Raw genomic sequence first — 81,101 nt, forward strand, 5'->3', positions numbered from 1 at the left:
TGGAATCTCCTAGCTGCACGCCGCACGAAAACCGGCGGCTGGACGTTCTGGCAGGCTTACTCAGCCCTACACCGAATGTAAACGGACTGCGGTCCGTTTCTTATTCCCGCTCGCTACAATGACCCGTGTGAGCCTTATCCCAGTCCGACCCGGCGGTCCCGGCGAGCCGGCGGCCGAGTCCGAGCGCAGGGACGCCGCCAGGAACCGGGCGCTGCTGCTGCGCGCCGCCCGCGAGCTGGTCGAGGAAGCCGGCGCCGACGGGCTCACCATGGCCAGCCTCGCGGCGCGTGCCGGGGTGGGAAAGGGCACCGTCTTCCGCCGCTTCGGCAGCCGGGGGGGGCTGATGCTTGCGCTGCTCAGCGATGCCGAGGCCGGATTCCAGGGCCGGTTCATGTTCGGCCCGCCGCCGCTCGGGCCGGGAGCCCCGCCGCTGGCGAGGCTCATCGCCTTCGGTGCGGAGCGGATCAACTGGGTGCTCGAATACGGCGAGCTGGCCCGCGCGGCCGATGCGTCCGCCCACAACCGCTTCGACGTGCCGGCCGCCGTACTCTGGCACCGCCACCTGGAGATGCTGCTCAGGGAAGCCGGGGTGACAGCGGATCCGTGGCTTATGGCCGGAGCCCTGAGCGTGACGCTGGAGCCCGAGCGGATCCTGCACTCCGTACGGGTCCACGGGGTCTCCCCGGAGCGCCTCGCCGAGTCCTGGCGCGAGCTTGTCACCCGGGTCGTGCGGGGCGGCTAAAAATAGCCGACTCGGCGCCCGCTGCCAAGTCAAATCAATTCACCAGAGTTATTCATAACGATCTGGTAGTAGACGACTCATTTCGTCCCGTTTGGTGCGTCTTTCCGAAATACCTATGTGGTAGTTTCCTCTGGAATGTGACCCGCAACATAGTCCATCAGGGCTCGCCGAGAGGCATGCGGGCGGCCAGGCACCCGCTGGCCATGATCCCCGATCGGCAGCGGAAAACCCCCTGCCCGCGGGGGGACAACGGAAGGATCCATGCTGTGAATGTTGTACCGACCTTGGCGCGCGGCCAGGCAGGCCCGGCCCGACCGGCGGCGCACGGCGCCGTGTCCGACACGGCGATCCTGAACTAGCATGCTCCGTTATCTGGCCAAGCGTGCCGTCACCTATGCGTTCATGATCTTCCTGACCACCAGCGCCGGGTACTTCCTGGCGGTGACCAGCCTCCAGCCCGCGCTGCTGGAGCAGGAGAAGATTCCGCGGCCCACGCCCGAACAGATCGCCAACTCCTTCCGGCTCAAGGGCCTGGACCCCGCGCTGAGTCCGTGGGAACGCTATGTGGAATGGCTCACCGGGATCGTCACCCGGTGGGACTGGGGCCGCAGCCCCAACGGTGCCTTCATCAACGCCGAGTTCGGCGACCGGGTGTGGATCTCCACCCGCCTGTTCCTGGCCTCGATCATCCTGACCCTGATCATCGGCGTCGCGCTCGGCGTCTACACCGCGGCACGGCAGTACAAATTCTCCGACCGCGCGATCACCTCGTACAGCTACCTCGTCTACATCGTGCCGGCGCCGATCGCGTATTTCCTGGTCCAGCTCGGTGCCATCAACATCAACGAGACGGTGGGCGAACGCATCTTCTTCGTCACCGGCATCTCCACGCCGGGGCTCGACGGCGGCGGCTGGGCCCAGTTCGTCGACATGCTCGCCCACTACGCCGTCCCCACCTTCGCGATCACGATCGTCGGCTGGGGCGCCTACCAGATCGCGCAACGGCAATACCTGCTGGACAACGTCAACGCCGACTTCGTCCGCACCGCCCGCGCCAAGGGCCTGACCCGCAACCAGGCCATCACCCGCCACGCCCTGCGCGTGTCGTTCATCCCGGTGGCGCAGAGCATCGCGTTCACCATCCCGGCCATCTTCGCCGGCGGCTTCTTCGCGGAGAAGATCTTCGCCTGGCACGGTGTCGGGTCGTGGAGTATCGACGCGATCGCCCTGCAGGACGTCAACGCCGCCACGGCAACGCTCGCCTACGGCTCCGTGATCTTCGCGATCGGGGCCATCCTCGCCGACTTCGCCACCACCCTTGTCGACCCGAGAGTGCGGGTGCAGTAGCCATGACCAACCTGAACGCCATCGATCCGGCCGCCGTCGCCGAAGAAGCCAAGATCGAGAACAACGACGTCGTCATCGCCAAATCGACGATCATCCTGCGGCGCTTCCTGCGCAACAAGACCGCGGTGACCGGCTTGGTGATCTTCCTGCTGCTGACCGTGCTGTCCCTGGTCGGCGGAGCCTTCTCCAGCTGGGACAAGGAGACGATCGACCCGTTCAACATCGGCGTCGGCCCCTCCTCCGAACACCTGCTGGGCACCTCGCAGGCCGGCATCGACCTGTATGCCCTGACCGTGGAGGGCACCCGTGTCTCGATCCTGATCGGCGTGGTCGTCGGCCTGGTGTCCGTCCTGATCGCCGCGGTCTACGGCTGCACCATGGCCTACTTCGGCGGCAAGGTCGACAAGGTCATGCTGTTCATCCTCGAAGCCCTGATCATGATGCCGGCCCTGCTGGTCGTTGCCGTGGCCACCAGCGGCGGCGGCAACGGGCTCAAGCAGAACCTGCCCAGCTGGCTGCTGCTGATCATCGTCCTGCTGATCTTCAACTGGATGGGAACGGCCCGCCTTATCCGCTCGCTCTCGATGTCGCTGATGCAGCGGGACTTCGTGAAATCCGCCCAGTACATGGGTGTCCCCGCCCGGCGCATCGTCTGGCGCCACCTGGTGCCGAACATCGGCTCCCTGCTGGTGCTCGACATCACCCGCGGCGTGACCGGCGCCATCCTCGCCGAGGTCGCGTTCTCCTTCATCGGCATCGGCATCAAGGTCCCGGACGTGAGCCTGGGCGTGCTGATCGGCCAGGCCACCTCCCAGGTGTCCACCTTCCCGTGGATGTTCTGGGTGCCGCTGACCGTGATGTTCCTGCTGACCGGGTCGCTGGCCATGATGAACGACGGGCTCCGGGACGCGTTCGACCCCAGCTCCAGCTCGATCGGCAGCGCCAAGAAAAAGAAGAAGACCACATGAGCAGCGAAACCACCGCCACCGACCTGAGCACCGCCGAGCGGCTGCACGTCGCCGGACTTCACACCGCCTACGCGGACGCCCCGGCCGGTGCCGTGCTGTCCGTCCGGGACCTGAACGTCCGCTTCAACACCGAAAACGGCGTGGTGCACGCGGTCCGCGGCGTCGACTTCGACCTGATGCCGGGCAAGACCCTCGGCATCGTCGGCGAATCCGGCTCCGGCAAGTCCGTGACCTCAATGGCCATCATGGGCCTGCTGCCGGACACCGCGGAGGTGACCGGCTCGGTCCGGCTCAAGGACACCGAACTGCTCGGGCTCAGCGACAAGGCGATGTGCCGCTTCCGCGGCAACGACATGGCCATGGTCTTCCAGGACCCGCTGTCCTCACTGACCCCGGTCTACACCGTGGGCACCCAGATCATCGAAGCCCTCACGGTGCACAACCCGACCATGAGCAAGCAGGCCAAGGAAGCGCGCGCCGTCGAACTCCTGGCCATGGTGGGAATCCCCAGCCCCAAGGACCGGCTCAAGGCCTTCCCGCACGAGTTCTCCGGCGGCATGCGCCAGCGCGTGATGATCGCGATCGCGATCGCCAACAACCCCCGGGTGCTGATCGCCGATGAGCCGACGACGGCGCTCGACGTCACCATCCAGGCGCAGGTCCTCGAGGTGCTGCACACCGCGCAGGAGGAAACCGGGGCCGCCGTCGTCATGATCACGCACGACCTGGGCGTCGTGGCCGGCATGGCCGACGACATCATGGTCATGTACGCAGGCCGGCCGGTGGAAACCGGCAGCGTCGAGGACATCTACTACAACGCCCGGATGCCCTACACGATGGGCCTGCTGGGCGCCGTGCCGCGCGTGGACGTGGCCGAGAAGACCTCGCTCGTGCCGATCGAGGGCATGCCGCCGAACCTGATCCACCCGCCCACCGGCTGCTCCTTCGCCCCGCGCTGCCCGCTGGCCAGCGAGGCCTGCCTGCACGGCGAACCGGACCTCCGGGCGGTCGCCGGCACCGGCGGGGGAACCCTGGAACACCGCGCCGCCTGCATCAAGAGCGAATCCCTCGGCGGCGCCGTGGACGTCCACGAAATCTTCCGGGCCCCGGAGCTGCCGGTATCCCGCTTCGACGCCGTCCCCCGTGCCGAACGCACCACGGTGCTGGAACTCACCGACGTCAGGAAGCACTTCCCGCTGATGAAGGGCGCGCTGATCAAGCGCAGGATCGGCACGGTCAAGGCCGTGGACGGGCTCAGCTTCGACATCCGGGAAGGCGAGTGCTTCTCGATCGTGGGTGAGTCCGGCTGCGGCAAGACCACCACGCTGCTGGAGATCATGGAGTTCCACCGCGACCAGGACGGCGAGGTGAAGATCGGCGGCCTGAGCAACAAGGCCGCCTCCGACGCCAAGACCAAGGCCGCCATGCGCCGCGAACTGCAGATGGTCTTCCAGGACCCCACCGGCGCCCTGGACCCCCGCTTCACCGTCTACGAGGTGCTGGCGGAACCGCTGGAGAACGCCGGCATGGACAAGCCGGCGATCCGGAAGCGGATCATGGAGCTGATGGAACTCGTGGGCCTCCAGCCGGACCACGTCAACCGCTTCCCCAACCAGTTCTCTGGCGGCCAGCGCCAGCGCATCGGCATCGCCCGGGCCCTGGCGGTCAACCCCAAGCTGGTGGTCCTGGATGAGCCGGTGTCCGCCCTCGACGTCTCGGTCCAGGCCGGGGTCATCAACCTGCTCGACAAGCTCCGCGCCGAGCTCGGACTCAGCTACCTCATGGTGGCCCATGACCTCTCCGTTGTGCGGCACATCTCCAACCGGGTGGCCGTCATGTACCTGGGCAAGATCGTCGAGATCGGCGACGTCGACGAGGTCTTCGACAACCCCCGCCACCCCTACACCCGGGCGCTGCTCTCCGCGATTCCGGTGCCGGATCCACAGCTGGAACGCACCCGCGAACGCATCATCCTCGAAGGCGACCTGCCCTCTCCGCTGGACGCCCCGAAGGGCTGCAACTTCGCGACCCGCTGCCCGGTCTTCGCCGCCCTGCCCGCCGCCAAGCAGGAAAAATGCCTGAGCCTGGAGCCGCCGCTGGAAAGCGCCGCGGCACCGGGGGCAACCGCGGCACCAGCCAGCCCGACGTCGGGCCCCACTGACCAGCAATTCGCCTGCTTCTATCCGGACGGCGAACTGGACGCGGACATGTTGGTTGTCCACGAGTCCCTCTGAGCCACCACACCGCACCTGAACGACAACTCGCACCAAAAATGAAGGGGAACATCATGAAGAATCTGACCAGGATCGGCGGGGTGGCCGCCGTCGCGGCAGCCCTCGCGCTGACCGGCTGCGGCGGAGGCGGGGCCACCACCACCGCCGAGAGCGCCAAGGCCCAGGACGCCTCCGGCGACCTCAGCAAGCTCGTCAGCGTCAACGCCAAGAAGGCCGACGAACTCAAGCAGGGCGGCACCGTGACCCTGCCGGTCGGCAACATCGGTCCGGACTTCAACGGCTACTCCAACGCGGGCAACTCGGCGGACAACACCGAACTGCACTACCCGATCGACGAGGCCGGCTACGTTGGCTGCTGGAAGCTCGACTTCGACGGCACCACCAGCCTGAACAAGAACTTCTGCGAGGACTTCAAGAGCGAAGTCAAGGATGGCAAGCAGACCATCACCATCAAGATCAACCCGAAGGCCGTGTACAACGATGGCACCCCCATCAACGCCGAAACCTTCGTGAACACCTGGAAGATGCTCAACGGCAAGAACAAGGACATCGACATCGTCTCGTCCGGCGCGTACGAGTTCATCGACTCCGTCAAGGCCGGCAGCAGCGACAAGGAAGTCGTTGCCACCACCACCCAGCCGGTCTACCCGCTGAGCGACATCTTCGGCGGCTTCATTCCGCAGTCCGTCAACACCCCGGAGATCTTCAACACCGGGTTCTCCGGCGAACTGCACCCGGAGTGGATGGCCGGCCCGTTCAAGGTGGAGAAGTTCGACTCCGCCGCGAAGACCGTAACCATGGTCCCGAACGACAAGTGGTGGGGCGAAAAGCCGGTCCTGGAAAAGGTCGTCTTCCGCCAGCTCGAGGCCAGCGCCGAGATCGCCGCGTTCAAGAACGGCGAAATCGACATGGCTGACGGCCGTACGCTCACCAAGTACAAGCAGCTCGAAGGCACCAAGAACTCCGAGGTCCGCCGCGGCCAGCGCCTGTTCGCCGGCGGCCTGAACCTCAACGCCCAGAAGGCGCCGCTGACCGACGTCGCGGTCCGCAAGGCGATCTTCACCGCCGTTGACCGCCCGGCCGTGCGCGCCGTGCGCTTCGGCGGCCTGAACTGGGAAGAGGAGAGCTCGGGATCGATGATGCTGATGCCGTTCTCCAAGTACTACCAGGACAACTACCCCGTCACCGAGGCCGGCGCCGAGCAGGCCAAGAAGGTCCTGACCGAGGCCGGTTACGCCCCGAACGCCAAGGGCACCATGGAGAAGGACGGCAAGCCGGTCTCCTTCAAGATCACCAACTTCGGTGACGACCCGACCTCGCTCGCCACGGTCCAGACCCTGCAGAAGCAGCTCCAGGCCGCCGGCATGGAGGTCGGCATCGACCAGCGCGGCGACGCCGACTTCGGCAAGGTCCTGGGCAGCCGGGACTTCCAGCTGACCATCAGCGGCTACACCGTCGGTTCGGACGCCACCTCCGGCGTGAAGCAGTTCTACGATTCCAAGACCAACGAAAACGGCCTCGGCGACGCGGAACTGGACAAGGCCATCAAGGACCTCGCCTCCATCCAGGACGACGCCGAGCGCAACAAGGCGGCCATGGAGGTCGAGAAGAAGCACATGGCGAAGTACTACTCCATGGGCGTCATCATGAACGGCCCGCAGATCTACTTCGCCCGCACCGGCCTCGCCAACTACGGCGCGTCCCTGTTCCAGACCCCGGACTGGAGCCTGGTGGGCTGGCAGAAGTAACGCTCCCTCACGTATAGCGGCCTTTCAGGCGGCGCTCCCTCACATCGTGGGGGAGCGTCGCCTGAATTGTTTCCGGATCTGAGGGGGCGTCGGGCGGGTAGCGTGGAGCAATGACCTCCGAACCCGCCCGCTCCGCTTCCGTTCCCGCGGCCCCGGCCGCCATCCGCACCGCCGTCGCCGGCTTCGGGCTCTCGGGCAGCGTCTTCCACGCGCCGCTGATCGCCGCCAACCCGGCCTTCCGGCTGGCGGCGATCGCCACCTCCGACCCCGGCCGGAAAGCGGCGGCGGCAGCCGCACACCCGGACGCCCGGCTCGTGGACACCCCGGCCGCCCTCCTGGACCTGGCAGAAGGCCTGGACCTGATCGTGCTCGGAACCCCGCCGGCCATGCACTACCCGCTCGCGAAGGCCGCGCTGGAGGCGGGCCTGGACGTCGTCGTCGACAAACCCTTCACCGTGCGCAGCGACGAGGGGAAGGAACTGGTGGAGCTCGCGGCCCGGCTGGGGCGGGTCCTCTCCGTCTTCCACAACCGGCGCTGGGACGGGGACTTCCTGACCGTCCGCGGCCTGCTGGAGAGCGGGGCCCTGGGCGCGGTCAGCCGCTTCGAGTCACGCTTCGAGCGCTGGTCCCCGGCCGTGACGAAGGCATGGAAGGCGGCGGCCACGGCCGGCGACGGCGGCGGGGTGCTGTTCGATCTGGGCACCCACCTGCTGGACCAGGCGCTGCAGCTGTTCGGCCCCGCCACCGTGACCCACGCGGAACTGGCCGCCCGGCGGGACGGGGAACGCGCGGACGACGACGCGTTCGTGGCGCTGCGGCACGAGTCCGGCGTGACAAGCCACCTGGCCATGAACCTGCTCTGCGCCCAGCAGGGCCCGCGTTTCCGGCTGCTGGGCTCCGGCGGAGGCTTCACCAAGCACGGCGTCGACCCGCAGGAGCCCTACCTCGCGGCCGGCGGCAGCCCGCTGGACGCGGCGTACGGGGTGGAGGACACCGCCTGGGCCGGGCAGCTCGGCCGCGACGGCCACCTGGACCGGCTGCCCACCGAACGCGGCGCGTACCCGGAGTTCTACCGGCTGCTAGCCGAAAAGATCGCCGACGGCGGCGCCTCCTCTGCCCTCCCGCTTCCGGTAAACCCGGCCGACGCCGTCGAGGTCCTCACGCTGATTGAGCAGGCCCGGGAACTTGCCGTTAAAAGGGCTTAACGAACGCAACGCTGGACGACGGGCATCCGGCAGCGTGCGTCAAAGCGACGAAGTGGGCCCACGCCGTTCGGGTTCCCTGGCCGAGCTTGCGAGGCGAGGGGAACGGCGGGGAGCAGCACGCAGAGGATGTCTGTCGCCCAGCGCAGCGGGACGATGACGGGCTAAGTTACGCGGAGACCAGCTCGTGCCAGTCGGCGACGAGGGGCAGGTTGTGCGCCTCGGACACCGAGTGGTGGGCCACCTTGCCGCCGGCAATGTTGAGGCCGGAGGCCAGGGCCGCGTCGCGTTCGAAGGCGGCCTTGACGCCGAGGTTGGCCAGCGACACCGCGTAGCGCAGCGTGACGTTGGTCAGGGCGTAGGTGGAGGTGTTCGGCACGGCGCCGGGCATGTTGGCGACGCAGTAGAAGATCGTGTTGTGCACCTTGTACGTCGGTTCCTGGTGCGTGGTGGGGTGCGTGTCCTCGAAGCAGCCGCCCTGGTCCACCGCGATGTCGACCAGCACGGAGCCGGGCTTCATCCGGGAGACGAGCTCGTTGGTGACCAGCTTCGGGGCCTTGGCGCCGGGGATCAGGACGGAACCGATCACGAGGTCGGCGTCGACGACGGACTTTTCGATCTCGTAGGCGTTCGAGGCCACGGTCTTCAGGCGGCCCTGGTAGAGGGCGTCCAGTTCGCGCAGGCGGTTGATGTTGATGTCCAGGATGGTGACGTCGGCGCCGAGGCCCATGGCCATCACGGCGGCGTTGGTGCCGGCCACGCCGGCGCCGAGCACCACGACCTTGGCGGGCCGGACGCCGGGCACGCCGCCCAGCAGCACGCCCTTTCCGCCGGCCGGAGCCATCAGCGAGGTGGCGCCGACCTGCACGGACAGGCGGCCCGCGACCTCGGACATGGGGGCCAGCAGCGGCAGCGCGCGGCCCTCCTGCACGGTCTCGTAGGCGATCGCGGTGACGCCGGTGTTGATCAGTTCCTGGGTCAGCTCCGGCTCGGCGGCCAGGTGCAGGTAGGTGAAGAGGATCAGGCCCTTGCGGAAGCGGTGGTATTCGGCCTTGACCGGCTCCTTGACCTTCATGACCATGTCCGCGCGGCCCCAGACATCGTCCGCGTCGGCAACGATCTCGGCGCCGGCGATCGCGTATTCCTCGTCCGTGATGCCGGAGCCCAGGCCCGCGCCGCGCTCCACCAGGACGGTGTGGCCGTGGTGGCGGAATTCGTGGACGCCGGCCGCGGTGATGGCCACCCGGAATTCGTTGTTCTTGATTTCTTTGGGGACACCGATGATCATTTTTGGGCTCCAGTGATGGTGGCCGTGCAGGCCGGGTGTGCGGGGGAAGTCGTGATTCCAGAATAGGACCGGCTGTGAGGCAGGCGACAGGGCTACCGGCCCCCTCCGCCCCGGAAACCGCGCCATTCCGGGGTTTTCGGAAACGCCGGCTCGACAAATGTCCGGCATGGGGGCGGCAGGTGTCGCCTGCTGTCCGTCCGCCGTCCGCTCGCCGGTCCGGGGCGCCGGGCAGTACTGTTGCAGCATGCAGCAGCAGGACGTCGAGCAGCTCGTGGAGCGCGTGGCCCTCAGGCTCGGGCGCGGACTCTCGCTCGAGGACCTCGACGGCGTGCTGCTCGCCTACAGCTCCAACCAGTCCCACGCGGACCGGGTGCGGGTGAACTTCCTGCTCAGCAAGCGCGTCCCGGTCGACGTCAGCGCCTGGCAGCTCTCACACGGGATCGCGACGGCGGTGCGGCCGGTGGTGGTCCCGGCCAACGAGGAGCTCGGGATGCTCGGACGCGTGTGCGTGCCGCTGCTGGTCCGCGGCTTCCGGGTGGGGTACCTCTGGGTCCAGCTCGACGCCGGGGAGCCCACCGCCGGGTCGGTCCTGGCCCAGCTGCCGGACGTCGCGCCGGAACTGGAGCAGCTCTCCGCCCTGCTGCTGGACTCCAACACCGCCGGGTCCGAGTTCCGCCGCCGCCGCGAACAGGAGTTCCTCGCCGCCTGCCGGGGTGAAGCGAACGCCGTCGCCGCCGTCGCCGGCTGGAAGGAGGTGCAGGGCCGCGGTCCGTGGCAGCTGGTGACGGTGCTCGACGCCGACGGCTGGGCGGAGGGTTCCGATCCGATCGCGTCCACCCTGATCCACCGCTCCGCGGCGCTGCAGGCGACGATCGGCGTCGACGCGGCGCTGTTCAGCGCCGGAACGGAAACCCACGCCGTCGTGCTCTTCAAGGAGTCCACCGGCCGGGCCGACCACGCCCAGGTGCTGGTGCACTACCAGCTGGAGCTGGCCAAGCGCGCCGGCCGGCCCGTGCACAGGATCATCCTCGGCACGTCCGAGGGTTTCTCCCGGCCGCGGGAACTGGCGGAGGCGTACCGGCAGTCCCGCCAGGCCGCGCAGGCCGCGGCCGTGGACCCGCAGCTGGGCGAACTGGTGGACTGCCGCGCCACCGGCCTCTACCAGCTGCTCGCCTCGGCGGGCGGCGGGGCCGGCGCCTGGGCGGACGCGGGCTCGGTGTACTTCCGGATGCTGGAGGACCACGACCGAAACGCGGAGCTGCTGCCGGTATTGGAGCTCTTCTACGACAATGACAGCTCGGTCCAGGAGGTGGCGGCCAAGCTGCACCTGCACCGAAGCAGCGTGTACAACAGGCTCGGCAGGATCCGGCAAGTGCTGGGCGTGGATCCCCTGAAGGGTATGGTCCGGCTGGAGCTGCACGCGGCGCTTAAGGCGCGGCGCTGGGCGGAACGGCCCCGGATCTAGGGCCCTGGATCTAGGCGTCCGGGTCGGGTGCCCGGGTCGGGACTCGGTCAGCGCTCGTCCCGCAACGCGGAATTCCGGTCCGCGCCGGAGGAGCCTTCCGGCTCCGCGGCCTCCCGGTTCCGGCGGGCCAGGCGGCTGTCCGTCCACAATGCCACGGCCACGAAGGCGACGCAGCTGGCCATGAAGGCGGCGGTGGCGTTCAGGCCCATCACCGTTCCGAGGATGCCGGTGAGCAGCATGGCGGCGATACCGGCCAGGATGTGCCACCCTCTGAACTTACCCACAATTCAAGCGTAACCCCGTCCCCCGCTGCCCTCCGGCGCCCGGGCGGGATCGTTGTTTGATCCTTATCACGCCGTCACGAACCGTCCGTCGCGCCGTCGGGGGCGTCGTCACCAGTCCCGCCGCCCGCGGCCGGGCCGGCGGACGCTTTCTTCTGCTGGGTCTGCAGCCAGGCCATGATGTCGGCCAGCCGGATCCGGCGGTGCGTGCCGCGGTACTCGACCGGGATCTCGCCCCGGTCGGTCATGTTCCGCAGGTAGGTGTGCGAAATCCCCGCCAGTTCGGCCGCCTTGGAGGTGGTCAGCATCTCCTCGACGCTGCTGACGGTGACGGATTCCCCCCGGCTGAAGCGCTCCAGCAGGTCCACGACGGCGTCCCTGGCCGCGGGCGGCAGGCGGTGGACGGTGCCGTCGACGAAGACGGTGATGTCGCTGCTGCCGTTGAGGGCATACCGGAGTTTCTGTGCGTCGTCGGCCGGGAGCCCGGCCGTCACCCGGGGAGCTATCAGTGTCATGGACTGCATCCTAGCGCCCCGGGCGGAGTGCCCGGTCCCCGGTTAGAGGCCCAGTTCCTCCAGGACAGGCAGCTTGGCCCGCACCCAGGCGCGGGCCTCGGTGGCGCTCGGTGCGGACAGGGCCAGCTTGGCCAGGTCCTGCGCCTCGGCGAGGGTGACCGTCTTGAGGACCGCGGCCACGGCCGCGATGGAGCGGGCCGTCATGGACAAAGTGGTGACGCCCAGCCCGGTCAGCACGACGGCGAGGGCCGGGTCCGCGGCGGCCTCGCCGCAGACGCCCACCGGTTTCCCGTGGCCTTCCGCGAGGGAACCCTCGACGGTCAGGCCGACGAGGCGCAGCACGGCTGGCTGCCACGGCGTGTTCAGTCCGGCGAGCGGCCCCAGTTGCCGGTCCGCGGCCATGGCGTACTGGGTGAGGTCGTTGGTGCCCAGGCTCGCGAAGCCCACCTCGCGCAGGATCGCTTCCGCGGTGAGCGCCGCCGACGGCACCTCCACCATGACGCCCGGGGTCTTGATCCCGGCCGCCGCGCACAGCGATGCAAACCGTGCAGCTTCCTCGGCGGTGGAAATCATCGGCGCCATCACCCACACGTCCGCCTCGGATTCCTGCTCCGCGCGGGCGATCGCCTGCAGTTGGCGTTCGAGCACGCCCGGGGTGGTGAAGTCGGTCCGGTAGCCGCGGACGCCCAGGGCCGGATTCGGCTCGGTGGCGTCGGTCAGGAACGGCAGCGGCTTGTCCGCCCCGGCATCCAGGGTGCGCAACACCACCTTCTTGCCGGGGAAGGCGTCGAAGACCCCCTTGTACGCGGCGGCCTGTTCCTCCACGGTGGGTTCGGTGTCGCGTTCGAGGAAGCAGAACTCGGTCCGGAACAAGCCCACGCCCTGGGCGTTGAGCCCGGCGGCGGCGACGGCGTCCTTGGCTCCGCCGACGTTGGCGAGCAACGGCACCAGATGCCCGTCCGCCGTCGTGCCGTTGCCGTCAAAGTCCGCCAGCAGCGATGCGGTGGCGGCCCAGTGTTCCGCCGCGTCCCGCTGGGCCTGGTCCGGGTCCGCCGTAATGGTGCCGGCGGCCCCGTCAACGTAGACCTCGGTGCCGTCCGGGAGCGCGTCGACGCCGGCGGCGGCGACGACGGCGGGCAGGCCCAGGGACCGGGCGATGATCGCCGTGTGCGACTGCGGACCGCCGCCGGCCGTGAGCAGCGCCAGCACCTTGTCCGGGTCGAGCGTGGCCGTATCCGCCGGCGCCAGGTCCTCGGCGATGAGGATGAACGGGGCGTCCGACGACGGAATGCCCGGGGCCGGCACGCCCCGCAGTTCCGCCACAATCCGGGCCCGGACGTCGAGGACGTCGGTGGCGCGTTCGGCCATGTAGCCGCCCAGGTTATGCAGCATCTCCGAGACCGAGCCGCCGGCTTCCCAGATGGCCCGCTGGTTGGAGGTGCCGCGGCCGATCAGCTTGGCCGCGGACTTCAGCAGCATGGTGTCGGTCGCCATCAGGGCCGTGGCTTCCAGGACCGCCTTGCCGTCCCCGCTGACGGTTTCGGACCGTGCCTTGAGCTGGTCGTGCACGGCCTTGGCGGCCGCCTTCAGCGCCGCGGTCGCCTCCTCCGCGGAGACCCCCGCGGGCAGCTGCTCGCCCGCAGGCGGTTCGCTGACCGGCTTCGGCATCTGGCGGATGGTGCCGATGATCCGGCCGGGGCTGACGCCTACTCCTTGGAAGTTCTGCACTGAAAGTCCTCAATCTCTGCCGTGAGCCAGTAAGTCGGTCCAGGTGCCGCCGCGGGGGAGGCTGGACCCCACGTTTCCCGCGGCGGACGGCTACGTCAACCCGGAATGGCGGTCCCTGAAAAAGTGTATGTGATGCACTTCATATAGCGTTGCTATAGGTGCTAGGGTAGCGGTTATGAGTATCGATGGCCAGCTACCGCCCAAAACCCGGCTGCTGCGTGCAGCGGCCGGATTGCTGGCCAAGTCCGGGGGAGCCGCGGTCTCCACCCGCCAGATCACGCAGCTGGCGGGCGTCACCGCTCCCACGCTCTACCACCACTTCGGAGACAAGGAAGGGCTGTTCGACGCCGTCGTGGCCGCCGGCTTCGAAGAGTACGTAGCCCGGGAGCGTGACTTCGCGCCTTCCGGGGAGCCGCTGGAGGACATCCGCCGGATGTGGGACCAGCACGTGCACTTCGGGCTGAAGCAGCCGGAGCTGTACCTCGTCATGTTCGGCAACATCCGCCCGGAAAGCCGCCCCGCCGTCGTCGCCGACGCCGAGGCGCTGATGGAGGAGATGCTCAACAAGGCCGCCGTCGCCGGCCAGCTCGCCGTCCCGCCCAAGGAGGCGGCCCGCAGCATCCTGGCCGCCAACGTGGGGGTGACGCTCATGTTGATCACGGAGAAGGCGCCGGAACGGAACCTTGAGCTGTCCGCCATGACCCGGGACGCGATGATTTTCGCCGTCTCCACCGAACAGGCCCGGGACAGCGGGCCGGATTCCGGGAAATCCCCGGTCGTGGTGGCGGCGATCGCCCTGAACGCGGCGCTGCAGGCTTCGCACTCGGACCAGCTCTCGAGCTCCGAACTCAAGCTTTTTCTCGAATGGCTCCACCGGATCTCGACCAGTTCCACCAGCTAGCTCGAAATATCGGACAATCCTGCGGTGCAGCAGGAACAACGGTTAGGAAATCAGATGGCAACAGAGACAGTTGCGAAACCACGGACCAGCATGCGGGTCGGCGTCCAGCGATTCGGCACCTTCCTGTCCGGCATGATCATGCCCAACATCGGCGCCTTCATCGCCTGGGGCATCATTACCGCCTTCTTCATCCCGGCGGGCTTCACCCCCAATGAGGAACTGGCCAAGCTGGTCGGCCCGATGATCACCTACCTGCTGCCGCTCCTGATCGGCTACACCGGCGGACGCATGGTCTACGGCGTCCGCGGCGGCGTCGTCGGCGCGGCCGCGACCATGGGCGTGATCGTCGGTACGGACATCCCGATGTTCATCGGCGCGATGATCATGGGCCCGCTGACTGCCTGGATCATGAAGCGGCTCGAAAGCCTCTGGGAGAACAAGGTCAAGCCCGGCTTCGAGATGCTGATCGACAACTTCACCGCCGGCATCGTCGCCGCCGTCATGGCCATCTTCGGCATGCTGGTGATCGGCCCGGTGGTGAAGGCCTTCAGCAACGGTGCCAGCGCCGTCGTCGAGTTCCTGGTCAACAACGGCCTGCTGCCCTTCACCAGCATCTTCATTGAACCGGCCAAGGTCCTGTTCCTGAACAACGCCGTCAACCACGGCATCCTGACTCCGCTGGGCACCGAGCAGGCACTCGCCCAGGGCAAGTCCATCCTGTTCCTGCTGGAAGCCAACCCCGGCCCCGGCGTCGGCATCCTGCTCGCCTACATGATCTTCGGCAAGGGCATGGCCAAGGCCTCGGCCCCAGGCGCCGCGCTGATCCAGTTCGTCGGCGGCATCCACGAGATCTACTTCCCCTACGTGCTGATGAAGCCGATCATCATCCTCGCCGCGATCGGCGGCGGCATGACCGGCATCTTCACCCTGGTCCTGACCGGCGCGGGCCTGCGCTCCCCGGCCGCCCCGGGCAGCATTATTGCCGTCTTCGCCGCCACCCCTGCGGACAGCTTCTTTGGCGTGGCGCTCTCGGTGCTGCTCGCCGCCACCGTGTCCTTCCTGATCGCCTCGGTCATCCTCAAGGCCAGCAAGGACGTCGAGGGCGACGAACTCGGTGCCGCCACCAGCCGGATGGAGGCCATGAAGGGCAAGAAGAGCTCCGTCTCCTCGGCCCTCACCGGCGCCGGTGCGGGCGCCGGCGGCGTCGCGGTGCTGGCCGGGCCTGTCAAGAACATCGTCTTCGCCTGCGACGCCGGGATGGGCTCGTCCGCGATGGGCGCCTCGGTGCTGCGGAACAAGATCAAGGCCGCCGGCTACCCGGACGTCAAGGTCACCAACTCCGCGATCGCGAACCTCTCCGACACGTACGACGTCGTCATCACGCACCAGGACCTGACCGAACGGGCCAAACCCGCAACCTCCAGTGCCGTGCACGTCTCCGTGGACAACTTCATGAACTCGCCGAAGTACGACGAGATTGTGGAACTGGTCAAGAGCAGCAACGCCCCGGCGGAAGCCACCGAGGCTCCTGCGGCTACTGCCGCGCCGCCGGCCGGTGCGGCTGCCCCGGCAGCCGGTGCGGCCGCCGAACCGGAGGCGGGGGCCGGCCCGTCCGGCATTCTCGTGGCCGACAGCGTGGTCCTCAGCGGCACCGCCACCACCCGGGACGCTGCGATCGATGAGGCGGGGCGGCTGCTGCTGGACCGCGGCGCCGTCGACGCCGGCTACCTGGACGCAATGCACGAGCGCGAGGAATCCGTCTCCACCTACATGGGCAGCTACCTCGCGATTCCGCACGGCACCAACGCGGCCAAGGACCACATCATGAAGTCCGCGGTGTCCGTGGTGCGCTACCCGGACGGCATCGACTGGAACGGCAAGGAAGTCAAGTTCGTCGTCGGCGTCGCCGGCATCAACAACGAACACCTGCAGATCCTGTCCTCGATCGCCAAGGTCTTCACCAACAAGGCGCAGGTCGCGCAGCTGGAGGCGGCCACCACCGTCGACGAAGTGCTCGACCTGTTCGGAAAGGTCAATTCCTAGTGAAGGCTGTTCATTTCGGAGCCGGAAACATCGGCCGCGGTTTCGTCGGGCTGCTGCTGCACGAGGCGGGGTATGAGGTGGTGTTCGCCGACGTCGCGGACGCCCTCATCACCCAGCTCGCGGCCGCGGACAGCTACCAGGTGCACGAGGTGGGGGACAACCCGACCGTCCGGACGGTGGACAACTTCCGCGCGCTCAACTCCGGCACCCAGGAGGCCGACGTCGTCGCGGAGATCGCGACCGCGGACATCGTCACCACCGCCGTCGGCCCGCACATCCTGAAGTTCGTCGCGCCCCTGATCGCCCGGGGCATTGCGGCCCGGGCGGCGGGCCTGGCACCGCTCCAGGTGATGGCGTGCGAGAACGCGATCAACGCCACCGACATCCTGAAGACCGAGGTTGCCGCGCAGTGGGACCCGGCCGCGGGGAACCTGGACGACGCCGCCGTGTTCGCCAACACGGCGGTGGACCGGATCGTGCCCAACCAGGAGGCCGGGCAGGGCCTGGATGTCACGGTGGAGAACTTCTACGAGTGGGTGATCGACCGCACCCCGTTCGCGGGCAAGGAACCGGTCATCCCCGGGGCGACCTTCGTCGATGACCTGGCGCCCTACATCGAGCGGAAACTCTTCACGGTCAACACCGGGCACGCTTCCGCCGCCTACTTCGGGTTCGAGGCAGGGCTGGGCAAGATCTCCGAGGCCATGGCGGACCAGGACGTCGCCGCGGACGTGCGCGCGGTGCTGGACGAAACCAAGGAGCTGCTGGTGGCCAAGCACGGCTTCAACCGCGAGGAACAGGAAGCCTACGTGCAGAAGATCCTCGGCCGGTTCTCCAATCCGCACCTGCCGGACACGGTGAACCGGGTGGGCCGGGCGCCGCTGCGGAAACTCAGCCGGCACGAGCGCTTCATCGGACCCGCCGCGGAGCTTGCCGAGCGCGGGATCGTGCCCGAGGCGCTGGTCGGCGCGATCGCGGCCGCGTTGCGTTTCAACGACCCGGCCGACGCCGAGGCCGTCGAGCTGGCGCAGCTGCTGAACTCCGCCAGCGCCGAGGACGCCACGACAAAGATCACCGGCCTGGACGCGGACCATCCGCTGTTCCCGGCGGTCTGCGCCGTGGTCGAGGAGGCCAAGGCCGCCGTCTAGACCGACGCTCCCTCACGTTTGACGGAAAAACGACGGGCCCTCCCTCACATCATGTGAGGGGGGCCCGTCGCTTTATCGCCGGATCTGAGGGAGCGTCAGGAACGGGCGGCGGCCGTTTCGGCGTCGGCCATGGCCTTCCACTCGGCAACGCGCGCCTGGTGCAGCGGGGAGCGGCGGACGACGGCGAACGCCACGCCCAGGACCGCGAACCAGAGCGGGGTGACCAGCAGTGCGACGAGGGTGTCCGGCTGGGTGGTCAGCGCCCAGACCAGGAAGGCGAAGAACGCGAACACCACCCACACCATCGGCACGCCGCCGGGCATCTTGAACGTCGAGGCCGCGTGCAGCTCCGGCCGGCGCTTCCGGTAGACCAGGTAACTGGCCAGGATGATGCTCCAGACGAACATGAAGCAGACCGCGGAGACGGTGGTGACCATGTCGAACGCGGTGCCCACGTCCTTGCCCGCGTAGAGCAGGACGACGCCGGCGAGCAGCAGCACGCAGGAGAGGAACAGGGCGTTCTGCGGGACCTTGCGGCTGGACAGCCGGCCGAAGATCTTGGGGGCGTCGCCGTCGTTGGCCAGGCCGTAGACCATCCGCGAGGTCGAGTAGATGCCGGAGTTGGCCGAGGACATGGCCGAGGTCAGCACCACCAGGTTCACCACCGTGGCGGCCATGCCGAGGCCCGCGAGGGAGAACATGGCGATGAACGGGCTCTGGCCGGCCTTGAAGCCGGTCCACGGGGTGACGGACATCAGGATGATCAGGGCGCCGACGTAGAACAGCATGACGCGCAGCGGGATGGCGTTGATGGCGCGCGGGAGGTTGTGCTCGGGGTTCTTGGTCTCCGCGGCGGCGGTGCCCACCAGCTCAATGCCCACGAACGCGAACACGGCGATCTGGAACCCTGCCACGAAGCCCATGAACTCCTTGGGGAAGAAGCCGCCGTGGCTCCACAGGTTGCTGAAGCTGGCGGTGCCGGCGTTGGACTGGAAGCCGGTGAAGATCATGACCAGGCCGACGGCGATCAGCGCGACGATCGCCACGATCTTGATCAGCGCGAACCAGAACTCGGTCTCGCCAAAGGCTTTGACGGTGGGGAGGTTGAGCAGGAGCAGGATGATGATGGTCGCGATGCCCGGGATCCACAGCTGGATGCCCGGCCAGAGCTGCTCGGCGTAGCCGGCGATCGCGATCACGTCCGCCACGCCGGTGACCACCCAGCAGAACCAGTAGGTCCAGCCGGTGAAGAAGCCGGCCCAGGGCCCCAGCAGGTCGCCGGCGAAGTCGCTGAAGGACTTGTAGTTCAGGTTGGAGAGCAGCAGTTGGCCCATGGCGCGCATGACGAAGAACAGCATGAAGCCGATGATCATGTACACGAAGATCACGGAGGGCCCGGCAACTGAAATGGTCTTGCCGGAGCCCATGAAGAGGCCGGTGCCGATGGCGCCACCGATGGCCAGCAGCTGGATGTGCCGGTTGCTCAACGAGCGTGCGAGGTGGGGCTCGGTGTCCCGGCTGGAGGCAGTTCGCTGCTCCGCGGTTGTCTGTTCGGGCATGTCAACAATCCTTTGTGTGGTCCGCCGAAGGTGACGGCGGTTACAAATCAGCCTTTCCAAGGTACAGGGTCGGAAATCGTGGTGCGATATCGGCCGCCCGGCGCCGCGTCATGGCAGGCTGGGCGGGTGACTTCCACTTCGGCGGACCAGGCCGCACTGCTAACATTCGGCGTCGACGCCGGGACGTTCCGGCTGCGCCGCGCGCACCGGGCGGACCTGCCGGCCATTCTCCGGCTGCTCGCCGACGACCAGCTGGGTTCCGCGCGCGAGGACGCGGCTGATCTGGCGCCGTACGAGCGGGCGTTCGCCGCGATCGACGCCGATCCCGCCCACCTGCTGCTGGTGGGCGACCTGGCCCCGTCTGACGGCTCCGAACCCCGGGTCGTGGCCACCTTCCAGCTCAGCTTCCTGCCGGGCCTCTCCCGCCGCGGCTCGTGGCGCGCCCAGCTCGAGGCCGTCCGGGTTGCCGGCGAGCTGCGGGGCCAAGGGGTGGGCGCCGCGATGGTGGACTGGGCGCTCGGGGAAGCCCGGCGCCGGGACTGTTCGCTGGTGCAGCTGACCACGGATAAATCCCGGACCGCTGCCCGCCGCTTCTATGAACGGCTGGGCTTCTCGGCCAGCCACGAGGGCATGAAGCTGCTGCTGGAGGAGCCGGGCGCCCGTTGACTCTTAGGGCACCTAACTGTTAGGCTCCCTAAGTATGACTGAAGAACAGCTGCCCGACGCCGGCCTGCTGGCCCTCGCCGGGGATTTCCGGGAGGCCCTGCGCCACAGCATTTACCTGGTGCGCCGGCTCGACGCCGACGGCGAACTCAGCGCCGCCCAGCTCAGCACGCTCAAGATGCTGCTGGAGCCGGCCGACGCCGGTGGTGCGCGGGTGGGTGAAATCGCCCGCAACCTCGGCGTCAAGGTCCCCAGCGCCACCGAACAGATCATCAAGCTGGAGCGGGCCGGACTGGTCCGTCGGGAAGCTGATCCGGCGGATTCCCGCGCCGTGCTCGTCACGCTGACGGCGGACGGCCTTGCCGCCGTCGAATCCGCCAACGCGCGCCGCAACGCGGTCATGGCGGGAATCCTGGGCTCCCTCACGGAGGCCGAACGCGCCGCCCTCGCCGCCGCCCTGCCGGTGGTCGGCAAGATCAACGCCTCGCTTCAGCCCTGACCGGCCCGCCGGCAGCACCCGCCCCCAGCCCCAACACACCACAACACTTAGGAGCATCCTTCATGGACGGCCAGCTCACGGCCCCCGCGCCCGAAGCCGCATCAACCCTCGAGGCCGAGAAGGCCTCCCTCCTCAGGCAGCCCAAGGCGGTCTGGGCCACGGCCCTCGCCGCGGTCTTCGCCTTCATGGGGATCGGCCTGGTCGACCCCATCCTGCCCGCAATTGCCAAGAACCTCGAGGCGACCCCCAGCGAGGTGTCGCTGCTGTTCACCAGCTACTTCATGGTCACCGCCATCGCCATGCTGATCACCGGCTTCGTCTCCTCCCGGATCGGCGGCAAACGCACCCTGCTGGCCGGCCTGGCCATCATCGTGGTGTTCGCCTCCTTGTCCGGCCTCTCCGGCAGCGTCGGCGAACTGGTCGGCTTCCGCGCCGGCTGGGGGCTGGGCAACGCGCTGTTCGTCGCCACCGCGCTGGCCGTGATCGTCGGCGTCGCGAGCGGCGGCGCCGGGACCGCGATCATCCTCTACGAGGCGGCGCTCGGCCTGGGCATCTCCCTGGGCCCGCTCCTGGGCGCCCTGCTGGGCGGCTGGCAGTGGCGCGCTCCGTTCTTCGGAACCGCCGTGCTCATGGCCTCGGCCTTCATCGCGCTGATCGCCCTGCTGCCCAGGACTCCGCTGCCGGCCCGGAAGGTCCGGCTTCGCGATCCGCTGCTGGCCCTGGGCCACCGGGGACTGCGGACGACCGCGGCCAGCGGCCTGTTCTATAACTACGGTTTCTTCACCATCCTCGCCTTCACCCCGTTCATCCTGGGCATGGATGCCTACGGGATCGGCGGCGTGTTCTTCGGCTGGGGTGTCGCCGTGGCCGTGTTCTCCGTCTTCGTCGCCCCGGCGCTGCAGCGTCGTTTCGGCGCGGTCAAGGTCCTCGGCGGCACCCTGGGGCTGCTGCTCCTGGACCTGGTGGGCCTCGGCCTGGCCGCCGGGCACTCGGTGCCCGCCGTCGTCGTCCTGGTGGTGGCCTCCGGTGCGCTGTTGGGGATCAACAACACGATCTACACCGAACTGGCCATGGGCGTCTCGGATTCGCCCCGGCCGGTGGCCTCCGCGGGCTACAACTTCGTCCGCTGGATGGGCGGCGCGCTGGCCCCGTTCGCCGCTGCGCAGCTCGGCGAGCACTTCGGGCCCCAGGTGCCGTTCTTCGCCGCAGCCGCCGCCATGGCGCTGGCGGTCGCGGTGGTCCTCGGCGGCCGCCGGTACCTCACGGCGCACGAGCCGCACCTGGTCTAACCCGCAGAAAGCGCGAACCACAGCGCGAACGTACACTTGAGGCCCTTGTTTCCGCGGAAACAAGGGCCTCAAGTGTACGTTCGCGCCTTCCTACTTCTTGGCGGAACCCTTCGGCACGAACAGCGTCTCCGCGTGCTCCAGCGCCATGCCGTTCGTCTCCGGGACCTTGAACATCACGAAGAAGAACGACGCCGCCGCGAACAGGGCGTACATGGCGTAGGTCAGCGGCAGCGAGGCCGCCGCCATGACCGGGAAGCTCAGCGTGATGGCGAAGTTGGCGATCCACTGGGCGGCCGCGGCCAGGCCCAGGGCGCGGGCACGGATCCGCGACGGGAAGATCTCGCCGAGCAAGACCCAGACCAGCGGGCCCCAGGACGCGCCGAAGCTGATCACGAAGACGTTCGCGGCCACTAGGGCGGCCGGTCCCCAGGCGCCCGGGAGCGTGATGTTCTCGCCGGATCCGGTGGCGGAACCGAAGGCCAGCGCCATCGTCGCCAGCGAGGCGGCCATGCCGACCGAACCGGCCAGCAGGATTGGGCGGCGGCCGATCCGGTCCACCAGCGCGATGGCCACGAGGGTGACCAGGATGTTCGTGACCGAGGTGGCCACGGAGATCGTGAGCGAGTCCTTCTCCTGGAACCCGACGGCCTTCCAGAGCGTCGTGGAGTAGTAGAAAATCACGTTGATGCCGACAAACTGCTGCAGCACCGAGAGGATGATGCCGATCCAGACCACCGGCTGCAGGCCCAGGGCCTTGCCGCGCAGCGAGCCCTTCTGGCCGGCGAGTTTGTCCTCCTCGATGGCCGTCTTGATGTCGCGGAGGTGGCGGTCGGTGTCGTCGTCCGGGGCGATCGACCGGAAGACCTTGAGGGCCTCCTCGTCCTTGCCCTGGACCACGAGGAACCGCGGGGACTCGGGCAGCGTGAAGGCGATCCAGCCGTAGACGACGGCGGGGACGGCGCCGGCGATGAACATCCAGCGCCAGGCCTCGACGCCGAACCACAGGTTCTGGTCGGCGCCGCCGGCGAAGTTGGCGAACAAGGCGTCGGAGAGCAGGGCCGCGAAAATACCGGTGGTGATGGCCAGCTGCTGCAGCGATGCAAGGCGGCCGCGCACGTGCCGCGGCGAGATCTCGGAGATGTACGCCGGGGCGATCACCGAGGCGAGCCCGATGCCCAGGCCGCCGACGAGGCGCCAGAAAATCCGGTCCCAGACGCCGAAGGCGAAGCCGGTCCCGAAGGCGCTGACGAGGAACAGCAGGGCGCCGATCTTCATGGCGGGGATCCGGCCGTAGCGGTCCGCGATCTTGCCGGCCATGTACGCGCCGGCCGCGCAGCCCAGCAGGGCCACGGCGACGGCGGAGCCGGTCACGGCCTCACTGAGGGCGAATTCGTCCTTGATGGCGTCGACCGCTCCGTTGACGACGGAGGAGTCGAAGCCGAAGAGGAAGCCGCCGACGGCCCCCGCCACGGCCAGCCAGATCACCCGTTTGGGGATCTTGGCAGCGGTCTGGTCCTGGGTGGTGGTCATATGGCTCCCTCGGCAATTCGTGGTCTGCGGCTCGCGCCGCAACTACCCAGTCTTACACCGCCGTCGACGCGGCGCTTGTCACACCGCCACAAAATGAGAGCAAGCTTACAGTTCGGCTAGTGGGCCGCGACCGGCTCCTTGGCGGCGGCTTTCGGATCGGTGAGCTTCTTGTTTGGCAGCGCGAAACTGATCAGGAAAGCGACGCCGGTCAGCACCGCGGCGGTGAGCATCACGGCGTCGATCGACTGGGCGAAACCCTCGGTGATCGGCCGGGTCAGGCTGGCGTTTGCGGTGTGCAGCCAGCTCGTATCGTTCAGCGAGTCGTTGCTGGCGCCGTTCTTGAAGAACTCGTACAGCTGGGCGTTCGCGGGGTCCGCGGCGACGGCCGGGTCCTTGAGCACCTTGAGGTAGTCCGCGTTCTGCGCCGCGGCTTTCATCCCGGCGGCGATCTTGTCCGCCGCGAGGCTGAAGAGCATCGAAATGAACACGGCGGTGCCCACCGCGCCGCCCATGGAGCGGAAGAAAGCGGCGGAGGAGGTGCCTACGCCCATGTCCTTGGCCGGCACCGAGACCTGCATGGCGAGGGTGAGCGGCTGCATGCAGAAGCCCAGGCCGAGGCCGAAGAACACGGCAATCGCGCCGGGGACCCAGAGCGGCGTGTCGACGCCCAGCGAGAGCCCCATCACGACGGCGGCCGCGGTCAGCACGGCGGTGCCCAGGATCGGGAAGATCCGGTAGGTACCCGACGCCGAGATGGTCCGGCCGGCGGTGATGGATCCGGTCAGGATGCCCACCGTGAAGGTGATCATCATCAGGCCCGCCTCGGTGGGGGTGAGGCCCTTGACCAGCTGCAGGTACATCGGCAGCATCGCGATGGCACCGAACATGCCGACGCCGATGATGAAGTTCAGCAGCGAGGAGAGCCCGAAGGTGGCGTTCCGGAACAGCCTGAGGGGGATCAGGGCGTAGTCGCCGGCGCGCTTCTCGGCCAGCAGGAACGCGATGATGCCGACGGCGCCGAGCCCGTAGCAGAGGAAGGCTTCGGCGGAGGTCCAGCCCCAGGTGCGGCCTTGTTCGGCGACGAGGAGCAGCGGGACGATCGCCAGGGTGATGGCCGCGGCACCCCAGTAGTCGATTTTCTGCTTGAGGTGCTTGGCCGGCAGGTGCAGGTAGAGGAAGACGACGGCGAGGGCGGCCAGGCCGATCGGGATGTTGATGAAGAAGACCCAGCGCCAGCCGTCGAAGCCCAGGATGTTCGCGGACCCGGCAAAGGCGCCGCCGATCACCGGACCCAACACGGAGGAGATGCCGAAGACCGACATGAAGTAGCCCTGGAACTTGGCCCGGTCCTTCAGCGCCACGATGTCGCCGATGATGGTCAGCGCGAGGGCCAGCAGGCCACCCGCGCCCATGCCCTGGATGCCGCGGGCAACCGCGAGTTCGGTCATCGAGTGGACCGAGCCGGCATAGAGCGAACCGGCCAGGAAGATCAGGATGGCGGCGAGGTAGAGCGGTCGCCGGCCGAAAATGTCGCTGAGCTTGCCGTAGAGCGGCGTGCTGACCGTGGACGTGATGAGGTACGCCGTCGTCGCCCAGGCCTGCAGCGAGAGGCCGTCCAGGTCGTTGGCGATGGTGTAGATCGAGGTGGACACGATCGTCTGGTCCAGGGAGGACAGGAACATGCCGAGCATGAGGCCCACCATGACGGTAATGGTCTGACGGTGCGTCAGGACCTCGCCGGGCAGGCGGGGGGAGGCGGTTTTGGACATGACTGCTCCAAGGAGGGGATGCGGGGTCAAGCAGGAAGGTTGCTTTCAGTAACTATCTTACGGCCGGCTTTGTTCCTGCCCGTCCCACCTCACGGCATCCTGCCGGCGCCGCCCTCTCAGCGTTCGAGTAGGATCCCGTCCGGGTCGCACCAGATGCGGCGGCCCGGCCGCACGGTGACGCCGTCGATGACGAGGTCGACGTCGGTTTCCCCGGCGCCCGCCTTGGCGCTCTTGCGCGGGTTGCTGCCCAGGGCCTTGACCCCGAGCGGCAGCCCGGCGATGGCCACCCGGTCCCGGATGGCGCCGTAAATCACGACGCCGGCCCAGCCGTTCTCGACGGCGCTCGCCGCGATCAGGTCCCCCATCAGGGCGGTGCGCAGCGAGCCGCCGCCGTCGACCACCAGCACCGCGCCGTTGCCCGGGGTGCCCAGCGTGGCCTTGACCAGGGCGTTGTCCTCGAAGCAGCGGATGGTGCGGACCGGGCCGCTGAAGTGGCTGCGGCCGCCCAGGGACTGGAACTGGACCGACACGGAGTCCAGTTCCTCGCCGCGCTCATCGAAAAGGTCGGCTGTGTTTACTGCATCGGTCGAAGACTCTGGCATGGCTGCCCCTTCTGCTCATCGGCTGGTCGTGGTGCCCACGATAGTCTGGGCCCACACTGATCCAGCATCAGCCGCCAGTTCCGGGGGGAACCACATGAGCCTGTCTGAAACAGCCGCGCCGGCGCTCGCCGAACCGCACCGGCCCGTCCGCCCGGTGTGGACTGCCGGCGTCGTCCTGGTCAACGTCGGCATCAACGCGGCGTTCTTCGGCCCGCTCCAGGTACTGCTCGGCCAGCAGGCCGCCGCGTTCGACGAGGGCGGGAAGGAAGCCATCCTGGCCCTCGTAACAGGCGCGGGTGCGGCCGTCTCGCTCGTGGCCAACCCTCTCTTCGGCGCGCTCAGCGACCGCACCACCGCCCGGCGCGGCCGCCGCGTCCCGTGGGTCCTCTTCGGCGCCATCCTTGGGGCCGCCGCGCTCATCGCGCTCGCCGGAGCCCCGAACGTGGCCGTCATGGCGGTGCTCTGGTGCCTCGTGCAGGCCGGCTGCAACGGCGCCTACGCCGCGATTACGGCAGCCATCCCGGACCGGGTGCCGGTGGCGCAGCGCGGCGCCGTAGGCGGGCTTGCCGCCATGGGCCAGACGGTCGGGATCCTCATCGGGGCGGTGATTGCCGCCGTCGTCTCCGGCAACTTCGCGCTGGGCTACGCGTTCTGCGCCGCGGCGCTGGTGGCCGGCGTCGTGCTGTACTTCTTCAAGAACGACGACGTTGCGCTGCCCGCGCACGGCCGCCCGCCGTTCAAACTGGCCCGGTTCGCCGCCGGCTTCTGGATCTCCCCGGCCCGCTACCCGGACTTCGCTTGGGCCTGGCTGACCCGCCTGCTGGTCAATATCGGCAACCACATGGTCACCTTGTACCTGCTGTTTTTCCTCACCGACGCGGTCCAACTGCGCCGCACCCAGGGCATCGAGCCGGAGGTCGGCGTCCTGGTCCTTACCGGTCTGTACGCCGTCATGGTCATCATCACCAGTGTGGTCGGCGGCCGGCTCAGTGACCGGACCGGACGGCGCAAACCGCTCGTCATGCTCTCCTCGGCCGTCATCGCGGCGGCGGCCCTGATCCTCGCCTTCGCGCCGACCTGGACCGGCGCCCTGATCGGCGCCTCCGTGCTGGGCATCGGCTTCGGCTGCTACCTCGCCGTGGACTTCGCGCTGATCACCCAGGTGCTGCCGACCGCCGTCGACCGGGGCAAGGACCTGGGCGTCATCAACATCGCCAATTCCCTGCCGCAGGTCATCGCCCCGCTGATCGCCTACCCCTTTGTGGCGCTCTGGGGAGGCTACGTCTCGCTCTATCTGGCGGCGGCGGTGATCGGCCTGCTGGGGGCGGTTTTCGTGCTCCGGATCAAGGGCGTGGACTAGGCCCGGACGGGCATCGTATGACTGGCGGACCGTCCGGCAGGGTGCCGTATAGTGGACGGGATCGCTGCGGCAGGGCTGTGGACTGACCCTCCCGGCTGCCCAGAAAATCGACCCCGGAACGCTGCTGATGCCTGACTTCCCCACGGATCTCCCGCCCATGGCCCCGCCGCCCACGCTGCCCCGGCAGCGGCGTCGCTATGCGCGGATTCTCGACGTCGCGGCCGGCTTCGCCCGCAAGGGACTGGACTCGGTGGTCCTGTCCGAGGTCGCGGCGAAGGCGGACGTGCCGCTGGGCACCCTGTACCGCTACTTCCCGTCGCCGACGCAGCTCATGCTGGCCCTGTACCGCAAGCAGCTCGGCGAGCTGAGCCTTGGCGAGTGGCCCGACGGCGGCAGGGCGCCGGCGCATGCCCTGGTGGGGGCGGTCATGGAGATCTTCCACATGCGCCTGATGCAGCCCGCGGTGGAGCAGTGCCTGACCCGGGCGGTGTACGCCAAGGACACGGATACCACCGGCCTGCTGCGCGACATCGACGCGACGGCGGAGAAGGCCGTCACGGTGGTCAGCGGCGATCCGGCGGTTTCCAGGGTCCTGCTGCTCACGGTCACCGGGCTGGTGCAGGGCGTCCGGTCCCGGCGGCTCTCGCTCTTCGAAGCCGAGGAAGACCTCAAGAAGGCCTGCTCGCTGCTCACCGGGGGCGGGCCCCGCTGAGCGGGCGCCTGTAGTCTCGGCGCCCGGCCACAGTGCACCGGTCTAGACCAGTTACCGGATTATGTCCGGCTGACTCGTCGTCCCGGGGCGGCGCCGCGTACCATGGCAGCACCGGAGCGGCGCCAGCGCCAGCACTTCCGGGAGCCCCGCCGCGGACCCGACACCCTTGGGTCGCCGCCCCGGCTCCCTACAGACCATCTTGCGCGCGAGTGCGCCCAAGCAGCCGAGTGCCGTAGCCCACGGTGAGCCCCAGGAGACAACGACGTGTCCATTGAAACAATCCGCCCTGCCCACACCGACGCACCCGAGGAAGCGGCCGTGGCTGCGCTCGGTGACGAGGAGATCTTTGCCGCCCACCGGGGCGGGAAGCTCTCGGTCGCCAGTACCGTTCCGCTCGCCAGCAAGCGCGACCTCTCCATCGCCTACACCCCCGGTGTTGCGCAGGTCAGCCGCGCCATCGCCGCCGAACCGGAGCTGGCCAGGACCCTGACCTGGGCCGAGCGCCTGGTCGTCGTGGTCAGCGACGGCACGGCCGTGCTCGGCCTCGGCGACATCGGCCCGAGCGCCTCTCTGCCGGTGATGGAAGGTAAGTCCGCCTTGTTCAAGGCCTTCGGCGACCTGGATTCCATTCCGCTGGTCCTGAACACCACGGACGTCGACGAGATCGTCGAGACGCTGGTCCGGCTGCGCCCCAGCTTCGGGGCCGTCAATCTCGAGGACGTTTCGGCGCCGCGCTGCTTCGAGCTCGAGGAGAAGCTGATCGAAGCCCTCGACTGCCCGGTCATGCACGATGACCAGCACGGCACCGCCGTCGTCGTCCTCGCCGCCCTGACCGGCGCGGCGAAAGTAACCGATCGTGAGCTCGGGGGACTGCGCGTCGTGGTCTCCGGCGCCGGCGCCGCCGGGATCGCCGTCGCGGAAATCCTGCTGGCGGCAGGGATCGACGACGTCGTGCTGCTGGACTCCCGCGGCGTGATCAACCGCGAGCGGGCCGACATCGCCGCGGACCCGGCCAGCAAGAAGGCCCAGCTCGCGGCCCGCAGCAACCCCCGCGGCGTCGCCGGCGGCCCCGGCGAAGCCCTGCTGGGCGCCGACGTGTTCATCGGCGTCTCCTCGTCCCGGCTGGACGAGGAACACCTCAAGCTGATGAACCACAGCGCCATCGTCTTCGCCCTCTCCAACCCGGACCCGGAGGTGCTGCCGGAGGTGGCCTCCAAGTACGCGGCCGTCGTAGCCACCGGGCGCAGCGACTTCCCGAACCAGATCAACAACGTCCTGGCCTTCCCCGGCATCTTCCGTGGCGCCCTCGACGCCGGGGCCCGCCGGATCACGCCGGCGATGAAGCTCGCCGCGGCGAACGCCATCGCCGAACTGGCCGGCGACGAGCTCTCTGCCGACTACATCGTGCCGAGCCCGCTGGATCCCCGCGTCGCGCTGGCCGTCTCGGCCGCTGTCGCCGCGGCGGTGGAGGCGGAGTAACCACCGGCTGCAGCACGACGACGGCGGCGTCCCCGGTTTCGGGGGCACCGCCGTCGTCGTTGGCGCAGGCGGGCGCCGCAGCCGCGGCAGCACCCGGGCCGGCCATAGACTGGGGCGGTGAACCCCGAAACCGTTGTAACGGTCCTTTGCGGCCTGGCGATCCTGGTCGGCATTGCCGGCATCATCATTCCGGTGCTGCCCGGCAGCATCCTGATCGCCCTGAGCCTGCTGGCCTGGGCGCTGTGGGGCGGTGCGGGGACGACGGGCTGGGTGGTGTTCGGCGTCGGCCTGGCCTTGGTCCTGGCCGGAATGGCTGCCAGCGCGGTGCTGACCGGCCGGAAGCTCAAGCAGCACAGCATCCCCAGCCGTTCCGTCGTCACGGCGCTGGTGTTCGGCGTCGTGGGGATGTTCCTCATCCCGGTGGTGGGGCTCTTCGTCGGTTTCGCGGCCGGTCTGCTGCTCAGTGAGCTCCACCGCACCCGTGCCTGGCGCCCCGCGCTGGTGTCCAGCGCGGCCGCGCTGAAAGCGACCGGCCTCGGCATGGTCGCAGAGTTCGGGCTGGCCTGCCTCGCCGCCAGCACCTGGGTGATCGGCGTCTGGGTGGCGGCGGCCAGTTAGCCCCTCCGCCGGCGTCCACCGGCGTCCACCGGCGCACTACTAGCATGGAAGGATGAGCGCCGGACAGTCCTCAGGACCCATCTATCGCGATATCCGCGACCTCACCCCGTACGGCGGCGCGCAGGTCCGGACGCCGGTGCGGGACATCGCAGACGGTGTCGGAAGCGTCCTGCACGCGGCCCTTGGCGGCCGGGACGGCGGGGCGCTCAGCGTGGACGGCACCATCCCCCGGCTCAGGCGGATGCCCGGGAAGGCGGCGAAGGCAGTGTACGAGGCGGCCTTCCATAACACCGACCCCAACCGGCTGATTACGCTGGGCCGCGCCCATCCCGGGTGGACCGGGCTTTGCTATGTTCTGGCCGGGCTCCTGGCGCACAAACAAGGCGGCTACCTGCGCGCCTCGGAGCTGCTCCAGCGGGGACTCACCACCGGGAACGACGACGACGCCAACCAGTTCGCATCCGCCTATCTGACCCGTGTGGTCACCCGGGTCGAAGTAGCCGAGCGCGTCGAGGTTCCGGTTCTCTTCAGCCAGGAAGCGGTGTTCCTGGCGCTTTCGCACTCCCTGCGGGAGACGGGCCAGCTTGAAGCAGCACTGCAAACCGTACTCTCGCTTCCCCCGTCGCTGCCCGCGGCCCTGGCACGCTGTTCTGTGGCATTCGCGCTGGGCCGGGACAAGGAAGTGACGGTCTGGACCGAGGGGCTGCTGAACTCCGACGACCTCTCGGCCGCACTGCTGCTGATCCGCGCCCGGTCGCTACGCCGCCTCGGCGCGGCTGCGGCTTCCCAGGTGGCGCTTAAGGAGGTCCTCCGCCGGCGAAAGACCCATTTTGCGCTCCGGAATGACGCCCTGACGGACCGCGCCTTGCTGCTCCTGGAGAACGGCCGCAAATCACTGAATCCCCGGGACTGGCTGCGTGGCCGGCAGGCTCAGCTCGAAACCTTCGAGGTCATCCGCAAAGACGTGGAAGAACGCAGGCTCTGGGAGCAGGAATGGAAGCAGTTGAATCGGGAATGATCCCGGCCTGGCGGAGGCCGCAGGGCTAGTGTCGGGCGATCTCCGCGGCCAGCGGCACGACCTGCTCGGCCAGCAACGCCAGGCCGAGGGCCATCATGATGATGCCGCTGGCCAGCGTCACCCGGCGCGCGGCGCCGGGACGGGTCTGCAGGAGCCTGCGCGCCAGCAGGGCGACGACGGTGTAGACGACGGCCACCAGCAGCACGAACGTCAGGCCCAGCAGCCCGGACTGGACAGGGACTGACAGGGCGGCGTTCGGGCTGACGAATTGCGGGACCAAGGCGACGAAGAAGAGCAGGCCCTTGGGGTTGATCCCGCTGGTACCCATGCCCTGCAGGAAGATCCGGAGCTGGCTGGCCTGGCCCGCTGTCCCGCTGCCGGTATCCGTCCCGAAGCTGGCCCCGCGCCAGGACCGCACCGTGGTGAGGCCCAGCCACAGCAGGTAGCCGGCGCCGGCGATCGTGAGCCAGCCGAGCAGGCCAGGCAGCGCGGTGATCACGGCTGCCAGCCCTGCCGCCAACAGGAGGGTGTGGACCACGTAGCCTCCGCACAGGCCCGCCACGGCCGGGACGAAGCTGCGTTCTCGCAGCCCGGCGGCAATCGAGTAGGCCCAGTCCACGCCGGGGGTGCAGGCCAGGGCCACCGCGACGGCGGTGAAAGCGGCGAAAAGCTGCGGGTCCAGGGGAGTCTCCTATCGGTGCGGTCCTTCAGGACAAGCCTAGGAATTTTCGGCCGGAAGGTGCTCCCCTTTTTCGCCCTTATCGCCACGCTGAGGGTAAGATTCTTGCGTGATCGACCACATCGACAGAAATATCTTGCGGCACCTCCGGGATGACGGGCGGATGACCGCGACGGCCCTCGCCGCGAAGGTGGGCCTGACCGTGGCGCCCTGCCACCGGCGGCTCCGCGAACTCGAGTCGGCAGGGGTGATCCGCGGCTACCGCGCGGACATCGACCCGGCCGCCGTCGGGCTCGGTTTCGAGGCGATCGTCTTCGTGACGCTGCGGCAGGTGGACCGGGCGACCATGGAGATCTTCGAGAACCGCGTGGCCGAGAACCCCAATATCGTGGAGGCGCAGCGACTGTTTGGTGAGCCGGACTACCTGCTCAAGGTGATCGCCGAGGACCTTCCGGCCTACCAGCGGTTCTACGATGCCGAGCTGACGTCCCTGCCCGGCGTCGAACGGCTGACCTCGACGCTGGTCATGAAAAACCTGAAGGCCAACACCGGGCCTCCGGTCTAAGCCCCCGGGCAGCCGCCCAGCAGGCCGCCGCCGGTCAGCCGCCCAGTAAGCCGGTAGTCCGGTAGGGGATGACCTCGCGCAGGAACATGCTCGTGGACGTCCGCGCAATGCCCGGACACAGCCGGATTTCCTCCGAGACCCGGTAGAGATCGTCCGGGCTGGTGGCCACGACCCGGATCAGCAGGTCCGTGTCGCCGGCGGGGGCGTGGCACTCCAGCACTTCCGGGATGTTGCGCAGCGCCTCAATCGCTTCGTTGAGGTGGCTCTGGTCCAGTTCGGCGCTGACCGCCGCCGCCACCCCCCGCCCGAGCGCCGCGGGCAGCACTCGGCTGCTGTGGGGCCGCAGCGCGCCCGACGCCGTCATCCGTTCCATGCGGGACTGGACGGTGCCCCGGGCCAGGCCGAGCCGCTGGGCCAGCACCATGACCGGCAGCCGCGGGTCGGCGTCCAAGGCCAGGAGGATTCGGCGGTCCGTCGCATCAAGCTGCTGCAATCTGATCACTTCCTGTCAGGAGACTGCACTGCAACTGGTCAGTCTGACTATCCGATGCGGTGCCCGTTGCACCAACTGTAGGGCCGATGCTCAAATGGTGACAACATCGGCCGCCAGCCACCGCCGGCAGCCGCAGGCTACGGACCACCCGGCACACCACCCGGACTCCCGACCAGGCCTCCCGCAAGGAGCCCGCCGCTGACTGACTCTTGTTCACGCATCGTCATTCCGCACCCTTACGGCAGGAGCCCCTGAGCCCCCGACGTCGGATTTCCGAAGTCATCGGTGGCTGAGGGGCTCCTGCGTTTCCCGGCATAGGCTGGTGCCATGACTTCAGCCGGACGCTTCGCCCCCAGCCCCTCCGGCGAACTGCACGTGGGCAACCTTCGGACCGCGATCCTCGCCTGGCTCTTCGCCCGGTCCACCGGCCGGCGCTTCCTGCTGCGGGTGGAAGACCTGGACCGTGCCCGGGCCGGTGCCGAGGCGGAGCAGCTCCGGGACCTGGCGGCGGTGGGCGTGACCTGGGACGGCGACGTCGTCCGCCAGACCGACCGCGACCACCTCTATGCGGAGGCGCTCGCGCAGCTCACCGCGGCCGGGATGACCTATGAGTGTTTCTGCACGCGCCGTGAAATCCAGGACGCCCCCACCGCCCCGCACGCCCCGCAGGGCGCCTACCCGGGCACGTGCCGCAACCTCAGCGCCGCCGAACGCGAGGATAAGCGGCGCCTCCGCCCGGCCGCCATTCGGCTCCGGGCCGCCGCCACCCAGGCCACGGTCCAGGATGTGCTCCACGGCAGCTTCACGGGGGTGGTGGACGACTTCGTCCTGCGCCGCAACGACGGGGTCACCGCCTACAACCTTGCGGTCGTCGTCGACGATGCCGCCCAGGGCGTAGACCAGGTGGTCCGGGGCGACGACTTGCTGCCCTCCACGCCCCGGCAGGCCTACCTTGCCTCGCTCTTGAATATTCCCGTTCCGGAATATGCGCATGTGCCCCTGGTGGTGAATGCGGCCGGTGCGCGGCTCGCCAAGCGCGACGGCGCCGTCACGCTCGGTGACCTCGCCGCCGCCGGCATCGGTGCCGACCGGGTGCGCGATGCGTTGCTGGCGTCGGTCGGCCTGCCGCCGGGTGCCCTGGCGGAGGCGCTGGACGCCTTCGACCCGGCTGCCCTGCCGCGGAAGCCGTGGGTGTGGCCCGGCCTGGCGGCTGACGGCCAGTAGGCTGGAGGTATGCCCGAGCCAACGCCCGACCAGCCCCGCTTTACCGTCGACACGGCCAAAGTCCTCGCCGAAGTGGCCCACGACCGGCAAAAGGACAAGCTCAAGCGGCCCTACAGGGAGCACGTGCTCGCGGTCGGCGATGCACTGGAAGGCTTTGATGAGGACATCCGGATCGCCGGCTACCTGCATGACATCGCGGAGGACACCCCGATGACGCGCCAGGCGCTGCTGGACATGGGCGTTTCCGAACGGACCGTCGGCATCATTGAGCGGGTCACCCGGCGCCTTCACGAGTATCCGGACGACTATCCGGCCGGCACCCGCATCATTGCGGAGGACCGCGACGCCGCGCTGGTCGAGATTGCCCACAACGCGCACCTCTCCCTGCCCGAGCGGCTGCAGGCCCTGGCGGAAAAGTGGCCGGACAAGCCGCCGGTGACCCGCTACGCCGACGCCCGCCCGGTCCTCTACGCAGCGGTCCCGGTGGAGGAGACCCGCAAGATCCTCGCCCGGGTCAACCCGTGGCTACTGGAAGAACTCGACGCGCAGCTCGACGAGGCTGACGACACCGACTACGAGACCCTGCGCTACGACGAGGCGGACTAGACGCGGCCCAGCAGGTCGATGTCCTCAAGGAACTCCTGCTGCACTTCGGCGCTGACCGTGGTCCGGGTGTCGGCGATCGCGTCGAGGTAGTCCTGCGTCCCCGGTCCCTTGCGGGCCGCTTCCCGCACCGACGCGGAGTCCCCGGCGACCGCGCCGCCGTCGCTGTCCATGCCGTACACGGCGTTTTCCAGCGCCCGCTGGGAGGCGCTGCGCGCGGCGTACTCGATGTCGGCGGGCGAGAACCCGTCGGTCCGGTCCACCAGCAGCTCGATGTCGACGTCGTCCACCACCGCGGCGGGGATGAAGCGCTGCCACATCGCCTCGCGCGCCAGCCGGTCCGGCAGGCCGATCGGGATGACATAGTCGAACCGGCCGTGGCGCAGGAACGCCGAATCCAGGGCGCGGATGAAGTTGGTGGCGCAGACCAGCAGCCGGCCCGGCTGCTCCCGGAACGCCGGAATGATTTTCAGGAGTTCGTTCGTGACGCCCTGCAGCGGCGATGGCGGGTCACCGGCCCGCTGCGAGGCGATCTCCTCCACCTCGTCGATAAAGACGACGGCGTGTTCCAGTTCGGCGATTTCCAGGAACGTCTCGCGCAGGGCGCCGGCCAGGCCGAGCGGATCGGCGGCGAGCCGGGAGGGGAACACTTCGACGAAGGGCCACTCAAGCCGGGAGGCGATTGCCTTGGCGAACGTCGTCTTGCCGGTGCCGGGCGGGCCGAACAGCACCACGGCGCGCGGCGGCACCACGCCGTATTCGTCGGCGAGGTCGGCCTCGGCCAGCGGCAGGACCAGGCGGCGTTCCAGGAGTTCCTTCTCGTGGCGCATGCCGGCTACGTTTTCCCAGAGGTCGCGGGCCAGGATGCGGCCGCCGAGCTGGCTCAGCGGTTCTAGTTCCTGGCGCTGGACGGGGATCCTGCGTTCGAAGTAGCGCAGGTTTTTCTTCAACACGAAGCCCCGGCTCAGGAAGGCCTCGACCCGGGTCTCGGATTCCGGCATGAGCGCGGAAAGCTTGTTCAGCCCGTGCGGCGCCATCCGGTTTTCGACGGCGGCCAGCAGCGATGAGCCGATCCCGCGGCCGCGGAATTCCGGGAGGGTGGCCAGGAAGACGATCCAGCCCTGGTCGTGGGCGGCGCGGCCGACCGCCGCCCCGACCACCTGCTCGCCCAGCACCGCAACCACGGCATGGTCCTTTTCGCACGAGGCAAGGACCTCGGAGAGCGCGTAGACCGGCTCCACATTCGTGGCCTTGAGCGTCTCCCACAGGTGCAGGATCCCGTCCAGGTCAGCCGAATGGAAATCCCTGATCCGCCAGTTGGTCATGAGGTGTCTCCCGGGTGGTTCGTCGTTGAGCCAGGCGTTACTGCTACTTCCGAGCTTAGGCGAACCGGTCCGCGCCGGAGGCCCCGGTGGCTTGCGTTACGCCGCCCCCACCTGAGCGCGAACGGACATTTGACGCCCGGGCCTGGGCGCGAACGGACACTTGACGCCCGGGCCTGGGCGCGAACGGACACTTGAGGCCCCGAGCTGTGGGCGGTTTAGGGCCTCAAGTGTACGTTCGGCCTCAGCGGAGGGGGTAGAGCCCGGCGAGCAGCTCCTTCATTTCCTTGATCTCGTCGGTCTGCGAGGCGGCGACGTCCTTGGCCAGGCCGACCGCTTCCGGGTCCTTGCCGCCGCGGACTTCCGCGTTGGCCATCTCGACGGCACCTTCGTGGTGGGTGATCATCTGGTTCAGGAACAGTTTGCTTGCCTCGGTCCCCGTAGCTGCCTCAAGCTTCTTGAGGTCGTCCTCGCCCAGCATCCCGGACATGACGTGGCCGCCGGGCATCTCCACGGGTTCGCCCCAGCCCTTGAGCCAGCCGGTCATCCGGTCAATCTCCGGGCCCTGGGCGGCTTTGATCCGGCCGGCCAGGGCGGTCACCTTCGCGTCGGTGCCCTGCTTCTTGAGCATCATGTCGCTCATCTCGATGGCCTGGGCGTGGTGGGGGATCATTCCCTGGGCGAACATCGTGTCCGTCCCGTTGTGATCGGCGGCTGCGGCGGAGGTGCTCGTGCCCATGGTGCTGTGGTCCATGGAGGACGTTCCGCCGGTTCCGGCCGAGCAGCCGGCCAGGGCGATCAATGCGGCAACGGCGGCCGCGGGAAGAGTCAGTGCCTTGTTCATGGTTGTCCTTTGCGTAGTCCGGCCACGGGCCGGCGTCGGGCGGTGTGCAGCCAGTGGCGGTGCACGCCGGGGATGCGGGTGCCGGCGCAGGCCGGCCCGATCCCTTTACGTCCGACTGATGGACAGTTCCCCGGGCGTCGGCGTCGCGGGAAGGTAGGAGTAGCCGCTGTCCCGGGCCGTTCCGGGGGCGGACGGCCGCGGGGCGGAAAGCTGCGCCGATCCGGGAGGCGGTGCGCTCAGCGACGTGGCCGACGGGGCGGGGGTGCAGGCGGCGTGCGCGGAGTGGTGGTCGCCGCATCCTGCGCCGCAGGCGCACGACGGCGGGTCCGGAGTTTCGGGGGCGGCTGCCGGCCCGTGCTGCGGGGAGTGGTGGGAGGCTGCCGCGTGCGGTTCGGTCCCGTGCCCCGCGGCGGCGCCGAGGGGCGCGGCGAGAACGTGCATGCCGAAGATCCCGGCGAGGACGGCCACAACGGCGGCGAGTATTGCCGCGCGGCGCACTACCGTGGGCCGGAATATCGCGTCCACGTGCGTCCCCTTCCCTTGGCTTCGGCTTTTCAGGCTACCGGGTTCCAACGTTACGGACGGGCGGTGTGTTCCCGCCGGCCCGGGGCCAGCTGTGCGTGCGAGTTTGACGTGGGATCCGTATATGACATTATCTGCGTATGAATGCAGATACGCAGGTTGATGTCGACAGTCCCCATGTCGAACTCGCCGTCGAGGTCTTTTCCATGCTGGCCGACGCCACCCGTGTCCGCCTGATCCTGGCTCTCGGGGAGGGCGAACTGCCGGTCAACGCCTTGGCTAAACGCGTCGGCAAGCCAGCGTCTGCCGTATCCCAGCATCTGGCCAAAATGCGGCTCGGCGGCATGGTGGCCACCCGCCAGGAGGGCACCAAAGTCTTCTACCGGCTCCAGAACGACCACGCTCGGGAGCTCGTCATGGCCGCCGTCCACCAGGCCGAGCACGCGCTCGGCACCGCGCCGAGGCACAGCGCATGACCCGGCCCGACAACGCCTTCGGACAGACGCACGACCACGCGCACGAGGAGCATGACCATGGCCATGACCATGCGGATACCCACACCCATGGCCACGACCATGCACATCCCCACGCCCACGATCATGGACACGACCACACCCACTCCCACGGCCACGACCACGCCCACTCCCACGACCACACCCACGCACACGGCGGCGGCCTGAAGGGCTGGCTGCACGAGCTCTTCGTCCCGCACTCCCATGACGCCGCCGACTCGATCGACGAGGCGCTGGAGTCCAGTGCGCAGGGCATCCGCGCGGTGAAGGTCTCGCTGCTGGGCCTGGGCGCCACCTCGTTGTTCCAGCTGGCCATTGTTCTGGTCAGCGGTTCCGTGGCGCTGCTGGCCGACACCGTGCACAACTTCTCCGACGCCCTGACCGCGGTGCCGTTGTGGATCGCGTTCCTGCTGGGCCGGCGCAAGCCCACGCGCACCTACACCCACGGGTTCGGGCGGGCGGAGGACCTGGCCGGGCTCTTTATCGTGGCCATGATCGCCCTGTCCGCGGTCGTCGCGGCGGTGGAATCCATCCGGCGCTTCTTCGAACCGCAGCCCGTGCACAACCTGGGCTGGGTGCTGGCCGCCGGCGTCGTCGGCTTCGCGGGCAATGAGCTGGTGGCGATCTACCGGATCCGGGTCGGCCGGCGGATCGGGTCGGCGGCGCTGATCGCCGACGGCGTGCACGCCCGGACGGACGGCTTCACCTCGCTCGCCGTGGTGGCCGGCGTCATCGGCGTCTGGCTCGGCTTTCCGCTGGCGGACCCGATCGTCGGCCTGCTGATTTCGGTCGCCATCATGGTGCTGCTCTGGGGTACGGTGCGCGACGTCGGCCGGCGGCTCATGGACGGCGTCGATCCGCACCTGACGGGCGCCCTGGCCGCCGTCGTCCGCGAGCACGCGCCGGCGGGCGGCACCTCGCGGCTGCGCTGGTCCGGCCACCGGCTTCAGGCGGAGATCACGGTCCCGGTCAACCCGGAGGACCGGCAGGCCGAACTGGCGGCGCTCGCCGCGCGGCTGGAAGCCGGCGCCAGGACGGCCCTGCCGCACCTGGGGGCTGTGACGGTCGTGCCCGCCGTCGGGCCGCTCGCCCCGCCCTCCTAGCCCGTCGGGGGGGTCAGATCCCCAGGGAGGAAAGGCTTTGCCGGAGCGTCTCGGCGGAGTGGTGCAGGGAGGCGTGCTCGCCCTCATCCAGTGGCGTGTCCAGCACCGCGCGGACGCCGCCCCGCCCGACGACGCTGGGCAGCGACAGCGCGACCCCGTCAATCCCGTACTGCCCGGCCAGCACCGTTGAGACGGGCAGGACGGCCTTCTCATCCCGGAGCAGCGCCTCCACGATCCGGGCGCCGGAGAGCCCGATGGCGTAGTTCGTCGCCCCCTTGCCCGCGATCACCTTGTAGGCGGCCTGGGTCACCTCCCGGGCGGTCTCGGCGAGGTACCCGGAGGTGAAGAGGCGCCCGCCGTCGACGGTCCAGTCCCGGATCGGCACCGGACCGATCCGGGCGCCCGACCAGACCGGAAACTCGGTGTCCCCGTGCTCGCCGACCATGCTGGCATGGACGCTGCTCACCGACACTCCGGCCCGGTGCGCGAGCAGCCAGCGCAGCCGCGACGTGTCGAGCACCGTGCCGGAGGAGAACACCCGGCCCGCGGGCAGCCCGGTGATTTTCTGCGCCGCGACGGTCAGCACATCGCAGGGGTTCGTGACCAGCACGTAGACGGCGTCCGGGGCGTGGGCCAGCAGTTGCGGCATCAGCTGCTCGAGGATCCGGACGTTGGTTCCGGCCAGGTCCAGCCGGGTCTGGCCGGGTGCCTGCTTTGCCCCCGCGGTGATGACGACGACGTCGGCGCCTTCCGTAACGCTGATGTCACCGCCGCCGTCGACCGACGCCGCGGCCGCGGTGAACTGGGTGCCGTGGGCCAGATCGAGGACTTCGGCTTCGGCTTTTGCGGCATTCACGTCGAAAAGTGCGACGTGGCGGGCGGAGCCGCGGATCAGGGCGGCGTACGCCAGGGATGTCCCGACGCTGCCCGCCCCGACAATGGCGAGCCTGGAGCCTGAGGGGGCGGGCACGGGCTGTTCCATGGCGGGGAGTCAGCCGGCCGGCGTCTGGACGGTGCCGGCGGTTTCGCCGCCGTCGATGACGAATTCGGCACCCGTGACAAACGAGGACTCGTCTCCGGCCAGATAGACGGCAAGCTCGGCGATTTCCCGGGGCTGGCCGGTCCGGTGCAGCGCGACGTGGCCGGTATCGAAGGTCATGCCCTCCGTCATGGGCGTCTGGATGACGCCGGGGTGGACCGAGTTGACCCGGATGCCGTCCCGTCCGAGGTCGAGCGCTGCACTCTTGGTCAGGCCCCGCACGCCGAACTTGGAGGCGGTGTACCCGGCGAGGTTCTCATAGCCGCGGAGCCCGGCGATGGAGGAAACGTTGATGATCGAGGCGGCGCCTGCCCGGGCCAGGGCCGGGGCCGCCGCCTTGATGCCGTTGAAAACCCCGTTGAGGTTCACATCGATAATCCGGGCCCACTCCTCATGCGGGAACTCATCGATCCGGCCGAAATTCACAATGCCCGCGTTGTTGACCAGGACGGACAGTCCGCCGAAAGCGGCCACCGCCTCTCCGACCGCAGCTTCCCAGTCGGGCGGCCTGGTCACATCCAAATGCACATAGCGGATACCGTCACCAAGCTGTGCCGCCAACCGGGCGCCGTCGTCGTCGAGCACGTCCCCGGCGACGACCCGGGCGCCCTCCTCGAGGAAGCGCTGCGCCATCGCGGCGCCGATGCCGCGGGCAGCCCCGCTGATCAGGGCAACTTTGCCGTCCAGCCGTCCCATGCTGTCCCTCCCGAGGCGTGACCGTGGGCGCCGCTGCCGGCGGCGGCGGGCCAGCCGGTGCGGGCCAGCCATCCCAGCTTGGCCGCGGGCGGCGGCGCTGGGGAGGGCCGTAGGGCCCGGGGACGACGGCGGTCAGCCCCGGGGGAGGGCCGCCCGGGCCTAGAGGTGCTGGATGCCCGCCCGCTGCATGGCGTCCTTGTAGACGGCGATGTTCTTGGCCAGGAGCTCTTCCTGCTTGGCAGGTGAGACGGCGAAGGCGCGGCCGCCGAGCGCCGTGGCCTTGTAGATCTTCACGCCGCGGTTCTTCAGCGAGGAGTGGTAGGTCTTTTCGAAGAGCGTGAGGAACGCGTGGGCGTCCGCGCCGTGGGCGATGACCGCGGAAGTACGCCGGTTGATGTTCATGAACTGCCGGAACGGGCGCAGCCCGTCGGTCTTTTCCTGGACATTCAACGCGGACGGGAGCTCGGGGTCGCGCACCCAGGGGTACGCGTTCCACGGCATCACGTAGCGGGGGTCCAGCTCGGCGGCCTCGTAGATGGAGGTGGCGCGCCGGGCAGCGTCGTCTTCATTGAAATGCGACACGAAGCCGGATTCGCAGCCCTTCCCGGGCGCGATGTGAAGGCTGACAATGCGGCACTCATCCTCGTCATGGACAGGGTCGATGTAGGGGACGACGGACCCCGGCTTCTTCTCCATCAGTTCGTCGCACAGTTGCGTCACAGCCGCGATGTTCGGTTCCTGCAGCAGGGTCTTCTTTTCGTCCCAGTCAATCGTCACGATGTCTCCCTCAGCACTTGGCGTCCAGAATCAGGCGTCTTGTTCCACTCTACGCTTAGGTTCGGAGGACCCTCGGGGCCGGAAGGGGAAGAGTCCATGGACCCCTAGCTGACCGCGCCGCACCGGGCGTACGCTTAAAGCGCCTGCAGGTAACCACTTGATTAAGCCGGGCTGTTCAGGACATGAAAATGTCCGGGCCGTCTCATAGCGAGATCGCGAAGGTACCTGCAGGTCCTGTGTTTAAGGACCGCTTTGCGGAGCTTCCGCCTTCATATCGTTCGCGGCGCTCCATCAATGGAGGCGGAGTATCACGCAGACTTTCGGGCCCAGCATGGCCGGCTTCCTTTCGCGAACCTCGTCCAGGCGCGCAGTCCGCAAACCTAGTTCCAGGTTTACACAGCCGATGCAGCACTGACCCTGCCGAATCTCTGCACCTTCGCGAGGTGCCGAAGTTCCCTGCGGCGGGGCTCCGGTGTCGCCGATAACGCCGTCCCCGGCAGCGGCGGTGCGGTGGAGGAGTAGGTATGGCCGGTGGGCGTGGTCAGTTGGAGGGTGTGGCGGGGTCCTGGCCGTGGTTGGGCGCTCCGCCCGGGGTTTCCTTGGTGTGGTTGCAGGCTTCGCAGAGCCCGGCGCCGTTGGCGGCGGCGGTGGTCCCGCCGATATGTCAGGGGATGATGTGGTCCAGGTGGCGGATGGGGGCGTCACAGTACGGGGTGCGGCACGTGTCGTCGCGGGCCCGGATGAAGCGGCGGAGCCCGGCGGGGAAGATGCGGGCGCGGGAGTCCATGGCGGTGAGCTCACCGGTGGCGGGCGCGGTGTAGAGCCGTCGCAGCCAGACCGGGAAGGACGGGTTGCTGCCTACGCCGCCTCCGGAGCCGCCCGTTCCGCCGCTGACTGCGCCGTTTCCGGAGCCTTGGCCGCTGTCATCGTCCGGCCGTTCTCCCGTTCCGCGGGTGAGCAGGGTCCGCGCCCACCCGGCGGGAACGATGCCGTAGCCCGGGAGTCTCGCTGGTTCGCTGTCGGCCTGGAACAGGGTGCGGTCAGTCATGACGAGCTGGATGCTGATGCCGCTGATCCCGCCGGGAGTGCCGGTGGTGCGGTCGACGAGGGTGTCGGCCATCAGCTGGCCGCGGGTGCGGGGGTCACTGTCGGAGCGGGCGGCATCCGCAGCCCTGCTCAGTGCGGAGTAGGCGACAACGGCTTGGGGTGCGGGGAGCAGGGCGGTGAGGTAGCACATGGTGTCCGGTGCGGGGCGGATGCTGACGTGCCGTTCGGTCGCGGCGTGGGCGGCGCGCTCGGTGACGGTGCGGGGGTCGCGGCGGTAGGCGGCCGCCCTCGCGGCGGTGGTGATGGTGCGGTCGCCGGCGCCGTCGAAAGTCCCGGCGTCGGGCGCGAGTTCTTCGTCCACGGCGGTCCGGTCCGCGGCGGTGAGGCCTGCGGTCTCCCGGACCAGGAGCGTGACGCGCCATTCGTTCAGCTGCCCGGTTTCCAGGGCGGCGAAGGTGCGCGGCATCTCGGTCACCAGTGCCCGCGCGAGGCCCAGGAGGCGGGAGCCTTTGGCGGGGATTCCCGCCGGGCCAGTGCGATCTCGGCACCGACCCCGGCACCGAGCTTGTCCCCGGGTACCCCGGCGGCGGCCTGCTCCCGCCGTCGTACCAGGTCCAAGGCGACGGCCGGCCGGGCCTGCCGGGCCGACAGCGCAGACTTTTCATCCTCGAGAGCGCGGATCTCATCGACAATCGCCGCGGCGCTGGCCGGAGCCGGGATCCCGGCCAGGATCCGCGCGAGGTCAGCGACCCTCATTCCTGCCGTCGAAGCCACGTCGGGCCTTTGCTTGCCGTCCATGAACCCAGTCAACCAGGCACCTGTGACAATTAACGTGGCCCCGGAAGCCGCCTTCCGTAAGCCTTATGAATCCGCCCCGATCCCAAGGAACCCATGCCGATCAACAAACAATCGCTGAAGCAGGACGGCTTCACCGGTTTCCGGCCGATTGCGGAGCTGGAGATCAACCGCATCCCGCAAAAGCCCGGCATCTTCGCGGTGTTGCGCCCGGAGGGCGGCCCGCAGGGCGGCGAACAGGGCGGCGGGCACGGCGCCGCACCCCGCAGCGCGAAGCCGCAGTTCCTCGCCAAAAGCACGGCGGGCATCTTCAAGAAGAAGGATCCCACCCTGAAACCGGATGCGCTCGGGACCGAATGGGTCGACGGTGCCGACGTCCTCTATGTGGGCAAGGCGGGCCCGGGCAGCAAGGGAAACCGCGGGCTGCGCCGGCAGATCCAGGAGTTTGTCGACTTTGGCCGGGGTAAGCCGCCGGGCCACTGGGACGGCCGGCTGATCTGGCAGCTCGCCGACGCCAGAACGCTGAACATCGCGTGGAAGGAACTGCCCGTGGAGCAACTCGCCCCCGCCGAAGCCGGCTACCACGCCGCGTTTGCCGAGGAATACGGCAGGCTGCCGTTCGCCAATCTGGTCCAGGCCCGGGTGAAGGGCTCCTAGCCGGCGCGGCCGGTCAGAAGGACCGGTGCGTAAACCGCCCTGCCAGCAGCGTGGCCGCCACCGGCATGGCCGCAAACTCGGCGTCCGACACGGCCAGCGGGTCGGCGTCGAGCACGGCGACGTCGGCCGGATCGCCAACGCGGATCCCGCCCCGGCCGCGCGTGGACGCCGCGAGCGCCTCCCGACGGGTCAGGGCTTGTTCAGGATGCCACGGTTCCCGGCCGTCCCCGCGCGCCCGGGTGGTGGCGGCCGACATAGCCGTCCAGGGCTCCAGCGGTGCAACAGGAGCGTCCGAGCCGAGCGCCAGCGTCGCCCCGGCGTCGAGCAACGACCGCAGCGGAAATGCCCGCTCCGTCCGGCCGGCCCAGTTGGCATCGGCGGCGTCGCGGTCATCCAGTGCGTGGGCCGGCTGCACACTGGCGGTCAGGCCGAGCTCGCCGAAGCGCGCGAAGTCCTGCTCCCGGACAAACTGGGCATGCTCGATCCGTCCCCGGACCCCGGCGGACGCGAAGGCGTTCAGCGCCACCTCGTTCGCGCCGTCGCCGATTGCATGCACCGCCGGAAGGAACCCGGAGTCCCGGGCCGAGTTGAGCAGTTGCAGCAGTTCGTCCTCGCTGACCGTCAGCAGGCCCCGGCCGCCATGGGGATAGGGATCGACGCAGTACGCCGTGCGCGTGTTCAACGACCCGTCGATGAGGACCTTCAAAGGACCCACCCGCAGGAGGCCGCCGGTCTCCGCTACCGGCTGCCCGGTCCGCATCCCCTCGCCGACGGCGCGGTCAAGATCCTGGGGGTAGACGCCGGCGTCCACCCGGAAGGAGTCGAAGCCGGCCGCGGTCCGCCGCTGCCAGGTATCCCGGTTCCAGACCATCTCGAAATCGACTATGCCCACCACCCCTCGGGCGGCCGCGGCCCTGCCGGCGTCATGGACCATCCGGTCGACGGCGTCATCAGGCAGGCGCCCCAGCTCCCGGGTCAGATCGAAGGCCGCGTCCTCGCGGAGCAGGCCGTCCGCGCCGACCGCCACCCCGTGGCGCGCTGCCGCGGCGCTGTTGAGCCAGACGCAGTGCAGATCGTGGCTGATCAGGGCGGCCGGGACGCCCGCGGTGGCGCTGTCGAGCAGGTCGAGGCTTGGCGTGTCCGTCCAGACCGCGTCGCGGAAGCCAACGCCCACCACCGTGTGCCCGCCAGGCCCCACCGGGCGGCCGCGCTCAAGGTGGGACCGTACGACGGCGGCAGCCTCCCGGGCAGACGCGGCCCCGGACAGATCGATCCGGCCGGCGGTCAGGGCCCACTGTGTCATGTGCACGTGTTCGTCCCACAGCCCTGGAATGGCAAAGCGCCCGTCGAGGTCAATCACCTCGGGCGCCGGCCCGCCGGACTCCGCCACCAGCCGGGGCGTCGATCCGGACGGTGCGATTCCCGTGATGACCCCGTCCGCGATCGATACGTCGCAGGGGGCCGCTTCACCGGGCAACCGGGCGGCGGTGAGGACAAGCCGGGTACTGCCGGCGGGAGTGTCGGTCTTGGGCATAGGAACAGGCTAGGGCCGCGCCGCGGGGGCAGCAATTTGGGTCCCTCCAGTCACGCCCGGCCCTCCTTTCACCGCCCCGAGGGCCCCGCCGGGCACCAGGGACTTTCGTCCCTTTGCCCGCGTCCGACGGCGGGTCATTCTGGAAGTGGGGTGATTCCGGCATGGGTTTTGGGGGAGGAATCGCCTCGCAGGCAGTATCGGTCTCGCTAGGACCTGGGGTGAGGAAATGGCAGTTGCACTTTCCAGCTTGGGCAGGAAAGGCAGGAGGCCAGCCATCATGTTTTTTGACCGAACCGCCGCCGTTGGCGGACCCAGCGCCGGCCCGAGGCCGTGCCGGAGCCGGGAGGAAATATGAGCCCGCTGCGCCATCTGAACCACGCCAGCCGCGCCAGGGCATACCAGGCACATCCCTCCCACGGCGATCCGCGGATCAAGGTTGTCATCCGGATCGACGAGGCCGAGGAGTCCGCCCGGGTGGAGGTACGGGGCGTCGTCACCACCGCCAACATCCGGGCCCTCTACGTCGTCTGCCGCCGGGTCACAGCCAAACTCGCGGGCTACGAAATCGTCGTGGACCTCGCCCACGCCAGGGTAACCGCCGCAGCGTTCGAGGAACTGCGCGAGCATGCCCGGCAGGCGATTGTGTCCTCCGGGATCGACTCCTCGGTGACCCCGTGCCGCCTGCGGATCGTGGATCCGCCGGTCATTCTCCGAAACAAGGAGCCCGCATGAAAGCGCTCGTGTACGGCGGCCCGGGGCAAAAGTCCTGGACAGATGTCCCTGACCCCACCATCCAGAACCCCTCCGACGTGATCGTCAAAGTCGACACCACCACCATCTGCGGGACGGACCTGCATATCCTCAAGGGCGACGTCCCCGCCGTGGCCAAGGGACGGATCCTGGGGCACGAGGGGGTCGGAACCATTACCGACGTCGGGTCCTCCGTCACCGCGCTCAAGGCGGGCGACCGGGTGATCATTTCCTGCATAAAGTCCTGCGGACACTGTGCCAACTGCAGGACCGGGCTCTATTCGCACTGCATGGGCAGCGAGGGCCAGGCTGGGGTGGGCTGGGTGTTCGGCCACCTGATTGATGGCACGCAGGCGGAGTACGTGCGGGTCCCGTACGCCGAGAATTCCCTGCACCTGCTGCCGGAAGGGGTCAGCGACGAACAAGCGGTGATGCTCTCGGACATCCTGCCCACGGGCTTCGAAATCGGCGTGCAGTACGGCCGGGTCAAACCGGGGGACACCGTGGCCGTCATCGGCGCCGGCCCGGTCGGGCTGGCTGCCATGGCGACGGCCGGCCTCTACGGGGCCGCCACGATCATCGCCGTGGACCTCGATGCGAACCGGCTTGAACAGTCCCGCGGGTTCGGCGCCACCGACGTCGTACTCTCCAGCGACGCCGACTGGAAGGACCAGGTTCTGGCCCACACCGACGGTCAAGGCGTCGACGTCGCCATCGAGGCCGTCGGCGTGCCGGCAACCTTGGAAATGTGCCTGGCCGTTGTCCGGCCGGGCGGCAACGTCGCCAACGTGGGCGTCCACGGCAAACCGGTGGAACTGCACGTCGAGGACCTCTGGATCCAGAACATCAACCTCAGCATGGGGCTGGTCAACACCAATACGACCCCCATGCTGCTCAAACTGGTGGCGCAGAACAAGGTGCCGGCCGGGAAGTTCGCTACCCACCACTTCCGCTTCGACCAGTTCATGGACGCCTATGACACCTTCGCCCGCGCCGCGGAAACGAAGGCCCTGAAAGTGGTGATCACCGCATGAAAGCCCATGTCGTCTACGATTCGGCGTTCGGGAACACACGATCCGTGGCCGAGGCCGTTGCAGGCTCCCTCGGCGAGGTGCACGCCACCCCGGTGCCGGTCAGCGAGTTCGATCCCGGCAACCTGGCGGCCGGGGACCTGCTCGTCGTCGGCAGCCCGATCAACGGGTGGCGCCCGACGCCGAAGATCACCGAGCTGCTCTCGGCGCTCGGGGGCGGACAGCTCAAGGGCGTCAAGGCGGCGGCGTTCGACACCCGCGTCCGGATGTTCGTCCACGGCGACGCGGCCAAGAAGATGGCGCATGCGCTGCGCGACAGCGGGGCGGACCTCATTTCCGAGCCCATGCCGTTCTACGTCAAGGGCAGCGAGGGGCCGCTGCGGCCCGGCGAAATCGACAAGGCAGCCCGGTGGGGCAAGTCCCTGCTGGAGGCACTGGAACGGCCATGAAACCGGGCCGGATCGTCATGCTGGTGCTGGGCACCTTGGCCTCACTGCTGGGCCTGGCGCTCCTCACCGGAGCCGGTTTCACCGGCTGGGCCAATTACCAGCAGCGCGACGGGCGCTTTTTCACCACGCCCTCGGAACGCTACACGGTGGACTCCTACGCCATCACCTCGCCCCGGCTGGAGTTTATGGGCGACGCCGGACCGGCCGGTTTCGACCCGGCAGCAGCGGCGGGCAGTGTGATGCTCCGCGGTTCCACCGCCGATCCCGCGCAGCGCATCTTCATCGGAATCGCCCCGGAGGCTGACGTCGCCGCCTACCTCAGCGGAGTCAAGCACTCCGAAGTGGACGAGGTCCGGTTCTCGCCGTTCCGGGCCGAGTACCGGGAGGCGCCCGGCAGCAGGCAACCGGCCCGGCCGGCGGAGCAGAAGTTCTGGACCGCCTCCGCCACCGGTGCCGGAGCCCAGGAAATCACGTGGGACCTGCGCTCCGGGAACTGGGCTGTCGTGGTCATGAACGCCGACGCGAGCAGTCCGGTCTCGGTGGACCTTCGCGGCGGCGCCCGCTCAGACCTGTTGTGGCCGGTGTTCCTGGGACTCCTGGCCGGCGGGATTGTGCTGCTGGCCGTCGGCGTCCCGCTTATCGTGGCCGGCGCCGCGGGGCTGGGCCGCGCGAACCCGCCGCAACGACCGGATCAGCCGCCGCATGCAGGACCGCCCCCGGCCACCGGTTCCTACCCAGCGGCCGGAACGCCCCTCGCCGCCGGCCCCTACCCGCCCGGCGTCCCGCCCGGGGGATACGTCTACCCGGCCAGGCTCAGCGGATACCTCGATCCGCAACTGTCCCGCTGGCTCTGGCTGGTCAAGTGGTTCCTGGCGATCCCGCACTTCATCGTGCTGTTCTTCCTGTGGTTCGGGCTTGTGGTGACCACGATTGTTGCCGGGTTTGCGATTCTCTTCACCGGCCGCTATCCGCGCTCGCTGTTCAACTTCAACGTGGGCGTCATCCGGTGGAACTGGCGGGTCGCCTTCTACTGCTACGCCGCGATCGGCACGGACCAGTACCCGCCGTTCACCTTGGCCCGCACCGGCTACCCGGCGGATTTCGACGTTGATTACCCGGAGAAGCTCTCCCGCGGACTGGTGCTCGTGAAGTCTTGGCTGCTGGCCATCCCGCACCTGCTCATCGTCGGCATCCTGACCGGGACGACGGGCGCCTGGGGAGCCCGCGAGGGCTACTGGGCCGACGGCCGGTGGGTCCAGCAGAACTCCGGCATGTCGCTGGTCGGGCTGCTCGTACTCATTGCCGGCGTGATCCTGCTGTTCACCGGCCAGTACTGGCGCGGGCTGTTCGACCTCCTGATGGGCTTGAACCGCTGGATCTACCGGGTCACTGCCTACGTGGCCCTGATGCGCGACGAGTACCCGCCGTTCCATCTGGACATGGGACCGACTGACCCAGGAGACCAGCAGCCGGTTTACAGCGCCGGGGTCCCGCCCTATCCCGGCCAGCCTGCCCAGCCGGAGCCGCAGCAGCAGCCCGGCCGGCCCGGTGCGCCTGGTCAGCAGCCACCAAACCAGGGCTATTACGGGATCGGTGGTCCGCCGGCGTCGGTGCCTCCTTCGACGCTGCCTCCCGAGGTCCGGGAAGGGCGCGGCGGCCCCGAACTTCCGCCGCGCTAAACCCCGCCTTTAATTTCCGCAAAATCTCCTTCATGCGTTTGCATCCAAACTGCCGTGCGCGCCGGTAGTAGGGGTGTAAGCAAAAATCGCCCGCCCGGCGGGCCGTTGAAGGAGATGTAAATGCGTACCAGCCTTTTCACAGCAGGCGCCGTGGCCATCGCGGCAGCTCTCACCCTTGCCGGCCCCGCCCAGGCGGCCGAACCTAACGCCCAGCTGTCCGTCCTCCACGGCGTGCCGGAGCTGACCGTGGACGTCTGGGTCAACGGCGAACGGACCCTGGACGACTTTGCCCCGGGCACGCTGGCCGGTCCGCTGGCCCTGCCCGCCGGGGACTACGAGCTCGCCATTACCGCCGCGGATGCCGCCGACGCGTCAGCTCCGGTGATCGGGCCGGTCAAGGTCACCCTTGCCGCCAGCGGCAACTACACCGCCGTCGCCAACCTCGACGCGGCCGGCAAGCCCACCGCCAACTTCTTCACCAACGACGTCGCCCAGATCGGACCCGGCAAGGGCAAGCTCACGGTCCGGCATACGGCGGCAGCCCCCGCCGTGGACGTCCTGGCGGGCGGCTCGCCAGTGATCTCCGGCCTGGCCAACGCCAAGGAAAAGACACTGACCCTGGATCCGGCCACGGTGTCGGCCGCGGTAGCCGCCGCCGGCACCACGGCGCCGGTGATCGGCCCCGCGGACGTCGCGGTCGCGGAGGGCACCCACACCATCGTCTACGCGTGGGGAAGCCTTGCGGATAAGAATCTGAAGCTCGCCGTACAGAACATCGAGGGGCTGCACTCCGCCCCCGCCGGAGTGCCCGGCGGACGCTCCGGAGCCGCAGCAGGGTCTGAAACCGCCGGAGATCCTGCCGCCATGGTCGGCCTCGGCGCAGCCGGGCTCCTGCTGCTGGCCGGCGGCATCGTCCTGACCCGCAGGCAGCTGGCACCCCGCCGCATCCGCTAGCCCGCCTCCCACTCCGGCCGCCCGGGTCCCCGCCGGGCGGCCGGCCCGTGGGCCCCACTAGGAGGACGAACATGCCGACCCCACCGCACGGCTCCCGCCCGGGCCGCCGGCCCGGCACCAGGGCGCCTTACCCCCGGCGGGCTGCGGTCCGCCTGGCCGCCGCTGTAGCCGCTGCCGCGCTGCTGGCCTCCTCCTGCGCGGTGCCTCCGGATCCGACCCCGCCGGCACAGGCGGCTGCCCGGGGAAACGACTCCGGCTTGGACCAACCCGCCGGCGCTGTCCGGGAGGGCGGCGCCACCCCGGCCGCAGCGTCGGCGCCCGCCCGGAGCATCCCGCCGGTGCGGCCTGCGGCGCCCGCGCCCTCCCGGAGCACCCCGCCGGTGCGGCCCGCGGCCCCGCCGGCCGTCGCTCCCCGCGACCCCGGCCCGCGCTTGCTCACGGTGGCGGGCACCACCATCAGGATGCGGATCGTCGAGGTTGGAGTCAGCCCGGATGGCGCCATGCAGATCCCGGACCCTTTTGAGGAGGCAGGCTGGTACCGGTTTGGCCCGGCTCCCGGCGCCGCGGCAGGAGCCGCGGTGCTGGCCGCCCACGTCGACACCACCTCAGAGTCCGCCCCGTTCTCCCAGCTGAAGACGCTTCCTCCCGGCACCCTCGTGACTGTGGAACGGTACGGTGCTCCGCCCGTGCGGTTCCGGGTGGTGCGGGTGGAACTCATGGCCAAGGATGCCTTCGACGGCGCGGCCGTGTTCCGGCGCGGCGGACCGCACGAGCTGAAGCTGGTGACCTGCGGCGGCCGGTGGCTGGACGAGCAGCAGAACTACGGTGACAATGTGATTGTCACGGCGCTGCCGGCGTGACTCAGATGCCGGCCTCCAGCGTCCCCACCAGGAGCGGGAAGGAGCCTGGTTTGGCACCTTTCGAGGCTTCGCCGGCCTGGGACGCGGACCTGAACGAGTCCTTCGCCGCCGGGGACGAAACTGCCCTGGCGGAGGCGTACCGGCAGTTCTCGCCGCTGGTGCACACGCTGGCGCGGCGCTCGCTGCGCGACCCGGCCGCAGCCGACGACGTCACCCAGGAAGTGTTCATCCGCGTCTGGCGCTCCCGCTCCGCGTTCGACCCTGCGCGGGCACGGCTGCCCGCGTGGATCGTGGGTATTACCCGCAATGCCATCGCGGACGCCCATGCGGCCTCGGCGCACGAAACCCGGCGCGTGCTCGCCGCCGTCGAAAGCGCTCCGGACCCGGAACCCGCCACCGGGCAAACAGCCGCCGAAGCCCTGGCCGACCGCATCCTGCTGGACGGGGAATTGGAGAAGCTGGGGGAGCCGCAGGGATCCATCCTGAAGCTTGCGTTTTACGACGACCTGACCCATTCGCAAATCTCCCAGAAGCTCAACCTGCCGCTTGGTACGGTCAAGAGCCACATCCGCCGCAGCTTGTCCCAACTCAAAAGCCGATTGGAGGTAGACCGTGCAACATCTTGATCCTGAATCCCTGAGCCTGCTGGCCCTCGGCGAGGAGCTCGGAGACGATGCCGCGGCCCACCTCCGTGCCTGCCCCGATTGTGCGGAGGACTACGCAGGGCTTCGCCGCGCCGTCGTCGCGGCGAAGCCGGGAATGGATGCCGGGCTGGAGGCCGCCGCGCTCGAACCGCCGGGTCCGCGGGTGTGGGCCGGAATCCACAGCGCACTGGGTCTCTCCGACGACGTCGCCGCTGATCCGCTGGGACCGTCGCGGACCCAAGCCCCGCCAGCGGCCGGCCCGACGACGGCGGCGCCCCCGCCGCCGGTGCCCTTACCGGCCCCGGAGGAACGCGACGGCAGGAACCGGCCGCGCGGCGGCGCCGGCTGGATGCGCCGTCCGGGCGTGTGGCTGGCTGCCGCGGCGGCCGCCGCGCTGCTCACCGCCGGCATCGTCTGGTCCGCCCAGCAAAGCCGGCCCGCGGTGACTCCGCTGGCCCAGGCCGAGCTGGCCCCCGTGGACCGGCATTCCGCCACCGGGGTGGCCCGCGTCCTCGAGACCGGGGACGGGCAGCGGACGTTGGAGGTCCGGGTCGACAAGAACGAGGCCCGCGGTTACCAGGAGGTGTGGCTGATCGCGCCGGACCTCTCGCGGCTGGTGAGCCTGGGCGTCATGACCTCCGATGCCGGGTCCTTCGCGGTGCCCGCCGGCCTGGATCTCGCCAAGTACCCGATCGTCGACGTGTCGGATGAGCCGATGGACGGCAATCCGGCGCACTCCAGCGTGAGCATTGTCCGCGGGACCCTCGCGTCCTGAGCCGCCCGGTCCTGAGCTGTCCGCGGGCTTGCCACCTGCGCCCGGCGGGAACATAGTGGAGGCATTCACCACTCCGCGGCGGGAGGCAGGAACACATGTTGACAAACCAGACGCCGGACGGCGGCCTGCTGCAGGGCAAGACGGCGCTGGTCTACGGTGCCGGCGGTGCGATCGGGGGAGCGGTGTCGCGGGCATTCGCGGCAGAGGGTGCCACCGTCTACCTCGCCGGCCGCACCGAGGCCCGGCTCGAAAAAGTCGCCCGCGACATCCGCGAGGACGGCGGCACGGCGGAGACCGCCGTCGTCGATGCGCTGGACGAAAAACAGGTGGACGCCTTCGTGGCGGCTGCCGCGAAGAAGGCCAAACGCATCGACATCTCGTTCAACGTCATCTCCTTTGGCGACATCCAGCAGCCCCTGATGGAGATCGACGTCGACGACTTCACCCAGCCGATCACCCTGGCCGCCCGTACCCACTTCCTGACCACCCGCGCCGCCGCAGGCTACATGGTGAAGCAGAAGTCCGGCGTGGTGCTCATGTTCGGCGGCTCCGGCCCCCAGACCATGACCGGCCTCGGCGGCTTCAAGGTGGCCCTGGACGCCATGGACGGGCAGCGCCGGCAGTGGGCGCTGGAGTTGGGCAAGCACGGCGTCCGCGTGGTGACCATGGTGACCGGCGGGATCATCGAAACCATTCCGTGGCAGGTGGAGGGCCGCGAGGAGATCGTGGTGGGCATTGCCAACGCGGCGCACCTGAACCGGACTGCGACCCTGGCGGACGTCGGCAATGTGGCGAGCTTCATCGCCTCGGACAGGGCGGGCGCCATCACCGATGCCACCATCAACATCTCCAGCGGCGCGATCGTCGACTACTGAGCGGCGCTACTGCACGGTCACCTTGATCCGCTGCACCACATTGTTGCCCATGCCCTGGTAATTCCACACCGGCTCCAACGGCTGCGTGGCGCCGCTCGCGTCGGTGGCGCGGCAGGACAGTTCGTGCTGCCCGGCGTCCGCGACCCACGGCAGGGACCAGGCGCACCAGGCGAACGGCGCCGCGGGGCGTTCCAGCTGCGCGGGCAGCCACGTGCCGTCGATCCCTACGTCAACCCGCTGGATCGGGCCGTTCCCGGACCAGGCCCGGCCGGTCAGCATCACCGGGCCCGCGGCCAGGATTCTTTCGCGGGTGAAGAAGTCCGGGATGCCCGGCGGAACCATCAGCGCCCGGACCTTGATCCACGTCACCGGCGTCCCGGCGTCGTCCGCGTCCTGCTGGTAGCGGTAGGCAACGGACTGCTGGAAACCGTCGAAGGGCTTCACCTGCACCCTGATCGAGGACAGCCACTTCACGCTGGCCATGCCGTACCAGCCCGGGACCACGAGCCGCAGCGGGTAGCCGTGCTGCGGTGGCAGCTCCGCCCCGTTCATTCGGTAGGCCAGCACGACGTCGGGCCGCAGCGCCTCGCTGACCGGCAGGCTCCGGGCGTACTGCTGGCGCACGCCGCCCTGGATGCCGGCGTCCGCGCCGGTGAACACCACCTCCGCAGCGTCCTCGTCGACGCCGGCCTGGGACAGCAGGTAGGCCAGCGGCACCCCGGTCCAGACGGCCGTGCCCACGGCCTCCAGCCGCCAAGGCTGGCTCAGCGGACGCGGCTTGAGCAGGGACCGGCCGTTGCCGGCGCACTCCAGCGTGACCGGGACGCTGATGCTCGGCGCGCGGCGCAACGCCCGGAGGTTGAGCTCCAGCGAGCGTTGCACCGCACCCCCGATCCGCAGGTGCCAGCTGCTTCCGTCGATGGCCGGGATGTCGAAGTGGTCCAGCAGGTAGTGCAGTCCGGGCGGGGTGACGTCGTTCCGGAGGGCCTCCAGCGGCATTGAATGGTTCCGTACCGCGAGCTGCAGCTCCTCGGCGGTCAGCGGCCCGTGGCTGGGTTCGCCGGGATGGGCCGCGAGGCGTTGCGCCTGCCGGCGCCGGGCCATGATGGGAGAGGTGTGTTTGGAGAGTTGCTTCGGCATGGCACTGCGATTCTGTCGACGGTCCGCCTGGTCTCAGGTTTACGCCGCCGCCCGGAAGCCGTCAATACCGGCCCGGGCGGCTCCCCGGTGCGCCCCGGCGGTGCCGGGTGCGCACCGGCGGTGCCGGGCCGGGGTGCCTAGGCCTCGCGCGAGGCCGGGGATTTCGTCTGTGCCGGGTCGCGCTCGGCGAGGGAGCCGATCGCGGCGTCGATCTTGTCCATGACCGCCGGCTCGAGTTTCACCCCGGCCGCCGCGGCGTTCTTTTCGACCTGCTCGGGGCGGGATGCGCCCATGATGGCGGAGGCCACGTTCTTGTTCTGCAGCACCCAGGCGATGCTCAGCTGCGCCATGGTCAGGCCCACCTCGTCAGCGATCGGCTTGAGCTGCTGGACGCCGGTGAGGACCTCGTCGGACATCCACCGCTCGATCATTCGGGCTCCGCCCTTGGCGTCCGTGGCGCGGCTGCCCTCCGGGGCCGGCTTGCCGGGGTGGTACTTGCCGCTCAGCACGCCCTGGGCCATCGGGGACCAGACGATCTGTGACAGGCCCAGTTCCGCCGAGGTCGGCACGACCTCGGCCTCGATGACCCGCCAGAGCATGGAGTACTGCGGCTGGTTGGAGATCAGCTGGAAGCCGAGCTGCTTGGCCAGGGCGTGCCCGTCACGGATCTGGCTGGCGGTCCATTCGCTGACGCCGATGTAGAGGGCCTTGCCCTGCCGTACGATGTCCGCGAAGGCCTGCATGGTCTCTTCCAGCGGCGTCTCGTAGTCGTACCGGTGCGCCTGGTAGAGGTCGACGTAGTCGGTCTGCAGCCGCGAGAGGGATCCGTTGATGGATTCCATGATGTGCTTGCGGGACAGCCCGAGGTCGTTGTGTCCCTTGGGCCCGGTGGGGCCGAAGACTTTGGTGAAGATTTCCAACGACTCGCGCCGCTCGTCCTTGAGCGCCTCACCGAGGACGGTTTCCGCGGCCGTGTTGGCGTAAACGTCGGCCGTATCGAAGCTGCTGATGCCGGCGTCGAGGGCGGCCCGCACGCACTGGGTGGCGACGTCGTTCTCCACCTGCGATCCGTGGGTGAGCCAGTTGCCGAAGGTGATTTCCGAGATTTTGAAACCGCTGTGACCGAGGTATCTGAATTCCATGGCTTCCAACGTAGCCCAGATGCCCCGCGGCGGTAAGGCCTCAGCTGGCCTTGCGCTCCGTGTCCTGCGCGGGCCGCGTGTCGCGCGCCTTGAGGGCGGCTTCGGCCCTGGCGCGCTCCCTGGCGCGGGCATCGGCGCGTTCGACGGCGGCGGTCCAGTCGGCGGACAGCTGCGGTTCCCGGCGGGCGGGCCGTCCGGTCTTCAGCGGCCAGCCGGGCTTGGCGTTTGCCGCAGTCTCGGGCGTTGCGCCGGACGCCTGGGCGCTCCCCGGTGCCCGCCGCGGGCCCTTCGAGGCCCCTGCAGCCCCGCGGAACAGTGCAGTGAGGACCACCGCGAGCAGCCGCCCAGCGCCCGCGATCAGCAGGGTGATGACAAAGGCCAAGAACACGCCGAGGAACATGAGCAGGCCGACGCCAAGGGTGCCGAAGAAGGTCAGGTTTAGCCCGATCGTCGTCGGATCTTCCACTTCGCCTCTCCAATCCAGCCTGCACTGAGGTCTGCGCGGCAGTCTGCCCACCGGGCTCCAGCCCTCTTAACCATACGGACAAATTCGGCCGGACACGCGGGGAAACCGTCCGCCGCGGCAGGATGTGTCCAAGCTGATACCGGCGACCTCCCGGGGCCGGCGCCTTCCCCGGAAGCCGGGCTTCCCGGGGGCCGTCTATAGTCGAAGGCAGCCCACGCCGGACCGCCGGCCCTGCCGGAAGGACCCCCGTGACCGAAGCCCAGGCCAGCACGCCCCCGCCTCCCGGCATCGCGCCCGAGGCGCGCTGCCCCTGCCTCTCCGGGGAGCAGTACGGGCAGTGCTGCGCCCGGTTCCACCGGGGGGACGCGGAGGCCCCCACCGCCGAACAGCTGATGCGTTCGCGCTACAGCGCGTTCGTGGTCCGGGACGCCGCTTACCTGCTGAGGACGTGGCATCCGAGCACCCGCCCGGCGGCCCTGGACCTTGACCCGGCGATGCAGTGGCGGCGGCTGGATATTGTCTCCACCCGGCGCGGCGGACCGCTGGACACCGAAGGAACCGTCGAGTTCAAGGCCTGGTTCCGGCACGGCGGCGAGGCCGGGGTGCACCACGAAACCAGCCGCTTCGTGCGCCAGGACAGGCGCTGGTATTACCTGGACGAACTCAGCCCGGCCTAGCGCTCCTCGACGGTGTCTACCGGGGTGAAACCGGCCCGATCCACCCGGCGGTGGAAGCGCATGCCGGCCAGGCCGCCGAGCATGGCGCCGATCAGGGCCACAATCGCCACCACGACGGCGGCGATGATGCTCGTGGCCGTGAGGTCGCCCTCATTGACCGGGATGCGGGGGAAGCTGTTGAGGTTGGCCAGCACGTTGTACTGGCTGCCCGCGGTGAGTGCCAGGACGGCGACGACGATCGACGCAATCAGTGCCCAGATCCACACCATCAGGCCCTGCCGTGCGCCGTTGAAACGGGCCATCCGGCCGGCAACGTAGCCGCCGCAGTAGTAGGAGACGAAGAGGATCACGAGCAGTGCGATGATGCCTGCGATGCCCACGCTCTGGTTCTGGGAGGCCTGGTTGACTGCCTCGCCGACGTTGGTGTTGGTGGCGAGGCCGACGGCGGTGCCCGCTGCGGCGACCAGGGCCGTCAACAGGACGGCCATGCCGGTTGCCGCCAGCCAGCCAAAGAACGCCGAACCGATCTTGATGCCGCCGAACTGTTCCTTCTCCCGGGCCACGACCGTCTCGCGGGTGGGAACCTCGTCCACGACCGTGTCATCGACATAGGCCTCGTCGCGGGTGGCGTGGATCGGCCGGTCGTCGCGGCCGGCTGTGCCCGCGGCCCCGGCCGCGGTCGCCGCGGGGAAGGCCCGGGTGTCGTTGGCGCGTTCGGCCCGGCGTTCCGCGCGGTCCTCTGCGTGTTCGGCGCGGCGCTCCGCCCGGTCCTCGGCGCGGGACTCGGTGCGCATCGCGGCGCGGTCCTCTGCGTGCGCCTCGGCGCGGCGGTCAGCCGCTTGGTCGGCCAGGATGGGCCGCTCCGCGCTTGCGCCGTCCTGCCGGGCGTCGTGGATCCGGCCGTCCCGGCCGGGGGCTCCGTCCACGGCGTCGGGGCGGCGGGGAGTCCTGTCTTCGGGGCCTGCTGTGCTGCTCATGATGGCTGCTCGCTTTCATTGATCCACCCGGGTCCGTGGTTTGGGCCGGGCACTGCAATGCTTCGACCGTCATCAGGTCTTGCCTCCACCTAAGCACGGCAAACGGCCAATAGCAAGGGTGCTTACTATTGGCGCGTTCGTCAGGTCATCGGGTAAAGCCGCAGGTCAGCGGTAGTTGCGGTGCAAATCCTCCTTCGCCGAGGCCCGCGGGCTGGCGTCTGCGATCCACGGCCCGGTCCCCTCCGACTGGTCCAGCACTCCCGCCTCTAGCCACTCGAAGCCGCCGGCGAGCACCCGGCGCGCCAGGGCCCGGTCGCCGTCGTCGGTGTTCCGCCACAGCTGGTCGAAATACTCCTCGACCCGGACGCGGGCCTGATCGCAGTAGGCTTCGGCGAGCTCGTAGGCCGAGGCGCCGCGGTCCGGCGCGGTCCGCAGCAGCATCTCTGCCCGCGAACAGCACGCGGCCATCGCGAACAGCTCGGCCCCGATGTCCACGATCCGGCCCAGGAATGCCTGCTTATGTTCCAGTCCTGCCTGCCAGCGCCCCATCCCATAAAAAGTCTGGCGCGCCAACCGCCGCGAGGCCCGCTCCACAAAGCGCAAATGCCTGGCGAGCCGGCCGAAATCGCCATACGAGCGCGGATCCATCCCGGTGCCGGCCACCAGCTTCGGCAGCCACCGGGCGTAAAAGCCGGACGCGCCGACGGCCGCCCTGGCCTTTTCGGACAGGCTGGCGTCCGCCGACGCGAGCGCCCCCGCAGCCGACAGGTGCGCGTCCACCGCTTCCCGCGCAATCAGCAACCGCATAATCTCCGAGGACCCCTCAAAAATCCGGTTGATCCGCATATCCCGCAGTTGCTGTTCGGCCGGAACAGCGCGCTCGCCGCGGGCTGCCAGGGAATCGGCCGTTTCAAAGCCCCGGCCACCGCGGATCTGCACCAGTTCGTCGGCGATCCGGCAGCTGATCTCGGTGGACCAGAGCTTGGCAAGCGCGGCCTCGATCCGGACATCCTTCTGCCCGGCGTCGGCCAGTTCGGCGCAGAGCTCAAACACGGCATCCAGCGCGAAGGCACTCGCGGCGATGAAGGCGATCTTCTTGCCCACCGCTTCGTGCTCGCCCACCGGCCGGCCCCACTGGGTGCGCGCGGTGGACCATTCCCTGGCGATCTTCAGGCTCCACCGCCCCGACGCCACGCACAGCGCAGGAATGGACAGCCGGCCGGTGTTGAGCGTGGTGAGCGCGATCTTCAGCCCCTGGCCCTCGCGGCCCAGCCGGTTGGCGGCGGGCACCCGGACCTGGTGGAAGCGGGTGACCCCGTTCTCAATGCCGCGCAGGCCCATGAACGCGTTGCGGTTCTCCACCGTGATGCCGGGGGAGTCCATCTCGACCACGAACGCGCTGATGCCGCCCTTGTGCGCGGTACCGTCCGCGTCGGTGTGCGCCGGCACGAGCGCCATCACCACGACAAGTTCAGCGATGACACCATTGGTGGTCCACAGCTTTACGCCGTCGAGTACGTAGGAGCTGCCGTCTTCGGAGGGCACCGCCGTGCTGCCCATCCGCGCCGGGTCGCTGCCGACGTCGGGCTCGGTGAGCAGGAAGGCAGTGATCGCGCCGGCGGCACAGCGCGGCAGGTATTCGCGCTTCTGTTCCGGCGTGCCGAACACCTTGACGGGCTCCGGAACGCCGATCGACTGGTGCGCGGACAGGAGGGCACCGAGGCTCGGGTGGACCGACCCGAGCAGGGCCAGTGCCCGGCCGTAATACACCAGCGACAGGCCCAGGCCGCCGTACTCGCGGGGAATCTTCATGCCGAAGGCGCCCAGGGCTGCCAGGCCGGAGAGGTATTCGTCCGGGATCCGCGCGTCGCGTTCGATGGTGCGGCCGGACATGGTGCGGCAGTACGCGGTCAGCCGCTCCATGAACGCCTCGCCGCGTTCGACGTCGTCCGCCGGCGCCTGCGGCCAGGGGTGCACGAGGCTGAGGTCGAAACTGCCCAGATACAGGCCCTTCGCGAAGCTGGGCCGGTCCCAGGAGGTCTCCCGGGCGGCTTCGGCGACGGCGCGGGCCTCCGCTGCGCTCGCCTCGGGTCCGATGTTTTCAGGGGCCACCGGTACGTCGGCGGCGGGGCTGTCGGTGGATGGATCGTCGGTGGCCGGGTTGTCGACGGCGGAACTCACGGGGCATCTCCTGTCACCGGGTTCTCCGGCTAGAGCCCTGGATCCGCCGCGGGTGGAGGACCCTTCAGCTGTCCCGCAACGCTACCCGCGGGTAGGTCCCGGTACTAGGGGAGGATTGCCCTATTGGCTCCCCGGGGAAATCGCCCGGCAGTTCCACCGCGGCGGCATGGTGCGCCAGCACATCCCAGGCGGTGTTGATGCCGCGGACCAGCCCGAGCAGCACGCTGGCGGTGACGAACCAGGACAACCGGCCGAGACCCACGAGGACCAGGGCGGCAAAGGCTGCCACCGCAATGAAGAGGGCGAGCAGGAAAGCGAAAAGCAGTGTCCCGAAGAACACCAGGGTTCCGGTTTCCACTGCGCTGAGATCGAACTGCATTCTTCCTCCTGCACCGTCGCTTCGGCTGAACCAGTAGGCCGAGCGTAGGGCGGCGGAGGGGACCCCAGCCAGTGTCGCCGGGGCGCGCCCCGGCTGTTGATACGGGATCGAAATGCTACCCGGACGTAGGTCACGGCGAGGTCGCGGCAAGCCCGGGGAGGGCTGAGTTAACCTTGTAGATGGCAGTTTTTCCGTGATCCGCTGCCCATCCCACCCCCGGCAGCGATTGGAGAAGTGCGTGTCCCGTTCCGCTGTGTCCTCCGCCGACGCCATCAGCGCCCGGCTGCGGGACCTCGAACTCCTCACCAAAGGACCGGCGTGGGCGCTGACCCGCTCGGCGCCCTGGGTGATCGCCGTCCTGCAGGCGTCCTTCACCCGGACCCGGCCGCAGCTGCCGCTCGAGCAGTTCCATGCCGACGTCGACGCGTTCCTGCAACAGCTGCGCCGTGATGATCCCGGGTTGGGCGGCTCAGCCAACGGCAAGGGGTTCGGGGACGAGTGGACGCGCAAGAACTTCCTGACCCGGCGCAACCAGTCCGGCCAGATCGTGTATGAAGTCACCGAGCCGGCGGCCCGCGTCCTGGCCTTCCTCGACAGCCTCTCCAGCGAACGCTCCACCCTGAACGGCTCCCGGCTCGGCACCCTGCTGGGCGACGTCGAAAAGCTCGCCAACGAGACCAACCCGGACCAGAGCGCCCGGCTGGAGTCCCTCGAGGAGGAGATCGGCGAACGCCGCCAGCTGATCGAGGACATCAGCTCCGGGGAGTTCGACGGTCTGCTCGATGACGAGGAGGCCGTCGAGGCGGCCGGCAATATCCTGGACCTCGCCGCGAGCCTGCCCGCGGACTACAAGAAGATGCGTGACCGGATCGAGGAGCTCGTCGGCGGGCTCCGGAACCAGATCATCGAGGAGTCCCTCAGCAAGGGCGCCACCATGGCGCAGGTGCTGGAGGCGGACAAGCGGCTCCGGCAGAGCCCTGAGGGCAGGACCTTCCGGTCCTTTACCGCGTTCCTGGAAGACCCGCAGCAGCAGCTGCGCTTCCGCTCGGCGATCGGCGAGGTGCTCAGCCGCCAGTTCGCGGACGAACTGAGCCAGGACGAACGCGAGACCCTGAAGAACCTCGTGGCGGAGCTCCGCAGCCAGCACAGCCAGATCCAGCGGATCTACGGCAAGCTCAGCGAAAGCCTCAATACGTACGTCCAGAGCGACGACTACCGCCAGTCGGTCCGGCTCCGCAAGGTGCTGCGCGAGGCGGAGCAGGCGATCCGTTCGCTGCCGTACGAGCGCGAACGCCCCGGACTGGTGCGCGGACCGGTGCTGTTCAACGCCGGCTTCGAGTCGCTGGCCATGGTCAAGCTCTTTGACCCGGACGAATTCGCCGCCCCGCCGAAGCTGGCGGACCCGATCGCCTTCAGCGACTCCGACCGGGTGCGTTCGCCGCGCACCGGCAAGGCCAGCCCCGAAGCGGTCCGGGCCGCCATTGCCGGAGCCGCCACGCTGGCCGACGCCTGGGAGCAGCTGCCGGCGGAGGAACGCCACATCAATTCCATCCGGGCGCTGCTCTCCATGGCCCTGCACCAGGGCGCCGGCTTCGACCGTGAGGCCTGGGAGCCGCTGGACTTCGAACAGATCGACGGCTCCACGCGCACCGCCTACCTGCCCGTCGTCACGCTCAAGAAGGATTGAAGATGACCGACCTTTCCCCCGAAGAGCTCGTTGCCGAACCTGACGACGCAGGGCCCGGCCACGCCCCGCACGAGGCTCCGGCGAACCCGTTCGCCGTCACCCCGAGGGATACGTTCGTCGACGGCGCCGCCCTGTTCCCCGGGGACACCGGGGTCCTGCCGATGAAGGTTCGCCAGGCCTTGGTGAAGCTGCTCAAGGGTCCGTACATCGACGGCGGCCGGGACGAGAAGCTCTGGACCACGCTGCTGGACAACCAAGTGATCCTGCGCAGCCGGCTGTCCGAACTGTTCCTGACGCTGCAGCTCGATCACGAACGCAAGGTGGCCGTGCTGCGCCCGGTGGACCCCGAAGCCATCGGCGGCAGCACCCGCTCCAGCATCCTGCGCCAGCAAAGGGCCCTGAGCCGGGTCGAAACCATCGTGCTGCTGCGCCTGCGCCTGCTCCTGGACCGCCACGTCACCGCCCAGACCGACCCCACGATCACGCGCGAAGAGATCGCGGACCTCGTCGCCCACTACCAGCCCTCCGGCCAGCAGGATGCGCTCCGCGACTCCGACGTCGTCAACCGCGCCATCACCAAGCTCCTGGCCCGCCAGCTCCTGCTCACCAGCGGCCTGGACGAGGTCTACACGATCTCCAACGCCCTCCCCCTGGCCCTCCCCTTCGAGAACATCGGCGACATCCCCGCCCAAATCGAAGCCCTGGTAGCCGCCTCCACCGACCCCGCCGGCACCGAACCCCTCATCGACCTCGACACCGACCCGGCAGGCCCCGGCGACGACGACACAGAGGAACCGGACGACACGGACGACGACGCAGAGGATGACGCTCAAGGTGACCCGACCAGCGACGACACGGATGACGAAGAAACCATCGATACCGCAGTAATGGTGACAGGCAGCAGCGGCGACGCCGGGGACATGCGGCAGCATGCGTCTAAGCGAGGAACGAGCGAGCATGCAGAGCATGTCGCCGGTGGCGTCGCGGAAGGCGACCACGGCAGTCACGCGGAAGGCGACCACGGCAGCACCGCGGAAGGTGACCACGGAGACGCACCGGTAGGCGACCACACCGCAGAGGAGGCAGCCGAATGAGCATCGCAACAATGCTCCCGCTCGGTGAGGCAACGAACCCGGGCCAGATGCGGCTCGCCATGGTCCAGGTGGTCAACTGGGGGACGTTCCACGGTGCCCACACGATGCACGTGGACCGCAACGGCACGCTGCTGACCGGCAATTCCGGCGTCGGCAAGTCCACGCTGTTCGACGCGATGCTGCGGGTCTTCGATGCCCGGCCGCGTTCCAACGAGGCGGCCGCCCAGCGGGCCGGCGGGGCCGTCGAGGACAAGCGGACGACCTTCACCTACATGCGCGGCAAGGTGGGGGACAAGGCCGTTGGCGACGGCTCGGCCAGCGCCTTCCAGCGCCCGGGGGCCACCTGGTCCGCCGTCGCCCTGACCTTCGACAACGCCGCCGGCACGCGGGTGACCATCTCGGCGCTGTTCGACCTGCCGAAGAACGGCACCGAGTCCAGCGTCGGACGCTTCTACCTGATCGACAACAAACCGCTGGACCTGGCCGCGCTGGAGGGCATCGCCGACAAGCGCTTCACGAAGTCGGCCCTCGAAACGATCTTCCCCGACGCCCAGATCTTCGACGTCCACAAGGCGTTCGCCGAGCGGTTCCGCCGCCTGCTGGGCATCAACTCGGACCAGGCGTTGCCGCTGCTGCGCGTGATCCAGGCCGGTAAGGGGCTGGGCGGCAGCGTCAACACCTTCTTCCGCGACCAGGTCCTGGACGCCCCCGCCACGCTGGCCGCCGCGGACGACGTCGTCGAGGAGTTCAGCAACCTGATGTCCATCCGGCAGCGGCTGGAGGACGTCCGGCAGCAGCGGGACCAGCTCGCCCCGGTCCCGGCGCTGAACAAGGAGTATGCCCAGTCGCTGCTGGACGCGAACCGGCTCCGGGACCTGGCCGGGGAGGAGTTCGAGGCGTACAAGCAGCAGCTCGCCGTCGGCGTGCATGAGAAGACCCTGGAGCGCTTCAAGTCCCTGGCGCAGGCGAAAGCCAAGGAACTCAGCGCCGAACGCGGAGTCCGCGACGGCCTGGCCAAGGACCTGCGGCAGCTCGAGGCGGACTACAACAACCAGGGCGGCAACGCGATCTCAGCGATCGAACAGGCGCTGGAAAACGCCCGGGTGGGCCTCAAGCTCCGCCAGCAGGTCGAGGACACCGCGCGCAAGGCGCTGACCGACGCCGGCCTGGAGCTCGAATGGACCGCCGCCGGCTGGGAACAGGCGCACGAGCACGCCGCGGCCCGCTCCGCCGAACTCAAGGACGACTCGGAGGCGCTCAAGGAGCTGCGCTTCGAGGCCTTCGACGGCCACGCCGCCAGGAAGCGGGAGCTTGCCGCCGCCCAGCAGGAGCTCCTCTCGCTGCAGACCCGAAAATCCCTGCTGCCGCCCTCGAGCATCGAGAACCGCAGCGCCATCGCCGCCGCCACCGGGGTGCCGGAAGAGCGCATGCCGTTCGCCGGTGAGCTGATTGACCTCGCCGAGGGGCAGGAGCAGTGGCGCCCGGCCGCCGAGCGCGCCCTGCGCAGCCTCGCCACCACGCTGCTGGTCCCGGGCGAGCACTTCGCCGCCGTCACCCGCTACCTCAACGACCATTCCGTCCGCGGCGCCTTGCGCGCCGTCGACGTCTCAAAGCCGCTGGCCGGCGGAGCGCTGGCGGTGCAGGACGCGGCCGATGGCGAGCTGCTGGCCAAGCTGGACATCCTCACGTCCGGCCCGGCCACGGAAGCGGGGGAGTGGGTGCGGGAACGGATCGCACTGGACTTCGCCTACCCCTGCGTCGAGGACCCGGACGAACTCGCGGGCCTGGACAAGGGCCTGAGCCTGGGCGGCGTGGTCAAACGCAACCGGCACACCGTGGAGAAGGACGACCGGTTCACCTCCCGGCACGACTACGTGCTCGGCTTCGACAATGCCGCCAAGCTTGAACTCGTCGCGGCCCAGGTCGAGGACCTGCAGCAGGAACTCGCCAAGGCCGCAGAGCTGGCGCAAAGCCGCGAGGAGTCGCACCAGGGCATGGCCCGCCAGCTGGAGGCGCTGCGCCGCGTGGCCGACGACCACCGGACCTGGGAACAGGTGTCCGCGGCCGTCGCCGCCGACGAACTCGCCCGGATCGAGACCCGGCTGGCCGATGCGCTCGCCGCCCAGGCCGACCTCGAACCGCTGCGCGCCAACATCGAGGCAGCCCGGCAAAAGCACCAGTCCAGCACAGAAGCGGCGGCCGTCCTGCAGAGCGAGTACAAGGCCCTGGACTCCCAGCTCACGGCGGCGGACGCCCTGCTGGAGGCCGCCCGGCGGCGCGTTGCCCAGCAGCCGCCGGCGGAGGCCACCGTCACCGCGCTGGAACCGTACTTCACGGATCTTGGCGATGTGCTGGAAATGCACGAACTGGACAACCTCGCCAACCAGGTCCGGACCCGGTTGCTGGCTGAGCTGCACACGGCCGAATCCCGCGGCCAGGCCACCGCGGAGCGGCTTACCCGCATCTTTGAGGGCTTCGTCCGCGACTGGGGCTCGGCGATCTCCGCCGACCACGGCACATCCATCGGTGCCGCGGGCGAGTTCGAGGCCCGCTACCACGCGATCGTCAGCGATGGACTCCCGGCGCAGGAGGCCGAATTCCGGCAGTTCTTCAACCAGCGCACGCACGAGTCCTTCTCCACCCTGCTGCACCTGCTGGACGAGGAACGCCGCTCCATCACCAGCCGCATCCTCCCGCTCAACGGGATCCTGTCCGAGGTCAATTTCCACGAAGGCAGCTTCCTGGAACTGGACATCAAGCAGACCCTGCCGGCAACGGCCAAGCAGTTCAAGGACGCCATCCAGAACGCGCTGAAGGTCCGCCACGCCCGGCCGGGCAAGACTGCCGGTGCCGGTGCCGCCGGCGCGGACGACGACGCCGAACTCACCAGCCGCTACAAGTCGCTGGAAACGCTCGTGAAGCGGCTCGGCTCCCAGTCACCCGAGGACCGGCGCTGGCGCGCCGAGGTGCTGGACGTCCGCGGCCACCTCTTCATCCAGTGCAAGGAGCACCGGGAGGTCCAGGGGTCTAAAGCGGCCAAGAGCGGCGGCAGGAAGAAGACCGAGGTCTTCATGCATGCGGACACCGGCTCCATGTCCGGCGGCGAGCGGCAGCGCTTTACCGCCTTCATCATGGCCGCGGCGCTGAGCTACCAGCTGGGCATTGCCGAGCAGGGCTTCACCACGTACGGCACCGTGATGATGGATGAGGCCTTCGTGCTGGCCTCAGAGGAATTCGCCGGCGCCGGCATCAAAGCGCTGCACGAGTTCGGCTTCCAGCTGCTGCTGGCCGCACCGGAAAACGTCATCGACCTGTCCCGCCACCTCGGGTCCGTCACCGAGATCCTGCGGGACAAGCGCACCAACCGCTCCGGCGTGCTGACCGCGCCGGTGATCGTCCCGGAACCCGGCGCGGAAGGGGCCTGGCGCTCCGAAGCCAACCCGGTGGACATCGTCCTGCGCTGACGCCCGGCCCCTCCGACGGCTGTTAGTCGCCCCGGACCCGCGCCACGAACTGGACGGTCCGGGTGATCAGGGCGTCGACCTGGCGCGCGACGGTCACCTCGGGGTCCGGGTTGATGTCGTTGACCGGCGGCGCCACGCGCACATTGCGGCAGCAGAGGAAGTCGGCGCAGACCAGGGTGCCTACAGTGTTGCCGTTGCGGCCGGACTGGCCGGCGCGCTTGGCCACCCAGAGCAACACGTCGTCCTTGGAGTGGATGTCGCGGCACAGCTCGCACAGCACCGCGCGGTTCTTCTTGGCACCGCCCTCGGGTGCCCGGAGCAACAGCCCAGTGGGGCCGCCGGGACCGGGCAGGATCAGGTAGCCGCGCAGCGGCATCTTTGCGTCACGCCAGCCCAGGAAATCCAGGTTTTCCCAGTCCAGGGCGTCGAAGCCGGCGGGCAGGTTGAGTTTGGCGGCCTCGGAGCGGCTCGCGTTGATAAAGGATGAGCGGATCTGCTGGGCAGAGAGTTTTTGCATGGCGAAAGCCTTCGGAATCGTGCGGAGCCTCTGGCGGCCGACAGCGCGCCAGGGGTGAAGAGGGCAGGGATCTGCCAGCCACGGAACTCCGGTGGGTAGGGCTCCGGCCGAATCAGGCCGCGTTGGCGTCCGGGCGGAGGGAAAGGGCTGGCGTCGTCGCCGCCGCGCAGCAGGCCAGAACGGCCACCCCGCTGACCGTGGCAGCAGTCATCCCTACGATGCGCATGCTCACTCCCTTTGCTCGGTCTTTGTTCCGTGAAGAACGATTCCGGACCGACGCCGCTGCGCCCGGTCCGCCGCTCATCCTCGCAAACCCGGGCGAGACCTGTCCAGTTTCCGGGTGAGCCGGGCGCCTCGGCGCCGATTGAGATAATTAAGTTACAGAGATCTTGCGTAATTACTCCAAGGGTAGGCTAGCCTTACTTAGGTTTGCTTCACTCACCTAAGGAGATCCCGTGGCCCCCGCCGACCATCCCCCTGCCGCCGAGCCCGCCGGCCGGCCGTGCCGCCGCCTCCGGCGCAGCTCATTCCGCCGGACAACTTTGCGGGCCGCGGCGCTGCTGGTTGCGGTCGGTCTCGGTCTGGCCGCCTGCTCCACCGGACCGGCCGGCCCCGCGGCGTCCGGCCCGGCGGCTACCGGCACTGCGGGCGCGGCATTCCCGGTCACCATCAAGCATGTCTTCGGCGAGACCACCCTCAAGGCGCAGCCACAACGGGTGGCCACCATCTCGTGGGTCAACGACGACGTTGCCCTGGCCCTCGGCGTCGTCCCCGCCGGGGTGCCCAAGAACGAATGGGGCGGAAACGCCCAGGGGTCCACGCCCTGGAAGGACGCGGCGCTGAAGAACCTCGGCGCCGGCTTCGGCACGGCCAAGGCCCCCGCGCAGTATTCCGAGGCCGACGGCATCAACTTCACCGAAATCGCCAAACTGAACCCGGACGTCATCCTGGGCGCCTACTCCGGACTGACGGAGGAGGACTACAAGAAACTCAGCGAGATCGCGCCGGTCGTGGCCCAGCCGGAAATCGCCTACGGCACGTCCTGGCAAGACTCCACCGCCATCATTGGCAAGGCCCTCGGCAAGGAACCGGAAGCAGCCAGGCTCGTCGCCGACACCGAGCGGACCATCCGCGAGAAGGTGGCACAGTACCCCCAGCTGGCAGGGAAGACGTTCATCTACGGCAACCTGGAACCAGCCAAAAGCGACGGCATCAACGTCTACACCGCGAACGACAACCGGCCGCGTTTCCTCAGCTCGATCGGCATGAAGCTCGCGCCGGTGGTGGCGGACAACACGGCGGGCTCCAAGGAGTTCTTCATCCCGTGGTCGGCGGAGAAGGCCAACGAGCTGGGCGCCGACGTCTTCGTCACCTGGGTCCCGGACGCCAAAACCGCCGCGTCCATCACGAGCGACCCCCTGCTGGGCCAGATCCCGGCGGTCAAGAGCGGTGCCCTCGTGGCCGATTCCGACAACACCCTGACGCTCTCCATCTCGGCCTCGTCGCCGCTCAGCCTGCCCTGGGCGCTGGACACGTTCCTGCCCAAGCTGGCCGACGCCGCGGACAAGGCCGCTGCGGCCAGCTAGGGCCCCGGACATGTCCCCGCTGACGACGGTGCGGCCTCCGGCCCGCCCGCCGGCCGAGGCTGCAATACCGGCCGCGCCCGGCACGCAAAGCGCTCCCGGCGCGCAGGCCAGCAGCCGGGCGGCCTGGCTGCTGGCCGCCGCCGGTGTCCTGGCGCTGGCGGCAGCAGGCTCCCTCGCCGTCGGCGCCCGCGGCCTGGACCTTGGCACCGTCTGGCAGGCCCTGGTGGCCTTCGACCCGGCCGACGGAGACCACGCCGTGGTGCGGGCCCGCGTCCCCCGCACCGTCCTGGGCCTGCTTGCCGGTGCGGCCCTGGGGCTCGCCGGCGCGGCGATGCAGGGCGTGACCCGCAATCCGCTCGCCGACCCGGGGATCATCGGCGTCAACGCCGGCGCGGCGCTGGCCGTCGTGACCGGCATCCACGTCTTCGGGGTCTCCTCGCTCGACGGGTACATCTGGTTCGCGTTCGTTGGCGCCGGCGCGGCGGCCGGGCTCGTCTACCTCATCGCGGCGCTGGGCCGGGATGGCGCGACGCCGGTCAAGCTGGCCCTCGCCGGGGCAGCCCTGAGCGCCGGCCTGTCCTCACTCCTGAACGTCGTCCTGGTCTCCAGCCAGGAGACCCTGGACCGGTTCCGCTTCTGGCAGGTGGGCGGCCTCGCCGGCCGCGACTGGTCCGCGATCGGTGCCGGGCTGCCCTTCGTGCTCCTCGGCGCGGCCATCGTCCTCGCCGCCGGCCGGAACCTGAACGGGCTGGCCCTTGGCGACGACCTCGCGAGCGCCCTGGGCCAGCGGGTGGGGCTGACCCGGGCCGTGACGGCCCTCGGCGTCGTCCTGCTGTGCGGGGCGGCGACCGCGCTGGCCGGCCCCATCGGCTTCGTCGGGCTGGTGGTTCCGCACGCCGTCCGGTTCCTGACCGGCCCGGACTACCGCTGGATCCTGCCGTTGTCCCTGGTCCTGGCGCCGGCCCTGCTGCTGGCCGCGGACGTCGCCGGCCGGGTGGTCCTGCTGCCCGGGGAAGTCCCCGCCGGCATCATGACCGCCCTGCTCGGGGCCCCCGTGTTCGTCTGGCTGGTCTCCCGGAGCAGGGCGGCGGCCCTGTGAGGAGCCCGACGGCACGACGCCCCGCCTGGCAACACCCCGCCGAGGTGGCACTTGCCCTGGCCGCGGCAGCCGTATTCGCGGCCAGTATCCTGCTTGGCAGCTACACCGTGACCGTTCCCGATTTCGTCAGGATTGTGGTTGCCGACCTGACCGGCGGGGAGAAGATTCCCGGCGCCAGCTTCATCGTGATGGAGCACAAGCTGCCCCGCGCCGTCGTCGGTGCCCTCGTCGGCGCCGCCTTCGGGGCGTCCGGTGCCCTGTTCCAGACCATGCTGCGGAACCCGCTGGCCAGCCCGGACGTGATCGGCATCAGCTCCGGCGCCAGCGCCGCGGCCGTCACGGCGATTGTGCTCTTCGGGGCGTCCGGGCCGGCAGTATCGGCGGCCGCCCTCGCCGGGGCGCTGGGCGTCGCCGCGGTGATTTACGCGCTGGCCCGCCGGGGATCCTTCGGCGCTGCCGCCGGCCGGGGGGACGCGGCCGGCAACCGGCTGATCCTCGCCGGTGTGGGGATTGCGGCCGCCCTGCACGCCGTCGTCAGCTTCCTGATGACCCGGGCGGACATCCGCACCGCGTCCGACGCCCTCGTCTGGCTTAACGGCTCCCTGAATGCCGCCAGCTGGGAGCGGGCCGCGGTCCTTGGCCTGGCCGTGGCCCTGCTGGGCCCGGCCGCCGCCGCGCTCGCCGGCCGACTGCGCATCCTGGAACTCGGCGACGATACCGCCGCGGCGCTTGGCCTGGGCGTGGGCGCCACCCGGCTCGCCGTCGTCGTGACCGCCGTTGGCCTCTCCGCGGTGGCGACGGCGGCTGCCGGGCCCGTCGCCTTCGTGGCCTTCCTCGCCGGGCCCATTGCCCGCCGCTTCGTCCGCAGGCCCAGCCTCCCCGCGGCGGCCCTCACCGGGGTGCTGATCGTCCTCGCCGCCGACTTCCTCGCGGCCAACCTCGCCCCGCTGCTGCTGGACGGAACGGTGCTGCCCGTCGGCGTCGTCACCGGTGCCATGGGCGCGCCCTTCCTGTTGTGGCTCCTCGTCACCGCCAACCGAAAGGACCCCTGAGATGGCAACCCTGCGCGCCGAGGGCGTCACCCTCAAATACGATCAGCGGACGGTCATCGAGAACCTGTCCGCCGAGCTCCCCGCGGGCCGGGTGACCATGATCGTCGGAGCCAACGCCTGCGGCAAATCGACGCTGCTGCGGGCACTGGCCCGGCTGCTGAAGCCTGCCGGGGGCACCGTCACGCTCGACGGCCGGGACATCCACAGCCAGCCCGCCCGGGACGTAGCCCGCCGGCTGGGCCTGCTCCCGCAACATCCGACGGCGCCGGACGGCATCACCGTCCGGGACCTGGTGGGCCGCGGCCGCTTCCCGCACCAGGGCCTCTTCCGCGGCTGGCCGGCGGCGGAAACCCGCGACGACGCCGACGCCGTGCACCGCGCCCTGTCCGCCACCGGCACCCTGGGGCTGGCGGACCGGAACGTGGAGCAGCTCTCCGGCGGCCAGCGGCAGCGGGTCTGGATCGCGATGGCCCTCGCGCAGGAAACCGAGGTGCTGCTGCTCGATGAGCCAACCACCTTCCTGGACCTCGCGCACCAGGTTGAGGTGCTGGACCTGCTCACGGACCTGAACCGCCGGCGCGGGACGACAGTGGCGATCGTGCTGCATGACCTGAACCTCGCCGCCCGTTACGCGGACCACGTGATCGCGTTGAAGGACGGCCGGATCGTGGCTGAGGGCAGCCCGCACTCGGTCGTCACGGAGGCGCTGGTCCGGGACGCCTTCGGTCTCTCGGCCAAGGTGGTCCGGGACCCCGTCGCCGGGACCCCGCTGGTGGTGCCGCTGGGGCGTCACCACGCCGGCGCCCCGGCCGCGCCGCACTCAACCGCCCGCATCCCCGCCATCCCCAACCCCGCCGCCCCCAACCCCGACATCCCCGACCCCGATCTGGAGCCCATCCTGTGACCGCCACCCTTCCCCCGCCGCCAGCCCCGACAGCCACCGCCGCCGCCACCGAACCCATGACCCGGGCCTTCGAGGTCACGGTCACGGCCACCGAGCAGCTCAGCCCGGGCTACCGCCGGATCACCTTCGGCGGCTACGCGCTGCGGGACTTCGGGGTGCACGGGGACACCCTGGACCTGCGGATCAAGCTCATGATCCCCTCCCGGACCGCCGACGGCTCCTCCGTCCCGCTGCCCGCCTTCCGGACCGAGGACCCTGGCTGGTACAGCGCCTGGCTGGCCCTGGACCCCGCCGTCCGCGGCACCATGCGGACCTACACGGTGCGGCAGGCCCGCCTGGACGCCGTCTACCCGGAAATCGACGTCGACTTTGTCCTGCACCGCGACGCCGCCGGCAACGCCGGCCCCGCGGCCGACTGGGCGGAAAGCGCCGCACCGGGCGACCGCCTGGTCCTGATCGGGCCGAACAACCGGGCAGCGCACTGCGTGACGGCCGGACGCTACGCCGGCATTGAATGGCGGCCGGGACTGGCCCGGCGGGTGCTCCTCGCCGGCGATGAAACGGCGGTTCCGGCCATCGGGGCGATCCTCGCCAGCCTGCCAGCGGACCTGAGCGGACACGCCATCCTCGAGGTCCCGTCGGCCGCCGATGTCCAGGAGCTGCGCTCGCACGCCGACATCGCCGTGACTTGGCTGGCCCGCGATGCCGCCGCCGGCCCCGTACACCACGGGGACCTCCTGCAGGCGGCGGTCCGCGCCGCGGTCCCGCCGCCTGGCTGGGCGGAAGCCACCTCCCCGCGCCCTCCCGCCGGCCCGGAACCCGAGGACGTCAACGTGGACCGGGACATCCTGTGGGAGACCCCGGCCCTGCTCGAAGCCGGCGGGCACGCCGGCCGGAACCCGGGCCCTCCCGCCGGCGCCCTGCCGTTCTACGCCTGGATCGCCGGGGAGGCGGCCAGCGTCAAGGCCCTGCGGCGATATTTGGTGCGTGAGGTGGGGATCGACCGGAAACAGGTCGCGTTCATGGGCTACTGGCGGCAGGGCAGGGCCGAACTCTAGGCGGCACTGCCGGTCACCTGATGTGACCCGCCTGTTCACCCCGGCGTCGGATACTCCCGCTACCGTGGCGCCATGGCCGAGAAGCTCCAGACCCCGCGTCCCGGCGGCCGGCGCCTCTACGTCGCCCTGGGCGATTCCTTCACCGAGGGCGTGGGGGACCGCAGCAAACGGCTGCCCAACGGAGTCCGCGGCTGGGCGGACCGGGTGGCGGAGCAGCTGGCGAAAGCGGAACCGGGGTGGGAGTACGCGAACCTCGCGATCCGGAGCAAGCGGCTGCGCCACATCATCGCGGAGCAGCTGGAACCGGCGCTGGCGATGAACCCGACCCTGGTGACCCTCTACGCCGGCGGGAACGACATCCTGGACTTCGGTACGGACATCGAGGACCTGATGGATGACTACGAGCACCTCGTTGCGGCGCTGACCGCCAGCGGCGCCACGGTCGTGCTGTTCACCGGCTTCGACGTCAAGGTCTCCGTGCTGCTCGAGCCGCTCAAGCGGCGCAACACGCTGTACAACCGGCGGGTCCGGGAGCTGGCGGCCTGGTACGGGGCGGTGCTCGTGGACTACTGGTGTTTCGACGCGTTCCACGACCCGCGGATGTGGGACACCGACCGGCTGCACATGTCCAAGGCCGGCCACAAGTACCTCGCGGCGCAGGTCCTGGACCAGCTGGGCGTGCGGCACACCATCAGCCTGAAGGAATGGGAGCCGCCGGCCCGGCTCGGGCTGCGCGATTGGGAACGGCGGCAGCGGCGCTGGGTCCACGACTGGGTGCTGCCCCTGTTCGGCCGCAAGCTGCGCGGGGTCACGCTGGGGGACCGGCTCAGTCCGCGCTGGCCCGAGCCCGTGCGGGTCCCGGCCAAAGGCGGGCTGAAAAAACTCCTGCCCTAGCTGTCCAGCAGGTTCTCGTACCCGGGGGCGACCCGGCTGGCGTGGAATTCCTCGACGTCGAACTCCGCGACGCCGTTGACGTAGAACGGGTCCTGGGCCAGGGCAGCGTCCAGGTCCGTACGGTCCGCGTTGGAGAGCAGCAGCTCGCCGGTACGGGGAATTTTGCGCCCTGCCACCATGAACACCCCCCGGTCGAAGGCGTCCTGCAGCCAGGCGACATGGGCCGGCAGGTGGAAGTCGACAATTTCTTCAGGCACCTTGTAGGTCAGGGACACAACGTACATGGCGCCAGCCTACCGCCTGGTTCGGCGCATGAAAGGGCCGCCGGAACACTTCGAACTTGAATCGTCAAGCTTCGACCCTCCTAGAATGGAGCCATGACCGAACCGCGCTGGCTCAACGCCGACGAACGCCGGGCCTGGCTGGCCCAGCTGAGCATCAACACCCTGCTGCCCGCCGCTTTGGACACGCAGCTGCACGCCGCCGGGAAGCTGTCCCTGTTCGACTACAACGTCCTGGCCATGCTCTCGGAGGCGGAGGGACGGTACCTGCCGATGAGTGAACTCGCGGCCCGGACCAGCGCCTCCCTGTCGCGGCTCTCGCACGTGGTGACCAAGCTGCAGAACCGCGGGTGGGTGGAGCGGCAGCCGCACCCGGGGGACGCCCGGGTTACTACGGCCCACCTGACCGACGCCGGCATGGCCACCATTGAGGGCCTGGCCCCGGCCCACGTCGAGGGGGTCCGGACCCTGTTCCTGGATGCCCTCGACCCGGCCGATGTCGCCGACCTCGCCCGCATCGGGGAGAAAATCGTCTCGCGCCTCGACGCCAACCACTGGATCCTGCGCGAGAACAAGCTCCCGCCCGCCTGACCGGCCCCGCCCGGGGAGGTCCTTGGTTGCCCCCAGCAACGGATGGCAGACTGGGCGAATGGAATTCACTGCCCGCTACGTTGCCCTCGGAGACTCGTTCACGGAAGGCGTGGGCGATGCCGATCCGGGCCGCCCCAACGGCGTGCGGGGCTGGGCGGACCGGGTGGCGGAGCAGTTGGGCGCCGCGGACCCGGGGTTCGGCTACGCCAATCTCGCCATCCGGGGGCGCAAGCTCCGCCAGATCCTGGCCGAACAGGTGGACGCCGCCGTCGCGCTTAAACCCACCCTAGTGACCATCTACGCCGGAGCGAACGACATCCTCCGCCCCCGGATCGACATCGACGACCTACTGGTCGAATACGACGCTGCTATCCGCACCCTGACGGCCACCGGCGCCACGGTGGTGATGTTCACCGGCTTTGATGCGCGGGGTTCCAAAGTTTTCGGCACCATGCGCGGCCGGACCGCGATCTACAACGAACTCGTGCGCGGTATTGCCGGCGACCACGGCGCGCTCCTCGTGGACTACTGGCGCTTCAGCGAATACTACGACTGGGGGATGTGGGACACCGACCGGATGCACATGTCCGCCGCCGGCCACGCCAATATGGCCAAGCGGGTCCTCACCGTGCTCGAGCACGACCACTCGATCGACGTGCCGCCCATGACGCCGGTCCCGGAGCTCAGCCGGACCGACGCGCTGCGGGCGAACGCCCGCTGGGTGCGCGAATTCGCCGGCCCGTGGGTGATGCGCCGGGTCACCGGGAAGTCCTCCGGCGACGGCCTCTCGCCGCGGTACCCGTCGCTCACCCGCCTCTAACGCACGCCCTCCAGCCCCCAGCCAAGGAGCAGCATCAGGATGAACAGCACCCCGAGCACCTTCCCTGCCGGCTTCCTGTGGGGAGCTGCGACCGCGGCCTACCAGATCGAGGGCGCTGCCCACGAGGGAGGCCGCGGGGAGTCCATCTGGGACGTCTTCTGCCGCGTCCCCGGCGCGGTCGCGGACGGCCACAACGGTGACGTCGCCTGCGACCACTACCACCGCACGGCCGAGGATGTGCGCCTGATGCAGGAACTGAACCTCGCCGCCTACCGCTTCTCCATCTCATGGGCCCGCTGCATGCCCGACGGGGTGACCCCCAACCCCGAGGGCATCGCGTTTTACTCCCGGCTGGTCGACCAGCTGCTCGCGGCCGGCATCACGCCGTGGGTCACCCTGTACCACTGGGACCTGCCGCAGGCGCTGGAGGAGCGCGGCGGCTGGGCGGCGCGGGAAACCGCAGAACGCTTTGCCGACTACGCCGCCCTCATGCATGAGGCACTCGGCGACCGGGTGCGGTTCTGGACCACGCTCAACGAGCCCTGGGTCTCCGCCTTCCTGGGCTATGCCGCCGGCATCCATGCCCCGGGCCGGCGCGACCCGGCCGCGGCGCTCGCGTCCGTCCACCATTTGCTGCTGGGCCACGGGCTGGCCGTACGGGCGCTGCGCGGGCGCGATCCCGGGGCGGCACTTGGCATCACGCTGAACCTCACGGTGGCGGACCCGGCGGATCCCGGCCGGGACGAGGACCGCGATGCTGCGCGTCGAGTCGACGGCCAGGCGAACCGGCTCTTCCTGGACCCGCTGTTCCGCGGCGAGTACCCGGCCGACGTGCTCGCGGACGTCGCCCACCTGGGGATGGCCGGCGTCGTACGGCCCGGGGACCTGGCGGTCATCGCGCAGCCGTTGGACCTGCTGGGCGTCAACTACTACCACGGCGACGCCTTCACTGCCGGGCCTGCCGGAGCCTCTGCGGCGGGCGGGGCGGACGCGGCGGGCGCTGCATCACCTTATGTCGCGGCCGACGGCGTCCGGCAGGTCCCGCGCGGGCTGCCGGTCACCGGGATGGGTTGGGAGATCCAGCCCGAGGGCCTGCGCCGGCTCCTGAACCGGGTGCACCGCGATTACACCGGCCCGGCCGGGGTCCCGATCTACATCACGGAGAACGGCGCCGCCTTCGACGACGTCCCGGATAATGCCGGGTTTGTGGACGACCAGGCCCGGTTGGCCTTCTTCGCGGACCATCTCGAGGCGGTGCACCAGTCGCTGGCGGACGGCGTCGACGTCCGCGGGTATTTCGCCTGGTCCCTGCTGGACAACTTCGAGTGGGCGTTCGGCTACCACCAGCGTTTCGGCCTTGTCCGGGTGGACTACGACACGCAGCGCCGCACGCCCAAGGCCAGCGGACGCTGGTATGCCGGTGTCGCGGCGTCGAATGCCCTGCCCCCGGCTGGCCCCTAGCCGGCCAGTCCGGGACGCGGCTTCTAGGCCCGAAAGCCCGCGGTCGCCAGGAGCCCGCCGTCGTGCCGGACGGCAAGGACCTCCACCGCCCAGGCGCTGGCTGCCCGGTTGAGCATGGCCGGGCCGCCGGCCACGATCGCCGTCGCCAGCACATCCGCGGTCACGATGTCCGCCGCGGCCACCGACACCTGGCGGAACTCACTGGCGCCGCCGCCGAGGACCCAGATGTGGTCGCCGCGCTCGGCGGAGCCGGAGGTGGCGAGGGCGCCGGGCCCCGTGCTGCCGCCCAGGGGGTAGGCGGCGATCAGGGAGCCGCGGTCCAGCGGGTCGACGATTCCGGCCTGCCATGACGCCCGGCTGCCCGGGATCGGCGACCCGGAGACCAGGACGTCGCCGCCGGCGTTGAGGCACCAGTCGCGCAGCCCCAGGGACTGCAGCGCGATACAGGCCTGCTGGATGGCGAATCCCTTCACCAGGCCGGACAGGTCGGGGACACCGTCCGGGCGCTCCGGCGTGAAGGCGCCCTCGGTCAGGAGCCGCCAGCGGGCGGCCTCGGCGTAGCGGTCTTGGAATTCCCGGGACGTCCACCGCAGGGTCAGCTCGCCGCGGGCCAGCCGGCTTGCCTCCGACCCGGTCCGGTAGAGGCTGAAGCGGGCATCGAGCGCCACGAACACGCGTTCGACGGCGGCCGCCGCGTCGCCGAGGCCGGCATCGTCCGCGGCGGTCCGGGGTTCGCGTCCGGCGGGGACGGTGAGGCTGATGACCGTGCCCATGCAGCGGAAGACTTTGGCTTTGAGCGCCGGTTGGTCCAGCTCAGAGGTGGGCTGCATCGAGGGCTGCCTGGAGGGAGGTCAGGTAGGCGTCGCTCGTGACGGTGGCTCCGCCGATGGTCTGCACGTTGGCCGACTGCGCCTGGAGCACTTCGGCACGCAGCAGGGGTGCGGCGTAGTTGCTGATCTGCACCGATCTGCCGCCGTCGTCGGTGAGCTGAAGTGCCGTGACGTCCGAGATGGTGCCGCCGCTGACGGTGATCTGCACCTGGACGGGGCCGAACCGGGTCTGGACGACGTCACCAACAAAGGTTCCCCCGGCCTTCGCCGCCGACCCGGCGGCGCCGGCGGAGCCCGCAGACCCGGCGGAGCCCGCAGACCCGGCGGAGCCAGCCGACCCGGAGGATACGGACCCGCCGGCGATCCCGGTGGTTCCGGCCGTGGAGCCGGCGGCGCTGGCTGTACCCGCGACGTGCGCTCCGGATTGCCAGCCGGCCAGCAGGATGCCCGCCGAGGCCAGGGTTGCTGAAACTGCTGCGCGAATTCTCACCAGTCGAACCTTTCGTAGTGGAGTTGTTCTTCCCGCACCCCGGCCCGGCGCGCGTCATCGAGGACATTCCGCGCCCAGCCGGCGGGGCCGCACACGTAGACGTCGGCGTCGGCCAGCCGCGGCGCGTAGCTGGCCAGCCGGTAGCCGGCCCGGGCTTCGGCCTCCGGCTGCCAGGTGTCCACGCCGGGAGGGCGGCGGCCGGTCAGATGGAACAGAGCCGCGCCGCGGCGCTGGCAGAGATCGAGGATTTCGTCCGCCAGGTAGAGGCCGGAGCTGTCATGGCCCCGGAGGATCACGGTCGCGTCCCCGGGGGCAAACGGGGTGCGCTCCAGGAGGGCGCGGATAGGCGTGATGCCGATGCCGGCGCCGACCATCACCACGTGCCTGCGGCTGCGGGCCGCGGTGCTGAAGACGCCGTAGGGTCCCTCCACGGCTACCCGCGTGCCGGTCCTGAGCCGCGCCAGGCTGGCCGAGCCCCGGCCCAGGTTCCGGACGGTGATCCGCAGCCGCCCGCCGCCGTCGGCGTCCATCTGCACCGGCTCCGCCGAGAGACTGAACGGATGCGGATGCCACCACTGTCCGGGGGTGAGGAAGCGCCAGATGAAGAACCGTCCGCCGCTGCCGGCCAGTTCATCCACGTGCCGTCCCGTCATCTCGATGCTGACCGCACAGTGCCCGGCGGCCACCACCCGGCTGACCCTCAGCCCGTGCCGGAACGTGGCGACGAGCGGCTCCAAAACCCGGTAGTGCAGGAGCGCGGCACCGGTGGCGATGCAGGCGGCCAGCCAGTACCAGCGCTGCCAGGTGCCCGCTGCGAACAGCCCGCCGACACTGAACTGGTGCGGCAGGGACGTCAGCACCGCGGCGTAGGTCAGCAGGTGGACGCCGTACCAGAACTCGTAGGGGAAACGGCGGCGCACCGCCGCCAACGAGGTCACGACGACGGCGACAAACAGCGCCAGTGAAACGAAGGCCAGCCACATGTCGGGGACCAGCACCCACAGGGACACTGCCTCGCTGACCGGATTTAGCCCCTCGGCCAGGCCGTAACCGATTGCGAGCAGCACGCCATGGGCGAGCAGCAGGTACAGCGAGGGCTTCCCGAGCTTGCGGTGGAATTGGAGGGCCCGGTCGTGGCCCACGGTGGCGTCGATGACCGGGAGCCGCGCGGCCAGGAGCAGCATGAGCAGCACCAGGTCCATGCCGGCAAGCCCGGCGACGATCCCCGCTGCCGTGAAGGCGCCGGCAGCGGTGGCGAAACCCGATGCTCCGCCGTCGGCCAGCCACAACGCGACGGCGGCCGCCACCGATGCCCAGGCGACCACGGTAAGAAGGTCTGCCCGGAGCAGCCGGCGCCGGTGCTGCCCCGCATAGGGGTTTGCGGCGGCCGGCGCCTGCCGGGGCTGAGGCCGCAGGGCTGTCCGGGATGTCGTGTTCATGGCTCCAGAGTCCGCCCCCCGGCTTTCATCTAGCTGTGAATGCACTACGCCGCTGTTGTGATTTGGCGGCACGCTCCGTGACGGCGCTTATACCCCGGGAAGGGCCGGATTGGTCTTTAATTCGCCAAGCTCGTAGACTTGGTAGGCGCTAGGTGGCGCGGAGTGGGCGCAATTGCTCCGGTTGTCGGGAAATCCTGTGAAAACAGTCCGTCCCGGTGGCCGGTAGTTAGGGGCTCAAGTTGCGGACACTCCTGTATTCGCCCGGCATCCCGGCACTCGCAGTGGTCTCCTCTGGAAACCCCGCCCCGTGCCAGCACCCACAACATTTTCGCAATGAAGACTGCGGCCGGTCCTGGATCGGCTGCTGCGGAATGGCTCGTGGGAGCCGGATGCGGACGTCGCCTGCCGCACGGCGATGCGGGAACTCCGCTGCCGTTCCAATTTATTTACGAGGAGAGTCGTCATGGCAGCACACTGCCAGGTGACCGGAGCCGAGCCGGGCTTTGGACACAGCATTTCGCACTCGCACCGCCGCAACAAGCGCCGGTTCGACCCGAACATCCAGAAGAAGCGCTACTGGGTTCCGTCCCTGCGCCGTAATGTCACCCTGCAGGTCTCTGCACGTGGCATCAAGACCATCGACGTGCGCGGCATCGACGTTGTCGTCGCCGATATCCTGGCACGAGGAGTGAAGCTCTAGTGGCAAAGGACAAGGACGTACGTCCGATCATCAAGCTCAAGTCGACCGCGGGCACGGGTTACACCTACGTGACGCGCAAGAACCGTCGTAACGACCCGGACCGCATGGTCCTGCGGAAGTACGATCCCAAGATCCGCCAGCACGTCGAATTCCGAGAGGAGCGCTAAGCACATGGCTAAGAAGTCAATGATCGCGAAGAACGAACAGCGTAAAGTCATCGTCGAGCGCTACGCTGCAAAGCGCCTCGAACTGAAGAAGGCCCTGGTTGACCCCAACTCAACCGACGAAGCCCGCGAAGCTGCACGCCTCGGCCTGCAGAAGCTTCCCCGCAACGCTTCCCCGGTCCGCCTCCGCAACCGCGACATCATCGATGGCCGCCCCCGCGGTACGTTCCAGAAGTTCGGTATCTCCCGTGTTCGCTTCCGCGACATGGCTCACCGCGGTGAGCTCCCGGGCATCACGAAGTCTTCCTGGTAATTCAGCACCCCTGAAGCCAGCGGCTTGAAAGAGGGCCGGCAACCATCTGGTTGCCGGCCCTCTTTGCGTTTAACCGCGGGATCCGCTGGAGCTGCTGACGCGGGTAAGGGGCCCGCGAGGGCGCGCACCCCAGCGGGGCGCCGGGGCCGAGGGTACTTGCAGGTGCGGTGGGGGTGCCGCCGCGGTCGGGCGGGCCTACTGGAGGGGGCCCGCAGCCGGGGCCTGCGCCGTGACCGAGCCCACAACTATTCCCGACGGCGCCGGCGCGGCTCTGCGCAGCCGAATCGGGGGCGCCAAACCGCGGATTCTCGCGGTTTCCGCTGCCCAGGGGAGCGGTTGGGGGTGGATTTGCGTGGGGTCGTGGGGGTGTGTAAAGTTATTCGAGTCGCCGCCGCTGAAGCGGAAAGATAGCGACCGACCCCCTGATAAACAGCCTGAAAAATGGTGCGGATTAGTGCGCGCCGGTTTTTGGGTGGGGACCCTTTCGTTGCTTTGGATTCCGGCGGATCGCCGGTTTGCAAAGCGGTTCGGACTCGGGTAAGTTTGAAAAGTTGCTCC

The 81,101-nt window shown here is 69.4% G+C and carries 77 protein-coding genes and 2 pseudogenes (1 of these 79 cut by a window edge); 49 read left to right on the forward strand and 30 right to left on the reverse strand.

All coding sequences use genetic code 11. The features are described from left to right. Nucleotide 1, reverse strand: a 1-nt sliver of a protein-coding gene (locus ASG71_RS03175) for an NAD(P)H-dependent oxidoreductase (RefSeq protein ID WP_056736982.1). The gene continues 560 nt to the left of window position 1, outside the view; a 1-nt sliver of its 561-nt coding sequence is all that appears in the window; the start codon is cut by the window's left edge — 1 of its three bases falls inside, at nt 1; its stop codon lies off the left edge, out of view. A 126-nt stretch (nt 2-127) separates the two neighbouring features. Here ASG71_RS03175 and ASG71_RS03180 point away from each other — a divergent pair, with 126 nt between their 5' ends. From ASG71_RS03180 to ASG71_RS03205, 6 genes are all read left to right on the forward strand, one after another. Continuing rightward, the gene (locus ASG71_RS03180; RefSeq protein WP_056736984.1) at nt 128-742 is read left to right on the forward strand and encodes a TetR/AcrR family transcriptional regulator; all 615 of its coding nucleotides are present in this window, start codon (nt 128-130) and stop codon (nt 740-742) included. A gap of 360 nt (nt 743-1,102) precedes the next feature. Further along, on the forward strand, nt 1,103-2,089 hold the full coding sequence (locus tag ASG71_RS03185) for an ABC transporter permease (RefSeq protein ID WP_056736986.1): 987 nt from the start codon (nt 1,103-1,105) through the stop codon (nt 2,087-2,089). Between the two features lie 2 nt (nt 2,090-2,091). Then, entirely contained in the window at nt 2,092-3,057 is a 966-nt protein-coding gene (locus ASG71_RS03190) for an ABC transporter permease (protein ID WP_056736987.1), read from the forward strand. Beyond that, nucleotides 3,054-5,291: an ABC transporter ATP-binding protein gene (locus ASG71_RS03195; RefSeq protein ID WP_056736989.1), complete on the forward strand. Its 2,238-nt coding sequence runs from the start codon at nt 3,054-3,056 to the stop codon at nt 5,289-5,291. Before ASG71_RS03190 ends, ASG71_RS03195 begins: the two co-directional genes overlap by 4 nt. A gap of 53 nt (nt 5,292-5,344) precedes the next feature. After that, nucleotides 5,345-7,039 (forward strand): ABC transporter family substrate-binding protein, encoded by a 1,695-nt coding sequence (locus ASG71_RS03200; RefSeq protein WP_056737247.1) that lies wholly within the window; start codon nt 5,345-5,347, stop codon nt 7,037-7,039. A 110-nt stretch (nt 7,040-7,149) separates the two neighbouring features. After that, a complete protein-coding gene (locus ASG71_RS03205) occupies nt 7,150-8,244 on the forward strand; it encodes a Gfo/Idh/MocA family oxidoreductase (RefSeq protein ID WP_056736992.1) in 1,095 nt (364 codons plus the stop codon). Between the two features lie 166 nt (nt 8,245-8,410). Here ASG71_RS03205 and ald read toward each other — a convergent pair whose 3' ends face one another. Further along, nucleotides 8,411-9,529: an alanine dehydrogenase gene (ald, locus tag ASG71_RS03210; RefSeq protein ID WP_056736994.1), complete on the reverse strand. Its 1,119-nt coding sequence runs from the start codon at nt 9,527-9,529 to the stop codon at nt 8,411-8,413. Between the two features lie 244 nt (nt 9,530-9,773). Here ald and ASG71_RS03215 point away from each other — a divergent pair, with 244 nt between their 5' ends. Further along, the gene (locus ASG71_RS03215) at nt 9,774-10,994 is read left to right on the forward strand and encodes a PucR family transcriptional regulator (protein WP_056737250.1); all 1,221 of its coding nucleotides are present in this window, start codon (nt 9,774-9,776) and stop codon (nt 10,992-10,994) included. A gap of 47 nt (nt 10,995-11,041) precedes the next feature. Here the strand turns inward: ASG71_RS03215 and ASG71_RS03220 are convergent, their stop codons facing one another. From ASG71_RS03220 to ptsP, 3 genes are all read right to left on the reverse strand, one after another. Beyond that, nucleotides 11,042-11,278 carry a hypothetical protein gene (locus ASG71_RS03220; protein WP_056736996.1) on the reverse strand — a complete coding sequence of 79 codons (237 nt, stop codon included), beginning with the start codon at nt 11,276-11,278 and terminating at the stop codon, nt 11,042-11,044. Between the two features lie 74 nt (nt 11,279-11,352). Continuing rightward, complete coding sequence (locus tag ASG71_RS03225) at nt 11,353-11,790, reverse strand: helix-turn-helix domain-containing protein (RefSeq protein ID WP_056736998.1); 438 nt, start codon at nt 11,788-11,790, stop codon at nt 11,353-11,355. Between the two features lie 42 nt (nt 11,791-11,832). After that, on the reverse strand, nt 11,833-13,518 hold the full coding sequence (gene ptsP / locus ASG71_RS03230; protein WP_056737000.1) for a phosphoenolpyruvate--protein phosphotransferase: 1,686 nt from the start codon (nt 13,516-13,518) through the stop codon (nt 11,833-11,835). 175 nt (nt 13,519-13,693) lie between these two features. Between ptsP and ASG71_RS03235 the strand changes: the two genes are divergently transcribed. The 3 genes from ASG71_RS03235 to ASG71_RS03245 are packed head-to-tail and all read left to right on the forward strand — an operon-like array spanning nt 13,694 to nt 17,610. Beyond that, nucleotides 13,694-14,419, forward strand: coding sequence for a TetR/AcrR family transcriptional regulator (locus ASG71_RS03235; RefSeq protein WP_056737003.1), 726 nt, complete (start codon nt 13,694-13,696; stop codon nt 14,417-14,419). A gap of 54 nt (nt 14,420-14,473) precedes the next feature. Further along, nucleotides 14,474-16,462 (forward strand): PTS mannitol transporter subunit IICBA, encoded by a 1,989-nt coding sequence (locus tag ASG71_RS03240; RefSeq protein WP_056737005.1) that lies wholly within the window; start codon nt 14,474-14,476, stop codon nt 16,460-16,462. After that, nucleotides 16,462-17,610: a mannitol-1-phosphate 5-dehydrogenase gene (locus tag ASG71_RS03245; RefSeq protein WP_056737007.1), complete on the forward strand. Its 1,149-nt coding sequence runs from the start codon at nt 16,462-16,464 to the stop codon at nt 17,608-17,610. The genes ASG71_RS03240 and ASG71_RS03245 overlap by 1 nt, the downstream gene beginning before the upstream one ends. A gap of 95 nt (nt 17,611-17,705) precedes the next feature. Here the strand turns inward: ASG71_RS03245 and cycA are convergent, their stop codons facing one another. Further along, nucleotides 17,706-19,169: a D-serine/D-alanine/glycine transporter gene (gene cycA / locus ASG71_RS03250; protein WP_056737009.1), complete on the reverse strand. Its 1,464-nt coding sequence runs from the start codon at nt 19,167-19,169 to the stop codon at nt 17,706-17,708. 126 nt (nt 19,170-19,295) lie between these two features. Here cycA and ASG71_RS03255 point away from each other — a divergent pair, with 126 nt between their 5' ends. The 3 genes from ASG71_RS03255 to ASG71_RS03265 all read left to right on the forward strand — a co-directional run bounded on the left by ASG71_RS03255 (nt 19,296) and on the right by ASG71_RS03265 (nt 21,620). Then, nucleotides 19,296-19,835: a GNAT family N-acetyltransferase gene (locus ASG71_RS03255; RefSeq protein WP_056737010.1), complete on the forward strand. Its 540-nt coding sequence runs from the start codon at nt 19,296-19,298 to the stop codon at nt 19,833-19,835. A gap of 34 nt (nt 19,836-19,869) precedes the next feature. After that, nucleotides 19,870-20,331 (forward strand): MarR family winged helix-turn-helix transcriptional regulator, encoded by a 462-nt coding sequence (locus ASG71_RS03260; protein ID WP_056737012.1) that lies wholly within the window; start codon nt 19,870-19,872, stop codon nt 20,329-20,331. A 62-nt stretch (nt 20,332-20,393) separates the two neighbouring features. Next, a complete protein-coding gene (locus ASG71_RS03265) occupies nt 20,394-21,620 on the forward strand; it encodes an MFS transporter (RefSeq protein WP_056737015.1) in 1,227 nt (408 codons plus the stop codon). Between the two features lie 90 nt (nt 21,621-21,710). Here the strand turns inward: ASG71_RS03265 and ASG71_RS03270 are convergent, their stop codons facing one another. From ASG71_RS03270 to rraA, 3 genes are all read right to left on the reverse strand, one after another. Next, nucleotides 21,711-23,150 carry a sugar porter family MFS transporter gene (locus ASG71_RS03270; RefSeq protein WP_056737017.1) on the reverse strand — a complete coding sequence of 480 codons (1,440 nt, stop codon included), beginning with the start codon at nt 23,148-23,150 and terminating at the stop codon, nt 21,711-21,713. A gap of 116 nt (nt 23,151-23,266) precedes the next feature. Continuing rightward, entirely contained in the window at nt 23,267-24,919 is a 1,653-nt protein-coding gene (locus ASG71_RS03275; RefSeq protein WP_056737019.1) for an MDR family MFS transporter, read from the reverse strand. Nucleotides 24,920-25,035: 116 nt separating this feature from the next. Continuing rightward, nucleotides 25,036-25,521 (reverse strand): ribonuclease E activity regulator RraA, encoded by a 486-nt coding sequence (gene rraA, locus ASG71_RS03280; RefSeq protein WP_056737021.1) that lies wholly within the window; start codon nt 25,519-25,521, stop codon nt 25,036-25,038. A 94-nt stretch (nt 25,522-25,615) separates the two neighbouring features. Between rraA and ASG71_RS03285 the strand changes: the two genes are divergently transcribed. The 5 genes from ASG71_RS03285 (at nt 25,616) to ASG71_RS03305 (ending at nt 30,708) form a co-directional block, all read left to right on the forward strand. Next, on the forward strand, nt 25,616-26,881 hold the full coding sequence (locus ASG71_RS03285; protein ID WP_056737023.1) for an MFS transporter: 1,266 nt from the start codon (nt 25,616-25,618) through the stop codon (nt 26,879-26,881). 127 nt (nt 26,882-27,008) lie between these two features. After that, a complete protein-coding gene (locus ASG71_RS03290; protein WP_056737025.1) occupies nt 27,009-27,593 on the forward strand; it encodes a TetR/AcrR family transcriptional regulator in 585 nt (194 codons plus the stop codon). A 264-nt stretch (nt 27,594-27,857) separates the two neighbouring features. Beyond that, nucleotides 27,858-29,072: an NADP-dependent malic enzyme gene (locus ASG71_RS03295; RefSeq protein WP_056737026.1), complete on the forward strand. Its 1,215-nt coding sequence runs from the start codon at nt 27,858-27,860 to the stop codon at nt 29,070-29,072. Nucleotides 29,073-29,189: 117 nt separating this feature from the next. Further along, entirely contained in the window at nt 29,190-29,690 is a 501-nt protein-coding gene (locus ASG71_RS03300; RefSeq protein ID WP_056737029.1) for a DUF456 domain-containing protein, read from the forward strand. A 52-nt stretch (nt 29,691-29,742) separates the two neighbouring features. Further along, nucleotides 29,743-30,708, forward strand: a complete 966-nt coding sequence (locus tag ASG71_RS03305; RefSeq protein WP_056737031.1) for a hypothetical protein — start codon at nt 29,743-29,745, stop codon at nt 30,706-30,708. 25 nt (nt 30,709-30,733) lie between these two features. On the opposite strand, the gene ASG71_RS03310 is transcribed toward ASG71_RS03305, so the two are convergent. After that, entirely contained in the window at nt 30,734-31,390 is a 657-nt protein-coding gene (locus ASG71_RS03310; RefSeq protein WP_056737033.1) for a LysE family translocator, read from the reverse strand. A 106-nt stretch (nt 31,391-31,496) separates the two neighbouring features. Between ASG71_RS03310 and ASG71_RS03315 the strand changes: the two genes are divergently transcribed. Then, on the forward strand, nt 31,497-31,952 hold the full coding sequence (locus ASG71_RS03315; protein ID WP_082574786.1) for an Lrp/AsnC family transcriptional regulator: 456 nt from the start codon (nt 31,497-31,499) through the stop codon (nt 31,950-31,952). 34 nt (nt 31,953-31,986) lie between these two features. On the opposite strand, the gene ASG71_RS03320 is transcribed toward ASG71_RS03315, so the two are convergent. Continuing rightward, nucleotides 31,987-32,445 (reverse strand): Lrp/AsnC family transcriptional regulator, encoded by a 459-nt coding sequence (locus ASG71_RS03320; protein WP_200947921.1) that lies wholly within the window; start codon nt 32,443-32,445, stop codon nt 31,987-31,989. A gap of 327 nt (nt 32,446-32,772) precedes the next feature. On the opposite strand from ASG71_RS03320, the gene gluQRS reads away from it, so the two are divergent. Together gluQRS and ASG71_RS03330 are read left to right on the forward strand one after the other, a co-directional pair. Continuing rightward, nucleotides 32,773-33,669: a tRNA glutamyl-Q(34) synthetase GluQRS gene (gluQRS, locus tag ASG71_RS03325; RefSeq protein WP_056737040.1), complete on the forward strand. Its 897-nt coding sequence runs from the start codon at nt 32,773-32,775 to the stop codon at nt 33,667-33,669. Between the two features lie 9 nt (nt 33,670-33,678). Then, nucleotides 33,679-34,275, forward strand: a complete 597-nt coding sequence (locus ASG71_RS03330; RefSeq protein ID WP_056737042.1) for an HD domain-containing protein — start codon at nt 33,679-33,681, stop codon at nt 34,273-34,275. On the opposite strand, the gene ASG71_RS03335 is transcribed toward ASG71_RS03330, so the two are convergent. The 3 genes from ASG71_RS03335 to ASG71_RS03345 form a co-directional block, all read right to left on the reverse strand. After that, nucleotides 34,272-35,597 carry an ATP-binding protein gene (locus tag ASG71_RS03335; protein WP_056737044.1) on the reverse strand — a complete coding sequence of 442 codons (1,326 nt, stop codon included), beginning with the start codon at nt 35,595-35,597 and terminating at the stop codon, nt 34,272-34,274. The two genes, ASG71_RS03330 and ASG71_RS03335, sit on opposite strands and share 4 nt — an antisense overlap. Nucleotides 35,598-35,838: 241 nt before the next feature. After that, on the reverse strand, nt 35,839-36,438 hold the full coding sequence (locus tag ASG71_RS03340; RefSeq protein WP_056737046.1) for a DUF305 domain-containing protein: 600 nt from the start codon (nt 36,436-36,438) through the stop codon (nt 35,839-35,841). A 105-nt stretch (nt 36,439-36,543) separates the two neighbouring features. Next, complete coding sequence (locus ASG71_RS03345; protein ID WP_157366165.1) at nt 36,544-36,963, reverse strand: DUF6153 family protein; 420 nt, start codon at nt 36,961-36,963, stop codon at nt 36,544-36,546. A gap of 137 nt (nt 36,964-37,100) precedes the next feature. Between ASG71_RS03345 and ASG71_RS03350 the strand changes: the two genes are divergently transcribed. Further along, on the forward strand, nt 37,101-37,436 hold the full coding sequence (locus tag ASG71_RS03350; protein WP_056737051.1) for an ArsR/SmtB family transcription factor: 336 nt from the start codon (nt 37,101-37,103) through the stop codon (nt 37,434-37,436). Then, nucleotides 37,433-38,575, forward strand: a complete 1,143-nt coding sequence (locus ASG71_RS03355; protein ID WP_082574788.1) for a cation diffusion facilitator family transporter — start codon at nt 37,433-37,435, stop codon at nt 38,573-38,575. Before ASG71_RS03350 ends, ASG71_RS03355 begins: the two co-directional genes overlap by 4 nt. A 13-nt stretch (nt 38,576-38,588) precedes the next feature. On the opposite strand, the gene ASG71_RS03360 is transcribed toward ASG71_RS03355, so the two are convergent. The 4 genes and pseudogenes from ASG71_RS03360 to ASG71_RS03375 form a co-directional block, all read right to left on the reverse strand. Further along, the gene (locus ASG71_RS03360; protein WP_056737053.1) at nt 38,589-39,557 is read right to left on the reverse strand and encodes an L-lactate dehydrogenase; all 969 of its coding nucleotides are present in this window, start codon (nt 39,555-39,557) and stop codon (nt 38,589-38,591) included. 9 nt (nt 39,558-39,566) lie between these two features. Then, on the reverse strand, nt 39,567-40,310 hold the full coding sequence (locus ASG71_RS03365) for an SDR family oxidoreductase (protein ID WP_056737055.1): 744 nt from the start codon (nt 40,308-40,310) through the stop codon (nt 39,567-39,569). 159 nt (nt 40,311-40,469) lie between these two features. Continuing rightward, complete coding sequence (locus ASG71_RS03370) at nt 40,470-41,087, reverse strand: uracil-DNA glycosylase (protein WP_056737057.1); 618 nt, start codon at nt 41,085-41,087, stop codon at nt 40,470-40,472. Between the two features lie 392 nt (nt 41,088-41,479). Then, a pseudogene (locus ASG71_RS03375) lies at nt 41,480-42,890 on the reverse strand (HNH endonuclease). A 135-nt stretch (nt 42,891-43,025) separates the two neighbouring features. On the opposite strand from ASG71_RS03375, the gene ASG71_RS03380 reads away from it, so the two are divergent. After that, on the forward strand, nt 43,026-43,586 hold the full coding sequence (locus tag ASG71_RS03380; RefSeq protein WP_056737059.1) for a hypothetical protein: 561 nt from the start codon (nt 43,026-43,028) through the stop codon (nt 43,584-43,586). A gap of 13 nt (nt 43,587-43,599) precedes the next feature. Here ASG71_RS03380 and ASG71_RS03385 read toward each other — a convergent pair whose 3' ends face one another. Next, on the reverse strand, nt 43,600-45,120 hold the full coding sequence (locus ASG71_RS03385) for an amidohydrolase (RefSeq protein WP_056737061.1): 1,521 nt from the start codon (nt 45,118-45,120) through the stop codon (nt 43,600-43,602). Nucleotides 45,121-45,471: 351 nt separating this feature from the next. On the opposite strand from ASG71_RS03385, the gene ASG71_RS03390 reads away from it, so the two are divergent. The 9 genes from ASG71_RS03390 to ASG71_RS03430 all read left to right on the forward strand — a co-directional run bounded on the left by ASG71_RS03390 (nt 45,472) and on the right by ASG71_RS03430 (nt 53,137). Next, entirely contained in the window at nt 45,472-45,852 is a 381-nt protein-coding gene (locus tag ASG71_RS03390) for a hypothetical protein (RefSeq protein WP_056737063.1), read from the forward strand. Beyond that, on the forward strand, nt 45,849-46,904 hold the full coding sequence (locus tag ASG71_RS03395; RefSeq protein WP_056737065.1) for a zinc-dependent alcohol dehydrogenase family protein: 1,056 nt from the start codon (nt 45,849-45,851) through the stop codon (nt 46,902-46,904). Before ASG71_RS03390 ends, ASG71_RS03395 begins: the two co-directional genes overlap by 4 nt. Continuing rightward, nucleotides 46,901-47,350 (forward strand): flavodoxin family protein, encoded by a 450-nt coding sequence (locus ASG71_RS03400; RefSeq protein WP_056737068.1) that lies wholly within the window; start codon nt 46,901-46,903, stop codon nt 47,348-47,350. Before ASG71_RS03395 ends, ASG71_RS03400 begins: the two co-directional genes overlap by 4 nt. After that, nucleotides 47,347-49,029, forward strand: coding sequence for a DUF4389 domain-containing protein (locus ASG71_RS03405; protein ID WP_082574790.1), 1,683 nt, complete (start codon nt 47,347-47,349; stop codon nt 49,027-49,029). Before ASG71_RS03400 ends, ASG71_RS03405 begins: the two co-directional genes overlap by 4 nt. A gap of 120 nt (nt 49,030-49,149) precedes the next feature. Then, the gene (locus ASG71_RS03410; protein ID WP_056737070.1) at nt 49,150-49,983 is read left to right on the forward strand and encodes a DUF4397 domain-containing protein; all 834 of its coding nucleotides are present in this window, start codon (nt 49,150-49,152) and stop codon (nt 49,981-49,983) included. Nucleotides 49,984-50,054: 71 nt separating this feature from the next. Beyond that, on the forward strand, nt 50,055-50,843 hold the full coding sequence (locus ASG71_RS16250) for a class F sortase (protein WP_082574792.1): 789 nt from the start codon (nt 50,055-50,057) through the stop codon (nt 50,841-50,843). A 5-nt stretch (nt 50,844-50,848) separates the two neighbouring features. Continuing rightward, nucleotides 50,849-51,469 carry an RNA polymerase sigma factor gene (locus ASG71_RS03420; RefSeq protein ID WP_056737072.1) on the forward strand — a complete coding sequence of 207 codons (621 nt, stop codon included), beginning with the start codon at nt 50,849-50,851 and terminating at the stop codon, nt 51,467-51,469. After that, on the forward strand, nt 51,456-52,262 hold the full coding sequence (locus ASG71_RS03425) for an anti-sigma factor domain-containing protein (protein ID WP_056737075.1): 807 nt from the start codon (nt 51,456-51,458) through the stop codon (nt 52,260-52,262). The genes ASG71_RS03420 and ASG71_RS03425 overlap by 14 nt, the downstream gene beginning before the upstream one ends. Nucleotides 52,263-52,357: 95 nt before the next feature. Next, nucleotides 52,358-53,137 (forward strand): SDR family NAD(P)-dependent oxidoreductase, encoded by a 780-nt coding sequence (locus ASG71_RS03430; protein ID WP_056737078.1) that lies wholly within the window; start codon nt 52,358-52,360, stop codon nt 53,135-53,137. 6 nt (nt 53,138-53,143) lie between these two features. On the opposite strand, the gene ASG71_RS03435 is transcribed toward ASG71_RS03430, so the two are convergent. From ASG71_RS03435 to ASG71_RS03445, 3 genes are all read right to left on the reverse strand, one after another. Further along, nucleotides 53,144-54,241: a sulfite oxidase gene (locus ASG71_RS03435; RefSeq protein WP_056737254.1), complete on the reverse strand. Its 1,098-nt coding sequence runs from the start codon at nt 54,239-54,241 to the stop codon at nt 53,144-53,146. Nucleotides 54,242-54,414: 173 nt separating this feature from the next. Continuing rightward, nucleotides 54,415-55,419, reverse strand: a complete 1,005-nt coding sequence (locus ASG71_RS03440) for an aldo/keto reductase family protein (protein WP_056737080.1) — start codon at nt 55,417-55,419, stop codon at nt 54,415-54,417. A 40-nt stretch (nt 55,420-55,459) separates the two neighbouring features. Further along, the gene (locus ASG71_RS03445; protein WP_056737082.1) at nt 55,460-55,885 is read right to left on the reverse strand and encodes a hypothetical protein; all 426 of its coding nucleotides are present in this window, start codon (nt 55,883-55,885) and stop codon (nt 55,460-55,462) included. Nucleotides 55,886-56,172: 287 nt separating this feature from the next. Here ASG71_RS03445 and ASG71_RS03450 point away from each other — a divergent pair, with 287 nt between their 5' ends. After that, complete coding sequence (locus tag ASG71_RS03450; RefSeq protein ID WP_200947933.1) at nt 56,173-56,562, forward strand: YchJ family protein; 390 nt, start codon at nt 56,173-56,175, stop codon at nt 56,560-56,562. Here ASG71_RS03450 and ASG71_RS03455 read toward each other — a convergent pair. The 3 genes from ASG71_RS03455 to ASG71_RS03465 form a co-directional block, all read right to left on the reverse strand. Further along, entirely contained in the window at nt 56,559-57,539 is a 981-nt protein-coding gene (locus ASG71_RS03455) for a TIGR04086 family membrane protein (protein ID WP_157366167.1), read from the reverse strand. The genes ASG71_RS03450 and ASG71_RS03455 overlap by 4 nt on opposite strands. Before the next feature lie 165 nt (nt 57,540-57,704). Further along, nucleotides 57,705-59,720, reverse strand: a complete 2,016-nt coding sequence (locus ASG71_RS03460) for an acyl-CoA dehydrogenase family protein (protein ID WP_056737086.1) — start codon at nt 59,718-59,720, stop codon at nt 57,705-57,707. Nucleotides 59,721-59,784: 64 nt separating this feature from the next. Beyond that, nucleotides 59,785-60,099, reverse strand: a complete 315-nt coding sequence (locus ASG71_RS03465; protein WP_056737088.1) for a hypothetical protein — start codon at nt 60,097-60,099, stop codon at nt 59,785-59,787. Between the two features lie 238 nt (nt 60,100-60,337). Here ASG71_RS03465 and ASG71_RS03470 point away from each other — a divergent pair, with 238 nt between their 5' ends. The 3 genes and pseudogenes from ASG71_RS03470 (at nt 60,338) to ASG71_RS03480 (ending at nt 66,344) form a co-directional block, all read left to right on the forward strand. Continuing rightward, nucleotides 60,338-61,786 carry a DUF3375 family protein gene (locus tag ASG71_RS03470; protein WP_056737090.1) on the forward strand — a complete coding sequence of 483 codons (1,449 nt, stop codon included), beginning with the start codon at nt 60,338-60,340 and terminating at the stop codon, nt 61,784-61,786. 2 nt (nt 61,787-61,788) lie between these two features. Further along, nucleotides 61,789-62,607 (forward strand): annotated as a pseudogene (locus ASG71_RS16530) (DUF4194 domain-containing protein); the annotation flags it as partial. Between the two features lie 269 nt (nt 62,608-62,876). Beyond that, nucleotides 62,877-66,344 (forward strand): ATP-binding protein, encoded by a 3,468-nt coding sequence (locus tag ASG71_RS03480; protein ID WP_056737092.1) that lies wholly within the window; start codon nt 62,877-62,879, stop codon nt 66,342-66,344. 22 nt (nt 66,345-66,366) lie between these two features. Here ASG71_RS03480 and ASG71_RS03485 read toward each other — a convergent pair whose 3' ends face one another. Next, a complete protein-coding gene (locus tag ASG71_RS03485; protein ID WP_056737094.1) occupies nt 66,367-66,861 on the reverse strand; it encodes an FBP domain-containing protein in 495 nt (164 codons plus the stop codon). A 542-nt stretch (nt 66,862-67,403) separates the two neighbouring features. On the opposite strand from ASG71_RS03485, the gene ASG71_RS03490 reads away from it, so the two are divergent. From ASG71_RS03490 to ASG71_RS03515, 6 genes are all read left to right on the forward strand, one after another. After that, on the forward strand, nt 67,404-68,447 hold the full coding sequence (locus ASG71_RS03490) for an iron-siderophore ABC transporter substrate-binding protein (protein WP_235563916.1): 1,044 nt from the start codon (nt 67,404-67,406) through the stop codon (nt 68,445-68,447). 10 nt (nt 68,448-68,457) lie between these two features. Then, a complete protein-coding gene (locus ASG71_RS03495; RefSeq protein WP_056737098.1) occupies nt 68,458-69,546 on the forward strand; it encodes a FecCD family ABC transporter permease in 1,089 nt (362 codons plus the stop codon). A 44-nt stretch (nt 69,547-69,590) separates the two neighbouring features. Further along, nucleotides 69,591-70,598 carry a FecCD family ABC transporter permease gene (locus ASG71_RS03500; RefSeq protein WP_235563909.1) on the forward strand — a complete coding sequence of 336 codons (1,008 nt, stop codon included), beginning with the start codon at nt 69,591-69,593 and terminating at the stop codon, nt 70,596-70,598. 1 nt (nt 70,599) lies between these two features. After that, nucleotides 70,600-71,502, forward strand: a complete 903-nt coding sequence (locus tag ASG71_RS03505) for an ABC transporter ATP-binding protein (RefSeq protein ID WP_056737102.1) — start codon at nt 70,600-70,602, stop codon at nt 71,500-71,502. Nucleotides 71,503-71,558: 56 nt separating this feature from the next. Then, nucleotides 71,559-72,560, forward strand: coding sequence for a siderophore-interacting protein (locus ASG71_RS03510; protein WP_056737257.1), 1,002 nt, complete (start codon nt 71,559-71,561; stop codon nt 72,558-72,560). A 72-nt stretch (nt 72,561-72,632) separates the two neighbouring features. Then, nucleotides 72,633-73,454: an SGNH/GDSL hydrolase family protein gene (locus tag ASG71_RS03515; RefSeq protein WP_056737104.1), complete on the forward strand. Its 822-nt coding sequence runs from the start codon at nt 72,633-72,635 to the stop codon at nt 73,452-73,454. On the opposite strand, the gene ASG71_RS03520 is transcribed toward ASG71_RS03515, so the two are convergent. Beyond that, nucleotides 73,451-73,738, reverse strand: a complete 288-nt coding sequence (locus tag ASG71_RS03520) for a YciI family protein (RefSeq protein ID WP_056737106.1) — start codon at nt 73,736-73,738, stop codon at nt 73,451-73,453. The genes ASG71_RS03515 and ASG71_RS03520 overlap by 4 nt on opposite strands. A gap of 93 nt (nt 73,739-73,831) precedes the next feature. Between ASG71_RS03520 and ASG71_RS03525 the strand changes: the two genes are divergently transcribed. Genes ASG71_RS03525 through ASG71_RS03535 form a run of 3 tightly spaced genes read left to right on the forward strand, consistent with a single transcriptional unit; the run spans nt 73,832 to nt 76,607 of the window. Continuing rightward, nucleotides 73,832-74,326, forward strand: a complete 495-nt coding sequence (locus ASG71_RS03525; RefSeq protein ID WP_056737108.1) for a MarR family winged helix-turn-helix transcriptional regulator — start codon at nt 73,832-73,834, stop codon at nt 74,324-74,326. A gap of 58 nt (nt 74,327-74,384) precedes the next feature. Beyond that, nucleotides 74,385-75,146 carry an SGNH/GDSL hydrolase family protein gene (locus ASG71_RS03530; RefSeq protein WP_056737110.1) on the forward strand — a complete coding sequence of 254 codons (762 nt, stop codon included), beginning with the start codon at nt 74,385-74,387 and terminating at the stop codon, nt 75,144-75,146. A 39-nt stretch (nt 75,147-75,185) separates the two neighbouring features. After that, on the forward strand, nt 75,186-76,607 hold the full coding sequence (locus ASG71_RS03535) for a GH1 family beta-glucosidase (protein WP_056737112.1): 1,422 nt from the start codon (nt 75,186-75,188) through the stop codon (nt 76,605-76,607). Between the two features lie 23 nt (nt 76,608-76,630). Here ASG71_RS03535 and ASG71_RS03540 read toward each other — a convergent pair whose 3' ends face one another. The 3 genes from ASG71_RS03540 to ASG71_RS03550 are packed head-to-tail and all read right to left on the reverse strand — an operon-like array spanning nt 76,631 to nt 79,366. Then, on the reverse strand, nt 76,631-77,437 hold the full coding sequence (locus ASG71_RS03540; protein WP_235563910.1) for an FAD:protein FMN transferase: 807 nt from the start codon (nt 77,435-77,437) through the stop codon (nt 76,631-76,633). After that, nucleotides 77,421-77,927, reverse strand: coding sequence for an FMN-binding protein (locus ASG71_RS03545; RefSeq protein WP_056737114.1), 507 nt, complete (start codon nt 77,925-77,927; stop codon nt 77,421-77,423). The genes ASG71_RS03540 and ASG71_RS03545 overlap by 17 nt, the downstream gene beginning before the upstream one ends. Further along, nucleotides 77,924-79,366 (reverse strand): ferric reductase-like transmembrane domain-containing protein, encoded by a 1,443-nt coding sequence (locus ASG71_RS03550; protein WP_056737116.1) that lies wholly within the window; start codon nt 79,364-79,366, stop codon nt 77,924-77,926. Before ASG71_RS03550 ends, ASG71_RS03545 begins: the two co-directional genes overlap by 4 nt. 463 nt (nt 79,367-79,829) lie before the next feature. On the opposite strand from ASG71_RS03550, the gene rpmB reads away from it, so the two are divergent. From rpmB to rpsN, 3 genes are read left to right on the forward strand one after another with little or no spacing between them, the layout of a single operon-like run. Continuing rightward, nucleotides 79,830-80,066, forward strand: a complete 237-nt coding sequence (gene rpmB, locus ASG71_RS03555) for a 50S ribosomal protein L28 (protein ID WP_056737118.1) — start codon at nt 79,830-79,832, stop codon at nt 80,064-80,066. After that, entirely contained in the window at nt 80,066-80,233 is a 168-nt protein-coding gene (rpmG, locus tag ASG71_RS03560; protein ID WP_056737121.1) for a 50S ribosomal protein L33, read from the forward strand. Before rpmB ends, rpmG begins: the two co-directional genes overlap by 1 nt. 4 nt (nt 80,234-80,237) lie before the next feature. Continuing rightward, nucleotides 80,238-80,543, forward strand: coding sequence for a 30S ribosomal protein S14 (gene rpsN / locus ASG71_RS03565; RefSeq protein ID WP_043485315.1), 306 nt, complete (start codon nt 80,238-80,240; stop codon nt 80,541-80,543). The last annotated feature ends 558 nt before the right edge of the window (nt 80,544-81,101 follow it).

The sequence above is a fragment of the Arthrobacter sp. Soil763 genome (assembly GCF_001428365.1).
Lineage (GTDB): Bacteria > Actinomycetota > Actinomycetes > Actinomycetales > Micrococcaceae > Arthrobacter.

Excerpts from the sequence above, each read along its gene's own strand:
- ASG71_RS03285 (WP_056737023.1), top strand. The coding sequence starts at position 25,616 with ATGAGCCTGTCTGAAACAGCCGCGCCGGCGCTCGCCGAACCGCACCGG.
- ald (WP_056736994.1), bottom strand. The coding sequence starts at position 9,529 with ATGATCATCGGTGTCCCCAAAGAAATCAAGAACAACGAATTCCGGGTG.
- ASG71_RS03360 (WP_056737053.1), bottom strand. The coding sequence starts at position 39,557 with ATGGAACAGCCCGTGCCCGCCCCCTCAGGCTCCAGGCTCGCCATTGTC.
- ASG71_RS03200 (WP_056737247.1), top strand. The coding sequence starts at position 5,345 with ATGAAGAATCTGACCAGGATCGGCGGGGTGGCCGCCGTCGCGGCAGCC.
- ASG71_RS03430 (WP_056737078.1), top strand. The coding sequence starts at position 52,358 with ATGTTGACAAACCAGACGCCGGACGGCGGCCTGCTGCAGGGCAAGACG.
- ASG71_RS03290 (WP_056737025.1), top strand. The coding sequence starts at position 27,009 with ATGCCTGACTTCCCCACGGATCTCCCGCCCATGGCCCCGCCGCCCACG.
- ASG71_RS03225 (WP_056736998.1), bottom strand. The coding sequence starts at position 11,790 with ATGACACTGATAGCTCCCCGGGTGACGGCCGGGCTCCCGGCCGACGAC.
- ASG71_RS03380 (WP_056737059.1), top strand. The coding sequence starts at position 43,026 with ATGCCGATCAACAAACAATCGCTGAAGCAGGACGGCTTCACCGGTTTC.
- ASG71_RS03405 (WP_082574790.1), top strand. The coding sequence starts at position 47,347 with ATGAAACCGGGCCGGATCGTCATGCTGGTGCTGGGCACCTTGGCCTCA.
- ASG71_RS03535 (WP_056737112.1), top strand. The coding sequence starts at position 75,186 with ATGAACAGCACCCCGAGCACCTTCCCTGCCGGCTTCCTGTGGGGAGCT.
- ASG71_RS03330 (WP_056737042.1), top strand. The coding sequence starts at position 33,679 with ATGCCCGAGCCAACGCCCGACCAGCCCCGCTTTACCGTCGACACGGCC.
- ASG71_RS03435 (WP_056737254.1), bottom strand. The coding sequence starts at position 54,241 with ATGGCCCGGCGCCGGCAGGCGCAACGCCTCGCGGCCCATCCCGGCGAA.
- ASG71_RS03390 (WP_056737063.1), top strand. The coding sequence starts at position 45,472 with ATGAGCCCGCTGCGCCATCTGAACCACGCCAGCCGCGCCAGGGCATAC.
- ASG71_RS03350 (WP_056737051.1), top strand. The coding sequence starts at position 37,101 with ATGAATGCAGATACGCAGGTTGATGTCGACAGTCCCCATGTCGAACTC.
- rpmB (WP_056737118.1), top strand. The coding sequence starts at position 79,830 with ATGGCAGCACACTGCCAGGTGACCGGAGCCGAGCCGGGCTTTGGACAC.
- gluQRS (WP_056737040.1), top strand. The coding sequence starts at position 32,773 with ATGACTTCAGCCGGACGCTTCGCCCCCAGCCCCTCCGGCGAACTGCAC.
- ASG71_RS03420 (WP_056737072.1), top strand. The coding sequence starts at position 50,849 with ATGCCGGCCTCCAGCGTCCCCACCAGGAGCGGGAAGGAGCCTGGTTTG.
- ASG71_RS03400 (WP_056737068.1), top strand. The coding sequence starts at position 46,901 with ATGAAAGCCCATGTCGTCTACGATTCGGCGTTCGGGAACACACGATCC.
- ASG71_RS03515 (WP_056737104.1), top strand. The coding sequence starts at position 72,633 with ATGGCCGAGAAGCTCCAGACCCCGCGTCCCGGCGGCCGGCGCCTCTAC.
- ASG71_RS03340 (WP_056737046.1), bottom strand. The coding sequence starts at position 36,438 with ATGAACAAGGCACTGACTCTTCCCGCGGCCGCCGTTGCCGCATTGATC.
- ASG71_RS03260 (WP_056737012.1), top strand. The coding sequence starts at position 19,870 with ATGACTGAAGAACAGCTGCCCGACGCCGGCCTGCTGGCCCTCGCCGGG.
- ASG71_RS03235 (WP_056737003.1), top strand. The coding sequence starts at position 13,694 with ATGAGTATCGATGGCCAGCTACCGCCCAAAACCCGGCTGCTGCGTGCA.
- ASG71_RS03540 (WP_235563910.1), bottom strand. The coding sequence starts at position 77,437 with ATGCAGCCCACCTCTGAGCTGGACCAACCGGCGCTCAAAGCCAAAGTC.
- ASG71_RS03265 (WP_056737015.1), top strand. The coding sequence starts at position 20,394 with ATGGACGGCCAGCTCACGGCCCCCGCGCCCGAAGCCGCATCAACCCTC.
- ASG71_RS03505 (WP_056737102.1), top strand. The coding sequence starts at position 70,600 with ATGGCAACCCTGCGCGCCGAGGGCGTCACCCTCAAATACGATCAGCGG.
- ASG71_RS03355 (WP_082574788.1), top strand. The coding sequence starts at position 37,433 with ATGACCCGGCCCGACAACGCCTTCGGACAGACGCACGACCACGCGCAC.
- ASG71_RS16250 (WP_082574792.1), top strand. The coding sequence starts at position 50,055 with ATGCCGACCCCACCGCACGGCTCCCGCCCGGGCCGCCGGCCCGGCACC.
- ASG71_RS03520 (WP_056737106.1), bottom strand. The coding sequence starts at position 73,738 with ATGTACGTTGTGTCCCTGACCTACAAGGTGCCTGAAGAAATTGTCGAC.
- ASG71_RS03510 (WP_056737257.1), top strand. The coding sequence starts at position 71,559 with ATGACCCGGGCCTTCGAGGTCACGGTCACGGCCACCGAGCAGCTCAGC.
- ASG71_RS03495 (WP_056737098.1), top strand. The coding sequence starts at position 68,458 with ATGTCCCCGCTGACGACGGTGCGGCCTCCGGCCCGCCCGCCGGCCGAG.
- ASG71_RS03440 (WP_056737080.1), bottom strand. The coding sequence starts at position 55,419 with ATGGAATTCAGATACCTCGGTCACAGCGGTTTCAAAATCTCGGAAATC.
- ASG71_RS03215 (WP_056737250.1), top strand. The coding sequence starts at position 9,774 with ATGCAGCAGCAGGACGTCGAGCAGCTCGTGGAGCGCGTGGCCCTCAGG.
- ASG71_RS03270 (WP_056737017.1), bottom strand. The coding sequence starts at position 23,150 with ATGACCACCACCCAGGACCAGACCGCTGCCAAGATCCCCAAACGGGTG.
- ASG71_RS03480 (WP_056737092.1), top strand. The coding sequence starts at position 62,877 with ATGAGCATCGCAACAATGCTCCCGCTCGGTGAGGCAACGAACCCGGGC.
- ASG71_RS03530 (WP_056737110.1), top strand. The coding sequence starts at position 74,385 with ATGGAATTCACTGCCCGCTACGTTGCCCTCGGAGACTCGTTCACGGAA.
- ASG71_RS03185 (WP_056736986.1), top strand. The coding sequence starts at position 1,103 with ATGCTCCGTTATCTGGCCAAGCGTGCCGTCACCTATGCGTTCATGATC.
- ASG71_RS03305 (WP_056737031.1), top strand. The coding sequence starts at position 29,743 with ATGAGCGCCGGACAGTCCTCAGGACCCATCTATCGCGATATCCGCGAC.
- rpsN (WP_043485315.1), top strand. The coding sequence starts at position 80,238 with ATGGCTAAGAAGTCAATGATCGCGAAGAACGAACAGCGTAAAGTCATC.
- ASG71_RS03395 (WP_056737065.1), top strand. The coding sequence starts at position 45,849 with ATGAAAGCGCTCGTGTACGGCGGCCCGGGGCAAAAGTCCTGGACAGAT.
- ASG71_RS03485 (WP_056737094.1), bottom strand. The coding sequence starts at position 66,861 with ATGCAAAAACTCTCTGCCCAGCAGATCCGCTCATCCTTTATCAACGCG.
- ASG71_RS03550 (WP_056737116.1), bottom strand. The coding sequence starts at position 79,366 with ATGAACACGACATCCCGGACAGCCCTGCGGCCTCAGCCCCGGCAGGCG.
- rraA (WP_056737021.1), bottom strand. The coding sequence starts at position 25,521 with ATGCCAGAGTCTTCGACCGATGCAGTAAACACAGCCGACCTTTTCGAT.
- ASG71_RS03195 (WP_056736989.1), top strand. The coding sequence starts at position 3,054 with ATGAGCAGCGAAACCACCGCCACCGACCTGAGCACCGCCGAGCGGCTG.
- ASG71_RS03240 (WP_056737005.1), top strand. The coding sequence starts at position 14,474 with ATGGCAACAGAGACAGTTGCGAAACCACGGACCAGCATGCGGGTCGGC.
- ASG71_RS03275 (WP_056737019.1), bottom strand. The coding sequence starts at position 24,919 with ATGTCCAAAACCGCCTCCCCCCGCCTGCCCGGCGAGGTCCTGACGCAC.
- ASG71_RS03465 (WP_056737088.1), bottom strand. The coding sequence starts at position 60,099 with ATGCAGTTCGATCTCAGCGCAGTGGAAACCGGAACCCTGGTGTTCTTC.
- ASG71_RS03525 (WP_056737108.1), top strand. The coding sequence starts at position 73,832 with ATGACCGAACCGCGCTGGCTCAACGCCGACGAACGCCGGGCCTGGCTG.
- cycA (WP_056737009.1), bottom strand. The coding sequence starts at position 19,169 with ATGCCCGAACAGACAACCGCGGAGCAGCGAACTGCCTCCAGCCGGGAC.
- ASG71_RS03385 (WP_056737061.1), bottom strand. The coding sequence starts at position 45,120 with ATGCCCAAGACCGACACTCCCGCCGGCAGTACCCGGCTTGTCCTCACC.
- ASG71_RS03455 (WP_157366167.1), bottom strand. The coding sequence starts at position 57,539 with ATGAGCAGCACAGCAGGCCCCGAAGACAGGACTCCCCGCCGCCCCGAC.
- ASG71_RS03365 (WP_056737055.1), bottom strand. The coding sequence starts at position 40,310 with ATGGGACGGCTGGACGGCAAAGTTGCCCTGATCAGCGGGGCTGCCCGC.
- ASG71_RS03190 (WP_056736987.1), top strand. The coding sequence starts at position 2,092 with ATGACCAACCTGAACGCCATCGATCCGGCCGCCGTCGCCGAAGAAGCC.
- ASG71_RS03335 (WP_056737044.1), bottom strand. The coding sequence starts at position 35,597 with ATGACCAACTGGCGGATCAGGGATTTCCATTCGGCTGACCTGGACGGG.
- ASG71_RS03205 (WP_056736992.1), top strand. The coding sequence starts at position 7,150 with ATGACCTCCGAACCCGCCCGCTCCGCTTCCGTTCCCGCGGCCCCGGCC.
- ASG71_RS03410 (WP_056737070.1), top strand. The coding sequence starts at position 49,150 with ATGCGTACCAGCCTTTTCACAGCAGGCGCCGTGGCCATCGCGGCAGCT.